The 113815-nt window shown below is 38.4% G+C and carries 110 protein-coding genes and 3 tRNA genes (2 of these 113 only partly in view); 58 read left to right on the forward strand and 55 right to left on the reverse strand.

Translation table 11 applies throughout. The features are described from left to right. Positions 1-116, forward strand: the 3' end of a protein-coding gene (locus LEP1GSC203_RS17275; RefSeq protein ID WP_002975490.1) for an MFS transporter. It extends 1072 nt beyond the left edge of the window; only the last 116 of its 1188 coding nucleotides appear in the window; its start codon lies off the left edge, out of view; it ends in the stop codon at positions 114-116. Here the strand turns inward: LEP1GSC203_RS17275 and LEP1GSC203_RS17280 are convergent. Then, a complete protein-coding gene (locus LEP1GSC203_RS17280; RefSeq protein WP_002975267.1) occupies positions 113-1219 on the reverse strand; it encodes a tetratricopeptide repeat protein in 1107 nt (368 codons plus the stop codon). The genes LEP1GSC203_RS17275 and LEP1GSC203_RS17280 overlap by 4 nt on opposite strands. 111 nt (positions 1220-1330) lie before the next feature. Between LEP1GSC203_RS17280 and ilvB the strand changes: the two genes are divergently transcribed. The 3 genes from ilvB (at position 1331) to LEP1GSC203_RS17295 (ending at position 5340) form a co-directional block, all read left to right on the forward strand. Next, entirely contained in the window at positions 1331-3037 is a 1707-nt protein-coding gene (ilvB, locus tag LEP1GSC203_RS17285) for a biosynthetic-type acetolactate synthase large subunit (RefSeq protein WP_002975425.1), read from the forward strand. After that, positions 3034-3522: an acetolactate synthase small subunit gene (ilvN, locus tag LEP1GSC203_RS17290; RefSeq protein ID WP_002975344.1), complete on the forward strand. Its 489-nt coding sequence runs from the start codon at positions 3034-3036 to the stop codon at positions 3520-3522. The genes ilvB and ilvN overlap by 4 nt, the downstream gene beginning before the upstream one ends. A 66-nt stretch (positions 3523-3588) precedes the next feature. After that, complete coding sequence (locus tag LEP1GSC203_RS17295) at positions 3589-5340, forward strand: hypothetical protein (protein WP_002975476.1); 1752 nt, start codon at positions 3589-3591, stop codon at positions 5338-5340. On the opposite strand, the gene trxB is transcribed toward LEP1GSC203_RS17295, so the two are convergent. After that, positions 5337-6278 carry a thioredoxin-disulfide reductase gene (trxB, locus tag LEP1GSC203_RS17300; protein ID WP_002975488.1) on the reverse strand — a complete coding sequence of 314 codons (942 nt, stop codon included), beginning with the start codon at positions 6276-6278 and terminating at the stop codon, positions 5337-5339. The two genes, LEP1GSC203_RS17295 and trxB, sit on opposite strands and share 4 nt — an antisense overlap. Before the next feature lie 60 nt (positions 6279-6338). Next, positions 6339-6860: a tetratricopeptide repeat protein gene (locus tag LEP1GSC203_RS17305; RefSeq protein WP_002975197.1), complete on the reverse strand. Its 522-nt coding sequence runs from the start codon at positions 6858-6860 to the stop codon at positions 6339-6341. Positions 6861-6957: 97 nt separating this feature from the next. Between LEP1GSC203_RS17305 and xerD the strand changes: the two genes are divergently transcribed. The 4 genes from xerD to hslU are packed head-to-tail and all read left to right on the forward strand — an operon-like array spanning position 6958 to position 10296. Further along, a complete protein-coding gene (xerD, locus tag LEP1GSC203_RS17310; protein WP_002975202.1) occupies positions 6958-7866 on the forward strand; it encodes a site-specific tyrosine recombinase XerD in 909 nt (302 codons plus the stop codon). After that, positions 7866-8297 carry an ATP-binding protein gene (locus LEP1GSC203_RS17315; protein WP_002975463.1) on the forward strand — a complete coding sequence of 144 codons (432 nt, stop codon included), beginning with the start codon at positions 7866-7868 and terminating at the stop codon, positions 8295-8297. The genes xerD and LEP1GSC203_RS17315 overlap by 1 nt, the downstream gene beginning before the upstream one ends. 46 nt (positions 8298-8343) lie before the next feature. Beyond that, positions 8344-8877 (forward strand): ATP-dependent protease subunit HslV, encoded by a 534-nt coding sequence (gene hslV / locus LEP1GSC203_RS17320; RefSeq protein ID WP_002975320.1) that lies wholly within the window; start codon positions 8344-8346, stop codon positions 8875-8877. Continuing rightward, positions 8878-10296 carry an ATP-dependent protease ATPase subunit HslU gene (hslU, locus tag LEP1GSC203_RS17325; RefSeq protein WP_002975222.1) on the forward strand — a complete coding sequence of 473 codons (1419 nt, stop codon included), beginning with the start codon at positions 8878-8880 and terminating at the stop codon, positions 10294-10296. A 27-nt stretch (positions 10297-10323) separates the two neighbouring features. Here the strand turns inward: hslU and LEP1GSC203_RS17330 are convergent, their stop codons facing one another. Both LEP1GSC203_RS17330 and LEP1GSC203_RS17335 read right to left on the reverse strand, forming a co-directional pair. Then, positions 10324-12195, reverse strand: a complete 1872-nt coding sequence (locus tag LEP1GSC203_RS17330; RefSeq protein WP_002975453.1) for a chorismate-binding protein — start codon at positions 12193-12195, stop codon at positions 10324-10326. A gap of 14 nt (positions 12196-12209) precedes the next feature. Beyond that, entirely contained in the window at positions 12210-13046 is an 837-nt protein-coding gene (locus LEP1GSC203_RS17335) for a hypothetical protein (protein ID WP_002975364.1), read from the reverse strand. An 87-nt stretch (positions 13047-13133) separates the two neighbouring features. Between LEP1GSC203_RS17335 and LEP1GSC203_RS17340 the strand changes: the two genes are divergently transcribed. The 6 genes from LEP1GSC203_RS17340 (at position 13134) to LEP1GSC203_RS17365 (ending at position 18381) form a co-directional block, all read left to right on the forward strand. Further along, complete coding sequence (locus tag LEP1GSC203_RS17340) at positions 13134-13376, forward strand: biotin/lipoyl-containing protein (protein ID WP_002975458.1); 243 nt, start codon at positions 13134-13136, stop codon at positions 13374-13376. Beyond that, entirely contained in the window at positions 13373-14236 is an 864-nt protein-coding gene (locus LEP1GSC203_RS17345; RefSeq protein ID WP_002975207.1) for a metallophosphoesterase family protein, read from the forward strand. Before LEP1GSC203_RS17340 ends, LEP1GSC203_RS17345 begins: the two co-directional genes overlap by 4 nt. 11 nt (positions 14237-14247) lie before the next feature. Further along, positions 14248-15300: an Mrp/NBP35 family ATP-binding protein gene (locus LEP1GSC203_RS17350; RefSeq protein WP_002975511.1), complete on the forward strand. Its 1053-nt coding sequence runs from the start codon at positions 14248-14250 to the stop codon at positions 15298-15300. Positions 15301-15347: 47 nt separating this feature from the next. Next, on the forward strand, positions 15348-16040 hold the full coding sequence (locus LEP1GSC203_RS17355) for a hypothetical protein (protein WP_002975334.1): 693 nt from the start codon (positions 15348-15350) through the stop codon (positions 16038-16040). A 104-nt stretch (positions 16041-16144) separates the two neighbouring features. After that, positions 16145-16477: a peptide chain release factor family protein gene (locus LEP1GSC203_RS17360; protein ID WP_232225934.1), complete on the forward strand. Its 333-nt coding sequence runs from the start codon at positions 16145-16147 to the stop codon at positions 16475-16477. Next, positions 16459-18381, forward strand: a complete 1923-nt coding sequence (locus LEP1GSC203_RS17365; protein ID WP_002975499.1) for a PP2C family protein-serine/threonine phosphatase — start codon at positions 16459-16461, stop codon at positions 18379-18381. The genes LEP1GSC203_RS17360 and LEP1GSC203_RS17365 overlap by 19 nt, the downstream gene beginning before the upstream one ends. A gap of 84 nt (positions 18382-18465) precedes the next feature. On the opposite strand, the gene groL is transcribed toward LEP1GSC203_RS17365, so the two are convergent. The 3 genes from groL to LEP1GSC203_RS17380 all read right to left on the reverse strand — a co-directional run bounded on the left by groL (position 18466) and on the right by LEP1GSC203_RS17380 (position 22146). Further along, the gene (groL, locus tag LEP1GSC203_RS17370) at positions 18466-20112 is read right to left on the reverse strand and encodes a chaperonin GroEL (RefSeq protein WP_002975223.1); all 1647 of its coding nucleotides are present in this window, start codon (positions 20110-20112) and stop codon (positions 18466-18468) included. Between the two features lie 22 nt (positions 20113-20134). Next, positions 20135-20425, reverse strand: coding sequence for a co-chaperone GroES (groES, locus tag LEP1GSC203_RS17375; protein WP_002975196.1), 291 nt, complete (start codon positions 20423-20425; stop codon positions 20135-20137). A gap of 137 nt (positions 20426-20562) precedes the next feature. After that, positions 20563-22146: a helicase HerA-like domain-containing protein gene (locus LEP1GSC203_RS17380; RefSeq protein WP_002975294.1), complete on the reverse strand. Its 1584-nt coding sequence runs from the start codon at positions 22144-22146 to the stop codon at positions 20563-20565. A 170-nt stretch (positions 22147-22316) separates the two neighbouring features. Between LEP1GSC203_RS17380 and LEP1GSC203_RS17385 the strand changes: the two genes are divergently transcribed. Further along, positions 22317-24728, forward strand: a complete 2412-nt coding sequence (locus LEP1GSC203_RS17385; RefSeq protein WP_002975330.1) for a hybrid sensor histidine kinase/response regulator — start codon at positions 22317-22319, stop codon at positions 24726-24728. Here LEP1GSC203_RS17385 and LEP1GSC203_RS17390 read toward each other — a convergent pair. Beyond that, positions 24725-25345, reverse strand: coding sequence for a response regulator transcription factor (locus LEP1GSC203_RS17390; protein WP_002975224.1), 621 nt, complete (start codon positions 25343-25345; stop codon positions 24725-24727). The genes LEP1GSC203_RS17385 and LEP1GSC203_RS17390 overlap by 4 nt on opposite strands. Positions 25346-25528: 183 nt before the next feature. Between LEP1GSC203_RS17390 and LEP1GSC203_RS17395 the strand changes: the two genes are divergently transcribed. From LEP1GSC203_RS17395 to greA, 5 genes are all read left to right on the forward strand, one after another. Beyond that, positions 25529-26002: a cyclic nucleotide-binding domain-containing protein gene (locus tag LEP1GSC203_RS17395; protein ID WP_198008591.1), complete on the forward strand. Its 474-nt coding sequence runs from the start codon at positions 25529-25531 to the stop codon at positions 26000-26002. Positions 26003-26155: 153 nt separating this feature from the next. After that, the gene (locus tag LEP1GSC203_RS17400) at positions 26156-26392 is read left to right on the forward strand and encodes a DNA-binding protein (RefSeq protein WP_002975368.1); all 237 of its coding nucleotides are present in this window, start codon (positions 26156-26158) and stop codon (positions 26390-26392) included. Positions 26393-26403: 11 nt separating this feature from the next. Then, positions 26404-27120, forward strand: coding sequence for a flagellar filament outer layer protein FlaA2 (gene flaA2 / locus LEP1GSC203_RS17405; RefSeq protein ID WP_002975218.1), 717 nt, complete (start codon positions 26404-26406; stop codon positions 27118-27120). 16 nt (positions 27121-27136) lie between these two features. Then, positions 27137-28123, forward strand: a complete 987-nt coding sequence (gene flaA1 / locus LEP1GSC203_RS17410) for a flagellar filament outer layer protein FlaA1 (protein WP_002975280.1) — start codon at positions 27137-27139, stop codon at positions 28121-28123. A 207-nt stretch (positions 28124-28330) separates the two neighbouring features. Further along, positions 28331-31096, forward strand: coding sequence for a transcription elongation factor GreA (gene greA, locus LEP1GSC203_RS17415; RefSeq protein WP_002975464.1), 2766 nt, complete (start codon positions 28331-28333; stop codon positions 31094-31096). Here greA and LEP1GSC203_RS17420 read toward each other — a convergent pair. Then, positions 31069-32880: a peptidase M23 gene (locus LEP1GSC203_RS17420; protein WP_039938338.1), complete on the reverse strand. Its 1812-nt coding sequence runs from the start codon at positions 32878-32880 to the stop codon at positions 31069-31071. The two genes, greA and LEP1GSC203_RS17420, sit on opposite strands and share 28 nt — an antisense overlap. Positions 32881-33003: 123 nt before the next feature. On the opposite strand from LEP1GSC203_RS17420, the gene LEP1GSC203_RS17425 reads away from it, so the two are divergent. From LEP1GSC203_RS17425 to LEP1GSC203_RS17455, 7 genes are all read left to right on the forward strand, one after another. Next, positions 33004-33555 (forward strand): LPS assembly lipoprotein LptE, encoded by a 552-nt coding sequence (locus LEP1GSC203_RS17425; protein ID WP_002975335.1) that lies wholly within the window; start codon positions 33004-33006, stop codon positions 33553-33555. Positions 33556-33620: 65 nt separating this feature from the next. Continuing rightward, positions 33621-34058: a Fur family transcriptional regulator gene (locus LEP1GSC203_RS17430; protein WP_051012788.1), complete on the forward strand. Its 438-nt coding sequence runs from the start codon at positions 33621-33623 to the stop codon at positions 34056-34058. Next, positions 34058-35173, forward strand: coding sequence for a tRNA guanosine(34) transglycosylase Tgt (tgt, locus tag LEP1GSC203_RS17435; RefSeq protein WP_002975522.1), 1116 nt, complete (start codon positions 34058-34060; stop codon positions 35171-35173). Before LEP1GSC203_RS17430 ends, tgt begins: the two co-directional genes overlap by 1 nt. A 93-nt stretch (positions 35174-35266) precedes the next feature. Beyond that, entirely contained in the window at positions 35267-35602 is a 336-nt protein-coding gene (locus tag LEP1GSC203_RS17440; protein WP_002975418.1) for an STAS domain-containing protein, read from the forward strand. A 64-nt stretch (positions 35603-35666) separates the two neighbouring features. Continuing rightward, on the forward strand, positions 35667-37067 hold the full coding sequence (locus LEP1GSC203_RS17445) for a lipoprotein LipL71 (RefSeq protein WP_002975257.1): 1401 nt from the start codon (positions 35667-35669) through the stop codon (positions 37065-37067). A 73-nt stretch (positions 37068-37140) separates the two neighbouring features. Beyond that, positions 37141-38004, forward strand: coding sequence for a carboxylating nicotinate-nucleotide diphosphorylase (gene nadC / locus LEP1GSC203_RS17450; RefSeq protein WP_002975514.1), 864 nt, complete (start codon positions 37141-37143; stop codon positions 38002-38004). After that, positions 38004-40058 (forward strand): RelA/SpoT family protein, encoded by a 2055-nt coding sequence (locus LEP1GSC203_RS17455; protein WP_002975409.1) that lies wholly within the window; start codon positions 38004-38006, stop codon positions 40056-40058. The genes nadC and LEP1GSC203_RS17455 overlap by 1 nt, the downstream gene beginning before the upstream one ends. Here the strand turns inward: LEP1GSC203_RS17455 and LEP1GSC203_RS17460 are convergent. Then, positions 40048-41376, reverse strand: a complete 1329-nt coding sequence (locus LEP1GSC203_RS17460) for an alpha-amylase family glycosyl hydrolase (protein WP_002975475.1) — start codon at positions 41374-41376, stop codon at positions 40048-40050. The two genes, LEP1GSC203_RS17455 and LEP1GSC203_RS17460, sit on opposite strands and share 11 nt — an antisense overlap. A gap of 54 nt (positions 41377-41430) precedes the next feature. Between LEP1GSC203_RS17460 and LEP1GSC203_RS17465 the strand changes: the two genes are divergently transcribed. The 4 genes from LEP1GSC203_RS17465 to LEP1GSC203_RS17480 are packed head-to-tail and all read left to right on the forward strand — an operon-like array spanning position 41431 to position 46674. Then, positions 41431-43278 (forward strand): extracellular solute-binding protein, encoded by a 1848-nt coding sequence (locus LEP1GSC203_RS17465; protein WP_408605607.1) that lies wholly within the window; start codon positions 41431-41433, stop codon positions 43276-43278. Between the two features lie 31 nt (positions 43279-43309). After that, the gene (locus LEP1GSC203_RS17470) at positions 43310-44371 is read left to right on the forward strand and encodes a hypothetical protein (RefSeq protein WP_232225940.1); all 1062 of its coding nucleotides are present in this window, start codon (positions 43310-43312) and stop codon (positions 44369-44371) included. 3 nt (positions 44372-44374) lie between these two features. Beyond that, positions 44375-45928, forward strand: coding sequence for a hypothetical protein (locus LEP1GSC203_RS17475; protein ID WP_002975502.1), 1554 nt, complete (start codon positions 44375-44377; stop codon positions 45926-45928). 5 nt (positions 45929-45933) lie between these two features. Continuing rightward, positions 45934-46674, forward strand: coding sequence for a polyphenol oxidase family protein (locus LEP1GSC203_RS17480; RefSeq protein ID WP_002975304.1), 741 nt, complete (start codon positions 45934-45936; stop codon positions 46672-46674). Here the strand turns inward: LEP1GSC203_RS17480 and LEP1GSC203_RS17485 are convergent. Genes LEP1GSC203_RS17485 through LEP1GSC203_RS17500 form a run of 4 tightly spaced genes read right to left on the reverse strand, consistent with a single transcriptional unit; the run spans position 46655 to position 51125 of the window. Then, positions 46655-47065 carry a response regulator gene (locus tag LEP1GSC203_RS17485; protein WP_002975225.1) on the reverse strand — a complete coding sequence of 137 codons (411 nt, stop codon included), beginning with the start codon at positions 47063-47065 and terminating at the stop codon, positions 46655-46657. The genes LEP1GSC203_RS17480 and LEP1GSC203_RS17485 overlap by 20 nt on opposite strands. 15 nt (positions 47066-47080) lie before the next feature. After that, positions 47081-48160, reverse strand: coding sequence for a 3-isopropylmalate dehydrogenase (gene leuB / locus LEP1GSC203_RS17490; RefSeq protein WP_002975505.1), 1080 nt, complete (start codon positions 48158-48160; stop codon positions 47081-47083). Continuing rightward, positions 48157-49374: an aspartate aminotransferase family protein gene (locus LEP1GSC203_RS17495; RefSeq protein ID WP_002975293.1), complete on the reverse strand. Its 1218-nt coding sequence runs from the start codon at positions 49372-49374 to the stop codon at positions 48157-48159. Before LEP1GSC203_RS17495 ends, leuB begins: the two co-directional genes overlap by 4 nt. Beyond that, the gene (locus LEP1GSC203_RS17500) at positions 49371-51125 is read right to left on the reverse strand and encodes a phospho-sugar mutase (protein ID WP_002975216.1); all 1755 of its coding nucleotides are present in this window, start codon (positions 51123-51125) and stop codon (positions 49371-49373) included. The genes LEP1GSC203_RS17495 and LEP1GSC203_RS17500 overlap by 4 nt, the downstream gene beginning before the upstream one ends. Positions 51126-51171: 46 nt before the next feature. Here LEP1GSC203_RS17500 and LEP1GSC203_RS17505 point away from each other — a divergent pair, with 46 nt between their 5' ends. Further along, positions 51172-52260 carry a pyridoxal phosphate-dependent aminotransferase gene (locus LEP1GSC203_RS17505; protein WP_002975360.1) on the forward strand — a complete coding sequence of 363 codons (1089 nt, stop codon included), beginning with the start codon at positions 51172-51174 and terminating at the stop codon, positions 52258-52260. Beyond that, the gene (locus LEP1GSC203_RS17510) at positions 52242-53000 is read left to right on the forward strand and encodes a ribonuclease H-like domain-containing protein (protein WP_002975497.1); all 759 of its coding nucleotides are present in this window, start codon (positions 52242-52244) and stop codon (positions 52998-53000) included. The genes LEP1GSC203_RS17505 and LEP1GSC203_RS17510 overlap by 19 nt, the downstream gene beginning before the upstream one ends. Here the strand turns inward: LEP1GSC203_RS17510 and LEP1GSC203_RS17515 are convergent. The 4 genes from LEP1GSC203_RS17515 to hemW form a co-directional block, all read right to left on the reverse strand. Beyond that, a complete protein-coding gene (locus LEP1GSC203_RS17515; RefSeq protein WP_002975245.1) occupies positions 52997-53428 on the reverse strand; it encodes a CBS domain-containing protein in 432 nt (143 codons plus the stop codon). The two genes, LEP1GSC203_RS17510 and LEP1GSC203_RS17515, sit on opposite strands and share 4 nt — an antisense overlap. Positions 53429-53504: 76 nt before the next feature. Next, positions 53505-53577, reverse strand: a tRNA-Ala gene (locus LEP1GSC203_RS17520). 9 nt (positions 53578-53586) lie between these two features. After that, positions 53587-53660: transfer RNA gene (locus LEP1GSC203_RS17525), tRNA-Ile, on the reverse strand. A gap of 80 nt (positions 53661-53740) precedes the next feature. Beyond that, positions 53741-54913: a radical SAM family heme chaperone HemW gene (gene hemW / locus LEP1GSC203_RS17530; protein ID WP_002975313.1), complete on the reverse strand. Its 1173-nt coding sequence runs from the start codon at positions 54911-54913 to the stop codon at positions 53741-53743. 4 nt (positions 54914-54917) lie between these two features. Between hemW and LEP1GSC203_RS17535 the strand changes: the two genes are divergently transcribed. The 5 genes from LEP1GSC203_RS17535 to LEP1GSC203_RS17555 all read left to right on the forward strand — a co-directional run bounded on the left by LEP1GSC203_RS17535 (position 54918) and on the right by LEP1GSC203_RS17555 (position 58000). After that, positions 54918-55400, forward strand: a complete 483-nt coding sequence (locus LEP1GSC203_RS17535; protein WP_039938418.1) for a hypothetical protein — start codon at positions 54918-54920, stop codon at positions 55398-55400. A 62-nt stretch (positions 55401-55462) separates the two neighbouring features. Continuing rightward, positions 55463-55536 (forward strand) — tRNA-Ile (locus LEP1GSC203_RS17540). Positions 55537-55562: 26 nt separating this feature from the next. Continuing rightward, positions 55563-56138: a bifunctional nuclease family protein gene (locus LEP1GSC203_RS17545; RefSeq protein ID WP_002975472.1), complete on the forward strand. Its 576-nt coding sequence runs from the start codon at positions 55563-55565 to the stop codon at positions 56136-56138. Between the two features lie 130 nt (positions 56139-56268). Further along, positions 56269-56634, forward strand: a complete 366-nt coding sequence (locus tag LEP1GSC203_RS17550; protein WP_002975422.1) for a phasin-related domain-containing protein — start codon at positions 56269-56271, stop codon at positions 56632-56634. An 85-nt stretch (positions 56635-56719) separates the two neighbouring features. Then, positions 56720-58000 (forward strand): MFS transporter, encoded by a 1281-nt coding sequence (locus LEP1GSC203_RS17555; protein ID WP_002975376.1) that lies wholly within the window; start codon positions 56720-56722, stop codon positions 57998-58000. Here LEP1GSC203_RS17555 and LEP1GSC203_RS17560 read toward each other — a convergent pair. Both LEP1GSC203_RS17560 and LEP1GSC203_RS17565 read right to left on the reverse strand, forming a co-directional pair. Next, on the reverse strand, positions 57997-58620 hold the full coding sequence (locus LEP1GSC203_RS17560) for a hypothetical protein (protein ID WP_002975466.1): 624 nt from the start codon (positions 58618-58620) through the stop codon (positions 57997-57999). The two genes, LEP1GSC203_RS17555 and LEP1GSC203_RS17560, sit on opposite strands and share 4 nt — an antisense overlap. Positions 58621-58742: 122 nt before the next feature. Continuing rightward, a complete protein-coding gene (locus LEP1GSC203_RS17565; protein WP_002975413.1) occupies positions 58743-59900 on the reverse strand; it encodes an Lsa36 family surface (lipo)protein in 1158 nt (385 codons plus the stop codon). Positions 59901-60009: 109 nt separating this feature from the next. On the opposite strand from LEP1GSC203_RS17565, the gene LEP1GSC203_RS17570 reads away from it, so the two are divergent. From LEP1GSC203_RS17570 to thiC, 3 genes are all read left to right on the forward strand, one after another. After that, positions 60010-60381, forward strand: a complete 372-nt coding sequence (locus LEP1GSC203_RS17570) for a PilZ domain-containing protein (RefSeq protein ID WP_039938341.1) — start codon at positions 60010-60012, stop codon at positions 60379-60381. Positions 60382-60530: 149 nt separating this feature from the next. Next, on the forward strand, positions 60531-62039 hold the full coding sequence (locus LEP1GSC203_RS17575) for a hypothetical protein (RefSeq protein WP_002975237.1): 1509 nt from the start codon (positions 60531-60533) through the stop codon (positions 62037-62039). Positions 62040-62328: 289 nt separating this feature from the next. Further along, positions 62329-63843: a phosphomethylpyrimidine synthase ThiC gene (gene thiC / locus LEP1GSC203_RS17585; RefSeq protein ID WP_002975355.1), complete on the forward strand. Its 1515-nt coding sequence runs from the start codon at positions 62329-62331 to the stop codon at positions 63841-63843. A gap of 147 nt (positions 63844-63990) precedes the next feature. Here thiC and LEP1GSC203_RS17590 read toward each other — a convergent pair whose 3' ends face one another. The 7 genes from LEP1GSC203_RS17590 to LEP1GSC203_RS17625 form a co-directional block, all read right to left on the reverse strand. Then, complete coding sequence (locus LEP1GSC203_RS17590) at positions 63991-65121, reverse strand: acyl-CoA dehydrogenase family protein (RefSeq protein ID WP_002975448.1); 1131 nt, start codon at positions 65119-65121, stop codon at positions 63991-63993. A gap of 51 nt (positions 65122-65172) precedes the next feature. Next, complete coding sequence (locus tag LEP1GSC203_RS17595; protein ID WP_002975255.1) at positions 65173-67326, reverse strand: cAMP/cGMP-dependent 3',5'-cyclic-AMP/GMP phosphodiesterase; 2154 nt, start codon at positions 67324-67326, stop codon at positions 65173-65175. Positions 67327-67344: 18 nt separating this feature from the next. After that, positions 67345-67656 (reverse strand): thioredoxin, encoded by a 312-nt coding sequence (gene trxA, locus LEP1GSC203_RS17600; RefSeq protein ID WP_002975272.1) that lies wholly within the window; start codon positions 67654-67656, stop codon positions 67345-67347. 73 nt (positions 67657-67729) lie between these two features. Then, entirely contained in the window at positions 67730-68539 is an 810-nt protein-coding gene (locus tag LEP1GSC203_RS17605) for a hypothetical protein (protein ID WP_002975214.1), read from the reverse strand. Between the two features lie 370 nt (positions 68540-68909). Next, positions 68910-69764: a hypothetical protein gene (locus tag LEP1GSC203_RS17615; RefSeq protein WP_002975380.1), complete on the reverse strand. Its 855-nt coding sequence runs from the start codon at positions 69762-69764 to the stop codon at positions 68910-68912. Positions 69765-69829: 65 nt separating this feature from the next. Then, the gene (panD, locus tag LEP1GSC203_RS17620; protein WP_002975457.1) at positions 69830-70186 is read right to left on the reverse strand and encodes an aspartate 1-decarboxylase; all 357 of its coding nucleotides are present in this window, start codon (positions 70184-70186) and stop codon (positions 69830-69832) included. After that, positions 70183-70716 (reverse strand): type II toxin-antitoxin system antitoxin SocA domain-containing protein, encoded by a 534-nt coding sequence (locus LEP1GSC203_RS17625; protein WP_002975298.1) that lies wholly within the window; start codon positions 70714-70716, stop codon positions 70183-70185. Before LEP1GSC203_RS17625 ends, panD begins: the two co-directional genes overlap by 4 nt. On the opposite strand from LEP1GSC203_RS17625, the gene lipB reads away from it, so the two are divergent. The 4 genes from lipB to murJ are packed head-to-tail and all read left to right on the forward strand — an operon-like array spanning position 70699 to position 74906. Next, positions 70699-71358 carry a lipoyl(octanoyl) transferase LipB gene (lipB, locus tag LEP1GSC203_RS17630; RefSeq protein ID WP_039938346.1) on the forward strand — a complete coding sequence of 220 codons (660 nt, stop codon included), beginning with the start codon at positions 70699-70701 and terminating at the stop codon, positions 71356-71358. The genes LEP1GSC203_RS17625 and lipB overlap by 18 nt on opposite strands. Positions 71359-71406: 48 nt before the next feature. Then, a complete protein-coding gene (locus tag LEP1GSC203_RS17635; RefSeq protein WP_002975318.1) occupies positions 71407-72408 on the forward strand; it encodes an LIC_12071 family protein in 1002 nt (333 codons plus the stop codon). Between the two features lie 3 nt (positions 72409-72411). After that, positions 72412-73275: an STAS domain-containing protein gene (locus LEP1GSC203_RS17640; protein WP_002975229.1), complete on the forward strand. Its 864-nt coding sequence runs from the start codon at positions 72412-72414 to the stop codon at positions 73273-73275. 11 nt (positions 73276-73286) lie between these two features. Then, a complete protein-coding gene (murJ, locus tag LEP1GSC203_RS17645) occupies positions 73287-74906 on the forward strand; it encodes a murein biosynthesis integral membrane protein MurJ (RefSeq protein WP_002975495.1) in 1620 nt (539 codons plus the stop codon). Positions 74907-75071: 165 nt separating this feature from the next. Here murJ and ileS read toward each other — a convergent pair whose 3' ends face one another. The 3 genes from ileS to LEP1GSC203_RS17660 are packed head-to-tail and all read right to left on the reverse strand — an operon-like array spanning position 75072 to position 80697. Further along, entirely contained in the window at positions 75072-77822 is a 2751-nt protein-coding gene (gene ileS, locus LEP1GSC203_RS17650; protein ID WP_002975234.1) for an isoleucine--tRNA ligase, read from the reverse strand. Positions 77823-77882: 60 nt separating this feature from the next. Then, positions 77883-78512, reverse strand: coding sequence for a leucine-rich repeat domain-containing protein (locus LEP1GSC203_RS17655; RefSeq protein ID WP_002975327.1), 630 nt, complete (start codon positions 78510-78512; stop codon positions 77883-77885). Positions 78513-78525: 13 nt separating this feature from the next. Next, a complete protein-coding gene (locus LEP1GSC203_RS17660; protein ID WP_002975365.1) occupies positions 78526-80697 on the reverse strand; it encodes a hypothetical protein in 2172 nt (723 codons plus the stop codon). Between the two features lie 408 nt (positions 80698-81105). Here LEP1GSC203_RS17660 and LEP1GSC203_RS17665 point away from each other — a divergent pair, with 408 nt between their 5' ends. Beyond that, positions 81106-82635: a methyl-accepting chemotaxis protein gene (locus LEP1GSC203_RS17665; RefSeq protein ID WP_002975213.1), complete on the forward strand. Its 1530-nt coding sequence runs from the start codon at positions 81106-81108 to the stop codon at positions 82633-82635. After that, entirely contained in the window at positions 82622-83182 is a 561-nt protein-coding gene (locus LEP1GSC203_RS17670; protein WP_002975432.1) for an SCO family protein, read from the forward strand. The genes LEP1GSC203_RS17665 and LEP1GSC203_RS17670 overlap by 14 nt, the downstream gene beginning before the upstream one ends. A gap of 2 nt (positions 83183-83184) precedes the next feature. On the opposite strand, the gene speD is transcribed toward LEP1GSC203_RS17670, so the two are convergent. Then, positions 83185-83946, reverse strand: coding sequence for an adenosylmethionine decarboxylase (gene speD, locus LEP1GSC203_RS17675; protein ID WP_002975487.1), 762 nt, complete (start codon positions 83944-83946; stop codon positions 83185-83187). A gap of 93 nt (positions 83947-84039) precedes the next feature. Here speD and LEP1GSC203_RS17680 point away from each other — a divergent pair, with 93 nt between their 5' ends. Beyond that, positions 84040-85659, forward strand: a complete 1620-nt coding sequence (locus LEP1GSC203_RS17680) for an alpha-glucosidase (protein ID WP_039938419.1) — start codon at positions 84040-84042, stop codon at positions 85657-85659. Here LEP1GSC203_RS17680 and LEP1GSC203_RS17685 read toward each other — a convergent pair. From LEP1GSC203_RS17685 to LEP1GSC203_RS17700, 4 genes are all read right to left on the reverse strand, one after another. Continuing rightward, complete coding sequence (locus tag LEP1GSC203_RS17685; protein WP_002975400.1) at positions 85648-85941, reverse strand: STAS domain-containing protein; 294 nt, start codon at positions 85939-85941, stop codon at positions 85648-85650. The genes LEP1GSC203_RS17680 and LEP1GSC203_RS17685 overlap by 12 nt on opposite strands. 121 nt (positions 85942-86062) lie before the next feature. Then, positions 86063-86821 carry a polyprenol monophosphomannose synthase gene (locus tag LEP1GSC203_RS17690; RefSeq protein ID WP_002975215.1) on the reverse strand — a complete coding sequence of 253 codons (759 nt, stop codon included), beginning with the start codon at positions 86819-86821 and terminating at the stop codon, positions 86063-86065. A gap of 26 nt (positions 86822-86847) precedes the next feature. Continuing rightward, complete coding sequence (locus tag LEP1GSC203_RS17695; RefSeq protein ID WP_002975268.1) at positions 86848-87162, reverse strand: hypothetical protein; 315 nt, start codon at positions 87160-87162, stop codon at positions 86848-86850. Then, on the reverse strand, positions 87159-88769 hold the full coding sequence (locus LEP1GSC203_RS17700) for an ArnT family glycosyltransferase (RefSeq protein ID WP_002975427.1): 1611 nt from the start codon (positions 88767-88769) through the stop codon (positions 87159-87161). Before LEP1GSC203_RS17700 ends, LEP1GSC203_RS17695 begins: the two co-directional genes overlap by 4 nt. Positions 88770-89014: 245 nt before the next feature. On the opposite strand from LEP1GSC203_RS17700, the gene LEP1GSC203_RS17705 reads away from it, so the two are divergent. The 4 genes from LEP1GSC203_RS17705 to LEP1GSC203_RS17720 all read left to right on the forward strand — a co-directional run bounded on the left by LEP1GSC203_RS17705 (position 89015) and on the right by LEP1GSC203_RS17720 (position 93434). Then, on the forward strand, positions 89015-89551 hold the full coding sequence (locus LEP1GSC203_RS17705) for a DinB family protein (RefSeq protein WP_002975465.1): 537 nt from the start codon (positions 89015-89017) through the stop codon (positions 89549-89551). Positions 89552-89739: 188 nt separating this feature from the next. Further along, complete coding sequence (locus LEP1GSC203_RS17710; RefSeq protein ID WP_002975396.1) at positions 89740-91401, forward strand: sulfatase-like hydrolase/transferase; 1662 nt, start codon at positions 89740-89742, stop codon at positions 91399-91401. A 67-nt stretch (positions 91402-91468) separates the two neighbouring features. Continuing rightward, positions 91469-92398, forward strand: a complete 930-nt coding sequence (locus LEP1GSC203_RS17715) for an SUMF1/EgtB/PvdO family nonheme iron enzyme (protein ID WP_232225936.1) — start codon at positions 91469-91471, stop codon at positions 92396-92398. After that, positions 92388-93434 (forward strand): MBL fold metallo-hydrolase, encoded by a 1047-nt coding sequence (locus LEP1GSC203_RS17720; RefSeq protein ID WP_002975520.1) that lies wholly within the window; start codon positions 92388-92390, stop codon positions 93432-93434. Before LEP1GSC203_RS17715 ends, LEP1GSC203_RS17720 begins: the two co-directional genes overlap by 11 nt. Before the next feature lie 32 nt (positions 93435-93466). Here LEP1GSC203_RS17720 and LEP1GSC203_RS17725 read toward each other — a convergent pair whose 3' ends face one another. Then, positions 93467-94576 (reverse strand): hypothetical protein, encoded by a 1110-nt coding sequence (locus LEP1GSC203_RS17725; RefSeq protein ID WP_002975481.1) that lies wholly within the window; start codon positions 94574-94576, stop codon positions 93467-93469. Between the two features lie 347 nt (positions 94577-94923). Between LEP1GSC203_RS17725 and LEP1GSC203_RS17730 the strand changes: the two genes are divergently transcribed. After that, on the forward strand, positions 94924-96684 hold the full coding sequence (locus LEP1GSC203_RS17730) for an alkyl sulfatase dimerization domain-containing protein (RefSeq protein ID WP_002975212.1): 1761 nt from the start codon (positions 94924-94926) through the stop codon (positions 96682-96684). Here the strand turns inward: LEP1GSC203_RS17730 and LEP1GSC203_RS17735 are convergent. From LEP1GSC203_RS17735 to LEP1GSC203_RS17755, 5 genes are all read right to left on the reverse strand, one after another. Next, entirely contained in the window at positions 96663-98183 is a 1521-nt protein-coding gene (locus LEP1GSC203_RS17735; RefSeq protein WP_002975399.1) for an SDR family oxidoreductase, read from the reverse strand. The genes LEP1GSC203_RS17730 and LEP1GSC203_RS17735 overlap by 22 nt on opposite strands. A 105-nt stretch (positions 98184-98288) precedes the next feature. Further along, positions 98289-98969 (reverse strand): hypothetical protein, encoded by a 681-nt coding sequence (locus tag LEP1GSC203_RS17740; protein ID WP_002975279.1) that lies wholly within the window; start codon positions 98967-98969, stop codon positions 98289-98291. A 25-nt stretch (positions 98970-98994) separates the two neighbouring features. Then, positions 98995-99240, reverse strand: a complete 246-nt coding sequence (locus LEP1GSC203_RS17745) for a hypothetical protein (RefSeq protein WP_002975416.1) — start codon at positions 99238-99240, stop codon at positions 98995-98997. Positions 99241-99255: 15 nt separating this feature from the next. Continuing rightward, positions 99256-100380, reverse strand: a complete 1125-nt coding sequence (locus tag LEP1GSC203_RS20115) for a methyl-accepting chemotaxis protein (protein WP_002975461.1) — start codon at positions 100378-100380, stop codon at positions 99256-99258. 61 nt (positions 100381-100441) lie between these two features. Next, entirely contained in the window at positions 100442-102244 is a 1803-nt protein-coding gene (locus LEP1GSC203_RS17755; RefSeq protein ID WP_002975401.1) for an ABC transporter ATP-binding protein, read from the reverse strand. A 118-nt stretch (positions 102245-102362) separates the two neighbouring features. On the opposite strand from LEP1GSC203_RS17755, the gene LEP1GSC203_RS17760 reads away from it, so the two are divergent. After that, positions 102363-103094, forward strand: a complete 732-nt coding sequence (locus tag LEP1GSC203_RS17760) for a pseudouridine synthase (protein ID WP_002975206.1) — start codon at positions 102363-102365, stop codon at positions 103092-103094. On the opposite strand, the gene LEP1GSC203_RS17765 is transcribed toward LEP1GSC203_RS17760, so the two are convergent. The 3 genes from LEP1GSC203_RS17765 to LEP1GSC203_RS17775 form a co-directional block, all read right to left on the reverse strand. Further along, positions 103084-103914 carry an acyl-CoA thioesterase gene (locus LEP1GSC203_RS17765; RefSeq protein WP_002975450.1) on the reverse strand — a complete coding sequence of 277 codons (831 nt, stop codon included), beginning with the start codon at positions 103912-103914 and terminating at the stop codon, positions 103084-103086. The two genes, LEP1GSC203_RS17760 and LEP1GSC203_RS17765, sit on opposite strands and share 11 nt — an antisense overlap. 65 nt (positions 103915-103979) lie before the next feature. After that, positions 103980-104519, reverse strand: coding sequence for a MepB family protein (locus tag LEP1GSC203_RS17770; RefSeq protein WP_002975319.1), 540 nt, complete (start codon positions 104517-104519; stop codon positions 103980-103982). 20 nt (positions 104520-104539) lie between these two features. Continuing rightward, the gene (locus tag LEP1GSC203_RS17775) at positions 104540-104866 is read right to left on the reverse strand and encodes a DMT family transporter (protein ID WP_002975517.1); all 327 of its coding nucleotides are present in this window, start codon (positions 104864-104866) and stop codon (positions 104540-104542) included. 231 nt (positions 104867-105097) lie between these two features. Between LEP1GSC203_RS17775 and LEP1GSC203_RS17780 the strand changes: the two genes are divergently transcribed. The 4 genes from LEP1GSC203_RS17780 to LEP1GSC203_RS17795 all read left to right on the forward strand — a co-directional run bounded on the left by LEP1GSC203_RS17780 (position 105098) and on the right by LEP1GSC203_RS17795 (position 107602). Continuing rightward, a complete protein-coding gene (locus LEP1GSC203_RS17780) occupies positions 105098-105478 on the forward strand; it encodes an ArsR/SmtB family transcription factor (protein WP_002975278.1) in 381 nt (126 codons plus the stop codon). Next, positions 105441-105899, forward strand: coding sequence for an SRPBCC family protein (locus LEP1GSC203_RS17785; RefSeq protein ID WP_002975342.1), 459 nt, complete (start codon positions 105441-105443; stop codon positions 105897-105899). Before LEP1GSC203_RS17780 ends, LEP1GSC203_RS17785 begins: the two co-directional genes overlap by 38 nt. Before the next feature lie 64 nt (positions 105900-105963). Continuing rightward, a complete protein-coding gene (locus LEP1GSC203_RS17790; protein WP_002975388.1) occupies positions 105964-106431 on the forward strand; it encodes an SRPBCC family protein in 468 nt (155 codons plus the stop codon). A gap of 361 nt (positions 106432-106792) precedes the next feature. Continuing rightward, positions 106793-107602: a glutathione S-transferase family protein gene (locus LEP1GSC203_RS17795; RefSeq protein ID WP_002975456.1), complete on the forward strand. Its 810-nt coding sequence runs from the start codon at positions 106793-106795 to the stop codon at positions 107600-107602. A gap of 258 nt (positions 107603-107860) precedes the next feature. Here LEP1GSC203_RS17795 and LEP1GSC203_RS17800 read toward each other — a convergent pair whose 3' ends face one another. The 10 genes from LEP1GSC203_RS17800 to LEP1GSC203_RS17850 form a co-directional block, all read right to left on the reverse strand. Further along, complete coding sequence (locus tag LEP1GSC203_RS17800; protein WP_232225937.1) at positions 107861-108427, reverse strand: SOS response-associated peptidase family protein; 567 nt, start codon at positions 108425-108427, stop codon at positions 107861-107863. 55 nt (positions 108428-108482) lie between these two features. Beyond that, the gene (locus LEP1GSC203_RS17805; protein WP_002975303.1) at positions 108483-109046 is read right to left on the reverse strand and encodes a DUF4256 domain-containing protein; all 564 of its coding nucleotides are present in this window, start codon (positions 109044-109046) and stop codon (positions 108483-108485) included. A gap of 752 nt (positions 109047-109798) precedes the next feature. After that, entirely contained in the window at positions 109799-110071 is a 273-nt protein-coding gene (locus tag LEP1GSC203_RS17815; protein WP_002975515.1) for a hypothetical protein, read from the reverse strand. Beyond that, a complete protein-coding gene (locus tag LEP1GSC203_RS17820; protein ID WP_002975261.1) occupies positions 110061-110348 on the reverse strand; it encodes a hypothetical protein in 288 nt (95 codons plus the stop codon). Before LEP1GSC203_RS17820 ends, LEP1GSC203_RS17815 begins: the two co-directional genes overlap by 11 nt. A gap of 260 nt (positions 110349-110608) precedes the next feature. Further along, complete coding sequence (locus tag LEP1GSC203_RS17825; RefSeq protein WP_002975270.1) at positions 110609-111304, reverse strand: hypothetical protein; 696 nt, start codon at positions 111302-111304, stop codon at positions 110609-110611. A 169-nt stretch (positions 111305-111473) separates the two neighbouring features. After that, positions 111474-111755, reverse strand: a complete 282-nt coding sequence (locus tag LEP1GSC203_RS17830) for a helix-turn-helix domain-containing protein (RefSeq protein WP_002975343.1) — start codon at positions 111753-111755, stop codon at positions 111474-111476. After that, positions 111752-112135 carry a type II toxin-antitoxin system RelE/ParE family toxin gene (locus LEP1GSC203_RS17835; RefSeq protein WP_002975264.1) on the reverse strand — a complete coding sequence of 128 codons (384 nt, stop codon included), beginning with the start codon at positions 112133-112135 and terminating at the stop codon, positions 111752-111754. The genes LEP1GSC203_RS17830 and LEP1GSC203_RS17835 overlap by 4 nt, the downstream gene beginning before the upstream one ends. Positions 112136-112273: 138 nt before the next feature. Further along, positions 112274-112876: a hypothetical protein gene (locus LEP1GSC203_RS17840; protein WP_198008588.1), complete on the reverse strand. Its 603-nt coding sequence runs from the start codon at positions 112874-112876 to the stop codon at positions 112274-112276. Positions 112877-113393: 517 nt separating this feature from the next. Further along, positions 113394-113798, reverse strand: a complete 405-nt coding sequence (locus LEP1GSC203_RS17845) for a helix-turn-helix domain-containing protein (protein ID WP_002975405.1) — start codon at positions 113796-113798, stop codon at positions 113394-113396. Continuing rightward, positions 113799-113815: the 3' portion of a type II toxin-antitoxin system HigB family toxin gene (locus tag LEP1GSC203_RS17850; protein ID WP_039938351.1), read on the reverse strand. 283 nt of this gene lie beyond the right edge of the window; only the last 17 of its 300 coding nucleotides appear in the window; its start codon lies beyond the right edge, outside the window; it ends in the stop codon at positions 113799-113801. It lies immediately after the preceding gene.

The following is a 113815-nucleotide window of genomic DNA, read 5'->3' on the forward strand; positions in this document are numbered from 1 at the left end:
GTTGGTTATGGTTTCTCTTTGGGGCTCCAGTCACTTTTATTGTCACTGGAGTTTTTGCCGTTTTGGTTTTTCTTTATTTTTTCTTCATAAAGATAGAAGAAGTATCAAATATTTAATCTTTTAAATATTCAATTCTTTCTCGGATGGATTCATTAGAAGGATTTTTCTTCGCTAAATCTTCCAGAAGTTTAATCGCCTCTGGTTTTTTCCCCATAATGTCCCAAAGATCAGAAAGTTCCAAAGCAGGTCTTGGATCACTTGGAGACTTGGAAAGAAGTCCCAAGTATATTTCTTCGGCTTTTTCTAAATCACCAATGAGGCGTAAGGCGGCCGCTTTTCCAAGTAAGGCAAAGTAATCATCACCGCTTGCTAGAATTTTATTAAAACATTCGAGTGCTTTGTCGTAATTCCCAAGACCACGAAGTGAGTCTGCATAACGATTGATAATGAGTTTGTTGTCTGGATCTGATTCGAGTATTTTTTCCCAAAAGGTAATGGCGGTTTTAAAATCTTTTTTACCACGATAGGATTCTGCAAGTCCGTAAAGTGCAAAAAAGTTTTTAGGATCTAGTTCTTTGGCACGGTCATAGTAAAGAATGGCTTTATCGAAATCTTTTATTTTGCGATAACTGTTACCTATTTCGGTAAGGATTTTGATATTGTTTGGTTGGCTGGAAAGTAGTTTTTCCCACCACTGGATGGCATCTACATACCTTTGGCAGGCAAAGTACAAATGCCCAAGCCCAACAATGACATACTGGTCATTGGGATTGATCTGAAGGGCTTCCATATAATAAACTTCTGATTCTTTAAAATTCTTTAGTTTTCTATGTGCGTCGGCAACTCTGGAGAGGATACTTGCGTCTGTGATTGTTATGTGGTGGAATTCTTCGGCAACTTCGATGATACGTTTGAGACTGTTTAAATCTCTATATGCATTCATAAGTCCCATAAGAGAAAACTTATTGGTAGTATCACCGGCTAAACATTTTCTATAGTATTGAATTGCCTGTTCTGGCTGTTTAGTTTTGGCATAATAATCACCAAGACCTACGAGGCCATAAGTGTTGGATGGATCTTCATCCAGTAATATGTCTAATCGTTCCTTGGCTTCTTTAAACCGACCCTGATCAAGAAAACGATAGGCCTCTTTTGCAAGGGCTTTTATTTTTGTGAACTTTTCATCTTCTTGTGGCTTTTCAGTATCTGTATTTTCCATATCCTCGGTCCAATTTTCAGCATTCTTTTTTAGACAGTAAAAATCGACTCAAAAACGTGAGAACATTGACAACAGGCTCTTTTTTGCAGAAATGACAATAGGGGGGAACGTATGTCATCTACAACCGAAGCAATTACAGGCGGCCGACTGATGGTCGAATTATTGGAAGAAGCGGGTGTGGAGATTGTCTTTGGATACCCTGGTGGTGCTATCCTCCCATTCTACGACGAACTCTATCATAGTAAAAAAATCAAACATATCCTTGTTCGCCATGAACAAGGTGCCGTCCATATGGCCGAAGGTTATGCACGTTCTACAGGCAAGTTAGGTGTTTGTATTGCTACTTCAGGTCCTGGTGCTACAAATTTAATCACTGGTCTTACCGACGCCAAATTGGATTCCATTCCCATCCTTGCCATCACTGGACAAGTTGCTACAGATGCCATCGGAACCGATGCCTTTCAAGAGGCAGATATTTTTGGAATCACCATTCCTATTACCAAATACAACGCTCTCATCAAAAAGGCAGATGATCTTGCTCGTCATTTCGAAGAAGCCATTAAAATAGCGATGGGGGGAAGACCAGGACCTGTTCTTCTTGATTTTCCGAAAGATGTACAAACACAAAAAACAACAGTAAGAAAAGCAACTTCACTTAAAATTGCTCCTCATCATTATGAAAGACCAAAAGTCAAAGGCGACCCACAAGAATTTGCAGAAGTTTTAAACGGGGCCAAACGCCCGTTACTCTATGTTGGTGGTGGTGCGATCAATTCTTTTGCTTCCGCTGAAATCAAAGCTTTGGCAGAAAAAGCAAATGCACCTGTAACTACAACTCTTATGGGTCTTGGTGCTTTTCCTGGGACACATCCACTATCTGTGGGAATGCTTGGAATGCACGGAACAGCTTATGCCAACAAAGCAGTGTTAGAGTGTGATTACATATTAAACTTAGGGGCTCGGTTTGATGACCGTGTTGCCAAATACCAAGACTTTGCACCGAATGCCATTCGTGCTCATGTGGACATTGATGCGGCTGAGTTTAACAAACGGATCAATGTAGATCATATCCTACATGGAGATTTAAAAGATGCCATCCGGGAAATTCTTCCTTTTGTCAAAGGGGGGGACCGAAGTTCTTGGATTGAAAATATCCAAACCTTAAAGAAAAACCATCCTCTCGATTATGATAATAGTGGAGACAGCATCAAACCCCAAGACTTCTTGCAAAGAGTGTATGCTAGAACCAAAGGGGAGGCCATCGTCTCGACTGATGTAGGCCAACACCAAATGTGGGCAGCCCAATATTATCTTTTTGATCGTCCTAATACTTGGTTAACTTCTGGCGGACTTGGCACAATGGGGTATGGTCTTCCTGCGGCCATTGGTGCCAAATTTGGAAATCCAGACAAAACCGTCATTTGTGTAACAGGGGATGGATCTTTTCAAATGTGTATCCAGGAACTTGCCACTATCGCACAATCGAAGTTAGGTGTAAAAATCTTATTATTTAATAATAACTTTCTTGGAATGGTTCGCCAGTGGCAGGAACTATTTTATGAAGAACGTTTTAGTGAGTCCCAGTGGACTTATAATCCTGACTTCGTAAAACTTTCGGAAGCGTACGGAATCCCTGCAATGAAGATTGAACACAAATCTGAAATTGAAAAGGGTGTAGATTTTTTCTTAAAAGATAGTGGATCAGCTCTTATCGAAGTGATGATCCCAGCAGAAGAAAAAGTGTTCCCGATGATCCCTGCAGGAAAATCACAACAAGACTTAATCGAATTCAAAGACTTGGGGAAATTGAAAAAATGAAACACACTCTAAGTATTTTAGTCAATAACCACCCTGGTGTGATGAGCCATGTTTCCGGCCTTTTTACTCGCCGTGGATACAATATCGATTCGATTGCCGTGGGTGTGACGGACAACGCGGAAGTTTCTTCTATGACCATCGTCCTTAACGGAGATGATTTTGTGGTTGGCCAAGTCAAAAACCAACTCCTCAAACTGCCTGATGTATTGAGAGTCCAAGACATGGCTTATGCAAGTTCTGTCCAAAGGGAACTTGTGCTCATTTCCTTTTCCATTACAGAAGGGAATCGCAGTGAAGCACTCACCATCTGCAATGGGTTCGATGTTAAAATTCTAGAAATGACGGAAGATTCTCTCCTTATTGAATTTTCTGGAAATTCGAGGCAAGTTGCCAATATAATATCAGTTCTGAAGCCCTTTGGAATTCGTGAGATTTCTCGCACAGGGCAAATCGCGATTGCCTATCGGAACCAAAACTCCGTTTAGAATCCACTTGACAGAGCATTGATTTTCGGAGACCATTGGGGCGTCAAGTGAGTTCATCTCTGCCCCATGATTCGTAAGATTATTGTTTCCATAGTTTTCCTCCTAACTACCGTTATTTTTTCCGAAACGGAACGTGCCTTAGTTCCGCTCAAACGTGGCCCAAGCTCCGATGTATTGTATTTCGATTTTGGCGAGACGGCCCCCACTTCCTATCTTACGGTAGAAAGACTCCAAGAACCAAAACTAGAAGATTTAAAATTAGGTTTTTTAGAACCAACTCCTGGTTATTACAACGGGCCAGACGGTGGTGAGGTTTACCAATGGGCCAAAAATCATTACCAGTGGAAAAGGGCCGATGGCAGTGTGTATACTGAATGGGCAAATGGAACCTTTAAACTTGATTTTCCGACTGGAATTGGTTTTATATCTGCACCCATTGCATGTAATGGATGTTTGCCGACACTGGTATGGAATTATCCTGACTTAACCAAAATTACGAAGTATTGGATTTCTAACAGAAAAGAATACGACTATATCCACCAAAAACCACTAAATTTTGAAAACTACCTACTCGTAAGTGAAACTAAGTTTGGAAAACCAAAATTGGAATTTGCAAATTATATATTTTACGGTTCAGAAAAGTGGACAGAGTATTTACGCGTGTTTGGTGATAGTTTTAAATTGAAACCTTTTTTCCAATTTATGAAATCGGAATTTCAATTAGAAAATCGGGGAAAAATTCCTGTTTTGTTATTCGACAAATATGAGGATATCAAAGAATACATTGGTGCCGATATCCCTGGTGGATCAGAAGAGGGAGGGTTTGGGGGAAGAGATTCCATTAGCTTATGTTGTGGAGAAAAAATGCCACAATCCTCCGGGAATCCAGAATTTGATGCGGATGCACTGCGTCGTGTGCACTTCGGAGTTTTTTACCACGAAGCAGTTCATAATTTAGAACAGATATCTTGTTTAAAAATTCAGTCAGAAACAGGAAAAATCCCATCTGCAGATATTTCAGATCCTTGGTTTGAGGAAGGCCTCGCCAATTACGTAGAGGCAAAGTTCTATGAAAGAAAACGATTTCATATTTATAATGATGCTGAAAAGTTAATTCGAGAAAACAAAGTCCCTAAAACTTTCAAATCGCTGTTAGATGTCAAATTTAAAGATTTAATTCCTTATTCGATTGGGCCACTTCTCGTAAAACATATCCATGAAACCTACGGAAAAGAAGCCATTGTATCTTATCAAAAAGAAACCTGTTTAGGAACGGCACCGGCATTGGCCTTACAAAATGCTACCGGTGTATCTCCGGATCAAATTTTGAAAGATAGTTTGCAAAGGTTTGAAAAAGAGAAAGATTCTGTTTTGCGCGATGGCAAAAAACTCCAGTTAGCTGGTTATACTATCATGAATACAAAGTTTCCCGCTGAATATTCATCATTTTTAGAAAAAGGTTTTTCTCTTCCAGAATCCGCTTTAGAGGTCAAGTCCTACACCCAATTGCCCAGTTTACAAAAGACCTTTCTTGCTTCCGTGGATTCTTTTTCTGAAAAATTGGAAGGGGATTTCCTTGGTCCGAATGGGAGTTATTTTTACCTTTGGAAAAAAGGAAATTACCGCTGGTATGGGGAATCCTGGGAGGCCAATGTATTTCCAGGAAACCAAATCCTTTATAGAGGATCTAATTTTACTCTGATTGAATGGGAAGATGGAAAAAAACAATATATATCACCGAAAGGAGATTCGGTGATATTTTTTAATTTGGAATCAAAATCCTATAAAGATGCGGAAGGAAAGCCGGTCACTCCTTAGTGACCTTCTAACCAACGTTCTGCTTCGAGTGCCGCCATACATCCGCTGCCTGCTGCGGTGATCGCTTGGCGGTACACTTTGTCCTGCACATCACCCGCTGCAAAAACGCCCGTCACATTGGTTTGTGTGGTGCCTGGTTTCGTGAGGATGTACCCAGTTTCGTCCAAATCTAACTGGCCTTGGAAAACTTGGGTATTGGGCACATGTCCAATGGCATAAAACAATCCGCCCACTTCTAAATCTTTCTTTGCTTTGTCTTTTGTACTTTCGAGTACTATGGAGGTTAGTCCTGTTGCACCACCTTTGGCTTCCACTACGGTTTGGTTCCAAAGGATTTCAATTTTGGGGTGTTCCATGGCTCGCTTTTGCATGATTTGGGAAGCACGGAGTTGGTCTCGTCGTACCACCAAATACACTTTCGAAGCAAACTTAGTCAGGTGGTTTGCTTCTTCTACAGCAGAGTCACCTCCACCTACAACTGCGAGGGCTTTGTTTCGGTAGATGGGGAGGGCACCATCGCAAACGGCACAAGCGGAGATCCCTCGTTGCCAGAAAGTTTCTTCGCCAGGGACATGCATTCGTTTGGCAGTGGCACCTGTGGCAATGATGATGGATTCTGCTTTGATTTCTTCGTCGTCAGACCAAATGGTAAAAGGGCGTTTCGAAAAATCCACTTTGGTGATGGTTTGGGTGTGGATGGTGGTTCCGTATTTTACGGATTGTTCTCGAAAGAGTTGGGTAAGTTTGGTTCCATCGATTCCTTCTGGGAATCCAGGAAAGTTTTCTACTTCGGTTGTGGTCGTGAGTTGTCCGCCTGCGGCCACTCCTCCTGCCATAAAACCTTCATACATCACCGGGTTTAAATTGGCTCTGGCTGCGTAAATGGCTGCTGTATGTCCTGCGGGACCGGATCCGATGATGACAACTTTATGGTTCATAATTTCTCCTATTCTGTATCTTGTTCTTTATTGTTTAGACAGGAATTCAGGGTTTCCTGTTTATTTTGTTTCACAAGCCCTGACCCAAGGCGCGTAATACGGGTCCCCTGCCAGAGGGCTTTTTTCTAAAGTCAGAAGGTAGTCTTTCTGTTTGAACCCTCTCGTAAGGCAAAGGTAGGTGGTTTCAAAAAATTCCAAAGTTTCTTTTTTTCCTTGGAACCGGATTTCTTCCAAAATTTCCAATGCTTCTTTTTCATATCCTGTGGTAAGATAGAGTCGGAAGAGTTCACGTTGTACTTCTGTATCGTCTTTTTTTTGTTTGTGGTATTTTTCCAAATAAAAGATGGCAGTAGCGATAGACTGATTGCTCTCCGCAAGGAGTAGTCCCATCCGTTTGAGAACGGGATCGTAGTCGGGATTCTCCCGAAGGGAAAGTTCGTAGTAGTAGAGAGCTTTTGTTTTTTCTCCTACCATTTCCCATTTTTTTCCTTCTTCAAATAGGGATCGTTCTTTCCGGCCGCAATTAACGACTAACAGTAAAGAAAGCGTGAGTAAAAAAATGAGGGAGTTTCTATGAACCACATCTCCTTTTTTCCTGACATAGCCATTTGTGGCAAAAAAAATAATAAGTCTCTTTAAGCTTTTTGTCCGACTCTTTAAGTAACATAAGAGAGTAAAGATGGGTTCCAAATTGCCAGTTTCTCAAAATCAGCTTTTACAAACATTCCAAGAATATCTGTCCGTAGAAAAAGGACTGAGCGATAATTCGATATATTCCTATGGATATGATCTCAATAAGTTTGCGATCTTCTTGGAAAAAGAACATATCAACTTCTTAGAAGTAAAAGCAAACGACATCATGCGTTTTCTAGAAGAAGAAAGGGAACGCAAAATCTCTGCAAAAACTCTGGCACGTGAAGTGGTCGCGATTCGGCAATTTTACAAATACCTCCGTGATGAAAAACGTTTGGATTCCAATCCAACGGAAAAAATCGAAACTCCGGAAGTAGCAAGAACCATCCCTGATTATTTAACACAAACGGAAATTGAAGAACTCTTTCGTAATATCAAAGAGGACAATTTATACGAACTTCGTGACAAATGTATCTTTGAACTCCTTTACTCATCTGGCCTTCGTATTTCTGAAGCATGTAACTTAAGAATGACAGACATCGACATGGAAAACATGACGATCACTGTGGAAGGGAAAGGTGGAAGACAACGCCTAGTTCCTTTTGGCGAAAAGTCATTGGAGATTTTGAAAAAATACCTCACAGAAAGTCGCACAGAAATTTTGAAAAAAAGAACTTGCGAGTTTGTATTTGTTTCTAAAAAAGGTTCGTATATCAATCGTAAGTCGGTATGGCGTCTTCTTAATCACTACATCAAACGCACAAAAATAAAGAAAAAAGTTACACCACACACTCTTCGCCACTCATTTGCAACTCACCTACTTGAGAACCATGCGGATCTCAAATCGGTTCAGGAACTTTTGGGTCATATCGATATTTCGACGACTCAGATTTATACCCATATGGCAAATAAAACTCTGAAGGAAGTTCATAAGAAATTCCATCCGAGAGGATAATGTCGAACCAAAAGAAACAAGCGGACTACTCTAAGGTAGTCCGTATCCAAATCCCATCCAACCCTCGCTTCGTTTCTCACACACGTAATTACTTTTTTAATCTTTGTTTAGAACATGGATTTTCCCTATTTGATTCCATGGACTTAAAACTTGTGATTGGAGAAGCCATTGTCAATGTCATTCGCCACGCCTATTCAGGACAGACCAACAAACCCATTTTTCTTGAAATACAATTCGATAAAGACCGAGTCGAAATCAAACTTAGGGACTACGGAAAAAAAGTCGAACCGGGCGAACTTCGTAGTTTTGATTTGAGTGATTACCGTGAACACGGGATAGGTCTTTTTATGATCAAAGAACTCACCGATTATTATTTTTTAGACCAGTCTTTTGAGATAGGGAACCAGATGGTTCTAATCAAAAGAAAGTAACCTCCATTTTTCTCGACACCCGTTCCCGATTTGTAAAATTATCCTTATGGAAACAATTCATGCAACGACCATCCTGTCTGTTCGTAAAAACGGTAAAATTGCCGTAGGGGGAGATGGTCAAGTGTCCATGGGAAACACCGTGATGAAACATACCGCAAAAAAAGTCCGACGACTTTACAACGGTAAGGTGATCGCTGGATTTGCGGGAAGTGCTGCGGATGCATTTACACTCTTTGAACTTTTTGAAAAAAAATTAATCGAACATGGTGGGTCTGTGTCAAGGGCTGCCGTGGAGCTGGCTCGTGAGTGGAGGATGGACCGAATGTTACGTAGACTCGAAGCCCTCCTGATTGTTTGTGATGCCAATGAATCTTTTTTAATTTCAGGAACAGGAGATGTGATCTCGCCAGATGATGGAGTTCTTGCCATTGGTTCTGGAGGCAATTTTGCCCTATCTGCGGCAAGAGCCCTTGTCCAAAACACAGATCTGGATCCAAAAGAAATTATCATAAAGGCAATGCATATCACCGCAGATATTTGTATCTATACTAACCATAATTTGGTGATTGAGGAATTATAAATGACATACCCAACTATACTTGCAGAAATTGCCGACTCACAAAACCCGGCTGAGGAATTAACTCCGCGCCAAATTGTAGAACGTTTGGATGAACATATCATTGGACAAACCAAAGCAAAACGTGCTGTGGCTGTGGCACTTCGTAACCGTTCCAGACGACGTAAATTGGATGAAACTTTAAGAGAAGAAATTTATCCAAAAAATATCATTATGATTGGACCTACAGGTGTCGGTAAAACAGAAATTGCGCGCCGTCTGTCAAAGTTATGTGGTGCTCCATTTCTAAAAGTAGAAGCCACTAAATATACAGAAGTGGGTTATGTGGGTCGGGATGTTGAATCTATGATTCGAGATTTGGCCATGGGTGCTCTCAATTTAGTAAAAGCAGAGTTTCGGGATCGTGTGAAAGACAAGGCAATTGAAAAAGCAGAAGAACTTGTCCTTGATTCCATTCTTCCCCCCATCTTTCATAAAAAAGAAGAAGACCTAAATCCAGAAGAGAAAGAAAGACAACTTAGTTACAAAGAATCCAGAGAAAAGTTTCGAGAAAAACTTCGGAAAGGAATTCTGAACGAACAAGAAATCGAAATTGACATTCCAAAACCTTCCGCGCCGTCGGGTATGCCTATGTTGCAAGTGTTTGGTGCTGGTAATATGGAAGATATGGACAACCAACTTCAAAGTTTACTCGGTGATTTGATGCCTAAAAAATCGGGCAAACGAAAGGTAAAAGTATCTGAAGCTCAAAAACTTCTTACGGAATCAGAAGCTGAAAAACTCATCGATACAGATAAAATCCAATCGGAAGCCGTGAGACGTGTGGAAGAAATGGGAATTATCTTCTTAGACGAAATTGATAAAATTGCAGGTCGTGAAGGACGCCAAGGGGCCGATGTATCCCGCGAAGGAGTACAAAGAGATCTTTTGCCCATTGTTGAAGGTTCTACGGTGAATACAAAGATTGGCCCCATAAAAACCGATCATATTTTGTTTATTGCAGCCGGCGCCTTTCATATGACAAAACCTTCCGATCTTATCCCAGAACTCCAAGGACGTTTTCCAATTCGTGTGGAACTAGAAACTCTTACAGAATCCGATTTTATCAAAATCCTCACCACTCCCAAATCTTCGCTAACTAAACAGTATGAAGCTCTCCTTGCCACAGAAGGTGTAAAAATTGAATACACAACCGATGGAATCGCTGAGATCGCAAAACTAGCGTTCCAGATGAATGAAAAAAACGAAAACATTGGAGCAAGAAGACTCAATACCATCATGGAAAAACTTCTGGAGGATACAAGTTTTGATGCACCGGACCTTCCACCAGACCAAAAACAAGTGGTAATTAACGAAAGTTATGTGTCTTCCAAACTCAAAGGAATCATTGAAGATAAAGATTTAAGTCGGTTTATTTTATAATCGAATGCCGACGGAAAGGGAATCTAGCTAGAAAGATTTAGGTTTTTCGTCTGGGATGGAATGGGAAATGAATTCGACTCTTTCGAATCCGCGCAGTGAATTTCCTACAAGGATTTCATCGGCGGTTTCTATATCGGATTTGTATAGGGCCGTTTCTTTGACCCAACCTTTCCTTAGGAGTGCTTCTCGAAAGACTCCAGGAAGGCCCCCTTTTTCAAGAGAAGGTGTCATCCATACCTTTCCTATTCGCAGGAAAAGATTTCGAATATTAGTTTCTAATACTTCTTCGTTTGCAGCAAATAAAACACAGTCCTCCACACCTCTTGTTTTACACTCTTCCAATTGTTCTGTGTAGTAGGTTCGTTCTGTAGTTTTATAATAAAGAAATATATCTTTAGAATCTACTGGTTGGTTTGCAAAACCTATGCGAATGGTGGGCCTTTTTTTTGTTTTTGTTAATGAAAAAGTTTCTCCACGAAATTCACCTCTTTCACTGAGTAACAATCGAACCCGTAATCTTCCTTTGGATACATCAGCTAAGGTTTTTAACGTAGCTTCTGCATTGGATTTTGAAAATGGATACCCAAGACGATTTGCCGTTTTTTCCATACGTTCCAAATGGAGATTTTTTAAGAAATAATGTCCATTATAGAAACGTAATGTTTCCAAAATTTCAAACGGAGGAAGATGGGGATTGGTGATGAATTTTAATTTAGATAAACATTCTTCATACTCTGGTTCTGCATCCGAAAGTACTGTGACTCCACTTCCTACACCGTATATACCAGACCAAAGATTTCCATTGGGTTTTAAGTGCATGGTGCGGATGGTCACGTTAGAACGAATCCATGGTTTTCCATCTAACAGTTCTGATACGAATATGGATCCTGTGTAAAGCCCTCTATCATTTCCTTCTAATCTTCGCAAAATTTCAAAGGACCTACGTTTGGGAGCTCCAATCACTGAGCCAGATGGAAAGAGAGCCTTGAGAACCGAAAACCAAGTAAATGGTTCTTTAAGTTTTGCTTCCACCTTGGAGACCATTTGCCAAACTGTGGAAAGGCCCATCACTAAAAAAAGATCAGTCACTTGCACTGTCCCTTGTTTGGCGATCCTACCCAAATCATTTCTATAAAGATCTGTAATCATTACATTTTCTGCTCTTTCCTTTGCAGAGGACTTGAGGTTGGATTTGTTTTTTTCATCCTCTTTTGATGTGTAACCACGAAGGATAGTTCCTTTCATCGGTTCTGTTTGGATTTGATCTCCCTGTACTTCAAAAAATAATTCAGGAGAAAAGGATAAAATTCTAGAATCTTTGGTTGGAAAGTAAGCCGAATATTTTGTTTTTTGTTTTGTTTTTAAGGATTGATAGTATAAAAACAAATCACCTTCGATAGTGATCGAAATAGGAAAACAAAGATTCAATTCATAACTTTCACCAAGTAAAAGGGCATCTCTTGTTTTTTCCCATTTTTTTGTATAAGTTTCTTTATCCCAAAGAACTTCCATTTTTTTCAAATGGGAACCTTTAAGTTGGTTTGGAGATGGATTTGGGTATTGGATTCTTTTTTTTTGTTTGTAGATGGTATATTGGAGTAGGGGAGTTCCTTCGGAAAGGCCAGAATTGCTAATATCCAATCCTTCGATAAAAAAATATCCTAGTTCAAAGAAAACAGTCCCCGTCGGATAGTATCCTTCTTTACGATAGTCATCTAACTTTGATAAGCTGTTTTTGATTGTTTCTTTGATGGAATTGTTTTTTGAAAAAAGAATTTGTTCTTCTTCTTTTGGGTCAAAATACCAATCACAAACGGTGAAACCAGGATGAGAAAGGGAATCTTCGAAAAGAAGACCACCGGTTTTCCGGTATTCCCCTTCGAAAGATTCCCAAGTCATTGGAATTGTCTGTATCAAAACTCCATCTTTTGGAGAGCCTCTAACGGATAGTTGAGGTAAACCGTTGTCGTTTTTTTACTAGTTTGGATATCAAAACATTCCAATGGATCAAGGCCTAAATTATAAAAACCTTCATCAATCATCGCAATGCCAAATCCAGCGCTTTCCTTTTCATCCAAAAAGTCTGGTCTAAAAAATTCTGCAGAGTTTCCTTGTTTGGCAAGTTCTGCGTGTCTTTCTCTACTTTTGCGAATTCGATTTAAATCCATTCCCATAATAGGGGAATCGTTCCTGATCCGAATGTATACAGAAGTAGGTCTGATTTCAATTTTCATCGAAATTTTAAGATCATACTTTTTTACTTTTTCTCTAACGATGGTTAAGAATTCTTTTTCATCAATGGAGAGGTTGTGTTTTTTTGATCTTTTTTTGTCAGATAAAGTTAGAATCTTTTGGACCACTTTTTTAATTTTATCGGGAACAATGTAACGTTGCATTGCATCCCTTAGTGGTTCTGTTTCTAAAATAATATCGAGTAACTCTTCTGCTTCTTCTTCTGGAGTTTGTCCCTGTGATGTGAGTTTGTTCAAAAGTTCATCTTGAAAGATCACAAAACGTGTGTTTGCTTTTACAGCATTTAAAAGGGCCTCCATAAGACCGCTAAATAAATGAAATGATGTCAGTGGGTTTGCCCCAACGCGGTTTAAAATTCCCTGAACCACTTCATTGACAATATCTCGTGTTGACTTGGTGAGTCCCCTTAGTTCAAAATGGAAATAGTCCTTTTGAATCAATTGGTCCAAGTTTTCGATGATTTCCGTGCCTTTGTATTTGATTTTCTCGTTTCCCATTGAGGTTCGCTAAACTTTTATGTTAAAAAAACGGGAAAACATGGTTTTGTAAACCAGTTTTCATTTCCGTGGCAAAGGATTGTGTCCATGAAAGAATTCCTTTTAAAAACTCCAGATTTGGGTGATACAGAAAAGATCGAATTAGTTCGTTGGCTTCGAAAGGTGGGTGATTCCGTTGCAAAAGGGGACGAAATGATCGAACTTGTAACGGATAAAGCGGCTTTTCCCGTAGAATCTCCCTACTCTGGAACCTTAAAAAAAATCATTATGGAAGAAGGATCGGTAGTGAAAAAAGGAGATATCCTCGGAATCATGGATATTAACGAATGAAAATCCTTCATATTTCTGACTTACATTTCCCGAAGAAACTTTCGTTGTTTTCACTTCGTGGAAAAGCAATTGTCGGATACCTCAATTACCGATTGAGACGTAAATCAAAACATCCTCTGGTGTTGATTTCGGCGATGATTGAAGCTATTAGTAAATTAGAATATGATGCTCTTATTATTTCTGGTGATTTGACAAATGTATCCCATCCTCGGGAATTTGAAAACGCAAAAGAAATTTTGCAACCTTTACTTACTGACAAAACATTTTTAATTCCTGGCAATCATGATCGTTATCAAAAAAGGGCAATTGGACCTAATCCCTTATTTGAAAAAACTTTTGGTGAGTGGATCGGTTCTTCTATTGATCCAAAACTATACATACGTACTAAAAAAATTGGGGATAAACTTTTTGTTGGTTGGGATTCCAATTTCGCAATCCCAAAAATTACGGCGAATGGATATGTTGCGCCGGAAGTTCTTCAGAAAACTTTAAGTACAACCAAAGAACCCTATGTTCTTGTCTGCCATCATCCGTTATGGAATCCGGTAAATGAAATTGAATCCAAGGCACATCGGATGACTAATCGTGAAGAAGTAGTAGATAAATTAAAAGTTAATCCACCGCTTTTGTACTTACACGGACACACTCATACCAATTGGGTTAAACTTCCCGGTCCTCGTGCTCCTTTTTCCATTGTCAATTCAGCATCAAGCACAAGACTATCAGATAAAAATCATGAATGTGGATTTCATTTAATCGAAATAGAAGATTCTATTCGATACCGACGTTTTATTTATTCAGAAGACAAATTCATCGAGACGAATCCGATCTTTTATGAAGAATCGGAAGGTGTCATCTAAAAGGACAGACCATGGCAAATTCAAAAGTAGATTTAACAAGCATCCAAAGACAACTTATGCAGGTGAAACACCCTGAACTAAAAAAAGACATCGTAAGTTTGGGAATGGTTGCTTCTGTCACTCCCACAGAGGAAGGAATTGAGATATTAATCAAAACTCCCAATGCAGATAGGCGATTACAAATTGGTCTTGAAGCACAAACAAGACAACTCATTTCCAAATTGGAAGGTGCAGGTAAGGTCAAAATCAAATTTGAAGTAGACCAAAACCTGAAGATGGAAGATGGGAACCGAATCTTTGGCGTAAAGAAGGTCATTGCTGTTGGATCAGGAAAGGGTGGTGTGGGTAAGTCTACAGTAACTGCCAATCTCGCATCAACATTAGCACGTAACGGAAAGAAGGTGGGTATCCTTGACGCCGATATTTACGGACCTTCCCTCGGTAAAATGTTTGGAATTAATGGTCGCGTGGCATTAAAGTCTGAAGAAGATAAAATCTACCCAATTGAAAAACATGGAATCAAACTGATTTCGTTTTCGTTTTTGGTTTCAGAAGACCAACCAGTGGTTTGGCGTGGGCCCATGCTCGGGAAAGCCATTGAACAGTTCTTATACGACGTTGTTTGGGGAGAGTTAGACTATCTTTTTATAGACCTTCCTCCGGGAACCGGGGATGTCCAACTTTCACTTGCACAACTCATTGATTTGGATGGAGCTGTGATTGTGACTACTCCGCAAGAAGTGGCAGTTCTGGATGCAGGAAGGGCTGCCGCCATGTTCAAACAAGTAAAAGTACCCATTCTTGGAATTGTAGAAAATATGTCTGGGTTTGCTTGCCCTAAATGTGGCCATGTAACAGATGTTTTTTCCAAAGGCGGTGGGGAAAAACTCTCCAAACAAGTGGGGGTTCCGGAGCTCGGATCGGTTCCATTGACATTGGATATGATGAGTTCTGGGGAGTCAGGAAAACCTGCCCTACTTGACCTGGGTGAGTCTCCTTTAAAAGAAGCATATTTCCGCATTGCAAAAAATTTAGAAGACCAAATCGCCCAGTGGGAAGATTAAAAATCACTTGTTTCTAAAGAGCTTTTTCTTAGTCTAAAGGATACACTATGAATTTCGAACGCGGTTCCAAACCCAACCCCACCGGTAACTTAATCGCATACTGCCATGTATTCGGAGAAAACCCGATTGCGCCCGGCGGAAAAATCATAGCATCCAATGTGGTGGTCAGTTTTTTAAAAATTGGGGATAACTACCCAGTAGTCACCTTTCCTCCAGTGGCTCTTCCTTCCAAAGAGGAACTGATGAAAATTCTTTCTGATAATATTCATCTTTATGATGTGGTACAACTCCCAGACTTTCAGATGCCGGAGAACAAAGATTCGGCAAACCAATACATCCAAGAAAGGATGGAACAGTTCAACTCGATGGTCATGCGTTATGTGGAGTTTTGTAAGGCAAAAGAAAAGAAAACACAAACCACAAGCCTAACAGAACATTTAGAGCAGGTGAGTGAACCCTTAGAAACACTGGCTAGCCTTTCCTTAGAATTTCGCAACACATCGGGAATTGCAAGAGAAGCCACTAGACTTAAAATGGAACGGATTGTTGACTACTTCCATAACAACCACCCTACACTAGACATTGATAATTTTAAAAAAGCCCTCTCAGTTCCAGGAAAGATGGGAGATGAACTAGTGGGATTGTACATTCAAAAGTTCAATGCCATTCAAATCGAAAATTATGAAACGGCTTCTGATCTAAGAAAACGTATCTTAGAAATTGAAGCTTCTACTCATTAAGTATTAGGAAAAAAATTTCTTGACCAATTCTATCTAAGGTCTATCTTCAAATGCCCTTAACCTTCCCTGTTTCTGTTGAAAAGAATCATTCGCTACAGAGACGGATGGAAGTACTAGGAATTTCTGAAGCAGATCTTAGCGAACGATTCGTGAAGTCCGCCGGTAAAGGCGGACAAAACGTAAACAAGGTTTCTACTGCAGTCCATTTGGTACATATTCCTTCGGGGAAACAAATCAAATGTTCTATCTATAGAACCCAAGGACTCAATCGTTATAAAGCGAGAGACTTGTTGTGTTTGGAATTAGAAAGAGAATTAAATCCTTCTAAATCCAACTCTGACATTCAAAAACTGCGAAAGAAAAAACAGGACAAACATCGCAAATCTTTGAAGAAGAGATTGGAGAAAGAGAAATCGGAATGGAAAGAGCCTATGTAAAACAAATCCTCATTTTTCTTTTTCCCTTATTTAGTTTTGTGTCTTGTTTTGATTCTCTGCTTCCGTACAAATCCGTTAAATGGTCCGATGGATGGGAATACCGATTCCTTTCCGAAGAAGAGTCGGCTCATTTCCAACCAGCAATCGAAGACTTATCCCTGGAATACCAACCTTATCATATTCCTTATGTGAGTTTAGAAAAACCAACACCAAAATACCTATCTGCACGCATTCGGTTTCGAGATTCTTTAGGTTATCCCAAACCTTCGTTACTCCTAAGAGGTCTTGTTACTTTTTTCGATGCTTATTGTGGGGAAACCAAATTACAATCAGAATTTTTGCGACTTCCTCCTGCTGAACCTTCAGGTGTAAGTCCTGTCATTTACAATCGAAATTTTGTTCCTGTATTAGAATTACCTAATGAATGTTTGGAACGATATGTTTATATCGTATTTTTTTCAGAAGGAATCCTACCGTTAGGTTTTTCTGAACCACCACTTTACGGTGATCCAACGGATCATTACAAAGCCATTGCCAATAGAAGCCAATCCTTTGCTTCGTTAGGATTTTTCTTTTTGATTTTAGGGCTTTTTTCATTTTATCTTTTTGAAAGGCGTAAGAAAAAACAGCTCCTTGCCTTTACATGGTTTTCTTCCATTTCCGGAATTCATTTTTTATCACAATCAGGATTCTTTGGACTATTTTATTATGATACCATTCTTCCTAGTTTTATCATTTTTATTTTAACTTTGTTTTTGATTCCTATTAGTTGTTTGTATTTTTTTGACCAACTGGTTGGGTCTGGTCGTTGGAATGTGATCCGTATGCTTTGGCAGTTTCATGTGTTATTTTCCATAGTTATTTTGACTTTGGCATTTACAGAAACAATTTCCATGTCAGTTGCCATTTTAACTTTTATTTGGTTGTGTTTACCGACACTTATCATCCAAATCATTGTTGCTTGGGCGCAGATGGTCGCTAAAAAACCCAAAGCCGTTTTACTCGTGATTGGTGCCTCGGCTCTCTTTATTCTCAATGCACATGATATACTATCTTCTTTAGGTATTTTGGATTCGGTCCCACGTTCCTCCCATTGGGGATTTTTTATCTTTGTCGTTTGCCTCACTCTGTATGGTGAAAATCTTTTCCGTAATTCTGAAATTAAGTATGGTACTTTACAAAAGGAAATAGTCACTGCGGCAAGAATTCAAAATGCAATCCTTCCTCCTTCGCCTCCGCGTTGGGAAAAAATGAATATCAGCGTTTACTACCAACCTTCTCATGAAGTAGGGGGAGATTTTTACGACTTCCAAGCATTAGGTGGTAAAAAGTTTGGAATTCTAATCGCCGATGTAGTGGGACATGGACTTGGGGCATCTATCATTGCATCACTTTCTAAGTTTGCTTTTTTTCAAGCATACAAACATTGGGCAAACCCTTCCTTTTTACTCTCTGCCATGAATGAAGATTTAGTAAAAAAATCTTTTGGTCGGTTTACGACGGCCACGTACTTCTATATCGATTTGGAATCAGGAAAATTTATGGTTTCGAGTGCAGGCCACCCTTCTTTTTTCCATTGGAAAGCAGGAACAAAGGAACTTGTAGAAATTAAACCCAAAGGCAAACCACTGGGCATTCTTCCGGGCCTTACCTATGCGGAAGAAGAATACACCTTTCAACCTGAGGACCAGTTTTTGTTTTATACGGACGGTCTTACAGAAGAAGAAAATGAAGACCGGTTGGAATATGGAGAAAAACGTTTAGCAAAATCATTTATTGAAACAATCGCCAAACAATCAATCGATCCAATGGCAAAGGTATTAGAAAACTTTCATTACTTTACTGGGCTTTCCGGCTCACCTCACGATGACATCACCATCATTCATTTGCATATAAAGGCATAAAAAAAGCCTTGGATTTAGCATCCAAGGCTTTGGTGTGCGATCCAGTTGGTACAACCAGATCGCTAAAAAGAATAGGGGTATGATTTACATCATGCCGCCCATTCCTCCCATACCACCCATTCCTCCCATACCGGCCATACCAGCACCTGAGTCTTTCGATTCTGGTTTGTCTGTAATGGTAACTTCAGTAGTGAGGATCATCGCTCCAATGGAAGCTGCGTTTTGAAGAGCAGAACGTACCACTTTTGCCGGGTCAACAACACCTGCTTTGATTAGGTCTTCCCAAACCATAGTGAGTGCGTTGAATCCTTCGTTTCCTTTACGGGCACGAGCTTGTTCTACAATCACAGATCCTTCAAGACCAGCATTGGAAGTGATCATTCGGATCGGCTCTTCTAATGCACGTAAGATGATGTTTGCACCAGTTTGTTCGTCACCCACAAGTTTAAGCGCTTTTACAGCATCTTGTGCACGAAGTAGAGTAAGACCACCACCAGGAACAATTCCTTCTTCCACTGCGGCGCGAGTTGCTGAAAGTGCATCTTCTACACGAGCTTTTTTCTCTTTCATTTCTACTTCAGTAGCAGCACCGACGTGAATGACAGCAACACCACCAGCAAGTTTTGCAAGGCGTTCTTGAAGTTTTTCACGATCGTAATCAGAAGTTGTATCTTCGATTTGTTTTTTGATTTGGTTGACTCGGCCTTGGATGTCTTTAGAAGCACCAGCACCTTCAATGATAGTTGTGTTTTCTTTGTCCACGACTACTTTTTTTGCACGACCAAGCATCTTCACATCAGCGTTTTCCAATTTCATTCCGAGGTCTTCAGAAATTACTTGGCCACCAGTGAGGATTGCAATGTCTTCAAGCATAGATTTTCTTCTGTCACCAAACCCAGGAGCTTTTACAGCCACACATTGAATGGTTTTACGAAGAGTGTTTACAACGATAGTTGCAAGAGCTTCGCCTTCTACTTCTTCTGCGATGATAACCAGTGGTCGTCCCGCTTGTGCAATTTTTTCAAGCACAGGAAGAAGGTCTTTCATCGATGCAATTTTTTTGTCATAGATTAAGATGAATGGATCGTTAAAAGTTGCGATCATTGCTTCTGGATCAGTTACCATATAAGGTGATACGTATCCACGATCAAATTGCATACCTTCTACGATATCAAGAGTGGTTTCAATTGATTTTGCTTCATCAACAGTGATCACACCTTCTTTACCTACTTTGTCAAAAGCTTGAGCAATTAGGTTACCGATTTCTGGATCGTTGTTTGCAGAGATAGTCGCAACGTTTGCATATTCTGCTTTGCTATTGATTTTAATTGCGTGTTTTTTGATTTCTTCTACTGCAGCAAGAACTGCTTTGTCAATTCCGTGTTTGAGCGCCATTGGGTTTGCACCCGCAGTTACGTTTTTCAAACCTTCGTTGATAATAGCTTGTGCAAGGATGGTTGCAGTAGTTGTTCCGTCTCCGGCGATGTCGTTAGTTTTTGTAGAAACTTCCTTCACCATTTGAGCACCCATGTTTTCGATTGGATCTTCCAATTCGATTTCTTTGGCAACAGTTACACCATCTTTCGTGATGGTAGGGGCTCCAAATTTTTTATCGATAACTACGTTACGACCTTTTGGTCCAAGTGTTACCTTTACAGCGTTAGCAAGTTTGTTGACTCCGCTAAGAAGTTTTCTACGTGCTGTTTCATCAAATTCAATTGTTTTAGCCATGATTGATTATTTCCTTTTATAATTAGTTTGTCACAACACCGAGGATGTCGCTTTCACGGATGATCAATAAATCACGTCCGCCTTGTTTGATCTCAGTTCCGGAATATTTTCCGTATAGAACTGTATCTCCTACCTTTACTTCTAAAGGAATGAGTTTTCCGTCTTCGTAACGTCCTTGTCCGACAGCGATGATTTTCCCTTCTTGTGGTTTTTCTTTTGCTGTGTCTGGTACGATGATGGATCCGATTTTTTCTTCCGACTCATTCTTTGGCTCTACGACCACTCGGTCGCCTAAAGGTTTGATTGATGCCATGAGTAACTCCTTGTATGCAATCTGCTGTTCAATTCAGGTTTAGCACCATTTCAAAAAGAGTGCTAATCCTGATTCCCATAAAAGGATTGGGCATACGAATCGTCAAGCACTTTCAATCAAAGAGTGCTAAAATGGATTTAAAACCCGAAAAGTCCCGTTTTTTTGCGTTTTGAGCCCCGTTTGGGAGTGACACCGAGCATTCCGAGTAGCCCCCTTGTGACTTCTTTGGCTACAGTGCGGCCCACTTCCCGAGCCAGCGGGTTTTTGGAAAGTGTTTCCACAAAACTTGGATCTTCCTTCTCTTTGGCCCGTTTGGATTTAGTTCTTTTTTCGCCGGACTCCTCTTCTGCAGCTTCCGTTTCGTCGGCAATGGTTTCCATTTTTTTGGAAAGCATTTCATGGGCACTTTCTCGGTCGAGGGTGGTCTTGTATTTTTTCACTAAATCGGATTTATCAATTTTGGAATTTAGTTCTTCGGGATTTAAAATTCCCATTCGTGAGGCCGGAGGGGCAAGTAATGTACGAACGAGGGGAGTCGGACTTCCCTTGGGGCTTAGGGCAGTTATGAAAGCCTCACCAATTCCTAGTTCGGTGATTACTTCTTTGGTATCATAAAATTCAGTTTCTGGGTAATTTTCAGAAGCAGTTTTTATCGCCTTGCGGTCGTTTGCTGTAAAAGCACGGAGGGCGTGTTGGACTTTTAGGCCGAGTTGGCCTAAAATTTCTTTCGGTAAGTCGGTCGGGGATTGTGTACAAAAAATAATCCCAACCCCTTTGGAACGGATGAGTCGTACCATAGTTTCCAATTGTTTGAGTAGGTCACTCGAGGCTTCATCAAAAACTAAGTGAGCTTCATCAATGAATAAAACAAGTTTTGGTTTTTCTAAATCACCTTCCTCAGGGAAACTTGCATAAATTTCAGTAAGGAGAGACAACATAAAGGTAGAGAAGAGGCGAGGTTTGGTTTGGATATCTGTCAGACGAATGATAGATACCTTAGCTTTTTTGGATTCTATTTGGAGGAGGTCATTCACATCAAAGGAAGGTTCTCCAAAAAAATCTTCTCCCCCTTGGCCTTCGAGTTCAATGAGTTTCCGTAAGATGATAGAAATACTTTGAGAAGAAACGGTTCCGTATTCTTTTTCCAATTCTTCTTTACCAGCATCATTGATGTATTGGAGAGCCTTTTTAAAATCTTTAGTATCTAAAATAGGAAGGCCCAAATCATCACAGTATTTAAAAACAAGGGAGACCACACTGCTTTGTGTATCATTCAATTCCAAAATCCGCGAGATGAGTACAGGTCCAAATTCGGCGATGGTCGCTCGAAGTCTCACTCCCGGTTCTTGCGATAAGGACAAAAATTCCACGGGATAACTTGAAGGTTTCCAATCCATTCCTAGGGCCTTAGTCCTTTCTTTGATTTTGTCGTTTTCTTCTCCGGATTCGGCAAGGCCAGAAAGGTCTCCCTTGATGTCCATAAGGACAACCGGAACACCCGCCTCGGATAATGATTCTGTCAGGAGTTGGAGGGTTTTGGTTTTTCCCGTTCCTGTGGCACCGGCGATCAGTCCATGCCGATTCAGGGTGGAAAGGGGGATAGAAACAGAAGCTTCTTTATGTGTTTCTCCATCAAACATCCCTGCACCCAAATAGAGTGATCCTTTGGATGGGTATCCTTCGTTTATTTTTGAAACAAATGCATCTGATTTTTTTGCCATTGCCGTCTCCTTGAATCCCCTACTTGTTTCCAGGGAGAATCGAAGTCAATGTTTTCTATCGCAAGCAAAACGATTGTAAATTACCTAAACGGCCCAAAACGAAAGAATAAATTTCTCGTACACGTACTAATATGGTTTGAGTTTTTCGAAATTCATTTTAGGGTTAGGATGTGGTACGTATCCAAATTTTACCCCTATCTAAACTTATATATTTTTCTATTGCTGTATCTGTTTTCATCCAATGCAATCGTTCCATTCCCACCTTAGCCCCGGCAAAAACCATCCAGGCCGGTGTTTTGGATCTTTCGAAAGAAGACCCAAAAACTTTGGACCCATTTCCCTTAGCTGGTGAGTGGGAAGCTTTCCCTGGTGAACTTCCAGAAACCGAAGATGAGTTCAAAGCCTTAGAAAAAAAAGAACCAATCCGGCTTGCCGTTCCTGCGTATTGGGTGAACCAAAATTTACCAGCGCACGGATTTGTAACGTATCGTTTGAAAATAAAAGTAAACGAACCCTTGAACTTAATGTTCTATTTGAGAGAAACTTCTTCTGCCTATAGAGCGTATTATCACAATGCAGAACGTGGACTTGTTTTACTTGGTTCAGCGGGAAAAGTTTCCAAAACCAAAGAAGGTTCCATTGGGTATTACTTAGAAACAGCTCGTTCTTTCCGTGCCACTCCCACTACCGTTTTGTATCTCCAAATCTCCAACTATCTTTATTCGCGCGGTGGTCCTTACTATTCACCTGTGTTAGGTGAGGTGGGTAAAACTCTTCTTTACTTACGATTTAAAGAACGGAAAAAAGCATTTTTCTTTGCTACGTTTTTTGTCCTTGCGATCTCTCATATGTTTTTGTACATCCATCGCAGAAAGGACAAATCTCCTCTTTGGTTTTCTTTACTTTGTCTTTCTTGGCTTCTTAGAATTTTACTTTTTGACCGGGTGTCTAGGGATTGGTTCCAAGCCTCCGATTGGCTCGAGATGTTCCAGATTCGTCTAGAATACTTGGCGTTTTGCGGGATTCAAGGTTTTAGCCTTTTGTTTTTTTTCCAAAACCAAAAAAACTTCCTGCCACAAAAGTACAAAAGGTATCTATTAATTCCTATCATTCTCGAATTAATAATTATCATCTCGACACCGTACGCAGTGTACACAAAACTTTTGATTTTTAGTCAGGTTTATATGTCGATCATTCTTATCATTGCTATGTTCGCTGCATTTCGGTCCTGCTTACAAAGAGAAACCCGGTTTACGGGGAGTATGATTTTATTTGGAACCATCATCATTCTTTCTGCCACCATTTATGATTCCGTTGTGTTTTTTAAACGTTGGGATTTACCAATGCTTACTGAGCTTGGGTTTGCCATTTTTTGTATGTGTCTTGCCATTGTGATTTCCAAACAAAATGCTCACACATGGGAGACCGCAGAATACCTAACACTCAATTTACGAAAAGAAGTAGAATGGAAAACCATAGAACTCCGAAAAGAAAAAGAAAAAGCAGAAAAAACGGGAGAACTTAAAGATAAATTTATATCCATTGTTTCGCATGACATTCGGTCTCCACTTTTTGGAATCTCTTCTGTATTTAATTTACTGACAGAATCTCCTCCTTCTCTCTCTCCAGAAAGAGCCAAACAGGTATTAGGGGAAGCATCTACTGGACTCAAAAACATCCTCAGTATGGTGGAAGAGCTGATCAAATACTCTCGATTCCAAAACGCCTCCGTATTTCCAGATTACCAACTTTTTGATTTTCGCCAAATCACAGACCAATTGATTGAACGTGTCCAGGATATGGCAAAACCCAAAAACATTACGATCATCACTCATATGGAAGAATCTTCGATTGGAATTGGAGATCCCAACCTGATAGAACACTTGATATGGAACTTACTTACCAATGCAGTTAAGTTCACAAAAGAATCAGGTACAGTAGAAATCTCTTTAACCGAATCCAGTAAACATTGGAGTTTGAAAGTCATTGATACGGGAATCGGGATGCCACCTTATTGGGCAGAACATATTTTAGAGGAAGGATTTTTATTTGTTCGGAAAGGAACCGCAGATGAAATGGGAGCAGGTGTTGGCCTTGCTTTTTGTAAAGAAGTGGCCGAACGTCATGGAGCCGAACTCATTGTTCAGTCCGAAGAAGAAAAAGGAACTTCTGTTCAGTTTTTACTTCCTAACTATGAAAAGATTGTCCTCGTTTTAGATGACAATCCAGGATACCGAAAACAAATCCGAAAAGTTTTGAAGGACTTACCTTGTATCCTTTGGGAAGAGGAGTATCCTGACCATGCCCTACTTTCTGTCGGCCGATTGAAACCAGATCTTATCATCGTGGATTTTTCTATGCCAGAAAGAACGGGAATCGATTTTTTAAGGGATCTATATTCCAATTCAGAAATGGAAGAAATTCGTTCCTTACTTGTTTCTAGTTCGCATACTGATCCTAATACAGGTTACAAGTTGGAAGCCACTGTGATTGAACTTGGGGGAGATGCTTTCCTTACAAAAACATCTCCTGATGAAAAGTTGATTGAACTAGTAAAACGATTGTTAGATCTAGAAACCTAGATTAACATTTGTTCTTTGGCGCGGCCAATCAGTTCGGCAACAGTTTTGGCATTGAATCGGTCTTTGAGCCTACCGACATGGTATTCCACTGTTCTTTTCGATAGGCCAATTTCTGTTCCAATTTCTTGGTAGGTTTTTCCATGTCCGAGAAGGGTTAGGATTTGTTTTTCCTTTTTGTTGGCAACTTTCCCGTCTTGAGGTTTGCGGTTGAAGCTAAGCTTTAAGTTCTTAGAATAAACCGTCTTTCCTGCTGCAATTTCATTTAGGTTTTTGGTAAGGCTACTCAGATCATCACTTTTTAAAAGATATCCATCCACACCAGCTTCAATCGCTGAATGAACAATGGGTTGTTCATCGAGCATGGTGAGAGTGACCACTTTTAGGTTTGGATGTTCTTTTTTCCAATCCTTCACCATATTCAATACGTTCTCTCCTGGAATCCGTAAATCAAGGAGGACGAAATCTGGTTTCGTTTCATTTAAGAGGGCAAGAATTTGAGAGGAATGTTCGGCTTCTCCCACAACTTCGAAATCAGCTGAGGAGTTCACAACGTGTTTTACGCCGACCCGAGTCACAGCGTGGTCTTCAACGAGTAATACCTTCTTTTTAGGTGTCATATTTATCCCTTATTTTGGAATCAGGAACTAATTGTTCCTAGCGTTTCTCCCTAGTAGACGAAGGGAACTGCGAATATTAGTACTATTCCGTTCCATTTGTCCATAAAAAATCGTGGGTCTATCTACTTAATTTTCTCTTGCAAATTCGCTAAATTCCCCCATTTTCAGAGAAATCCTAGGAGTATTATGAATACTAAAGTAGAGAGTCTCAAAAAAATATATCTCTTCCAAAAGTTAAACCAAGACGAACTGTTGCACATTGCTGAAAAGATCCGGGAAGTCCACCTACCTCCTAGAAATGTTTTGTATGATATGGGGGAAGAGGCTGAGTCCATGTACATTGTGAAGTATGGAACTTTACAAATTTCCACTTCCACAAGCCATGGGGACGATGTGAACCTCATCACCCTCGGAGAAGGGGACCATTTTGGGGAATTGCCCTTTTTTGATGATGAAAAGCGCTCTGCAAAAGTAGAAGCCAAAGAAAATACCGAATTATACGAACTTCGCTATGCTGATTTACATGACATGTTTTCCAAAAACAAAGAAATGGAACTCAAATTCTATAAAGAAGTGACGCATTATTACATCCGTAGACTCCGAAAGCTTACCCATGACTTGGCATATGCTAGAGAATTAAGGAAACGATTCGCCTAAAAGGCAGAAAGAGACAAAATTCAATCAAATCGGGATTTTTTATCGATCACTTTCGAAAAAACCTTTTCCATTCCTCAGTTTCTTCCTATTACAGCTAAGGAATGGGTTTCGGATTCCGATACTATTTACGTAGGCAGGGAGAAGGAATGCATGGTGGACCCCGAAATCCTAACCGAGAAGATCGTAACACAAAATAAGACCTTCTTGGTGGATTTGAAGAAGAACCAGGCTGGATTCTACCTGAAAGTATCGGAGTGGTCGAATAGCAAAAAATCCTCGATCTTTCTACCGGCAGAAGGAATCGATCGAATGATCGAAATCTTGAATCAATTTAAAAGCCGGATATCCGATAATGAGAATACGAAAGACCCGGAGTTAGGAGCCTTTTAGGAGTGAGTTTCATGGGGAAATTAGGAATGACCAAACTGTTGTTAGGCCTCTTCCTTTCAATAGGAATGTTGTACGCACAGGCAGATACTGGCGGACAAAATACAGCTAACACTGCAAACGATGAGGATAGCCCTCTTAGAAAAATCGTTTTAGACGATTTCGAAGAGGCGGAGGATTGGAGAGTAAAAGCTACCACTCCACTCGGAGAAACAAGAACTTTGAAACTCGTTCAACGCGGGCTCATCAAAGATGTATTCGATGAAAAAACCGTTCCAGAAGACGGCGGGGACAAAGTCGAAAAAAACCATATTTTAGGTGTCAAAACACATTTTGCTGCTAAAGGTTTGGATCGTGTTGAATTGTACCCACCACATGAGTACATCATCAAAGGGAAAGTAAGACAAATCTCTGTTTGGGTTCTTGGTAGAAAGTATAGACATACTTTATTTGCGAAATTTAGAGATTATAGAGACGTAACACATAATATCCGTTTGGGTCGATTGGATTTCTTCGGATGGAGAAAACTTACGGCTACAATTCCAGGATTTATTCCACAAAGTACAAGATTTGCACTTTTAGATAAAAACCTTCATTTTGTTTCTCTCTTCGTGACCTCTGATGTTCATGAAGTAGCAGGGGACTTTTACTTTTATGTAGATGACCTCCAAGTGAGAACTGACAGATCCGAAGCGAAATACCCTGGATCTGAAATTAAGGACAATTGGTAAGCGGGAGAAAGGAACAATGGAAAACAAAAAAACAAAAATCCTAACTTTAGTAGCCCTTACGTCCCTCGCACTGATTGGATTTGCGCAGGCGCAATACAAAGTTTCCAATGGAGTGGCAACACCCATAGGAAATGATATTGGTGCACTAGAACTCAAAGCCATCACGATCGAATCTTGGGACAGTCCAACATCGACTGCTCCTTACGGTTGGGAAGTGTTCACTGACAAAGACGGTGTGAACAAAGATGGCACGGGTGATATGAAATATGATGAGAACAATAAGTATTCACCTGTTCTCAATGACCCAGCAAAATCTCCTCTTGTCATGAGGGAAGTGAAGCTGGTGCCAGGTAAACCCGGCGATGTAAAAAACGTAGATGCAGGGAATGCCAAAGTTTTGGCCGTGAAGTTTCAATTCACTTTTCCAGGAAACAATGTGGTGACGGTTCGTCCTCCGCGTGCTCCTGAATATGAAGTGACTCGTGCACGACCATACATCGGTGACGATAACAAAAAGAAATTTGATAAAATCTACGGGATTGAAGCACCAGGAAATGTGAAAGCCATTTCTGTTTGGGTTCTTGGTCGTGGAAATGAATATGATCTAGAAGGTTGGTTGGAAGATTATAATGGCAATAGCCATATTTTCCCTTTCGGTTCCTTGGACTTTGTGGGTTGGAGACCTCTCCACATCATCATCCCTCCAGGAATTCCGCAAGAGGCAAATGCATTTCCAGCAACAAGAAACTTGATCTTCAAACAGTTTAAGATTCGTTCTAGACCAAACTCTGGTCCAGAAACGGTTTACCTTTTCTTTGATGAACTTCGAGTTCTTGCTGATACTTTCGAAGTTCACTTTGATGGAGCAAACCTAGACTTTGATGAAGAAGATTGTAAAAGCAAAGTAAAAATGGAGCAAATGCTTCAGAAGTCCGGGGCCATCTCTACAGGCGCGAAAATTCGTGATTGTAGTGGAAGTAACGGCTCTTCACAAAACAAGTAGTTTCCTTACTCACTCGAAGGAGACTGCCTTTGGGACCAGGAAAACCCAGCCATTCGGTTGGGTTTTTTGGCTTTACAGAATCGAACGGACCTAGAAAATGAACTCTAGGACTGTTCTTTTCGCGGATTCATCGCTAAATTTACCGTAACAACTTTATAGGAACTATGAACACCCTTTATTGGAAATACGAAGAGGGAGATTCTTTTCATGCCTGATACTATTACCGAAGACAAATCAAACAAAATCGCCGACAACGACAAACTAACACCTCTCTTTAATGAGGAAATTTATGTGCGTGCTGATGCTGGAACGGTTCCCGTTTCCAAATTCAAAATCTTTGACGATGTCATTGATGCATATAAGGCAGAAAATCGTTTAGCGGAAGCTAAACAAAAAATTGAAGACCATTTCAAAGAACATCCTGAGTCTATCTCCGCCAAATATATGTTAATGATTATTTCTTTCATGGAAGATTCCATGGGAGACGCAAATTTGGTGAAGAGCATTTTGGATTCTTTCAAAGCTCATGCAAAATGGACTATCATTGAATACATTACTGATTCTATTTTAAGATTTGGAGATCATAGATTGGCACTCCGTGTGAAAGCGGAAGCACTTGACAAACTCAAGAAAAACAAAGAACTCAAAGTGGTTCTTGAAAAACTTGCCAAACAAGATCGCAAAAACCCAGAGATTGCTAAGAAGTATGGCTTTTCCATTATGGAAGAGGACAAACCAAAAGCAATTTCCTATCTCAAACTTGCAGTTGAGATGTATGCAAAGAACAAAGAATACGTTCAGATGGAGGAAATTTGGCCTACCATCGTTCAAAACAACTACGAGGACGTTTCCTTCTTCGATAAAATTGAACGTATCCTTCTGGGACAAAGAGAAAAAACACGATTAGTGGGTCTTCTTTATCCAATCGTTGAACCATTCAAAGCAATGGAAGATTGGGACCATGTCATCTACTTCTTAAAAAAGATTTTAGAACATGAAGCGGCTTCACAGAAAGCAAGAAACGAACTCATTCGCGCTTACAAACAAAAATACACGGCACACTCACTTCTTGAAGACTTCTTAAAAATGAGTGAGCTTGGAAATAACCGTAAACCGGTGAAACTTTGTATCACCAACTTTGAAAGAAATATCGTATTTGATACTGGTAACTATGTAATGCATAGAAACTGGGGTGTAGGTAAAATTACATCCATCTCCCAAACCGGAGATTCTATCTTTGTTGATTTTGAAGAAAAGAAAGACCATAAACTTTCCATCCAAATGGCCATCACTTCTTTAAAACCATTGAAGAAAGATCATATTTGGGTACAACATTACGAAGACAAAAATGGAATCAACACCATGTTTGCTGAGAACTTACCTGAGTTCTTAAAACAACTTCTGAAATCTTACGACAACCGAATGATCATTGGCGATATGAAGAACGAATTAATCGGAACCTTCTTAAAAGCTGATGAGTGGTCCAAGTGGTGGGCGAAAGTGAAGTCGGTTCTTAAAAAAGAAGCCAACATCGGAATGAATCCTAAGAAAAAGGATGAGGTGGTGTATCATGAAAAACCGATCACTCACTCAGAAACTTTAACTCAGAAATTCCAAGCTACTAGTGATACAAATAAAAAATTGGAAATCGCTATGGAGGCTGTGCGTGATGCAGATGAAGCCGCAGAAGCAGGTGATTTTTTCATCTCTCATTACGGTGAAGAAGAGACGGCAAGAGATTCGGTTCGTAAACTTTCGGCTTACTTATATTTAGAAGAAGCTAGTAAGGCGTGGCCTACAGAAGAATTTTCTCATAAGATCCGTGAACAAGAGTTAACAACTCTCATCCAATCCTTATCTAAAGAAGAAGCTCTGAAGATTTCCAAAGCATTGGAAAACACAGATATCAAAAAAGGATTTAAGGATCTCATTCGTTCCTACCATCCGGAAGCCATCAATATCCTCATTGGTCTTCTTTTTGAAGTTCCAGTAAAGGTAAACCGCTCTGTTTTCCAAAACTTAGTGGCAGATGAAAAGTTTGCTGAACTCAATTTGTTCGTAGAAACAGTTTCTAACAAATCGAAAGAAAATCCCGAGGTTTTCCTTTGGGTTGCCAAATCTATCTTATCTCATACTTGGAAGTTTGATTGGCTGAAAGTCAGTGAAGAAGATTTAGTACTTCGAGTGTTCCGTATTCTAAAACCACTTGCGAAGATTGAAGACAAAGGGACTAAACTCAAAAACCAAGCCATGGATATTCTTTTCGGAAAGGACAATAGCCTTCTCAGAGACATTCTAACCAACGCAGACGATGAGTATGTTCGTAAACTTTTTGCTCTTTTCAAAGAAGTTCCTTATGTAACTGATTTAGAAAAAGATCAACTTTATGTTCTTATCAACGAACTCAAACCAAACATTGTTTGGGATGAATACGATTCAGAAGAAGATGCTGATGATGATCCATTGGCTAACCTTCCAAACGATGTAGTGTTAGTGACTCGTCGTGCATTCAACGCTAAAAAACTAGAATTTGAACACCTTGTGAACGTAGAGATGGCAGAGAACTCTCGTGATATCGGTGAGGCCCAAGAGAAAGGGGACTTACGAGAAAACGCAGAATACAAAGCCGCTATGGAAAAACAATCTCAGTTACAAGCAGCCATCAAACGTTTGGAAGCTGAATTAAAAAGTGCAAGGATTCTTGACCTTAGTGATGTTAAAACTGAGAAAGTGGGAATCGGAACTACAGTTCGTTTGAAAAACAAACAAACGGGCGAAGTGGTGACTTATTCTATCCTTGGTGCCTGGGATGCGGATACTGAAAGAAATATCATTTCTTACCAATCTCCGCTCGCAAAATCATTACTCGGAAAACATTCTGGAAACGAAGCAACACTTGTCTTTGGTTCTACAGAAACTGTTTACGAAGTATTGGATATTGCTCGTTATTCCATGACAGGACAAGAGGCCTGAAGTTCTTCATTCCAACCACTAGTAGAGATTAAATCCACAAACGGTTCGGAAACATTTCCGGCGAAATCGAAGGCCTTAGCTTCCAAAAGAAGATAAGGCCTTTCTTTTTGTAGGCTCTTCGGAATAAGGACTCGGATAGCACGTCTATCAGGATCGTATTCGTAGGGATAAGTCTGTCCATCTAGTGTGAGTTCTACACTGGTTCGAAATCCACTTCCTACATCCCCTATGACATAGAACCTTTCTTCAAAACATTGGTTTCTAACTTCGGGAAGTTCAATGTAGCGAGCAAGGGAGGTCATAGGAAAAATGGTTGGAGGGGTTTCATCCGACAAAACCATAACAAACCCAAGTTTGGTGAGTTTAAAACTAAACCCGTTTGATTTTCGTTTATGGGTAATGGACTGGAATTTTTGAATAGATGAATCATAAAAGTAGAGTGAGTCTTTTGTAGTAGGCGTATAACCAAGGTTCCATTCTCCTAGTCCCTCTCCTTTCCAACTCATTTTTTTTGTATCTAATTGATAGATTTTTCCTTTAAGAGGAAGTCCTGCTGGAATTTTGAAAGGAATGTCTTTTTCGTTTCTTTCGGTAATGAGAAGAGTTCCTTCTCCAGAAACCTCAGTTTTGGATAAGTCCAGGCTAATCTTGCCATCCAGAGAGTTGTATTTATTTCCATTCTTTTGGTTTTTGGAAACCTGTTTTGGATCTGTTTCGTTTTTCTCATGTATCACTGTAAAAAAAACTGAAGATTTGTTTCCTGTGGCATCACGTAGGCATACTTCGAGTTGTAATCGTTCTTTAGGTTGGTATCCATCCAAATCTATAGAAAACCCTTCTTCTTTAAAGTTTTTGGACTGTTCATACATATGATAAAAATACACAGGTGGAGATAGTGAAGACCGATTGATATCGTAAAACTGGTGTTTTTTGGACCCATCTTCATAAGCTAAAAAATCGAAATTGCGACTAAAGATAGATTTTCCATTTAGAAATAAATCCATTCCATACACATTATTTTTGTTCCGAGAACGAATGAAATCATACCCACTCAAACGAATGCGAACCTTACCCGTAAGTGTTATGGATTCAAACAATTCCCCAGTTTCTGAATACAAATCATACTTACCCTTCGATTTTTCTTTTGCAGTGAAAAGGATGGGTTTTTCTAGATTGTCTCCTTCTAAATACATGGAAAGGATTGTGGGTGGTGTGGTATCTTTTTGGTGTATTTCAGGAAAGTAAAGTGGATTGATATTTCCCTTTTCTGACCGGAATTCTAAGTGGAGGTGAGAAATTCCAGATCCAGATTCTCCTGTTTTTCCGAGTGAAGTTCCTTTTTTGGCAGCAAACATTCCGGGAGGGAGTTTTAATTGGAATCCACTTGGGTCTCCCATCAAAAGCACTGCTCTTCTCAGAAGTTCTAAATCATACAAACTACCGCCAAAGGAATGTAAGTGGGCGTATTTTGATTTTAATTTGTATTTAGGGCTGTAAAGATTGAGGGAAAGACCATACCCTGTTTTAGAATAACTGATTTCTTCAATATAACCATCAAACGTAGCTAAGATGCTATGTCCATTGAGACCATACGATTTAAAATCGGATCCTAAATGTAAGTTGTGGTTTCGAATTTCCGCAAAGGTTCCAGAGACAGGTGAGTAGTAGGGAAGGGGAAACCCCACCTCATCTAAAGGGATGTCAGGAATTTTGGATTGTCCCCATAGAGCCAGAGGGCTAAAGCAAACTAGGATTGTAAAAGTACGAAGAAGAGAGATCTCCATGGGAGAATGAGAATTCAACCACTTCCTTTGTCATGCCTTTCCCGAAATCTAGAGAATTTCCCTTCGTTTCGATTCCCTTGACAAACTAGACTTCGGACTTAAGATGACAGGGAACATTTCCGTATGAAACAAGGCATTGTATTCTTTTTCCTATTTGTCATCTCTGGTTGTGCCTTTTTATCGAAGGAACCAGGCAGGCCACCTAAAATTGATGGAGTTCCTGTCCCTGATTCGAAACGTTTGATCTACATCCAAAATGTGAGAAACAATACTTACTCGCCAGGTATGCACACTCGCCTCACTCAGATGATTATGGAAGAAATTGACCGGCGAGGACGGTTGATCACCACACGCGAAAAAACTCTCGCGAAATACCGGTTGTATGCGGAGATTGTCCACTACCAACAGGTAGGAGATCTTATGGATCTTGCTGACAGACAAATTACCTCGGAGTTATTTGTAGTCACTCGTGTGGAAATTATAGAAGCGGAGACGGGAAATAAAATCGCTATGGAACGCAGCGAAATTCCTGGACGAGTCCATTTTTCTACGCAAATTGGATTTCGGGAATCAGAATTGGAAGCTCAAAATCGCCTACTTCGGGTGATGGCGCTTCGAATTGCAGAAGAATCAGAAAGAGCTTGGTATTATTCTCTTTCTGGAATTTTGAATTAAGTTGAATCATTAGGAGATAAACCTTGCAAAACGATCCTATTTCCAGCGACGACACAAAAAAAGAGATGCTAGCTTTCGAGGAGTATCTCAAAGAAAAAGGGCTCAAAATCACAAACCAACGTTTGTTAGTTGCTCAGAAGATATTTTCTTCACATAATCATTTTACTGCTGAAGGTCTTTTGGATGAATTAAAAGACAATAAGGATCGTATTTCCAAAGCAACCATCTACCGAATCCTAGCTATTATGGTGGAAGCAGGCTTACTTGAGGAACACGATTTTGGCAAAGATTATAAATACTACGAACATATCATCGGCCACGAACATCATGACCATATCATTTGTATGCAATGTGGTCGTATCGTTGAGTTCATAGATGAAAGAATTGAAGAACTACAGAACAAAGCTGCTTCTGAAAATGGATTTACGATTACTGGACATAGTTTGAATATTTTTGGCAATTGTTTGAATTTTGCAACTTGCGAACATAAAATCAAAAAATAGTGCCTTCTATTTTTAAAGAAAGATCGAAAGACGCCGGCTCCTTTGCAAGGACCGGTACCCTTCATTTAAATGGAATTCAAATCGAAACTCCGATCTTTATGCCGGTGGGGACAAGAGGGAGTATCAAATCTCTCTCCTCTGCAGACATTGATGAATTGGGTTATAACTTAATTCTTGCCAATACCTACCACTTATATCTAAAACCTGGCAAAGAAGTATTAGATCATTTCCATGGTCTAAAAAAATTCATGTCCTACAAACGTGCCTTACTTACCGATTCCGGTGGTTTCCAAGTCTTTAGTCTTGCCAGTCTCTTTAAATTTGAAGAAGACGGAGTTCGGTTTCAGTCCCATATTGATGGAAGCCATCATAAGTTCACACCGGCTTCTGTCATTGATATGCAAAGATCTATTGGATCTGATATTATGATGGTTCTTGACGATTGTGCTCCTTATGGAAGTGATCTCGGACGATTGGAATTAGCCCTAGACAGAACGCATCGCTGGGCTAAAGAATCATACGAATATTGGATGGAAAAGCCCAATGGTCAGAATGTTTTCCCGATTGTTCAGGGGGGAGTCAATGAATCTCTTAGAAAACGAAGTTTAGATACATTACAAAATATTGATTTTCCAGGAATTGCCATTGGGGGACTTAGTGTTGGGGAACCGAGGCCCGAATACATTCGAATTTTGGAATGTATGGCGCCTTATTTTGACCAGGCGCGTCCTCGTTATCTTATGGGTGTAGGAACCGTTGTAGACATCCTGGAAGGTGTTAAGAATGGAGTGGACATGTTCGACTGTGTGTTGCCTACAAGGAACGCTAGAAACGGCCAAGTCTTCACCTCTTTTGGCAAACTCAATTTAAGAAATGAAATCCATCGATTGGCTGATGGTCCCATTGATCCAGAGTGTGGGTGTAAAGTTTGCACAACATATAGTCTTGGCTACATCCGCCATTTACATAAAGTGAAGGAATTGACTGCTTTTTCGCTCTCAACGTATCATAATTTATATTTTATGCAAAGCTTCATGGAAAAGATGCGAAAGTCCATAGAAATAGGCAATTTTCAGGGTTTTTATGACCATTGGAAAAATTTGTTTGGTAGCTAAAATTATTAGGTTGACGTATCTCTTTTTTTTGAATGCAATTGTACCGTCATTTCTACATTGATTGTAGCTTCATTGAGGAGTCTCTAGACACACATGGAAATCACCAGAAGGGAAAAAGATAAAATCGTAGTCCTCGATATTAACGGGGAAATCGACCTTTATAACGCGCCTGAGATCAAGGATGTAATCGCCAAATTGATCGAAGAACAAAAGTATTGCATCGTCATCAATCTCGAGAAGGTTTCCTACATCGACTCTTCCGGAATTGGAGCTTTAATTTCAAGTTTGTCCAACTTGAAGAAATACCAAGGTGGGCTTAAAATCATCAACGTGGCTGGTTCAGTTCGTAAAGTATTTGAACTTACAAAGTTGACTTCATTTTTTGAAATTTTCGACAGCGAAGACGAAGCCGTCACTGCTTTCAAGTAAAAGGGGAAGCGTATTTGCGCTTCTCTCTTACAAAATCCCCCGAAGAAAAATTAAGGAGTTTGTTATGTTAAGAAAGGAAAAGACAGCAGTCTTTCTCTCTGGATTGGTATTGTTTTCTATTGGATTTGTTAATTGTGCACAAGAACTTCCAGTGAAAGAACTTGCTCTCGCAAAATCTCAAGTTGAAAGAGCCGAAAGACTTTCTGCAGAAGAATATGCACCCGAAGAGTTTTCTGAGGCTAAAAAAAGTTTAATTTCTGCAAACGAATTTGCATCGCAAGAAAATGCATCTGACTCTAAGAAGAATGCAGATTATGCCATTTCTAAAGCTTATGATGCTTTGGAAAAAACTCTTCCAAAACTTGCTGCAAAATCTCGAGAAGAAGCAGTAACTGCTATCGATGCAGCTGATGAAGCTTATGCTTCTGAATACACTCCTGAAGAATTTAAAAAAGCGGTAACGGCTCGTGATGCTGGGGAAACTAAGTTAGCACAAGCGGATGCAAGTCTTGCTTCTTATTTACGGGAAGATAAAGACGAAACTGCAAAAGAATTAAAACGTACTGTTGCTTTACAAGAATATGAAGATGCTCATAATCATTTTGTTGAGGCAGCTAAAATTAGCCAAGATGCAAAAAAAGTGGCCTTGGACCGCTCAGGATCCATTCGCCAATCTGCCGATGAAGTAGACGCAGTATTAGAAAAAGCTTATACTTATTCGAAAGGGGGTAACCCTGCCATTGATGAAGAAAAAGCAAGAGTTGCTTCTGCTCGCGAAGACATTGCTGCAGGTCGATTGAAAACTGCTGACGAAAAGATTAAAACAGCTCGTTTGGCTTCTGCTTCTATCTTAAAAACGGCAGTCCAAGATCATGCAAAAAACCGCAACTTACAAGCTAAGGAAGTTGTTGAAGATGCCAATGCACGTTTTGGAGAGCTCAATGCAGAGACTTATCTTAAATCCAATGCGAAAGAATCTTATGCAAGTACTCAAGAAAATTTAGGTGCTTCTAACGAATCTCTGCAAGCTTCTGGTAATCTTTTAGAACAAGAAAAGTATGATGATTCTATTGCTCAGTCGGAAGAAGCGATTCGTTTGGCAGAGATCTCCATTGACCAAATCGAAACTTTAAAGGGAAAAACTACTGTTGCGAAAAAAGACCGCACGGCAGTGGAAACTGACACTACAAAAAAGACAACTACTGAGGAAGGGGATAAACCTGCTTCTTCTCAAGTAGAAGAACTTTCTGGTGGTTGGAAACGTTACACTGTAGAAAAGTCAAACCCAGCAGATTGCCTTTGGAGAATTGCAGATAGAGAAGATATCTATAGCGATGCAAAACTTTGGCCTAGAATTTTTGAAGCCAATCGTAAATCGATTCGCAACAAAAATCTAATTTATCCAAAACAAAAATTGAATATCCCTCCAAAAACAGGGAAAATCGGAAACGCTCCTAAACAATAAACAATGTTTAGGTGACTCAAATAAAAAAGCTGTCGTAAGGGCAGCTTTTTTTTTGTCTAAAGAATAGGACCATATGATAAGAGGATACACAACTCCTGTAACGGAAATCACGGAAAAAGACTTTGAAGCATTAGTTCATTTGGCTTTGGAGGAAGACCTACCTTCTGGTGATATTACCACAGATTCTCTCTTTTCTATAGAGGATTTATGTAAGGCAGAACTTTTGGCAAAGGAAGATGGTGTATTGTGCGGCCTTGCAGTTTTACCTTGCCTCATCCGAAAAACCAATGCCAATGTGGTCTGGAAACCCATTCTCACTGATGGGGCCCCGCTTTCAAAGGGAACTATCATCGGATCTTTGGAAGGTTCTCTTGTCTCCGTTTTGAAAATGGAACGAATTCTTTTGAATTTTATCCAATACCTTTCTGGAATTGCAACAAATGCTAGTAAGGTGGCAAAAGAGTTTCCCGATCTTCTTATTTTAGATACCAGAAAAACATTGCCTGGCTATCGTAAACTTGCCAAGTATGCAGTGTATACTGGAGGTGGTGCCAACCACCGATTGAATTTGTCTGAAATGGCAATGCTTAAGGACAATCATGTAGCAAAAGCAGGATCTATCCAATCCGCTGTACAAATTGTTCGAAATGCTAATCCAGGAAAAAAAATAGAACTAGAAATCGATGGTCTATCACAATTGGATGAAGCTATGAGCTCTAATCCCGATATTATTTTGTTAGATAATTTTTCTGATTCTGATACGGAAAAAGCAATAGAAAGAATCAAAGGAAATTCGCCTCAAATTCGAATTGAATGTTCTGGTGGGATCACACCAGAAAAGTTAAAGTTTCTTTCTAGGTTTCAGGATATTGGTGTAAGTATGGGTTATTTAACGCATACTGTAAAGTTTTTGGATATAAGTTTGGATATCAAATAATGGGATTATACCAAGACATTAAAGATAAACGGGAGTTATTCGAAGCAGTCCAGAAAAGATTGGGGCCAGAAAAAGCCACATTTATTGAAAAAGCCTACAACATTGCAGACAAAATGCATGAGGGGCAAAAACGTTTGTCTGGCGAACCATACATCATCCATCCTATGAATGTTGCCTCTGTCCTTGATGAACTGGGGTTAGATGAAAGAGCAATTGCGGCAGGTCTTTTGCACGATGTGGTGGAAGATACTAGTTATAGCAAAGAGGATATGGCTCGTGAATTTGGAGAAGATATCGCAGCACTTGTAGAAGGTGTAACGAAAATTTCTGAAATCAAATCGCAATCAAAAGAAACAGAAGCCGCAGAAAATATCCGAAAGATGTTACTTGCTACGATTAAAGATGTGCGAGTGATGCTAATCAAATTAGCTGATAAAACTCATAATGTTCGAACTTTAAAATTCCAACCTGAAGAAAAACAAAAACGAATCGCAAAAGAAGTCCTGTCCTTATACGCACCCATTGCGGGTAGGCTTGGCGTTTATAAAGTTAAGTTTGAGTTAGAAGATTTGGCTTTCCAATCTTTGCACCCGGAAGAATACCAAGAGATCAAAAAACGTGTGTCTGCCAAAAAATCAGAACGCGATGAATATATTGAAAAGATAAAAATAATCCTTAAACAAAGATTAGCTGAGATTAGTATTGATGCTCGGATTGATGGACGGGCGAAACATTTTTATTCGATCTATCGAAAGATGGTGACCAAAGAAAAATCATTTTCGGAAATCTTTGATCTGCGGGCTGTACGTATCATAACCAATGAAATCAAGGATTGTTACGGAGTTCTTGGAATTGTTCATACACTTTGGACACCGATCCCAGGTAGGTTTAAAGATTATATCGCGACACCCAAAACGAACTTATACCAGTCCTTACATACAACTGTTTTTGGTCCTGATGGTCGTCCCATGGAAGTCCAGATTCGAACCAAAGATATGAACGCTATCGCAGAAAATGGTGTGGCTGCTCACTGGGCCTATAAAGAATCCACCAACTTATCCAGAACATCAGTCATTTTGCAGAACGGTGTAGAAAATGCCTTCCGGATGAAATGGTTAGAGATTTTAAAATCTTGGCAAGACCCAAGCCTTGATTCGAAAGAATTTATGGAAGAACTTCAATATGATCTCCATGAAGATGAGGTATTTGTTTTTACACCAAAGGGTGAGATCATCGAGATGCCTAAGGGTGCGACTGTACTTGATTACGCTTTCCGAATCCATACTGACGTGGGACTTCATGCACGTGGTGGGAAGGTCAACGGTCGAATGGTTACACTTCGTACGGAATTGAAATCTGGAGATCAGGTCGAAATTATCACTGAAAAAAGTTCCAAACCTTCACCGATTTGGTTACGAATTGTTAAAACTTCAGGCGCAAGACAGAAGTTACGTGCTTATTTTAGAAAACTACAAGAAGATTCACAAAGAGAAACGATTGGTTCTGTATTGGAAGCATCAACACATACGATTGATGAAAACACCATTAAAGAAATCAAAAAAGTAAAAATCAAAAAACCTAACAAGGCACACCCACACCAGGAAGAATCCAAAGAGTTTGGCATTTCTGTGGCTGGTTGGAATGATGTACCTGTTCGTGTTGCATCTTGTTGTACGCCTATCCCAGGGGATGAGATTATTGGATTTATTACCCGTGGTAGAGGAGTGAGTGTCCATAAAAAGGACTGTACCACTGCAACCAAACAACTCGAGTGGATGAAAACTATACCTGTTCGTTGGGAAGGACCAGGGGAACCGATCCCAATTCAAATTGAAGTGCGAGCAAAAGATGTACAGGGAATTTATTTGTCGATGGTGGAATCTATTTCTAGCACAGAAACTAATATTCTGGAAGCTGGGGCTTCATCCCATCCCAATGGAACTCTTACCGCAAAATTTATGTTAGAAGTGGATCATTTGGATCAGCTGAAAGAAATTTTGGAAAACTTGCGTATGATCCAAGGTGTGGTTTTTGCTGAACGAGTTAAAAAATAAACCATTGCACTTGGTTAGGTGCCAATTTGAAGTAAATTCCTTGTTCCGACTTTGTTTGTGAATAACTATCGCCAGTCACAATATCAGTTAACAAAGGTTGGAATTGGATTCCATCTTGGAATGGGATCCAACCAGATGCTTCGAACGTTTGTTCATTCCAAAGGAAAAGTTCTGTTTGGGTTTGAGTTTGGATGGCTTTGATAAAAACAGATTTTCCGTCATATTCTCTGTATTCTGGCCAAAAAAAACAAGAATTGGAATTTCTTTTCGATGAAGTATCAAGGGCTCGTTTGTAAAAATTTTCTGATTTTTCGTTTGTTTCTTCATTGTCAGATTGGATTAATTGGACCGGGATTTTTTGGGAGTACCCTAACTCTTGTCCGGCGTGGAATAAAACAATACAATCCGTTGAACAAAGTAAACTAAAATAGGAATGAGAAATTTCACCAAATTGGTTTTTGGCTCTATCTTCGTCGTGATTTTCTAAAAATTCAATTTTTTTTAATTCAGAATTTTTTCTAAGGTTCTCAGAAACAAAAGCATAATTTTGATTTTTAAATGCATCATACATAGACTTATCATAACTGGCATTAAATCCTAAACTGAGAAGTCTATCCTCCAATCCCCAATAGGCCTCCGCATAAAATTTAAAATGGGGGAATTCTACTCGAACGGAATCGATAACACGGCTCCAGTCATAAAAAGATTTTTTCCCATGAGTTTTTTCAAAAACTTCAGGTAGGAGTAACATAGCCATATCGCAACGAACACCATCACATTGTTTGGCGATATTTTTTAATATTTTTATATGTTTTTTTTCCACTTCTGGATTTGAAAAATTCCATTGGATGGTATCGGTCCAACCGTCAAAATAGGGATCTCTTCCATGTACATAATAGTTTCCATTTTTATGTAAAAATGAATTTTTAGATAATACTGATTCGTTTGCGATTAAAAATAAATCAGGATTGGTATCAATAAGCGGGGAGTCGATGGCCATATGGTTTGGCACAAAGTCCAGGATTAGTTTTTTTTCGAATTGTTTTAGCATTGAATAAAAGTTGGTGAAGTCCTTCTCCCTTGTGACAAGGGGGTCAGGTAGGTAATCGAAAATAGAATAGGGTGATCCATAAATATCTTCTAACACTAGGTTTTGTTTTGCGGAGTGGAAGTTTGGTTGTAGTTCCTTCATGGTTTGGGCAATGGTCCTAGATTTGGGGCTATTTTTCCAGACCCCCATGAACCAAAATTCATCTGCCCAAAGAAAGCTAGGGGATTTTTGAAGGTAAAGTAAGAGAGATTCTAATGGTTCTTTCATTTTTGCACAAAAAAGCCTTGAGCCTATCTCGTACAAATGGATTTGATGGAAGGGATGTTTCATAACAAAGTTCAATTACTCAAGTATAGTTCCTCCTTCGGCAAGATAGTTTTGGTTGGTTTGACAGGACTTTTGTCAATGCTCCTTACCTTAAATTGTTCTGAAGAAGATACAAAAGAACCATTGTCTAAGGTAAATGACCTTCCTTGGCAGGGTGATATTGCTTCCATCCCCAATGCGCTTCGTGAGAAAAATCCAGTGGCGGACCCAAAGGCAACGAAAGGTGGAAAGATCAGAGTTTACTCTCATCAGTTTCCAAAATCGTTAAATTATTATTTAGATCAGTTTACCACAACAGCCCGTATCTTTACGAGTTTGTATGAACCACTCACTGGTTATCATCCTCTTACTCTAGAAACCATTCCTCATTTGGCGAGAGATTGGAAGATCTCCCCTGACAAAAAGAAATTTACATTTTACTTGGATTCAAATGCTCGTTGGTCCGATGGCAAACCAGTCACCGCAGATGATGTCATCTTTACTTATGATACGATCATGAATCCAAAAAATGGAACCGCAGTATTTCGTGTTTCCTTATCTCGTTTTTTAAAACCGGTAAAATTGGATGACCTAACCGTTGTTTTTGAGGCAAAAGAAGTTCATTGGAATAACTTTAACGATATTGCTTCTTCCATTTTTATCCTTCCTAAACACCACTTTGAAGGAAAAGATTTCAACAAAGAGAATATGGAATTTCCCGTTGTATCCGGTCCTTACAAAATCACAGAAGTAAAAAAGAATCGTTACATTAAATTGGAAAGAAGAGGGGACTGGTGGCAAAGAGCATATCCTTTCAATGAAGGTCGTAATAATTTTGATCAAATTGTATATAAAGTTTATAACGAAGAAGCCGTAGCTCTCCAAGCATTTAAAAAGGGAGATATTGATATCTATCCTGTTTATTCAGCTTTTGTTTGGGTAGAAGAAGCAAATGGAGAACCTTTTGATAAAAATTGGATCGCAAAACAAAGGATCTTTAATTTAAAACCGATTGGGTTTCAAGGTTGGGCGATGAATTCAAGGCGAGCCATCTTCTCAGACAAACGTGTGAGAGAGGCAATGAACTTACTTGTGGATCGTAAACTTATGATCGATAAACTAGCGTATGGTGAATATGATCCTACTAATAGTTATTATCCTGATTTTTATTTAGGTGGTGAAAAAAATCCGAACCAACCTACTGAATTCAGTATTGAAAAAGCAAGGAAACTACTTGCAGAAGCGGGTTGGAAACCAAATGCAGAAGGAATTTTGGAAAAGGATGGAAAACCTTTTCAGTTTTCTATCCTAGACCGTGATAAAAAAACAGAAAAGTATTTCACTGTGTTTTTGGAGAAAGCAAAGGAAGTCGGAATTCGAGCATCCATTGATACATTAGATTTGGCTGCTTGGAGTGAACGAGTGGACAAATATGATTTTGATATGACTTGGGCTGCTTGGGGATCTGGAATCTTTAAAGATCCTGAATCACAATGGCTTTCTAAATATGCCGAAGAACCAGGACAACCAAACTTACCTGGGTTTAAACTTGCGGAAGTAGACAAACTCATAGAAAAACAAAAAACGGAATTTTCTATCGCCAAACGAAATGAAATTCTAAAACAAATCGATCGTATAGTTTATAAAGAGTATCCATATGTTTTGTTATGGCATTTACCGAGTACAAGACTTTTGTATTGGCAAAAATACGGAGTACCAAATCTCCCATTAGGAAAGTATGGTGATGAAAGTTTTTCTTCTGACTACTGGTGGTATGATGAAGAAAAAGACAAAAAGTTGTCTGAGGCATTGTCCAAAAAAGAAAAATTTACAGAATACGAAGCTGTGGTTCGTTGGAAGTAGAATTTAAATAGTGCAAGAGAAAAAAGGTCCAATTAAGGGGATCCGCGACAAGATCACCCAACTCTGGAGCCAATATCCAAACTGGGGAAAAATTCCTCAGTTTTTGGAGTTATTGGAAAAGGGTCTCGACAAAGAGTTGTTTGTCGACCCCGATAAACAAGAGATCCCCATTCCCATTGAGGATCTCCCTGTTGATGAAGTTTTAAGAAAATCCGGTTTTTTTCGTAATTTTTACGAAAAACTTTTTCCCGTTTCCCATGTGTTTCGAATCACTTACCGATACGATCGGGAATTTTTGGATAACTTTATGCCTCTCTCTCAGGATGGTTATATTGGCAGAGGTTCCTATAAATTTGTTTACAAACTCCCGTGGAACCAAGTGGTAAAAATTGGGAAGTCCAAGTTACCTTCCGATGCAATCTTTGGATCGCTTTTCAAAGAAGTAGGAAGAGATATTACTCGGTTTTTAAAACCAGAGGAGATAGAGTTAAGAGATTTTTTAAAAACCCAAACTTCCCGCGACTCCAAAAAAGATGAAATCGATTTTAAATTCAAACGATTGGGTTTGGAGAGATTACATTATTGGAAATTAAAATCTCTCATTCCTGATTTAGTAGTGCCCACCAGATTTTTTATGGGATTAAGAGTCAGAAACAATCCTTTTGGAATTCCGAATGTAACTCTCACGCCTTGTGACCAACAAACTCTCCTTGCAGGAAAACATCTGAAAGAATTTACAATACGGAATGAAAAATTAGAACAAAATCCAATTTTAAATAAACTATTTCCTAAATGGAAATTGAATTTTGATTCTCATCGGTTTGGAGTGATATCAAAATCCAAACTTAAGAAAATTGCCGTTGATTTCAATCGTGTAATTGAAGTTACCAAATTTTTAGCAGAAGAAGAAAAACTGATCTTTGATATCCATGCTGAAAATATAATCATCACTCTACCCGATTTCGAATTAAAAATTTTCGACTTTCACGTTTTTGATGACTATTTGTATGAACCCTCTGAGGAGAATCCAACTCCAGAGATGGATCATATACTCATCATTGAAGAGTTTATCAAATCATTTGAACTGGATTAATTTATGTTGTCTTTAAAACGAAATTTACCTTCCTTTTATTTACTTTCTTTCCTATTTTTAGCCTTTGGATTTTACCAAGCCTACAAGTGGCAGTGGATCTGTGATGATGCGTATATTAGCTTTGTGTATGCAAGAAATTTATCCGAAGGTTTAGGCCTTGTATTTCATTTGGGTGAAAGGGTCGAAGGATATACTAATTTTCTTTGGACCATTGTTTTATCGTTAGGTGACTTAGTGGGGATTAAACCACAAACTCTATCGATTGGAACGGGAATTTTCTTTTATTTGTCTACGTTGTTTGTTTTTTTTAGAGAAGAGAATCGACTTACACTCGGAAAGGTTTATCCACTTCTAATAGTTCACCTAGCTGTATTTTACCATCTATTTATCTTCGCAACGTCTGGACTTGAGACTTCACTATTTACTTTTCTCATCTGTTTCGGGTTACTATTATGGGAAAAGGAAAGCGACTTTCTTTTTATAGTTTTTTTCCTTTCGGCCCTAGTTCGACCGGAAGGGGCACTCTTTTTATTTCTTGTTTCTTTAGATTGGATTTTTCGTAAAAAGTATTGGAAACCCTTGGCTTTTGGATTTTTGTTTTTATGTTTCCTTGGATTTCGTTATTTTTATTATCAAGACATACTTCCAAATACCTTTTATGCCAAAGGAAATAAAGGGGCTTACTTTTTGCAGGGAATCTATTATTTTCTTTATTTCCTCAAGTCCTACCCTTTATACCTATTAGTAATTTTGATAGCAGGGATTCAAATTTATAAGTCTATTCGTTATCAAAAGGAACTACGGTTTTTATTTTCCTCGGTAATCTTCTATATTCTATATGTTTTTTATGTAGGAGGGGATTTTATGGGGAACCGGTTTTGGATTCCGATTTTACCGTATCTTTCCTATTTAGCATTTCGGCAAATCAGTGAATGGGATTTACATTCTCAAATAGAGTCCAATCAATCTTCTTTATTTACTAATCTTTATGCAAAAAATCGACTTCTAGTTTCTTTTTTCTTTATACTATCAACGGCAGTGTATACGGATCCCTTAAAAATCAAAGGAACTCGTATCCCCGATTGGCATGGAATTGTCGAGGAACGGATGTTTTACGAAAACCATTTGGTTCGGACTGATGGTTATGATTTAGGATCGTTATCTGATTTCAGAGTTGCCTTCTTCGGCGCCCAGGCACATTTCATTTATTTTTTACGTCCTTCCTTTGCCTTTGAAGCAGAATCGGGCCTTACCGATAGGAATTTTGCAAAGAAAAAAGTAGAAACACGTGGGAGGATCGGCCATGAAAGTGAACTTACAAAAAAAGATTTAGATGATCGTAAGATCGATATCTTACTCGACAATCGACTTCATGGAGCTACATTGCCACACGTGCAATACACTTGGAGAACGGTTCCGATTCGCTTTTATGTTTGGAATTATGATCCTAATAAATTTAAAAAGCTCTGTGTTCGGAGTGATTGGAATTGTGATGATCTATATCAAGTTTTTCAAACCAACCATTGGGATCCAAACCAACCAAAATCGTTTGAGTAGAATCAATGAAATTTATACAAGTTTTTTCCACAAACTACGGTAAAGTCCTCTATGGAACCGCTGGCAAACAAAGTTTAGAAAGTTTAAAAGAAAAATATCCAGTGTATCCGAAAAATCCAGAAGGATGGAAAGATTATACCGAAGACTGGGTAAAAAGGGAATGGAAAGTTTCTTCGCCTCAAATCATAACACTAAACCAAGAGCATGGCAATTCGATCCATTTTATTTCTCGGGAATCAAAAATCCTAAATGAACTAATTGTTTTAGAAGGCGATGGATTGTATACAGAATCTGAAAATAGAATTCTATTTGTTCGCACAGCGGATTGTGTGCCAGTCTTTCTTTACTCTAACAAACGACCGTTTGTTGCCATTGTTCATTCTGGTTGGAAAGGAACAAGTCTAGGAATCACAGAACGATTGATTGATGAAACTTTACGTTTGGGTTATGATTTAGAAGAGCTACAATTAGAGATTGGTCCTTACATCCAAAGGTCTGATTACGAAGTAGAGGAAGATGTAGCCGAACATTTTCTTTCTTTAGGGGATGCCGTTTGTCATCCGATAGGACACGGGAAGTTTTTACTAGATGTGGGTCTTGCGATTGAGATGCGAGTGAAGATGCGTTTTCAAAATTTTAATGGAATCAAAAATCTACATACCAATGTATACAGAAGCCCTCTTTACTTTAGCCATAGGGCAAAAGAAGAGGGCCGTAATTTAAACTTTATACTTTGGGAATCTTAAGAAGAGTTTCTTTGATTTTTTCTAGGATTTTTTCTCGTTTGATTGGTTTTACGATATAATCCATTGCTCCATTTTCAAGAAGAGATTTGATCACCGAAGGAGTATTCTCTTCTGATATGAAAAGAATCCTTGGGAGTACACCCATATCTTTCATATCCCAGAAAGCAGCATACCCATCCACCTCAGGCAGGAAAATTTCAATCGTAACAAGATCAATCTGTTGGCGATTGTCTTTATACATTTGTAAAAGTTCTTTTCCCGTTTCGGCAACTCCGATGATTTTGAAACCTTCTGATTCCAAAATCTGTTGGAGTTGTTTGGATTGGAATTTGGAATTCTCTGCTATGAGAATTTGATAAGGTCTGCCTGTCGGTCCGATGCCTGCTTGCATATAGTTCTCCGTAGTTTAACCAAGTGCCTTTTCGATTTCAACACCAATTTCTTTTGTACCGAGGACGGATGTTCCTTCTTCTGCGATATCTCTCGTGCGAAATCCCTTTTTTAGAACCGTTCGAATGGCGTTTTCAATGGCCACTGCCTCTTCTTCCAACCCGAAAGAATACCGTAACATCAAAGCACCAGACAAGATTTGGGCAATGGGGTTCGCGATACCTTTTCCAGCGATATCAGGTGCAGATCCGCCCGATGGTTCATAAAGGCCAAATCCAGATTCAGAAAGAGAAGCTGATGGTAACATCCCAATGGAGCCTGTGATGATGGATGCTTCGTCTGACAGGATATCTCCGAACATATTTTCACAAAGCATCACATCAAATTGTTTTGGTTTTACTATGAGTTGCATCGCAGCATTGTCTACATAGAGGTGTTCCAAAATACAATCTGAGTATTCTGCTTTATGGAGAGCCACAACCACTTCACGCCATAAGACAGAAGTAGTAAGAACATTTGCTTTATCGATACTCGTTACTTTTTTATTTCGTTTCCTTGCCGCATCAAAGGCAGTGCGTGCAATGCGTTCAATTTCGCGACGAGAGTATCTCATTGTGTCATAGGCAAATTCTTCTGGCCCAGATCCTTCTCTCCCTTTCGGTTTTCCAAAGTAAATCCCAGAAGTGAGTTCTCGTAAAATCAATATGTCGAGTCCATCTCCGATGATATCGCCACGGATGGGGCTTGCTTTTTTTAGTTCAGGATAAATGATCGCAGGCCTTAAGTTTGCAAATAAATCAAAATGTTTGCGTAAAGGGAGTAGAGCTCCGCGTTCCGGTTGTCTATCTGGAGGGAGAGTTTCCCATTTAGGTCCACCCACTGATCCAAAAAAAATAGCACTTGCTGATTCACAAAGTTTTAATGTTTCATCGGGAAGTGGAAATCCTGTGGCATCAATGGCTGCACCACCAACTAATGCATGTTCAAAGGTAAATTCGGATGATTTGTAACCTAAAGCTTTTTTGACCACTTGGAGGGCCACATCCATTACTTCGGGTCCTATCCCGTCTCCGGCAAGTACAGCTACTTTTTTCATTTCATATCCTTTAATACTGATTCTAAAATATCCAATCCTTCTGTTGCTTTTTCTATGCTTAGAATGAGTGGAGGTATAATTCTAATTACATTTCCTGCAGTGCTATTTACAACAAGGCCACGTTTCAAACATTCTTCAACGACAGGTCTTGATTCAGAATACAATTCTACACCAATATGTAAACCACGTCCTCTCACTTGTTTGATTTTACCTGTGGATTCCATCATTGTTTTTAATCTGGCAAACATTTGTTCTGAGATCGTAGCCACATGGTCGAGTAAGTTACGTGACAATATAATTTTGAATGTCTCGTAAGCTGCTACACAAGCCAAATGGTTTCCACCAAAAGTGGATCCATGCATCCCTCGCTCCAAAACAGTTTCGTATTCTTTGGCAACTACGAGTGCACCAATCGGAAATCCTGAACCAAGAGCTTTGGCGAGAGTGAAAGCATCAGGATACATACCGTAATGTTCAAAACAAAACATTTTTCCTGTTCGTCCCATCCCTGTTTGAATTTCATCAAAAACAAGAAGTGAGTTGGTTTCTTCTGTGAGTTTACGTGCTAAATTGACAAAGGATTGGCTGAGTGGAATGACTCCCCCCTCTCCAATGATGAGTTCCATTATGATACCAGCAATGGATTCACCATATTGGTCAAATGCTTGGATGAGTGAGTCTTCGTTATTGGCTTCAACAAAGTAAACATCTGCCGCAAGTTCTCCAAATCCATTACGAACATTTTCATTTCCAGTCATGGTCATCGCAGAAAGAGTTCTGCCATGAAAACTAGAGTGGAGAGCCAGAATGACCGGTTTATCAATATTTTTTTTCACACCATGCCTACGCATGAGTTTGAAAGCAGCTTCATTTGCTTCCGTTCCCGAATTACACAAAAAAACTTTTCCAGGAATGCTATTTTCAATAATCACTTCCGCAAGTTTTGCTTGTTCTTCTGAGTAGTAGAGGTTGGACGAATGGAGAATTCTATCCATTTGGTTACGCATTGCTTCAATGAGGTCAGCTTCTCCGTGACCCAAATTGGAGACTGCAATTCCAGCAAGAAAATCAATATAACCTTTGTTATCCTGGTCAAAGATCATTTCCCCTACACCATAAGAAAAAGCTAGTGGGTAGCGATTGTATGTGTTTAAAAGATATTTATCAGAAAGTTTTTTTATTTCTTCAAATTTGGTTTTGGTTTCGTTACTCATTTTAGTCCTGCCAGCTGTAGAAATTCTGTTTCTGCCTGGGAAATTTCTTTTCCCAACGTTTCCCATAGGGCTTCGATTTCGTTTTGTTTTTTTGGTTTTTTCAGTGAAGCAAAACTGGAATACACTTTTACTTTGGGTTCTGTACCAGAAGGGCGAATGGTAAGTTTGGCATTTCCTTCTAATTCTACTTGGATGACATTGGATTTAGGCATTCCTTTGAATGCGGAGGCCTTTCCTTTTCCTTGTGCTTTTTGGATTTCGTAATCGAGAACTCCTACAACCTTTCTTCCACCAATCACCTTTCCGATAAGATTATCGGTACGAAGTGTTTCGATGGATTTTTTGATTTTGTCCTGTCCTTGGCTACCTTCCAAAGTTAAGGAATAAAGACTCTCTCGATACAATCCGTATTTTAAATAAATGGATTCTAAATAAGAAAGTAGATCCCCTTTTTCTGCTAAGATTTCCACAAAGAGTAAGGCACTTGAAAGTGAATCTTTGTCCCGAACAAAGGGTACTGGTAAGTATCCATAAGACTCTTCACCGCCAAACAAGAATATGTTGTTCTTTTTTGATTCAATTTGTTTCATCTCTTCAGCGATGTATTTGAATCCTGTAAGAACGTTTTTAATTTTGATTCCATTTTTTTTGGCTATGGCTTCTTGTAAGTCCGTAGTGACGATAGTTTTTACCAAATGATAGGTTTTGTTTTTCGATTTTTTTCTTTCTGAAAGGTATGCGGCCATGATGGATCCAATTTGGTTTCCATTTAGGTATTCATACTCACCATCTTTTCGGCGAACACCCACACCGAGTCTATCGGCATCGGGATCTGTTGCGATAAAAGTGGCAGCTTTTTTCTTTTTAGCGTAAAACTCACATAAGGCGAGGGCTTCTTTTTCCTCAGGGTTTGGATATTTGACAGTAGGAAATTCCCCGTCTGGTTTTTTTTGTTCAGGTACCAGAAACACAGATTTATATCCAAAGAAATTTAACATTTCTTTCATATAATCTCCACCAGTTCCATGTAACGGAGAATATACGATCCCTAGGTCTTGTCTAGTTTTTGGTTTTACGGAAGAAAGAATCCCTGCTTGTTTCAATTCCTTTAGATAGGTTTTGAATACAACAGGGCCCACAGGTTTCACTAATTTTTTATAATCTTTGTCTGTCTTTTTCACAAGTGGGATTTGCGACCAATTTTGGAGGTCACTGATTCTTCTGATGATAAGTGAGTCGTCTGGGGGAACAAGTTGTCCTCCATCAGAAAGATACGCTTTGAATCCATTGTATTCTGGAGGGTTGTGGGAAGCTGTGATCACAATCCCACCACTTGCTTTGTAGTAACGAATGGCATAAGAAAGAAGAGGGGTAGGAGTTACTTTGGGAAAAATAAAAACCTTTACTCCTAGTTTGGCGGCAATACCTGCTGAGAGTTCTGCAAATTCTTTGGATAACCTTCTTGAGTCATAGGCAATGACGATGGAGGCATTTTTTTGGGTATCTCTTAAATAACTAATAAAACCGAGAGCAGCACGACCTACCGTGTAGAGGTTCATCTTACCGATACCATTTCCAATCTTTCCCCGAATCCCACCGGTTCCAAAGGTAAGTGGTGTGGCATAGGCATCTACGAGTTCCGAGGATACACCTTTTTGCCAGTCTTCATAAGCCTTTTTGGCCTCATTCTGGATTTCCGATGAAAAAGGTGATTTCGTCCAAGATAGGATATTGTCTTCTGGTTTCAACATAGCTTACATACTAATCTTTTGAAGCTAAGCAGTCTGGAAATCAATTTTGGAACCTAGAGAATTTTTCATAGAAGACCGGTTGGAAAAATTTCGCCTAAAAGCATTTTGCAATTTAGGTGAGAGTGGACTTTCTCATTTCCTATTGGAAGAGGTGATGGAAATGGGACAAATTTCTTGGAAAGATCTTTCGGAAATTCCTTTGAACGATTCACCAAACCAAGGTTCCTTTGCACTGCGAGAGGCCATCGCCGATTTGTATCCAGGAGTTAGTCCAGGCCAAGTACTTGTCACAACGGGAACTGGGGAGGCTTTGTACTTAGCCTTTCATGTTGGTTTAACCCCGAAAGCAAGGGTGGCCCTCATTTGGCCCGCCTTCCAAGCCCTCTATGAAATTCCAAAGATGCTTGGGGCAGAAATCATCAAAGTTCCGCACGATCGTGCTTTCTTTGCTTCCACTTGGAAGGAGATCGATGCTGATTTATACATCATTAACCACCCCCACAATCCAACAGGAAAAACTTTTTTGGATCCTGAATGGGAGGCGGTACTGACTCACTGGAAGGAAGAAAAGAAAACTGTTCTTTTTGACGAACACTACCGGTTTTTACCGGGCAGTGGAAGTTTGGGAAAAACCGGTGTAGACCCTAACTATTCTTTTTATGGAACAGGTTCGTTTACTAAATGCTTTGGTGTAACGGGCCTTAGGGTAGGTTGGCTTGTGGCAGAGGAGGGGTTTCTAAAAAAAGCTCGTTCTTTTAAGGATTATTTGACTCATACAGTTTCTCCCATTTCCGAACGGATCGCACTCGGACTTTTAAAATCCAAAGAAAGTTTCCTTCCAAAAATCCAAAACAGAGTGCGGGAAAATATCCAAATGTTTGATTCCTTATGGAGAGACCTTCCCCATGTTAAATCTTTTGTTTCACCTGCAGGTGGGCTTGTGGGTTGGCTAGAATTAGAACCAGGAATTTCCTCTGAAATTTATGCAGACAAACTCTTTGAAAAAACAGGAGTCTTTGTTTTACCTGGAAGTAATTTCGAAGAAGAAGGTTATTTACGGATTGGGTTTGGTGAGAGAGAAGAAAAAATGAAAGAAGGTCTGTTTCGGTGGAAAGAATGCACGGATCTCATTTAAAGTCAAGCCTCCAACTCTTTCCAGGCATTGGTGAAAAAAAAGAAAAACAACTGTTTGGTGTTGGAGTATACAATTGGGAATCTCTCCTTCAATACCAAAAACAAAAAAATGAACCACTCCTTCCTGCTGTATCAATTTTAGAAGAACGAAAAGAAGAATTGGAAGACCAATTGTCAGAATCCAATTTTAGTTTTTTTACAACAGAACTTCCCAGTTTAGAGTATTGGAGGTTATGGCAAAACTTCCCTGAACGATTTTGTTTTTTGGATATTGAAACTACAGGAATTTCTGAGTCATCGGTCACAACAGTCGTTAGTATTTACCAAAATCACCGGATGCAAACCTTTGAAAGGGGAAAAGACCTGGAGTTTCTTTTTGATTCCATCACACCCGAAGACATACTCGTCACTTACAATGGAAAACGATTTGATGTTCCTTTTTTAGAAAGGGAATTTCATTACCGGGTAAAAAACCCACAACTAGATTTGATGAATCTATTGCATTCGATAGGAATCAAAGGAGGACTCAAAAAATCTGAAGTACAACTGGGACTGGTTCGTCCCGATGAAATTGCTGGAATGGATGGAAGACAAGCTCCGCTCCTTTGGTTTGAATACCAACGAACCAACAATTTAGAGGCACTTGAAAAACTCATAGCGTATAACAGAGAAGATACGAAAAATCTGGAAATTATTTTAGAAAAAACGATCGATCGACTGACAGATAATCGTTTGTTTTAGTGTGGTCCGTACATATACTCTCGAAGAATACTCATCTCCGCTTGGGTTCTTGTGAGTTTTGTTTTCACTGCATCTCCAATGGAGATAAGCCCAATGATTTTGTCTCCATCAAGGACTGGCATATGACGAAACCTTTTTGTGATCATATTGTTAAGAATATCATCCACATCCTCATCGGGTCCAGCCACTGTGAGTTGTGTGGTCATTACATCTTTTAATTTGATTTTGTCTAAGTTGGCGTGGTCTTTGGCTACAACTCGCATCAAATCTCGTTCCGTAAAAATTCCCACAAGTTTGCCTTGAAAGGTAACTATGAGTGATCCTACTTTGGCACCAACCATCATCTGAGTGGCTTCCAATACATTTTTATCTTCTTCGATGGAAAGAACTGAAGACGCTTTGTCTTTTAAGATATCTTTTACGGACATGATTCCTATCGGTTTATAGGAAATTAGAGAGATAGCAAGAAATTTTTAGGAGGAATCCTTGGAAGAAACGGGTTTTTGGAGCGTATCGGGATCGAACCGATGACCTTCTGAATGCAAATCAGATGCTCTCCCAGCTGAGCTAACGCCCCGTATCTTTATGGGCCTGACAAGATTTGAACTTGTGACCCCTCGCTTATCAAGCGAGTGCTCTAACCAACTGAGCTACAGGCCCGGGATACGAACAGTATTTTTCGACAGGGGTCTGTGGGCAATCTTTTTTTACGATTATTTTAAGAAAGTATTCTAGAAAATTTAGAGTGAAATTTCTAAGATTAGATCATCTAACAAGAGTAATGCCTCTTGTTTCCATTGAAACACTCCCGCTTCAATCGTACAATAGCCTTTTTTTTCCCAACCTTCGATTGTTCTAATGTATTTGGTTTTTGCATTTCCATCCAAATAGGAATCTATAAAATCCAGATACCGAAAAGGTGAAAACAATCGAAATAGTGTGAGGCTCAGTTCTGTTGTTGGATCGGTAGGTTCATACTTTGTGTTGGTTTGTTTTTTTTGATACAAACTAGAATTTCTAGGATTACCATACCTTTGTCCTTCGATCATTCCATGAGCACCGGGCCCGATGCCTAAGTAAGGTTCATAGGTCCAATACTTTAAGTTGTGTCTAGATTCAAAACCTGGTTTTGCATAATTGGAAACTTCATACCAATTGTATCCATATTCTTTTAGTAACATAGGTAAGTTGGTAAGAATTTCCGATTGGATGTTTTCTTCCGGCTCTCCCTTTTTTTTGTCTGCTACATCACGAGAATACTTTGTTCCCTTTTCTAAAGTTAAGGAATACAAACTCAAATGGGGGAGTCCTGCCTCTAAAAATATGTTTAAATCTCTATAAAATGAATCTTTAGAAACTCCTGGAATTCCATACATCAAATCAATTCCCACACGTCTTATTGGAGAATTTTTTAGAACATCGACTAGAGATCCGTAACGAATTGCATCATAATGGCGACCGAGAAATTCCAAACCCTTCGGGGAAAAGGTTTGGACTCCTACATTCACTCGGTTGATTCCTATCGTGTGGTAATCTTCTAAAAGTTCGGAATTTAAGTCTTCCGGATTCACTTCGATCGAAATTTCCGTATCCTCTGCAAACGTAAATTCGGAACGTAAAAAATCCAAAAGTTGTTTCCAATTGTTAGAACTTGCTTTAGAAGGAGTTCCTCCACCAAAAAATACGGTATCAATTGTTCTTTTACTAATTTCAGGAAAATGAGTTTTCCGTTCTAAGATTTCCTTTTTATAAGATTGGAATAGCGACATTTCATCGTTAGCTGGGGATGCTCCAATTCCTTCGGAATAAAAATCACAATAGTCACATTTTTTGAAACAGTAGGGAAAGTGAACATAGACTCCCAAATAGGAATTTCGGACTTGCCAGATGGATTGTTTGTCTAATAGTTCCATAGGTATGAAAAGGTTGGCTGTGATTCTATTTCTATTCAGAATCTCTTCCACTCCGATCCTTTCACAGACACTTGTAGAACCAAACCAAAACTTTCTTTGGGAAACATTTTCTTTTGTATTTCCTGAACCTGTTGTGGTAAAACTCGAATCCACAACGAATCAAAAACTCACCGTTTATCCTGCCAAACGTGATGGATTTTTTATGGTCGTGCGAACTCTTCCTTGGACGGAACCCTTGGCTGATAAATCACTTTGGATGGATTCAGTCTTTACGCGGGGGATAGACCTTAAGGCATTTCCAAAAACTTTAGGAAACCTAAACTTCCAAGTGTTTCAAGCAGACCAAATTCGTAACCAAAACGCCCTTCGGAACCAAGTGTGGATTCGTATGGATGCCAAACCAGCCTTATGGATCTGGATCCAATGGAAGAGTGATCGTAAAGACCTTACAGAATTCTTTGAATCCAACCGCTTTCTTTCGCTTTAATCGTAAGTCCTAGAGTTTTATGCTTGTCTCTACTTATTTCCTCGAAAGATTGGAAGTCAGTGGGGCCTATAGCTCAGTTGGTTAGAGCAGCAGACTCATAATCTGCGGGTCGAAGGTTCGAGCCCTTCTGGGCCCACAAAACAGGGAAGGAATCGATATTCTATGGAGTTTTATGAAGTAAAAATCTCAGATATCAGCCTGACCAATGTAGGCTTTGCTGTTTTCTTACGTCCCAAGGATTCAGATGATAAACGAGTGGTTCCTATTTTTATTGGACCTTTAGAAACCCATTCCATCACAACTGTCATCGATGGAACCAAACCTCCAAGACCTATGACTCATGACCTCATGTTGTACATGTTAACTTCACTGGGTGCCACTGTTCTCAAAATCACAATCGAAGAAATTATCGACAGTACCTTTTATGCAAAGATCCAACTTCGTAAAGACGAAGAGATCATTACTCTAGATGCAAGGCCTTCCGATTCTATCGCCCTTGCCTTACGTGCCAATGCTCCTATTTTTATCGCTAAATCCGTGTTAGATGAAACAGGGATCATCATGAAAGAGGATGAAATCCAAGGGGAAAGTATTTCTTCTGAGAAAAAAATCCAAGCATTACCAAAATCGAATCTTCAAATTTTAGAAGAAACTTTGGAAAACGCATTAAAAACGGAAGATTACGAAACTGCAGCTAAAATCAGAGACCAGATCAAAAAGCTCATAGAGAACAGTTAAGACAAGTTTCATTCTTAACTATGTCTCATAGAAAATCAAACGATTAGAATTTTTTAATTGTAATCCCACCTTTTCTTTCTTAGACTTAGATTCCAAAAATAGGGCTCTGTTCCCTTTATAGGAAAGTTGTATGGAAAAATTGGTTATGGATGTTGTCAATGCTGGAATCGCTCTGTTTCGTTCCGGAGAAGAAAAGTTAAAAACCGCTGTTGTTGATTTAGAAAAAGTTTATAATGATCTAAAATCAAAAGGGGAATTGGATAAATCGGCTGAGTCTCAAAAGATTCGTGACCTGTTAAGCAAAACGATCGCAGATGCACAAGGCGCGATTGGAAAAACTAACGCGAGTTACGATGAAGTACTTGCGAAACTTCAAGCGAATTACCAAACCATCTACCAACAAATTGATACCGCAATTCCTCCACAAGTGAAGGAAAAGTTAAAACAAACGTTAGATGAATTAAAAGTTTTGATTGAAAAAGCAAAAACGAAATAGTTCTTTCTGTTTTCTCGGTAAATTTTAAGAAAAAGCCGCAGAGATTTCTGTGGCTTTTTTTATTTGTTTTGGGAGATTTGCCTAGATGAGTACGTCCCCAAAACGAATCAAATTCATACTTTTCCTGATTGTTTTTACGGACATGATGGGTTTTTCCCTTTTGTTTCCTTTGTTCCCCAAAACCTTAGAATTCTTCTTATTAAAAGGGGATGATGTCCTATTCCGCATGTTCTATTCTTCTGCAAACCTTTTGTCCTTTGGCGGAGATACAAAGTATACCTTTGTATTGTTTGGCGGAATCCTAGGTAGTATCTATAGTTTTTTGCAGTTTATTGCTGCACCTGTTTGGGGAAGGTTTTCTGACCATTCGGGAAGACGTGCTATTTTACTTTTTACAACACTTGGCAACACACTCGGTTATATTCTTTGGTTGTTTTCCTCCCAGTTTTGGATGTTTGTTCTCAGCCGTGTGATCACAGGAATGATGGGTGGTAACTTGTCGGTAGCTTCCGCAGCGATGGCGGACCAAACAGATGAAAAGTCAAGGGCAGCAGGGATGGGTTTTCTCGGTGCTGGGATTGGCCTTGGGTTTGTGATGGGACCACTCCTTGGGGGGATCAGTTCCCAATGGACTTTTTTAGATTTTTTATATGAGAAAGGTAACGCAGTTGTTTTTCCCGCTTCCGCTCTGTTTGCCATTTTGGTTTCTCTTCTTACTGTCATTTTGGTGTTTGTATTTTTACCAAAAAACAAACCAGAAGTAGTTCCTGAAAAAGAAATCCATCCTTTTCTCTCGTTGAAGAAAATTGAATCTCGTAATCTGGTTCGTATTTCGCTTTTGAACTTACTTTTTGTTCTTAGTTTTTCTGGATTTGAATTTGTTGTGAATTTTTTCCTATCGGATCGTTTTCAATTCTCTCCTAAAGAAATAGGATTCACTTTTTTATACATTGGAATCATCATCATACTTGTACAAGGTGGGGTGGTGCGTCGTTTGTCCGGGAAAGTTTCTGAAAAAAGAATTTCTCTTTACGGCGCAGTTCTCGTTGTGATTGGAATGGGACTTCTTGTGAGTTTTGGTACCAGTTTTTCGGGACTTTTCACATCCTTATTCTTTTTGGCATTTGGAAGTGCGTTAGTCAATCCAGGCCTTTCTTCATTTGCATCGCTTGAAAGTGGGAAAGGGGATTTGGGAAAATCGCTTGGCCTCTTCCGAAGTTTTGGTTCCCTCGGAAGAGCCGTTTCACCAGTCGTATTTTCTTTGTTATACTTTCAACAAGGACCAAGTTTGGCCTTCTTTGTATCCTTTGTCCTACTGATAGGATTTGGAATTTTACTTTTTACACAAAAAGAAAAAACAACTTAAAGAAAAGATTCTAACTTTGCACGAAGCATAGGAAACATTACTTTTTCATCCAACTTCTCTCCAGTAAGGGAAGTGCGGACAAGAAAACTGTCTCGGATTTTTCCGTCAAAACTATTGGCGGTAAAACTAATGATATCAATTCCTAAATGAAAGAGAGACTCTGTAATTTGGAATAGAATTCCCGGAGTGTCTTTCATCCTAAGGTCCATGACTGTAAAGTCAGAAGAGATAGGATTGTAGAGTTTGAGTGTCGCCTCAGAGTCTCCGATTTTACGTACCAAAACCTCTTCTTTTGCATTTTCCCGTAAATACATGGCCACAGTTTTTCCTTCGTAAAAAAGAGAGTAGAGATCCGTTCGGATTTGAGACAAAAGTTCTTCCGTCATTTCTCCTCCGTCCCAACTACGAATCACAAAGAGATCTTGGACATGTCCGTCACTTGCGGTTTCCGCCACTGCTTCTAAAATATCCCAACCATGGTTGTAAAGAACAGAAGTAACCCGGTAGAGAATTCCCAAATCATCTTGTGAAAGGGAAATTTTGAGAAGGGTCGTATCTTTTCTTGGGACACAAGAAACATGTAGGATGGGTTTTTTGATTTCTTGCATAGTTTGCGCCATAGAACTCTCCCTTAAAATCGGCATTCTGCTTAGAACATAAACAATCGGTGATTGGAAAAGGCCAGACCGGTTCTAAAAAAGCCGTTCTCTAACGAAATTGCAAAAACAGTGCCAATTAGTCGTTAGAAGGAAAATTTTGCTCCTACCATAACAGATTGGACGTTTTGCGCGACTATCGCTTCGACAGTGAGTTTTGTGATGAGGGCATTGATTTCGATCCCCGCTATCAGGAAGTTTGTGGTATTAGGTGCTTGTGCTTTCCCACTTAAGTCCATCGTAAGTGTTCCTGTTTTAGTTTGGCCCAGTGCAGAAGTAGGAATGAGGGCGGCAATCTCAGGAGAAAGTGAAGCAGAAATTGCTGCCGAATCCAATGCTAAAGTGAGAGGACCTGTGCGTGTTAGGTTCAGTGACGAACTTCCAAAGTTCATCGAAGCACCAGCACCAGCAAATATAGTAAAAAAATAAAACATTCTAAATCCAGTGCGAATGTCTAAAGGAACACTGGTAACCGTGCTCGAGTAGTTAAATGTTGTGGCTCCACCCCAGGTTCCAATCGCTGGACCTAGAGTCAAAGTTTGTGATTTATTATCATTATAAGTGACATCAATCACTTGTCTTTGGTAGTGGAGGCCAAGTCCCATCGAAATTCCTGAGAACTCAAAAAGCCCAACTCCATCGGAATAGTTTTCAATGATATGAAATCGTAAGGTGAAACCTCCCGTAGTAATGTCGCCACCTAGTTCTACGTTTTTATTTTGGGCTTCTATGGCTTTTTGTACATCACCTTGGGCAAAATTAAATTTGAATCCATGAAGATATAAGTTAAACCTGTGAAGGAAAGTTTTTAGTTCTGGTTCTGTATCGGAGGGTCCTCCTCCCATAAGCCAGCCTAAGTTAATCGCCATAACAAAGTTAGGTGCAAGAGAAGCACCTACGTTGGGGAGTTTTTGAAAACTGAGACTTTGGTAAGCCACATTGATATCTTCTTTTTGTTGGCCAGCGATTCCAAGACCTGCCCCTACTTGGAATCGGTTTACAATTCCTGGTCCCATAAGAGAAGAGTTGATATTAGAAATCACCGCAGCTTCCGACATGGTTGCGAGCACTTTGTCCGTATATTGAAGTTGTAATGCCGTATCTAAACTATTGATTTGAGATTGGATGGTTGTGGGTAGGATAGTACAAGCATCCCCCGTACAAGTTACTTTTGCCTGCAGAGAAACATTCACAAAGAAGCTAGAGCTGATTGTTAGGAAAAGGATACCAATACGGAATTTCATGTTGCCCCTATTATACCAAATATCGGAGATTGGTCTATGCTTTCTTAACAAATGGAGGTGGTTCTATTTCCTAGTTTACAAGTTCGAATTTCTGTAAATCATGAGGACTATGGCCCCCATCCAAGAAAAACGGAAACATGTCCGAGTACAACCACTAGAAAAAGAACCTGTCGAGATCCATCTTATGGGAACGGCCCTTCTGGACGTTTTAAAAGCGAGTGACATAAGTGTAGGTGGGGTTGGAGTCATTGCCCCTAACCATTTTGACGAATGGGATATGAATGAAACAGTAGAGATTCTTGTTGCCCTACCTGGGGATCTTGAAGATTTTTTGGCTCGTGGTGTGATCAAACAAATTGGTAAAAAATCTAAAGAAATTGGGGTCTACGGTGTTCAATTTACAGAAATAGGCCCGAAGGGAAAACAAGACCTTCAAGTTTATGTCAACCGCATGGTAAGACAAGGTCGCGAAGTAAAATAGTTTTATTTGATCTAGAAAAAATAGTAGATTTCTCTGTAAAATCGTAACAATAGCACTTTCATCACAATCCTTTTTGTTTTCTGTTTTTTAGTATATCCTAATTAACGAATTTATCTATCGAAATTAGTAAAAAAATCTCAGGAGTTTTTATGGCAATGGTTCGGCTCTCTGGTGTTTCCCGATTAGATCAGTTAAAAATATACACTCCTATTTTCATTCATTCGTTGGAATATTCCCATAAAAGGGAACTGATGTTAACGGACCAGGCTGCTAAACTTTTGACTACTCTCCGTAAACTTTGTGTTCCTGATATGAACCAAAATTACTTTGCCTTCCGCTTGAATGTTGACACAATCAAAGAAAATGAACTGAAAGTTTACGGTAAGGGAATGGTCACACTGGTCCAAAATTTATTGGATCATGATTTAGCAATGCCAGTTTTTTATCTTATCAGATCAGAAGCTGAGGAGAACACTAACGAGCCGATAGAAAAAAGTCCTGAAATAGGACCGATAGAAATTGAATTGGCAATTGTTTCTTATGCTGGGGATCGAGTAGAGGAAAAGTATTCTTTCGCTTTTAATGCGATTGCTGCAAGATCGTTTGTTAACATTCAGAATTATTTGGTCGATAATTTCCATTTTGAAGTAGAAGATTTTTTCAACTTAGATCCGAATTTATTAAATACGAAGCCACTTTCAATCATTCGTTCGATCATTGAAGGATTTGAAACACCGTTCCAAATTAAATATGAGAGTAGAGTGGAACTGATTGAATATTTGGAACAAGGTTTTTTAGATTCGGAAATTTATTTTCTAATCCCTATTGTTGGTTGGATATATTTTGATACAACTGATTCGGTAAAGAAAGCCGAAGAGATGGAGCCATTTTTCTTTCAAATTATAGTTCCGTTGTTAATCGAAATAGAAAACCAGATTGCCGAAAGTTTTAATACTCTGCAAATCCAATTAAATGATCACAAGTTTGATGAGTTAAGGCCCAAAATCTATCTGCCTCAAATAGAATTTACTGAGTTTGTAAGTTCGATTTTACCCATTGAAGAAAATCCAATTATTGAATTTGTAAAGATTTTCCATTTGGTTTGTAGTATGGCAGAAAAAGTTTCTGAGGAAAAAGCAAAGAAGGAAGCGAAACAACATTTTGATATATTATATTCAATGCTTAAGAACGGTGATAATTTTATTTCACGATTTCTGTTGATTGACCAAGCCATGTATGGAGGACATGACCGGGTTTTACAGGAATTAAAAAATGCAGAAGATGTTATTTTTTGTGAATACTATTATAATTCTAGTTTTTACTGGATTTTTCTTTCCAAGGATGTTGAGTCAGCTTGTATCGTAATGGATAAAATCATCCAACATTATTATTTAGGAGACCATACTTTGTTTATGTTTGAAACATTGATGGAGAAGTATCCGAATGTCAAAAAAAGTTTATTATCCAATAAGAAGTTCAAATCATTATACAACAAAACTAAAAATATTGTTTATTGGAAACAAGTTCCGTTTCTATATCGATTGTTTCGGGTTTTTATTGGGGAAGAATTTCCTGTAGGTTGGGAAAAGGAAATTCTTTCTAAGGTAAAATACAACCAAATGAAAGTGAAGTATTTGCCTAGGAAAATCAAATCTTAGTTTGTTTGTCGATTTCCGAGCTGAATAATGGGTTGTCAAAAAAAATACAACCAAGGATACTGATAGTTAACCGTTAGGGGTGCTTGGTTTCCTAACTTTCAGATATCTGAGAGTGGAAACGTGGCTGAGAAATACCCTTTTTGAACCTGATCCTGGTAATGCTTGCGAAGGGAAACGAGAAAAGTGCAAAGTTCTTTTAGGGTATAATTGATCCTTAGTTCTTTGGTTTTTTATTTTTTGGTTTTCCAAACTGCTTCCTAGTTTCTGTTCCGGCCAAGGAAAACTGACAATGGAAACCAAATCCCCAACACCCATCCAAATTCCAGAAAACACAATCACACTTTCTGATAATACGAAGTTCCAATCTTACAGGACCGAAGGTATGTTTTGTATTCACGAAGAAGAATACGATTATAAAAAGGGAATTCCTAAACTTAGGGAATCTTGGATCAAAACAAGAGAATCTCGCGGAGATCAAAACTTTTCGCAGCTGTATTATGCAAAACGAGATATTCTGACAGAAGAAATGATGTATGTAGCAAAACGCGAAGGTATGGCACCAGAATTTGTTTTGAATGAAGTGAAAATTGGTCGTGCAATTATTCCATCAAACAAACGTCATACGGAGCTCGAGCCAATGATCATTGGTAAAAAGTTTTTGGTAAAAATCAATGCCAATATAGGAAACTCTGCTATTCTTTCTTCGATTGATGATGAAGTAGAAAAGTTAAGATGGTCACTGCACTGGGGAGCCGATACAGTGATGGATTTATCTACAGGAAAAAACATTCATGAAACCAGAGAATGGATCATTCGAAATTCCCCAGTGCCCATCGGAACCGTACCACTCTATCAAACCTTAGAAAAAGTAAAAGGGAAAGTCGAAGACTTAAATATCAATGTGTTTTTGGAAACTTTGGAAGAACAAGCAGAACAGGGTGTGGATTATTTTACCATTCATGCTGGGGTTCTTCGCGATTATATTCACCTTACTAACAAAAGGATTACGGGGATTGTATCTCGGGGGGGATCGATCCTTGCGAAATGGTGTAACCACCATAAAAAAGAAAACTTCCTTTATGAACATTTTGATGCAATCTCGAAAGTGATGCAAAAATACGGAGTTTCGTATTCTTTAGGAGATGGGTTACGACCAGGATGTATCAATGATGCCAATGACGAAGCTCAGTTTGCCGAGTTAAGGACATTGGGAGAGCTTACAAAACGGGCCTGGGCCGATGATGTCCAAGTGATGGTAGAAGGGCCAGGACATGTTCCGATGCACCTCATCCAAGAGAATGTACGCTTGCAAGAGGAGATTTGTATGGAAGCTCCTTTTTATACACTAGGACCACTTGTTACAGACATTGCTCCAGGATATGACCATATCACTTCTGCAATTGGAGCGGCCATGATTGCCTGGTATGGAACGGCTATGCTTTGTTATGTGACACCCAAAGAACATTTGGGACTTCCGAACAAACAAGATGTCAAAGACGGTGTGATTGCCTATAAAATAGCTGCCCATGCGGCAGACCTTGCGAAAGGCCATCCCGGTGCCAAAGAAAGAGATGACTTACTCAGTAAAGCTCGGTTTGAATTTCGATGGGAAGACCAATTTGCTTTATCACTCGATCCAGAACTGGCTCGATCCTATCACGATGAATCACTTCCACAAGATGGAATGAAAAAAGCACATTTCTGCTCTATGTGTGGCCCTCATTTTTGTTCGATGCGTCTGACCTCGGACTTACGAAAAGAAACTGCGGAAATGGAAGTAGGAGCGGAGGGTTCTATCGGTTAGTTTGAATCGTCTCTAATGGTAGTAGAGTAATGTTTGTTTGTTGATTTATCTTGCATTCGAACAATCCTTAAATCAAAAAACCCGGCCAAAAGCGCCGGGTTTTCTTTTAATAACTAGAGTTTAAAAAAATCAGAGAGCTTTAGGGTTTTACAATCCCAAACTTCTTCCAATGATTTCTTTCATAATCTCCGTGGTTCCTGCATAGATCGTTTGGATCCTTGCGTCAAGGTAAGCTCTTGCAATTGGATACTCCATCATATAACCATAACCACCAAAGAATTGTAAACACTCGTCAGTATGGCGTTTTTGCATCTCTGTAGTATACCATTTACACATAGAGGCTTCCGCTGTAGTGTTTTCGCCTTTCATGTGTTCGATGACAACCTTATCACAGAATACTTGAGCCATTTCGAGTTCCGTTGCCATTTCCGCCATTTTGAATTTTGTATTTTGGAAGGAACCGATCTTTTGGCCAAACGCTTTTCGTTCTTTGATGTATTGGAGAGTGATTTTTTGCACAAGTCTCGTTGCTTCCACAGCAGCAACAGAAAGTACCAAACGTTCCTGTGCTAGTTTTTGCATGAGGTAACGAAAACCTTGTCCTTGTTTGCCGATGAGGTTTGTTTTGGGAACAATCACATCATTAAAATACAATTCAGAAGTGTCTTGGGCTTTGAGTCCAATTTTATCTAAGTTACGGCCTCTTTCAAATCCTTTCATCCCTTCTTCAATCATTACAAGGGAAATGGTTCCGTTATCATGTTTGACTGCAGTGATGATGAGGTCTGCCAATTGACCGTTGGAGATAAATGTTTTTTGTCCATTCACTACAAAGTGATCACCCATGTCTACGGCGCTCGTACGAAGCGATTTTAAATCGGAACCAGCTCCAGGTTCTGTCATTGCGACTGCAAGGATGGATTCGCCGGATGCACATTTAGGCAACCAACGTTTCTTTTGTTCGTCGTTTGCATACGTAGAGATGTATGGGGCAATCACGTCATTGTGTAGGGAGATAAAGAATCCACTATTTCCTACCCGGGAAGATTCTTCAATGATGATGATATTGTAAAGGAAGTCAGCACCAGAACCGCCATACTCAGCAGGAACATCGGGACAGAGTAGGCCGTTTTCTCCTGCCTTTCTCCAAACTTCTTTCGGTACGATATGGTTTTTTTCCCATTCTTCGTGGTGTGGTTTTACTTCTGTTTCAAAAAATTTCCGAGCCATCTCGCGGAATTGATGGTGTTCTTCAGTAAAGGGGAGGATACGCTCCATGTGATTTGTGACTCCTTGATATGGAAATGTTACAGAAATGGCGAAATGAGGTCAATTATAAACAGTGTTCAGCTTCATATAGACGCCGGGATTTTTCTTGATGTACTGAATGGCATCCTCTTCGGAAAGAACATACAACTCGGTGCCCGGCCAGGCAATGAAACTAAAATTAGAAGGAAGGCTTTTGGTGAGAGAATAGATCTCTCCTACAAAGTCACCAGCACCCAGTTCTCGGATGGTTTTGTGGTTTTGCATAACGACAACGGTTCCGGAACGCACAATAAAGGCATTGTGGAAGGTATGGCCTTCTTCAATGAGGGCAGCTTCCTTTTTTACTGTTTCTAGTTTGAGGATGAGTTCCAGTTGGGTGACTTGGTAACTAGTGAGACCCCGGAATGTCTGAGATTCGGTGAGTGTTTTCCAGGTATTGGTTTCCCGAATGCTATTGAGTTTGATTAGGTTTTCGTGGAGTTTGGATCCGCGAATGAACTGAAAGAACCTAGTTTTTTCGATTGTTAGAGCCAAAACATCGGTTTCTGCATAGACATCCGCTTGGCGGGCAGTATCCAAAATGAGGGATGCCTCTCCAAAGTATTCATAGGTTCCATACCGTTTTACAGCGGAATGGTCCCCGGAAAGTCCTTCAAAACGTACGTTTCCAGAAGCGATGATAAAAAACCTGTCTCCGTGAGTTCCTTTTTTGATGATTTGTTCCCCGCGACGGAACCTTTCTTCTTTCACAATCTGTAAAAATTCTTTGGCCTTCTCAATGGGGAATCCAGAGAAAATATCAATTTGGGAAAGGATTTCTAAAAGTTGGAATGCCTCTTGGTGTTTGGGAGGAGTGATTTCAGGATATAATGTATTTTCAATGCCAAACTTAGCGAGAGTTAGGTGGTTTCCTTCAGGCATATCTTTTGCAGCGATATGATAGACAGTGATTCTTTTTTGCACTTCTTCCGGAAGGGAGGCAAGGTAACTGATTTTAGTATGGAGGGGGGGAACTCCCGCTTCATGATAAATGATTTTACGATCCCAAGGAAAATCCTTTAGAAACTGGTATCTGGTTTCTGGAAACACACCTTTTTTATACATCTCTTCAAAAGCTTCTGGGTCATTTAAATGGTCGGAAGTGTAATAGAAGGATTGGTCTTGGAAAAAAAACTCAAAACCCACGGAAGGAATGGAATGCAGGGCATAGTGAAAATAAAATTCACCACCATTGATGATGGTAGGCCTTCCGATTACGACAGGAATAAAGTCAAATAAATCAGTAATTTCCTTTCGGGGAATTTTTGTTAGGCTGCAGTATTTTTTTAGAAAGGATTCCATCACAGTGGCTGTTGCATAAATAGTGATTTTTGATTCTTCTAAAATCTTTTGAAAAGTTCCGGCATCATGGTCGGCATGACAGTGTGTGAGAATAATGGAGTTAATAAACTTTGGATTCACATTGGATTCACGTAACCACTCGGTGGAGTTCACTGGGGGATCTACCATAATCCCTTGGCCATTTAGCCAAATGATAAATCCAGAAGTGTTGTCTGTGGGATCAAATCCATGCGAAGGTCCAAGACAAGTGATCCCGATTAAGGGGGGTTGGAAAGGTTCTTCTAATCTTTTTCCAATATCATACTTTACGTGGAAGTCGACCTCACCTGGAGTTTTGATTTTTTTATCACCGTCTACAATGAGAAATTCATTTGAGGTGAGTTGTTCAATGGTGATCTTTCCGAACTTTGCTTTGTGGTTTTCATCAAAGAGAACAAACTCGACTACTTCTTCCATCGTTTTGTAACTTCGGAAATGTGCCATTTCCGCTTTGATGTCGGGAAAACCAAAACTTTCCGTACCATCGATAAACTCAGAAGCTAGGTTCAGTTCCTGTGGTCCCATCAGTGATTCCCCGAGAACAATAGTTAGCTGCTCTTTTTGTTCAGGGGAACAAACAATAAAAGTTTTTTTGCCACCACGAAAGAAGAAGTTAAAGTAAATAGGGAATTCTAACTCCGCAATGGAGATCCCTTTTTCGACATGGAAGAATTTATTGGGAAGGACAAACACCAGAGGGGTTTTCTTTTCTAACCCCATGGTGTCTTTAATTGTTTCGGGAGGGGATCCAATTTGGATGTACCCTTCCGAAGTATCGACTAAATATCCCCCTCTAGGGAGCGCGGTAAAACCATTCGGTTCAGAACTAACCATTAGGGGATAATTTATTTCCTACTTGTGATTTTCTATAAATTTTTTAATTTGCGGTTTTGGTAAAGCACCAATTGCTTTATCTACTAAAACTCCGTCTTTATAGAGAAGAAGGGTAGGGATGGATTGGATTCCCAATTCTTGTGCCGTCTTCTGATTAAAATCAACATTTAGCTTTGTAATTTTGATATCAGCCATTTCATGCGATAGTTCATCGAGAACCGGAGCCACCATTCGACAAGGTCCGCACCATTCCGCCCAACAATCCACTAAAACTACGCCTTTAGCAGTTTCTGCTTTGAAATTGGCGTCAGTGATTTCCGTAAGTGCCATATTTCGAAATCTCCTTTTGAAAAGTATTGCCCTTTCTATAAACTAGACTGGGGATTCTAGGGAAAATCGTCGATTATTGTTTCTTTTTTTTCTTTTTATCGTCGGATTCGAGGTCGGCGATCTTTTGTTGGAAGGACTCAATGAGTGTTTTGGTTTTTTCCAAGTCATCATTTTCGCCAGTAATTTGGAATATTTTGCGGTTCATCTCCAACATTTCCACAGAATGTTTCAAATCTGTGGAATCTTGTGTAGACATTTCAAATTTTGTCCTATAATCCTGTGCTGCTTGGTTAGCAAGTTCAATGACAAGATTAAAATGTTCTTTGCGAATGTAGTAATAAGGATTTTCCAAATCCTGCTCTCTTTCATAGGCAATAAAATCAAAAAGATTTTTAGTACAGGCAGCAATGCGAAAATTGATATCCGGCCAAGACCATTTCCACTTGGAGTTGGTTCCAAAGGCAGCGATGGTTTTTTTCATGGCTTGCAATAGACCTTTGATTAGGTTCAGTCTTTGGGTGGGAGTGAATCGTTCAATTTTTGCTAGAAGTTCTTTGTTCTCGGAAAGGGAACCGTCTACGTTATTTCCCACTGTTTTTTCAATATAAGATATACAGTTGTAAATCTCCTTTCTGGCTGTTTCTAAATAGTTGTTATTATTGATTTCTAAGATGGCTGTAGAAAGTTCATTGATCACAATACAAGTGTTAATTGTTTTGATGGAATTGATGGCAAGGGATAGGTTAAAGTAAGGTTCCATGTCCTTACTTTTTTTGGCTTGGACTTTGTAGATATTGGCTTCTTTTTTCAGCTCTTCTAGGTAGTTTTTGAAATCTACCAGTTTGTCGTTAAAGTCAGCCTTTTTTTCCTTTGTGATTGCCATGGTCTGGTATCATTTTCGGCAGAATCGATTCGTTTTGTCCATAAAAAACATCGACCCTGGGGACATCCTACCGAAACTGGAATAGAATGGAAAACTCCCCCCGAAAACAGCGGGACCTTCTCGATCTACTCGACACCTACAAATACATGAACCAGGCAATTTTCTGGGATTTTTTGGATTTGGACGGCCGTTGGGATTTTGCAAACGGTTGGTTGCATTTGAACCATCCGGAAGACGAGTGGAGGGTGAGGGCTTCGGAACAATTCCCCCCCATCCGCCCGGAAGGCACTGACCACTAAAATCCTGTTGGATTTCTAGTGTCAGCCACCAAGTTTCCAAGACCAAATCTTCGGTCTTGGAAAGAATTACATTAATACGTAATCTTTAAATCTGAAATATCAATGAACTTTCTAAAGAGAAGGCTATTGGTTGGTTTCTTTGTATCAAACACAAGGACTGCCACTTTGTTAAAAGTTAAAAAGTTAGGTCGGTATTGTGTGTAGTGATGGCTTGTGATGGCCGCACGATACTTATTGTTATAGATTGTATAAGTATGTTTCGGAAGAGTTTCATGCACTTGGCGTTTTTTCTCATCTTCAGTTTGTGCTACATAGTTATAAATCACTTGTTTGTCTTTTGACGGACCAGTTTCTCCAAAGAGTGTAAATGGGAGTGCCTTCGCATTGTTTTTACAAAGGTAGTCTACAACTTCAGTGAAAGTAGGTTCTGGCATTTCTGCTTCGAAGCCCGCATAGTGGCGTTTTTCTACTTCTGCTTTTTTCTTCGCATACGTTTCTTCGCCCCAGATTTCTTTTGCAGTCACTGGAGTAGGCATTACATTAGAAAAGTATAACGTTTTATCGTCTTTTTCAGGATCTGCTTTTCTCCAAGCAGGATACGGGATAAGTCTTCTTTCATCTGGGTTACTTCTGTCCCCTTCATATCCCGCAAGAACGTAAATAGCGTATTCATTATTTTCAGGAACTCTGGATTCCAACTCTACTTGGACATCTAAAAATTCGCCCTTTCCTGTATCAGCATGTCTTCTAACAAAGTTAACACCTTTTAGGCGGATCCTTGCATCATACATCGAAAGTGGATACAAGTCCCGGTTGTCCTTTGAAGAGGCAACAGAACCTTGTGTCCCTTGGGTATTCCCTGATTCTTGTGCGATTAGCGCACAAGTGAGTAGGGTGAATGAAATGGCGAATATTGTTTTGTTCATGTTCCGACTACCAATTTGGTTTATACAGTTAGTATCGAAGAAATGCCCTAGAAAAATTAGGGAAATTAGGCTTTTTTCGGGCGATTGTTCTCGTCTACGAAGACTACCTTGGGTTTGTAATCTGTGGGAAGCTCTTTTTCTGCCACTTGACCGTAAGTGATGATGATGACTTTGTCCCCTTTCATTCCGAGTCTAGCTGCTGCCCCATTCAAACAAATGGTTCCCGAACCGCGTTCTCCCACGATCAAATAGGTTTCGAACCGGGCACCATTATTTACGTTCACCACACTCACTTGTTCATAAGGTTTCATTCCGGCCAAGTCCATCAGGTCTTGGTCAACAGTGAGACTGCCTTCGTAGTGGAGTTCCGCCTCGGTGACGACGGCTCTATGGATTTTGCCTTTGCAAACGGTGATGATCATTCTGACCTCTCAAATAAAACTCTAAACATTTTGCCTGATAGATTCAAAAGGCTTTTTTGGACGAGAACATGGATTTTCGTATTGATCCGCTCTACGGAAAAAGGAATCGCATCGAAGAGTGGGGTGACCACGTAGTTTTCATACAGATTGGGGTAATGGCGATTTTCATCCACAACTCGGCCACGGAATGCTTCCACAACCTTCATCATTACCCTTTTGTCTTCCCGGGAAAGGATGAGTCCTTCGAGAGGCTTAAGGAATCGTAAAGTAAACCCTTGGATTCCGTTTCCTTCAATTTTGGGAATGGCGTCGATATGACCTTTCTCTTTCAAAAATAAAAGCGCTTCGTTCAGTTTGACGGGGTAAGGGGAGTCTTCTAAGTGGATATAGTCTCCTCTTGTGATCATCTCCGCATGTTTTTGGAAATGAACACCATCCGAATAGTAGAGAAGTTTCGCCAAATCGAGGCGGGCTCTACCATTAGGTGATTTTTCGAGGATCCAAAGGATCGCATGACAAAGTTTCTCCATCGAAAAGGACTTCCTTCTTACCTGTTTCCTTCGATTGTTCCGTACCAAAGATACGTAAAATTCCAGGAAAATTCCAGGAAAAATCGAAGGGAATCCATGCTCTTTTTAGAACACAGTCCATGTTTGACAGGGGGCATAGGTGCGAAAGCGGAAAATCTTTTGGTTTCTCCGAGTCTTCTCTCTACTTTAGGAGTGGAACTTGTCACTTTACAAAGGGGAGGAGATTTTACGGCCCATGAGCCCGGCCAAATTGTGGGATACCTGCACATTGATTTGAAAAAAAGAAATCTCAGTTTGGGCGATTTTTTAAGGATTTTAAATCAAAGTTTGGTGGTGGCTGTCCGTGAGACTTGGGGACTCCGCGTGGAAGAAAATCCAAAAGCACCAGGCCTATATTTAGCAGAAGAGCCCAAACGAAAACTTATCTCGGAAGGAATTTATGCAAAATCTTATTTTACTAGTTTTGGATTTGCACTCAATGCAGTGAATGACTTAAAAACATTCTCTCTCATTAACCCCTGTGGTGCAAAAACAGAGGACATGACATCACTCTTACGTTTAGGAAAAGAAAAGGATTTCCCGCAGAGAAGGCTCGAGTTTGTTATGAGTTTTACCCAAACATTTCTCGACTTACTTCCTTAATTTCCTTCGTAAATCCATCCAATCAGCCGAAAAGTATATGGGGGATCTATGAAATATTCACGCTTTTTTCTATCCTTTATTCTTTTCTTTTTCCTCTGTGAGACCTTGGCCCTGAGTGCTGTGGTTTGGACATTCTATGAATCTTTACAAAATGCGCTCACCCAAGAGCAGTTTGTTTCTGACCATCGGGCTCGGGATTTAACACTCGCACTTGCAAAAAGTGCGGAACAGAGACTACAGAACGAAGGTTATCTGGAGATGGAAAAGATGTTCCACCGTTATGTGGAACAATCTAAAAATGATCCCGAACAGTTTTACATCCAAAAAATAAGTTTGTACTCTGTAGACGCTACTCTACTTGTTTCTACTGACACCATTTATACACCAGAAGAGTTAAAAAATCGAAAACCAGAGGAGACACTCCTCCATTCTACTTTCTTTAAAAAAGGAATTCGAATGAAAAAGTGGCAGTGGTCAGAAGCCGAAAATGGTGAAAATCCAATCCTTAATTCCAAACGAGATCCTAAAGTTCGTTCTGGTTTTGAATGGGTGTTTTCTTATTTACCACTGGCAAAGTCCAATACAGTAAGACTAACATCTCCTCTTTACAAACCGGGAACACTGGATGTAACGGGCCTTGTCATTTTAGTGTATGAAAGGGGAAACTTAGGATTACTTTTTGAAAACCAATGGAAACTTGTGGAATGGATGGTTTTTAATTACATTCTTTTTGCTTTTGTTGTCAGTTTGATATTAACGGGTGCTTTTGTGGCCTATACCATGTTAGTTGCTAGAGATTCTAGTATCTCTCCAAAAGAATCTACGGGTTTACCACTCTTTGAGAAAAAAACGGTAGAAACTTTAGAAACAAAAGAGATTCCAATGGAATCTGTTCTTGATTTAACGGAAGAAACTAGTCAGGGAAGAGGCACATTTGCACAAACTAACACCACTAGTGAAGTAGAGATTTTGTCGGAGGGTCCTCTTGTATCGACAATTTCTCCCGATTCTCACCAAACTCCCGTTCGGGATGCAATCTTTTTAGGATAGAATATGGAACCAAAAGATAAAGTATTTTCAATCCAACTCAAAGGTGGTTTGGACGGAACTAGTGCCGAAGATTTCTATCGTTACTTTGATTCTCAAATAGAGAAAGGGTATAGAAAGTTTTTATTTCAATTTGGAGCTCTGGATTTTATCACTTCGAATGGAATCAGTATCCTTGTAAAAATCCATAAACAAATCACTAAGATGGGTGCAGTGTATGCTATTTATGGGGTGAAACAAGAAGTCGAAGATGTATTGAGTCTTGTCGGCCTTTTTGATCGTTTACCGATCTTTCGCAGCCACAGCCAAGCAGAATCTTTTTTATTACAAATGGATCCCAAAGGTCCAGTCGTGCCAGAGACTAAATCATTTCATTCGGAATCGAACACAAAACTTCCACAGGTGGAGACAAACGAAAACCGAATCCGTTTTTACTTTACCGGAAAAACCAAAGACAAGGATTCATCTCGTACAAAAGAACCCATCTCCCAACTGGAATCCTTAGATAAGGAAGAAAGGGAAGAGCCTTCCGTTAAGACGAACACTTCTCCCATGGAAACTGTTTTAGAAGAAAAACTCAACAGCCTTCGATTGGAAATCAAAGAAACTTTGAACCATGAATTAGAGAGGAGATTTTCTGTTTATAAAACAGCAAAAGAATCGGAAGAAAAACGAGTTACCATTCCGAGTTACATCCAGTCCAAAACCAAACAATTGGAAGCAGTGGAGCGGATCATTCAATGTGAAGTTTGTGGAACAAGGCTTAGGCTTCACAAGTTTGGCAAACACGAATGTCCGGGTTGTTCCACTCAGTTTGAAATGAGTCTGAATGGTTCAGTACGTTTTCTTGAAAAATTGAATCCAATCTAAAATCTGGTCTTATGACAAAACAAGCCAAAGGAAGTGAGTCAAGCACCAAACGTTCGCTTGCCCTTTCATTTTATACCTTTTTATCTCGGATTTTAGGCCTCATTCGTGACCACTTTATGGCTGTTAGTTTTGGAACAGGAATGGTTGCCTCTGCCTTTAGTGTAGCCTACCGCCTTCCGAATATGTTTCGTAACCTTCTTGCCGAGGGAACCTTGAGCCAGTCCTTTATGCCTATATTTTCAGAATATGAAAAGATGGGTGTAGAAGAAGCGCGTGTGATGTCGGGAACGGTGCTTAGTTTTTTATTTCTTTGTTTGTCAGTTTTTGTGGCTCTCTTTTGGTTTTTCGCTGCTGGATTTTTGCCTACTCTTGTGGGTGGGTCTCCGGAATACGGAACACTTGTCGTAGAACTTTCATTAGTTTTGTTTTTTCTGATTATGACAGCGAGTTTGTCTTCGATTTTTATGTCGATTTCGAACTCACACCATAATTACTTTGTACCTTCTCTTTCTCCTATCATCCTTAACTTCAGTTACTTGATTGTTTTCCTCTTTGTATTTCCTTTTTATCATGAGATCCGAGACAAAGTATTTGTTTTGACCTATGGAATTGTAATTGGAGGAGTGTTACAACTTTTCGTGCAAGCTTGGTATGTGTATCAAAATGGATATGGTCCTATCTTCCGATTGAACTTTCGTCATCCTGCCATTCGTAAAATCTTTAAACTGATGTTACCGGCAGCACTTGGCGGAAGTTTCTACCAGATTGGCCTCCTTGTGGATATCTTTCTTGCTAACTACATCCAAAACCAAAACCCAGGGCTTGGGGCTGTGGTAAGTTTGGACTATTCCCAGAGGCTTGTGCAACTTCCAACAGGTATCATAGGTGTGGCGCTGGCAACGACCATCCTTCCTTCTCTTTTGAAAGACCTTCGGGAAGGAAGAGAGGAAAATGTTCCTAAAGAAATATCGGATGTTTTGTCCTTTGCATTTTTTTTGACTCTTCCAGCAAGCATTGGTTTGGCGGTTCTTGGCGAAACAGTATTGGATTCTATTTACTTTGGCGGACGTTGGGACCATCTAGCAACAGTGACTGCTCTATATCCTTTGGTTTTTTATTCCCTCGCCATTCCGTTTTATAGCATCAATAAGGTTTTGGTCTCCTCGTATTATGCTTTTTCTGATACAAAAACCCCTTTACGAATCCAACTGATTTCTTTTTCTTTGAGTGTTTTGGTGAGCATTGGTCTTATGTATTTTTTAAAACATTCGGCAATCGCTTTGGCTTCGGCTCTCAGTGCCTCGGTTACTTCTTCGCTGCTACTATTTTATTTAAAATCGCACCAAGTGAAAATTCCCTTCCTTACCGTATGGTTACGTATTTTAAAAATGGTTCCGGCCTTATTTGGCTTATTTCTTTGGTTGGTTGTATCGGAGTTGGGTTTGAAACCGGTTCTTTTAGTATCCCTGATGGATAATTTAGGAATGGGGTATGCCAATGGGAGTAGGATTTGTCTTGTGGTATCCATCCTCCCTGCGATAGTCATATACTTTGCCTTAGCTAGTTTTACAAAACTTCCAGAGTCGGAAATTATTTTAGGAAGGTTCCTTAGAAAGTTTCGAAGGAAATGATCCTAGTTTTCATTTCATAAAATGAGCGTTTGGTGAGAAGTTTTTTCTCAGAAGAAAGAATCGCTCTATCCTATAAAAAAGGTCTATCCATGTTTCAAGTAGACTAACATAGACAGACCTTTTCCTACATTCGATGAGCGATTTAGAATCGCTGGAACTTATGTTTTATTTAGGTGAAAGTTTAGAAACTACCGTATCGCACCTTCCACAAAGTTTTCCTTCTGTTTCCGAAACATGACGCCAACAGCGTGGGCACTCGTGGTGGTGGGGTTTACGAATTTGGATGGAATCCTTTTCCCCTTTCCATTCTGAAAATACCTCACGAAGGCCACCAGCATCGAAACTTACTTCTGATACTACATAGAATAGGCTTAAGTCTTCTTTGCTAAATCCAGTTTCTTTTAAGGATTCACCTGTGACTAAAACTTCAGCTTCTAAAGATTTACCTAGTTTTCCAAGTTTTCTTGCTTCTTCCAAAGCTTTTTGTACTAATTCTTTCGTTTGGAAAACTGATACAAATTGCGATTCTAATTGGGAATCTACCCAAGAGGTTAAGTCAGAAAAGTCAGAATAAAAAACAGAATCCTTTGCACCAAACTCAGTCCATACTTCTTCAGTGGTAAAAGATAAGATGGGTGCTAAGATTTTTGTGAGAGTTTCCAAAATGACTGCTAGAGCATACTCAGAAGACTTTCTTGTTTTGGAATCTTTGGCATCACAGTACATTCTGTCTCGAATGATTTCGAAATAGTCTTGTGACAGATCCACAGTACAGAATACCAAAACTCTATGATACACTTGGTGGAAGTGGTAGTTTTCGTAGAGTTTTTTGACATCTTCATTCAGTTTGGCGAGTTTATGCAGATAGTACCTATCGATGGGTTCTAAATCTTCTTTTTTTAGATTCCATGTGAGTGTTTCTGCATTCGTATTTCCTAATAGGTAACGGAATGTGTTTCGAATTTTACGATAAGCCTCGGCAACCGTTTTGATGGAGTCCTTTCCGATTTTAACATCATCTCTAAAGTCTTGAGTGGAAACCCAAAGCCTTAGGATATCTGCCCCGAATTGGTTGATGATGTCCGTTGTAGGATTGATCACGTTTCCAAGGGATTTAGACATGGCGTGGCCTTTTTCATCTAAGACATAACCATGGGTAAGGACCGATTTATAAGGTGGCCTTTTTCGAATTGCCATCGAAGGCCAAAGAGAAGATTGGAACCATCCTCTGTGTTGGTCGGAACCTTCTAAGTATAAATCAGCAGGTTCGCGGTCAAGAGAATCACCAAACACAGCAAAGCTGGATACTCCAGAATCAAACCAAACATCTAAAATATCTTTGTCTTGTTTTAAGTCAAGAGACCCGCACTTTGAACATTTGGTTCCTTCGGGGAGTAGGTCTTTTGCTTCTCTTTCATACCAAACTTCGATTCCTTCTTTTTTTACAATTTGGATGAAATGTTTGATGGTTTTGTCATCCAGATGGGTGAACCCACAAGATTTACAAGTAAAAGAGGGAATTGGTACCCCCCAATTTCTTTGTCTCGACAAACACCAGTCAGGTCTTGATTCCACCATGGAACGAATCCGTGTGATCCCCCAATCGGGAATCCACTGAACTTTGTCAATGGCCTTTAGGGACTCTTCTCTAAGGCCTGCATGGTCAATGGAAAAAAACCATTGAGGTGTGGCTCGAAAGATCAGAGGTTTTTTACTCCTCCAACTATGAGGATAAGAGTGAGTGAATTCGGAGTAGTGGACTAGGGCATTTTTTTCTCTGAGAAGATCCACGATTTTCGGATTGGCATCCCAGATTTTGATACCTTTCATCATTTCAAATTCGTCCGTATAACGGCCGTAATCATCAACCGGAGAAAGAGGAGGTAGACCTGCCGCTGTTCCCACACGGTAGTCGTCTGTTCCGTGCCCTGGGGCTGTATGGACACAACCTGTTCCCGCATCTAAAGTGACATGGTTTCCAAAAAGAGGAATGGAATCTCTATCGATAAACGGATGTAAGAAGGTCATTTTTCCAAGATCTTCACTTGTTAAAGAATGAATCTTTGTGAGTGTGATCCCTGTTTTTTGTTCCACTGCTTCTTTTAATCCATCAGCAAGGATCAGTCTTCCATGACTGTCCGATTGGAAAAGAGAGTAGTCCAAATCTTGATTAAAACAAATCGCAAGGTTTGCGGGGAGTGTCCAAGGAGTGGTGGTCCAAATGAGGCAATACGTATCTTTTTCGCCTTTGACAGCAAACTTTACATAGATGGAAGGTGATACATGGTTTTGGTATTCGATCTCTGCTTCTGCATGAGCAGTTGCTAGATCAATACACCAATACACAGGTTTTTTTCCTTTGTAGATATATCCTTTTTCAAAGAGGGATCCAAATACTTCCACAATCCTTGCTTCAAATTCCGGAGCCATAGTGAGATACTTTCTATCTTCTTCCCAGAAACATAAAAAGCGACTTAAGTCTTCGCCTTGTTTGCCTACAAATTCAGTAGCATACTCGCGGCATTTTTTTCTAAGTTCACTAGGACTTGTGTTTCTTGCTTCTTTGCCAAGATTCTTTAACACCTGTACTTCGATGGGAAGACCATGACAATCCCATCCAGGAATCATGTCGGTTTGAAAGCCAGCGAGAGTTTTAGATTTAACAATGATATCTTTTAAAATTTTATTGAGAGAGTGACCCACATGGAAATTTCCATTTGCGTAAGGGGGCCCATCGTGCAATACAAACGAAGGTTTGGATTTACGAATTTCCTTCATGGTTTGGAAGACTTTTTTCTCTTTCCAAATCTTAATTTGACCGGGCTCACGATTTGCCAGGTCGGCTTTCATAGGAAAGGAGGTCTGTGGGAGGAGAACCGTTTTAGAATAAGGATTTTCCGTTTCTGGTTTGGCCATAGTAAGACCAATTTTTGAGGTCTAGGCCAAAGAGAAAACGGAAAAAATATCTTTAAGTTCTTAGAGTTTGACTCGCACCTTGGGAAGTTCGTCCCGAAGCCGAACCACATCCGATTTTTCGAGTAGGGTCTTTTGTAAAACGAGATGTTTTAGGGAATTTAATTTCGACAGGTTTTTCGGTAGGGTTTTGTATTCCCGCATGAGAGTTAGGTCAAGGATTTCTAAATGGGGAAGACTTGCTATCACCTCTACATCAGCCTCTGTTAGTTGGACTTTTGTTTCATCTAAAGCCAGCGTTTTTAATTTTTGTAAACGACCAATGACTTGCGGAATTTCATTCAGTTCGGTTCTACCGAGAAGTAAAATTTCTAAATTTTCTAAGTTACCGATCTCTTCCGGTAAGGTTTTGATTGGGTTTCCAAAGAGATTTAAAATCTTTAATTGTTTGAGGTTTCCGATTTCTTTTGGGAGTTCTTTGAGTGAATCGTATTGAAGGGTTAGTTCTTCCACCTTGGTTAAATTTCCTATGGATGCAGGAAGGACTCCCACTTCTTTGTTGGAAAGATTAAGAACCCGATCTTCTTTATGGTTTTCTAACCATTCGCCTGCATTGACAACTTCCTTATTGCAGTGGAAAAATAGGGAAGTGAGAAATAAAATCGTAACTGTTCTGTATACAAAAGACTTCATAGAACCAATTTTATCATTTTATATATTTATTATAGCCAAATTCTAATTCTCGAATGATAAACTGGATGTAATCCATTTGGTCACGATCCGATTTATAGATACTTGCTTCCTTTCTATAATATTCCGCTAGTTGGGTTCTAAATAGAATCGTGCGAAAATCGGCTTTTGAAAGAATAAGTTCTTTTGGTCTATTTTTTAATTGGAGGGCTTCTGGAATTTTCATGACCACAGAAATTTGTAAAATAGCATGTTCAATCTCTGCTACAATTTTGTTAGAATCTTTTTTTTGGTCTGAGTTGGGAAGTTGGGCTTTGATATCTTCTACACAATCTTCGATATGGTTTCGTAACCTTTTGAAGTCGTAAACTTTTTCTGCGATACTATTGAATTTTTTAGGATAAATAAATCCCTCTGCTACTTTGGCAATCCCTAGTGATCTGTTTTCCTTTGGAGTAGATTGTGTTTGTTTCTCTACGGTTGGTTTTTGTTTCCCATCAGAACGATAAAGATACCCAAGGGTAAGACCAACAAGGAAACTAAGGAAAAAACCACTGATAATGTATTCCAATGTTCCGAGCAATAGGGAAACTATTGTGGTAACGGATGCGAGTGTTAGGAAAGTAAAAACACCAATGGGAACATGGAATTTTTCCTGTAGTGCCGAAAAAGAAATTCTTGGTTCTCTTAACAGGTTTTGGTTTATAATTGTTTCTTCTTCTAATTCTTGTTCTGGAATTTCTTCTTTATCTATATTTTGATCCGATCTGTTTTTTAAAATCACACGGATTTGGTCCAGGATAGGAAGTTCATTTCTATAATTCGAGTCGGTCTTTGCCAGGTTGAATGTATTGGCTTCGACTTTAGAAAGTTTTTTTTGGTCCAGGGCAAAAAGAATATGAAAACTCTCTTCTTTCATTTCCAAACAACCGTAAATTTCTGAAAGAGAACTTACAATTTTAGAAATTGCCTTTTCGGTTTCTATTTCATTTTTCAGACCCAGTGCTTTTACTTCAGCGTTTAAATCAAGTTTGGTGAGAGTGAGTGTGTTTGCTGTATTGTCTTCGATTTTTGTTCCCAGTAGTTTGATTAAGGAGATGACTGCTTCCTCGGCATCTTCTTTTTTTTGTTCTTTTAGGTGTTTGTTTAGTTTCTCTAAAATGAGGAGGCTTTCTCTGACTGAGTTACCCACTCGTTTTCCCTCTTCATTTGTGATTCGGTCAAAAGGAAATTCTTGGAGGAGGGAAGAAAAGTTTGGTATAAAACTAACGCCTGTTTTGAGAAGTTCTTCTGTTCGTTTGGGAAGATAGGATTCTAGTTCGTTCAGTTTTTCTATAAATCCAGCGTATTTGTTATCCAAGGCAAAACGTTTGAGGTAAGGAAAGGAAAAAATCCTAAGCCCATCCATTTGCACTGCGAGATGGCGCGCATATTCAGGATGGTGGGAACCGTTTGGCAAAATGAGGTGGTAACCTGGAATGATCTCTACAAGTTTTGCTGTTTCTTTTCCTCTTGTGATTACATCCAAAACAAAATCCTTCATAGGAATGTAACCGTAAGAGTCCATAGTTTTGCGAATCATCGATTCCAATTCACTTTCATAACTAAGTTTAGTTGGGAAAAAATAAGTATTTCCTTTTTGATCGGAACGAACAAGACCTGCACCTGGATTTTCATCTTCTAGTAATAATTCCCGGCTCGCTCTGTTTTTCAATAATTGGTCAATTAAATCGACACTGTATTTGAAACAAGCTCTACGAAAAGGAACTATATCCGTCTTTTCTCTGTTTTGTGGGGCGATCATACTAATTCGCATCATTAGCTTTTGATCAACCTGCAATAAGAAAGGATAAAAATAAACAACAGGCTCTTTATTGTGTTCGGTAAGGCCCGCAAGTTCTTTAAAGGCCTCCGCAATCGCAGCCCCCGATTTATGAACTTCGGTGAGTTGGACTTGTTTCGAGAGCAATTCAGGAATGGAATCCACTGTCAAAAGCAGGGAAGGGGTGATTTCAGCACTGCCATGCATTTCCAGTCTTCTATGGCGCACACGAAGTTCTTCTAAAATTGCTTGGGAGGTCATCGAATAACTAGCAATATTCTTAGGCAATGGAATGAAAAATGATGGATCCATAGTTTCACCAGTAAGTGGTGTTTCTGAATCCGTGGGTTCCGAGAATTGTTCCAAAATATACCTTCTCTAACAAGTATCAAAATCTATTTTCGGTAAATCAAGAGAGAAAGTTTGAATTCTGGGAAAGCCTTATCGCTTTATTATCTTATTTCAGTGATCATTTATGACTAAAATGGGAAAAACAAATTTGATACATGAATGGAAAGACAGTGAATCTCCTCTTAGATTTCTCCAATGGATTTGTCAATGTTCGTATTTTTTGGGTAGTTCCCCTGAAAGTAAGTATTGAAAATGAATGATGGAACATTGTAATCAAATTGTTTAGGTGATTATATTACCACATTCGGATTAATAGAATCCTATCATCAAATGTGAGCTAAAAAATACTAAAAAAGATAATAGAAACATTTTATGATTGGACTCCAGTCAATAATTTTCGTCTATAATGATATGGATATTAGATTGGCAGCGGTTCTATTGGAACGCCAAAAAAAAGTAGATACATTTTTTCTTTGGGCAATTTTGGCTCACACTCCCCTTGTTTTTTTTCTCTCATTAGGATACGGTGCTACTACTGTCGTCACTTTATCGGCAGTTGTACTTTCCTTTGTTTCATTTGTGTTCTACCGTTTGGGACGAGGAACTTTTTTTCTAAGAGCCTGGAATGGGGCTGCACTTATGATGTTCAGTGCTCTCATGATCCAGGCCCAGTTTGGTCGGATCGAAATGCACTTTCATGTATTCAGTGCTCTTGCTATTTTATTTGTCTATGACGATTGGAGAGTTTTACTCTTAGCAGCGCTGACCATTGCCATACACCACTTAGTTGGAAATTACATTCAAGAATTTGGTACTGTCATTTTCGGAACTAAAGTGATGGTTTATAGTTATGGAACGGGACTTGAGATTGTATTCACACATGCTTTGTTCGTTGTATTTGAAACAGGATTTTTGATTTATTTTTCCTATCGTTCTGTGATGGAACTAAGAAAACAAATTGAAGCACAAACTCATTTAGAAACTGTGATTGCGGGGGTGACTGCTGCATTGGAAGAAGTATCTTCTGGAACGAAAAATTTTGTTGGAAACTCCGCTCTAATCTCTCAAAAAGTTTTAGAGTTCGAAAGTTCTTTCCAAACTCAATCATCTTCCATCGAAGCAATTTCTGCAGCAACAGAAGAAACTGCAGCATCGAGCCAATTGATTTTGGAAGGGTCCAATCGGCAAATCAAAGAAGTAAAAACCGTAGAAGAATTGAATCGAAATTTGTTCAGTTTAAACGAAGGATTTGTTACTTCCTTGGAAGTGATGCGTTCAAAAATCCAAGAATCCGCTGATACGGTTAAAAAAACAGAGGCAGAATTTACAGGGTTGTACCAGTCCATGGAAGTGGCTGTGGATGATTCGGAAAAGATGGAAGAAATTCTAGAACTAATTTCTGATATTGCAGAAAAGGTCAACTTACTTTCGTTAAACGCATCGATTGAAGCTGCACGTGCTGGAGATGCTGGCCGGGGATTTGCCGTAGTTGCTTCTGAGATCTCTAAACTAGCTGACTCTACAGCAGAAGCAACGAAAAACATTTCTTCTATATCAGGAAAAATTAAATCGGCTATCCAAGTAAGTTTCAAACAGTCCAACCAAATCAACCAAACAGTCCAAAGTTTTGTTAAGTCCATTCTTTCCTCAGAAGAAGGAATGAGAGAACTAACAGTAAAAATTACAGGAACACTTTCCGCTTTCGAAAAACAAGAACAGGCACTCCAAACTTTAGATCAAATTGCACAAGAGATGCAGCTTTCTAGTAAGGAACAGTCGACAAGTATGGAAGAAATTTCCGCTTCCATTATGGATTTGAATGTAAAAACCCAAACGAATTTGGGAACCAGTTCGAATATGATTGCACTCATCGAAAAAGGAAATATTATTTTCAATGACTTGAAGGGATCTGTCGAAACCTTAGCTGCCGTCATTGAAGATGAAGAATCATAAAATTAAAAACCTTGTACTATTTTTCCTTGGTTTTTTATTCCTATTTGTTCTTAGTTTAGGAATTGGTTACTTTGGGGAGAAGTCTCGATTTGTAGAGTGTCCTTTTTGTAAAGAAAGGTTTTCAAATGAACCAAAAGATACATGGATTTGGATTTATCCTGGGCTTGTGGGTTGTGGGAAAAAATGTCCATTGGCACTGGCTGCCCTTCGTCAGTTCCAAGATCGTTTTCCTGAAATTCAATCTTCCTTTTATTTTTTAGTTACCGATCCAAATGAAACAGAAGAAGCGATCCAGTCTTACTTGGCTTATTACCAAAAAAGTTTAAAGATTAGGGCTCTTCGTCCTAAAACAGAAGAAGAAGTTAGTTTCTATCGGAAGTTAGGTGCTTATTTGCCTGTCCATCCATCTCTTAAAAAACGAGATGAACATGGAACTCAATTTTTTTTGGTTCCCCCCAATCGCGATTTTATGTATTTAATACCGAAATTGGGAGAAGAAGAGTGGAGCGAAATCAGAAAGGAAATAGAATCCAAATCCATTCAATGATATTAATGGATCATGTGGTAAACTTCTTTCATTTCCTCACGTAAAAGTTTCATTTTGTTCGGAACATCCGGGTGTGAAATATCTTCTGGGTTTAGAAGATAGTTTTCTGGTCCAAGTTCTTTAATCATCATTTTAGTTTGCCAAGTATTGTCCTGTGGCATGTTGATATCTGATAAAAATGTATAGTTTCTTTTTAGTTCCGGTTTTACAAAATCCAAAATGGAGTTGAAATGGTGGTCGTTGTAAATTTTTCTTCCATCCGCCAAACGAGTGTACCCACGAACTACATAATCAATATAAACAACATCACATTCAAAAGCTTCAAATAAAAAGTTGATGGAGTCAAGAGGGATGATCTCTCCGCAGGTTGAAATGTCTATGTCCACTCGAAAGGAACAAATTCCATCGGGATCCGCAGCATCAGGATAAGTGTGGACTGTGATATGAGATTTGTCTAGGTGCATACTCACCTGAGCCGATGGAATGGGATTACCACCACCTTTGACATCACTCATAAGAACCATAGCAGAAGCACCTACAGGATCGTAGTCTTGTGCGGAGACAGAAAGTATATTGGCATCAATTCGTTTGACAATCTCTTTAGAAATTTCTGTTATTTTGCTAGCGTTGTATTTGTCGTGGATATAACTTACGTATCTACCTTTTTGTTCGTCATCCAAAGTGATGCAAAAATCGTAGAGGTTAAAACTCAAAACTTTTGTCAGATTGTTGAAACCGGAAAGTTTGATTTTTTCTTTATCCATTGCTACCTGCTTGTATAAAGAACAGAAATTCGGTATTTAGGTAAGAGGCAACTGAAATAACGATAAAGTTTTAGAAAAGTCATGGAAAACAAAATGGAATGGTGGAAACAAACTTCAATTTACCAAATTTACCCTTGGTCCTTTCAGGATTCCAATGGGGACGGAATTGGCGATTTACAAGGGATTCTTGGACGTTTGGACCAAATCCAAGCTTTGGGTGTGGAAACCATTTGGTTTTCTCCTTTTTATCAAAGTCCTGGAGAAGATTTCGGCTACGATATATCCGACTACACTGCCATTGATCCCCGGTTTGGGACAATGGAAGACTGTGACAAACTCATCAAAGAAATCCACAAACGAAAGATGAGGATTGTTCTAGACATGGTGATGAACCATACTTCAGACAAACATCCGTGGTTTTTGGAATCCAAATCTTCTAAAGAAAATCCCAAAAGAGATTTTTACATTTGGAGAAAAGGAACTAAAAAACCACCTAACAATTGGATTTCGATGGTGGGAACTTCTGGATGGAATTATGACAAAACAACCGATGAGTTTTACTATAGTAATTTTTTATCTTTTCAACCCGATCTAAACTATCGTAACCCCAAAGTCAAAAAAGTCATGTTCGGTATTTTGGATTTTTGGTTGGATAAGGGAGTGGATGGGTTTCGACTCGATATCTTTAACTCAATTTATAAAGATGAAAATTTTCGAGATAACCCTTCGAGTTTACGTTATTTTCCTACGCCAGATAACCATGATGAGGCGTTTTTTCAGAAGAAACAATTTAATTTAAATTTACCAGAGTCTTTTGCATTTGCAAAGGAAGTTCGTAAACATATTTCCAAATACAAACAAAAGCCTTTTTTGATTGGAGAAGTGAGTGGGTCGGACAAAGTATTAAAATCCTTTTTAGGGGAAAAAGCGGATGGACTAAGCCTTGTATTCCAATTCGAACTGATTCACTTTGATTACCATGCAAAGTTTTTTAAAGATCTTTTGGAAAAAAATGAAAAAGATTTTCCAGCTCCTTTCGTACCTACCTATGTATTGGGAAACCATGACCAAAGGCGTTACATCGATCGGTTAGGTGGTGATATTCGTAAAGCCAAAGTTCTTTCGGCATTCCAATTTTTAGCAAGGGGAATTCCAATCGTATATTATGGGGAAGAGATAGCAAGGAAAGAAGGGCGGATCTCTAATTTCCTGGGAAAAGATCCCATTGCCAAAATGAATCGTTTGGTTCCTCTATTTTTATCCAATTTACTTGGAATTTATATCAATAGAGACAATTGTCGTCTGCCTATGTTATGGGATGAGAGTAAAAATGCTGGATTTTCGAAGGAAAGTCCTTGGTTGCCTTTAGGGAAATTCCAAATAGAAGATACTGTTCTCAATCAAAAAACAAATAAAGATTCTCTTTGGAACCATTACCGTTCCTTATTTCAATTAAGAAAAGGATCCGTAGTTTTGAAAGAGGGAAGTGTTAAAACAAAATTTTCGAACAACCCAGACGTTTTGAGTTTTGAAAGGATCCTTGGGAATAAAGTTGTAATTGTGTATTTAAACTTCGGGGAGAAAGAAACCAAAGAAACAATTCCTAAAGGATCTAAGTCATTGTATCAGTTTGGTGGTGCAAAAGAGCGGGAAGGAATTCTCCAATTGGGAGCCCATTCGGGAGCTGTTTTTGAAACAATATTAAAGAAGTAAATACCCATTTAGATTTAGAATTTTTAAAATCTTTTGGATCTGTGGGTTTACGTTGATGAGTAACAATGTAACTCCCTGTTTTTGGTAGGCCATTTTTTTGTATAATAAAAGTCCAAGAACAGCGGAGGATACTTCTTCCACATTGGAAAAATCTAAGGAGAGAGAGGAGACTCCTTTCTGGAAAATACTTGTCATGTCTTCCTCCAGGCTTGCAGCAGAATATACATCCAATCGATTCGACTCAATTCGATAACAATTTTCCTCTATTGATTTTGTGACCATATTGTCCCTCACAAAACAAAGAACGGTAAAAGGAAAAAATACCTTAGGGTTTGTGAGACAAAAAAGAATCGAAAAAAAATTAGATTTTCCTTCGATTTTTACTCTAACCCTAAAGTTTCATTTATGGATGGATATGGGAATTTCTTCTTTTGGACCGAAACTGGAAAGTGTGAGAAGACCTCCATTGGTTCCATTTAATCGAAATTAGGTCCCATATAAAATAAAAGATCACTCCAGAGTCAAGTTTCGATTGTCCCCAAGTTCTAAGGCCAAAAGTATAACCAACTTCTGCTATTTTTTCTGTGCGAACCGAACCTAAAATTTCAAAAAGGATTTTATATCCTCTTGGGTGGAGTTTACCTTTTGTTTCTAGATAGACTGACTTACGAATTCCGAAAAATCCACTCATCGGATCAGATATAGGTACGGGGAACAACCACTCAGAAATTTTAGTAGCAAACTGACTTGCTAATTTTCGAAAGATGGGAAAGTTTCCGTAACCTCCATCTGAACTTCTTCGCGTAGCTACAACGATATCGTTATCTTTTAGTAGGCGAATGACTTCAGGGATTTTTGTATAGTCATGTTGGAAATCAGCATCCACTACAACCAAATTGTCTCCTTCTGCCTTTCCATACCCGTATGTGACAGCAGAGCTTAAACCTCTTTCTGTCGTACGCACAAAGGGTTTGATTCTTTTGTCATACTCTGCTAGTACTTTCGCAACTTCAAAAGTGCCATCAGGAGAATTGTCATCTACAATGACGATTTCAAAATCTAATGATTCTTTTTCTAAAATTTTAGAAATTGTTTCGGCACAGTTTTTGATATTGCCGGCTTCGTTGTATGTTGGGAGTATAATACTTGTTTTATTTTGCATGACTGGTCATTTAACTTTTTTTGTTTTTAAAAAAGCCCCTTTGTTTGATTTTTTATACATAACTCACCGCTTTTACAGGAGTCTGCGATTGCTTTGGAACATTCGGAAAACAATTGGTACTGTTTAGTACAAAGAATTTCGCAGGCAAATTGATAAACCTTGGGATCTTGTAACTTCTTCTGGTCTTCATTTAGGCAAAGACTGGCTTTTTCACAAAGGAGTTTGCAACCCGATGATTGGTCTAGTTTGGCTTTTTGTCCAAACTTCGGTGCATTGTCTTTAGAGAAGTCCCAAAATGATACAAGAACCAAAAGGAAAATTAAGAATCCGTATTTTTTCATAGGTTTTCTCCCCGTTTCCAAACAGTGATTTCTGATTGGAAAGAACGTTTGTCCATCTTCAGAAGGGCTCGTAAAATTTGATTGGAATCTAAATTCAGATGTTGTTTCCACTGAAACCAAGAGGCCACTTTCTTCCAGTCCTCTGTGAGTGTAGTGTCTCGAAAAACGATGAGAGTATCGGCAGTAGGACAGGTTTCTTTGTAAGTGAGAGGGAGAGCAAAGTAAACTTTAGTATCTTTGATTCTGTTTTGAATGTCCATTGCTGTCCAAGGATTCTCTGCAATCACACAAATTTCTTTAGTTTGTATTCCTGTTAGTTGTTTGGCGGTATCGGGGTCAGCCATTGGGCGTAGGAGTAAAAACATGGTAATTGGAATGAGTAGGAGTTGGGGGAAAAAGATTCCATAAAAACGAAACTTTTCATTTTGTAAGGAAAGTATAGCACCTACAGTGATGATGATTCCTAGAAGTGAAAATGCAAAGAGAGCAGGAAGCCTCAAAATAATTGCTACCAATACAAATAAAAAGTAAAATAGGGGAATGGAATATTGATTGTATTTGGAAAGAATCAATGTCTTCCAAGTTTCTTTTTTTAAGGCCGGTAATAAAAATAGAAAAGCGATAAAGGGCGTTACATAGTAAGGGTCTTTTCTATTTGGCATTAAGTGAAAGATGGTAACAAATAATAAAAATACCAAAACCACCGTAGCCAAAATTTTGTTTTTTTGGTTCGAAGTTTTTCTTATGGTGATCATCCATGTAATATGGATTAAAGGAATTGTAAATGGAATTGTGTAAAGGAACCAACCTCCCCAAATTCTAAGTCCAGACTGGTTGGCTGCGTAAAATTTCCCCATATTTTCAGTGATAAAAAAGAAACGTAACAATTCTTTTCCTGAACTTGTAAATAGATACAAATAAGAAACCCAAAGGATTGGAATTATGAAAGAAAGTGTAAATAGTAGAAGTGTAACTCTTTCTTCTCGAAGAGGACGGTAGGAAATTTGAAAATGTCCTCTTCTCACTCGAATCATTTTAATGTATAAATAACTGAGCAAAAATAATAGAATATAAATATGAAGGATTGGACCTTTGAGGAGGTATCCGAATCCAACGAAGAAACTACCCCATGCAATATATGTTTGTTTTTTTGATTTCTTAGATTGGTAGAATAAAAAAACATAAAGCAGTGTAAAAAACACCATTGCCCCTTCCATCATCAGTAGGCCAAAAAACTTAAGAGAAAGAAAAGAGAAAGCAAAAGCTAGTGTTGCGAGTTTAGTTTCCTTTAGTGAATGACTTATTGAATTGTAAAGTTTATAGAACAAAGTCAAAGTTCCGAGGCCAAATAAAAAAGAAACCAATCGTTCAGAAAAATAACTCACACCAAAAATTTTATCGAAGAACATTCCCATCCAAAAAAGAAGAGGTGGTTTGTAAGGATTGGGAAGACCTGATAAAACAGGAAGGGTATAACTACCAGCATCCAAACTTTCCCGAATGGAACGAATGTGCATAATTTCGTCCCCTTGCGGGAAGGCCACATCGGGAACACCGAGGGTCATAGCGAAAATTGCAGATAGAATAAAAAGAACAGCAAAAAACATGGTGACCCCTTTTATCCATAAACGAAGATACTGACTGGTCAGTCAACGTGTTTAAATTGAAAATAGTGAATGGAATTTTTTTTAAGAAAATTTGGAAAAATTAAGAATGGCGAAAAAAAGAAAACCTGTCTGCTTGATTAGACCGGCCCTTGGGATGGAAAGTGTCCTTGTTTTTGCAAGGAAATTGGGAGAAGAAGGAGAAAAACAACTGATTATCGAGCAAAATACTTGAATTTTGTATAAAAATGGCAAGAAATCTTGAGTCTAAGCTCTATTGTATGAACCCTTTATTTGCCGAGAACTCCCAGATTTTGGAGCAAGGGATTCAACTTTTGGAATCTATTTCGAACGAAAGTTATTCACAAAAAAGACAAAACATGGATGCTTCCATTGGGGAACATGTTCGGCATATTTTAGAGCATTATGAATTGTTTTGGGAAGGCATAATGGTGGGTCATATTGATTATGACAATAGGAAACGTAATCCAGAACTGGAATCCAATCGTTTGTTTGCAGTTCAATCGATGATCGGTTATGTATCCAAGTTTCAAAATCAAACTTTAACTTTAGAACCACTCACTATATCTCAAAATTATAATCCAAACCAACCAATACCGAAGGTGATTAGTAACATGACCCGTGAGTTAATGTTTTTAATTTCCCATACAGTTCATCATTATGCTATCATTTCCATATTAGTAAAGTTAGATGGGGGTTTTGTGCCTGAAGGGTTTGGATTTTCACCAGCCACTTTGTTTGCAAACGTAATCGAAAGACCATAAGGCCTGAGTAATCTCTAATTCTTTGATTCTCTTTTTGGTCTAGATCGTGTCGAATACATTGTTCGATTTGTCATTAGATTGGATGGATTTGACCTTTTTTACACTTTCCAAAACTTAACGGAATACTTAACTCTTGGCGTACCTCCTAGGAGAAAGAACCCTTCATTCAAAAGACTTTGGGTTCTGTGATGAAACTTTTAAAAATTCTATTATCTTCTTTTTTGGTTCTTTTGATTCTTTTCGGTATTCTTTATTATAACCGTTTGCTTCTACTTCGTTATTCTTTGGGTTGGATTACAGACATTCGTTATCCAAGAGAACCAAACCATCCCGTGCCTTGGCAAGTTGGCCCGAACCTTCCTCAAAAGAACCTAAAAGTTCGTCCTCCGAATATCATTGTGATTATGGCAGATGATTTAGGTTTTAACGATGTTACAACATATGGCGGTGGTTATGCGGACTTAGGTGTTCCCACTCCAAATATTGATTCTATAGCAAAAGAAGGAGTCCGATTCGATTCTGGATATTCAGGTAGTGCGGTCTGTACAGTCTCACGTGCTGCTCTTTTAACTGGTCGGTATCCTTCTCGGTTTGGGGTGGAGTTTACACCGACTCCAGGAGCTTTAGCTCGAGTGGGAGCTGATTTGTATGCTGACCCTAACCGATTGTATCCAGTCATCATTGACAAAGAAAAGGCTGAAAAATCTAAAAGTTTTAACGAATTGGGAATGCCCACTTCAGAAATCACTATTGCTGAAGTACTTAAGGCCAGAGGTTACCATTCAGTTCATATTGGGAAATGGCATTTGGGAAGTACTGAAAGTATGCGTCCCAACAAACAAGGATTTGATGAAACTTTGTTTATGGAAAGTGGACTTTACCTTCCTGTTGAGGATCCGAATGTCTATAATTCAAAACAGGATTTTGATCCGATTGATCAGTTTTTATGGCCCAATATGCGGTTTGGTGTAAGTTATAACGGTGGGAAGTGGTTTGAGCCAAGTAAATATCTTACAGATTACTTTACCGAGGAAGCAGTTAAGGTAATTGAAACCAATAAACACCGCCCATTCTTTTTGTTTTTAGCTCATTGGGCAGTCCATACACCATTACAAGCAAGTAAGGAAGATTACGATGTTTTGCATCATATCAAAGACCACAGGAAACGTGTGTATTTGAGTATGATTCGTTCTTTGGATCGAAGTGTAGGAAAAATTTTGGCCTCCTTAAAAAAAGAAGGTCTCGATGAAAATACAATCCTGATTTTTACCAGTGATAATGGGGCTCCCAATTATATTGGCCTTCCTGATGTAAACCTTCCTTACAGAGGATGGAAACTCACTTTCTTTCAAGGAGGGATTCGCGTTCCCTATGTAGCAAAGTGGCCTGGTCATATCAAACCTGGTACCAAATACAAAAATGCAATAACTAATATTGATATCCTTCCAACGGTAGCAAGTGCTGCTGGTGCTAGTTTACCTGAGGATAGGCCTATAGATGGGGACAATCTTTTACCTTATCTTAAAGGACAAAAGATTCAAAAACCGAGGCCACTCATTTGGAGCGACGGATACTATCAGACCGTCCAGTCGGATGGATGGAAATTGATCCAAACAGAACGACCTAAAAAGAAATGGTTGTTCCATTTAGATACAGATCCTTTAGAAAAGAATAACGTAGTTTCCCTTTCTCCTGATACTTTAGAAAAACTTGAAAAAATATTAGTAAATTATAATAAACAAATGCCAAAACCCCTTTGGCCATCGTTTATTGAATTTCCTGTCTCTATCGATAAAACCTTAGATCAAAAACAAGAACCTGAAGATGAATATAGCTATTGGGTAAATTAGTTTGTTTTCCTGGTTTTCGAAACTGACAATCGTCCTAATTGGATTTAGTCTTTTTCAATGTTCTATTGTGTTGAAGTATTTCGAATCAAAGAAAACTTTTTGTCAGTATCCAGAATCAAATCGAAACACAGTTCATTCGGGAATGGTTTGGATTCCCTCTGGTTCATTTCAAAAGGGAGATAATGTTTATCCTGAGGAATCTCCTGTATATAGAACTTCTGTAACTGGTTTTTGGATGGATGAAACAGAAACTACAAACGATGAATTTGCGAGGTTTGTTTTTGAGACAGGTTACATCACAGAAGCAGAAAGGCATTGGATACCCGGTGGATCTAGAGAATCGAATCAAGAAATCAATGAACCAGGTGCCATCGTATTTCAAAATTCAACAAACAATGTACAAAGGAATTTTCCCTTTGAATGGTGGAGGTATGTCCCTGGAGCCAATTGGCGTCATCCAGAAGGGAATGGATCCCATATAGTAGGTAAGGGTGCTTTTCCTGTAGTGGCTGTAACATACCAAGATGCTTTGGTGTATGCCAAATGGAAAGGTCATTCATTGCCCACAGAAACGGAATGGGAGTGGGCGGCGAGTGGTGGGAAGGAAGGGGCATCTCCGAGTGATTTGGTCCATAAAGATGCAAATACATGGCAAGGTGCGTTCCCATTTGTAGATGAAGGACAAGATGGATTTATTGGAATTTCACCTGTAGGATGTTATGCAAAAAATGGGTTCGGTCTTTATGATATGATCGGAAATGTTTGGGAGTATACCTCAGATTCTTGGAAGTTTACCGATCCGACAGAAAAATCAAAATACCATACAATCAAAGGTGGTTCCTACTTATGTTCACCTAACTATTGCAAACGCTATCGAGCCGCTGCAAGACAACCACAAGAAGACCACCTAGCCTCAAGTCATATTGGTTTTAGAACCATATTACGAACAAACTTTGATGAAATAAAAAACATTACTAAGGAAAATAATGAAAATTAAACAAAACCAATCCATTTTACTCGGTCTCCATTTGACTTTGTTTCTTATGTTCTCTTGTTCTTGGGATCAGTTCGTATTGAATCGAGTTACCGAAAATACAAATGTAAAATCAAAAGCGGCAAAAGAACTTTTAGACAAAGATAAAATCACGATAGTGCTTACTGGCACTGGTTCTCCACTTCCTTCAGAAAGCATTCAGAATTCCACTGCAGTCTTTGTGAATGGTCAGTTTTTAGTTTTTGATTGTGGTGATGGTGTTGCCATGGCGATGGAGAAACTCCACTTACCAGTAACAGAAATCAATGCAGTTTTTGTTACTCATTTTCATTCAGATCATTTTGCCGATTTAGGTGAGGTGATTGATCGCAGTTGGTTACTCGGAAGAAAAAAAAATCTGAATGTGTATGGACCGAAAGGGATTACAGAGCTTGTGAATGGATTTCTAAAGAGTTACAATTTGGAATATTATTACCGAACCAAACACCATGGAGAAGAGATTATGCCTTCTCAGTGGAGTGGAGCTAAGCCAAATGAATTTTATCCCAAATCAGATGGTTCTTCAAAAATTGTTTATGAAAAAGATGGAGTTGTGGTTCATGCTTTTTTTGTAAACCATGTGCCAGTCGAACCTGCTGTCGGTTATCGAATTGAATATAAAGGTAAGTCGATTGTGATCTCAGGTGATACGGCAGATTCGGAAGTACTTAAAAAACAATCTTCTGGGGTAGATTTTTTAATCTCAGAGGTTATGAATAAATCAATGATTGCAAACATTGAAAAATCATATGAAACTATTGGTAATCCTAAGTTTACAAAAATCATGAAGGATATCCAGTTATATCATATCGATGTGAGTGAATTAGCAAAGTTAGCAGAAGAGGCAAAAGTAAAAACTTTAGTATTAACTCATATGATTCCGTTTGTTAAAGGTTATTTCCAAACAAAATCGATTTATAAGGATCCTGTCAGAAAAGAATTTAATGGCGATTTGATTATTGCTGAAGACGGTAAAAGAATTGAAATTCCATTACCGTAATCCTTAATTTTGTTTTTGGTCCTAAATTTACTTTAAAACAAATAAGTAAATGTAGGACCAATTTCCCAACCACGTAAACTTAACGGGTTGATTTCTGCTTCCGCATACACTCCACCTGCAGTGATTCCAAAATGTTTATTGAAAAATATGGTTACAGATCCTCGAACTTCCCAGGCGGCAAGCACTGGATTCCGTCTAACATCAGTTCTAAGGAAAAGGAATTTATAAGGATTGTATTGTAACCTAAGGCCTAGGTTTCCAAATTCTTTTTGTATGGAATTGTAGAGAGGTAATGCATACGCACTTCCTAAACCTTGGTAAGCCCAAGCATTTCCAATAGCAGTGGGGTCTGAAGGCAAAAGAAGATTATCCGATCTTTGTGCGATCCCTACGGTAGAAAACACATTTGCATAAAATCTTGCATCTCTATATTGAAAGTAAGGTTCAATTTCCCAATTTTTAAAATAATTGAATTTGAATCCAAGGGCAAAGATGTTAATTCGCATATTGTCATTTACTTGGATTTTGGGAAAAGCGAGATAGTGGTTCGTTACGTTTGTTGTCTCTAATACATTGTCCCACTGATAGTTTCCTGTGCGAAGAAATTGACGAACAGAAAATACGGTGGAGAACACATCAGTTATTTTTTGTGTATAATCTACTCTGATATTTCGAACGACATGTTCCGATGACGAATCAAATGAACGTAAAGGCACAGTTCCTTGGTTTGCTGGTGACATCTTTAAATCAATCGCTGTATATCCATAAGCAAACAACCATTTGTCGTTAGCTAAGGTAAAGACTGTCCCTTGGTTGGTTCCTGATCCTTCGGATGGAAAATTGGTAGTTCCAGCATTGGTAAGGCCCGTTTTTTTGGCAATTCCTGGATTGGTGGTGAGCCCAGTATTCGGATCCCTATGAGCAAAGGGAATATTAGGATTGGTTTGGATTTCAGCCCTGCCGGCCCCTGCATAGAACAGAAACCTCCATCGTTCTTTTTCTGTTTTTTCATCTGCCTGCTGTGAGGTTTCGGCGGTTCCGTCTGTTTTGGGTAAGGTGACTCCTTCTTTTGGCGTAGTTTGTGCCAAAATGGAATGAATTGCGAATAAAAATAAGGATAGGCCCCATAGAACTTGTTTCATTGAGTCTCTCGGTAAGTGTTTTGGACACTGTTCGCTAAAGAGAAACTGAGGATAGATCGAAATCTGTTATTACAGAAACGTCTCCAATATATTGTATTTAATGGCCAGTTCCTGGTTTAAGAAAATGGATTTTTTTGGTTCGAGTTTTGAATTCATGAGATCTATCACCTGATTATTGTTAAATGAATAATCAGAATCTGCCTCAGAAATTTATGGTTCCGAACTAACAATCGCTGATGGATTATACAATTCGTACAATCTAGTAGTTTGAATTGAAAACTTCCCATCACTTAATACTAAAACTAGGTTTCATTCTAATTAGTTCTATTGGTTTCTTAGAATCATATATGAAATTGAATCTTAATTTTTTAATCCTATGTCTGTTTTTTATCCCATTGTTTGATTGTCAGATAACAAAACCAAAAGAAGTTTTAAAAGGTTCTCACGAAGTGCATCTAGAAAATTTGAATGCAGAATTTGAGAAAAAAATTTACGAAGTGGTTCCTGGAGTTTTTTCAGCAGTAGGATATGGTATCGCTAACTCGATGTTAATTGTTGGAAAGGATGGCCTTATAATCATTGATACATTAGATGAGTTACGTGCATCCAAACAAGTTTTGGAAGATTTCAGAAAGATATCCTCTTTACCAATCAAAGCTATTATTTATACTCATAGCCACCCTGATCATATTTTTGGATCACAATCTTTTGTTTCAGGAGAATCGCCGGAAGTGTATGCCCACGAGAGTTTATTACCAAGTGTACAAAAATTGGCAAGTGAAACGACTCCGATCATTGGGACAAGAAGTGCTCGTATGTTTGGAAATTATCTAGAAAAAAGCGACTTAGTCAATGTAGGGATTGGACCTTACCAAGGTTATAATGCGGATACCAAATTAGATTTTGTTCCACCAACGAAAACATTCAGGGATACTCTAGAAATTGAGGTTGCAGGGATACAATTGAAGTTAATTCATGCACCTGGAGAAACAGACGATCAAATATATATTTACCATCCAGAAAAAAATATTTTATTTGTAGGAGATAACTTTTATAAAGCATTTCCTAATTTATACACAATCCGAGGAACATGGTTTCGGAGTTTAAAAAATTGGTATGAGTCTCTAGATATCATTCGAAAAATAAAACCAGAACATTTGATTCCAAGCCATGGAAAACCAGTTTCTGGTAAGTCCTATATTATGGAAGTAGTGACAGATTATCGAGATGCCGTACAATTTGTACATGATCAATCTCTACGTGGAATCAACGCAGGATTCCATCCCGATGATTTAGTTGAATTTGTGAAACTTCCCGATCATTTAAAAAAATCACCTTACCTCCAAGAAGTTTATGGAAAAGTATCTTGGTCTGTTCGGTCTGCGTTTACTGGCAATCTGGGTTGGTTTAGTGGTGACTCTTCGGAATTACAACCTCTGGATCGAAAGGCCTATGCAGATTTGATTGTAGATTTGGCTGGAGGAAAAGAAAATCTTTTTAAGTATACAAAGAGTAAATTACAATCCAATGAATACCAGGCTGTTTTAACACTTTCAGGATATATCCTTCGTAATGATCCAAATTTTAAGGATGTTGTTTCCTTACGCATTGAAGCTTTGGAAAAACTTGGCCAATCGGAATCGAATGCAAATGCTAAACACTATTATCTTACCGAAGCCTTAGAATTACGAAATCAGTTTGTGGCTAAAATCAAAGTGAGACCAAGTCCTGCACTTTTACGACGATATCCTGTAAAAGTGATTTTAAGTAGCTTTGTAACTAATTTGGATCCTGAGTTAAGTGCTAATACAGATGAAAAAGTGGGGTTTATTTTTGAAGATACAAAAGAAACGTATACCATCCATGTAAGACGGGGAGTGGCGGAAGTGATTCCTGGTTTACTCACTGATGCACATTTAGTTGTTGAATTAAATACCCAAGATTGGAAAGAGATGTTGGTTCGATTGAAATCGCCTGCAACAACAGTTCTTAAGTTTCGATATAAAAAGGGGAATTTACTATCCTTCGTACAATTTTTGAAAAAGTTTTCACCTAAAGAACAAATTCTTTCTTCACAAATTCCGATCTACCAATCGATAGGAAAATAGTCTTTTAGAAATTTGCCAATCCAGTGTTTCCCTGTATTGACACCATCAAACAGGGGATCAACGACTCGGGCAGCGCCATCCACAATGTCTAGTGGTGGTTGGAAATCATGAAGGTCTTGTTTTCTTTTTGCAAGTTCGACTGGATCTTCATCTGTAACCCAACCTGTATCCACTGCATTCATAAAAATTCCATCTTTTGCAAAGTCCTCTGCAGAAGTATGGGTCATCATATTGAGGGCAGCTTTTGCCATATTTGTATGAGGATGGCGGTCTTCTTTTTTGAATCTATGGAATTTACCTTCCATAGCGGAAACATTAATGATATGTTTTTTCCCAGTATTATCTTTTCGCATAAGACCAACAAGGCGGTTACAAAGTACAAACGGTGCGACAGCATTCACCAATTGAACTTCCAACATTTCTGAGGTGTTGATTTCTCCAAGTCGAAGCCGCCAACTATTTGTTTTACGAAGGTCCACTTGTTGTAAATCCGCATCTAACTGGCCTTCTGGAAATACTGCTTCTAGTTCATGGGAATTGTCGTGGGAGTAGGGGATTTGTGAGAGTGCAGCAGATGACCGAATTCCGACTCCTGGTGTTTTATGATTCCAACTCACAGCAAGGGCAGTGGCAGCATCTTTCATTTCCGAATCCGACCGATAAGAATCTAACTCTTGTTTGCAGTGTTGGTAAAAACTTAGTAACTTTTGTGCTTCCGGTGGTAACTCGATAATCGTAAGTTTTTCCATGTCCAGAAGATGGCTATAAAAACCAGGTGGGCGTCTCACCGTTTGGGCCGCATTATTAATTAAGATGTCTAATCTCTCTAAATGATTTTCTAAAAATTTACAAAAAATTTCTACACTGGGTGTATGCCTGAGATCCAATCCAAAAATCTGTAAACGATCCTTCCATAAATGAAAATCTGTCTCTTTTGCAAAACGAATTGCCGAATCATTGGGAAATCTTGTGGTTGCAATGACGCGCGCACCAGCACGTAACAAAAGTAAGGTTGCCTGATAACCTATTTTTAAACGAGAGCCAGTAATGACTGCTACAGTTCCTCTGAGGTCAGTTGTTTGGAACCTTTTGGAATAGTTAAGTTCCGCACAATTGGGACACATGGAATCGTAAAAAAAATGTAGTTTAGTGAATGGTGTTTTACAGATATAACATGGTTTTGGATTTGAAAGTTCTTCTGCTTTGTCCCAGGACCATCCGGCCGTATTCGAAATTTGTAATGGCGCTTTAAAAACTGCAGTTTCTCTAGCTCGCCTGATTCCCGTTAGGGCAGTTTTTTGCTTTTCTTGGATTTTGAGTGTTTGTTTTTTTTCTACACGAACGGTGCGGTTTCTTTTTCGAACTTCATTCCGATCGGGGCGAGAAATTTTGCCGCAGAGGATCATCAGTTCTAAACGTTTTTCTTCGGAAATAGATACAAGTTCTTTGGGGGAGTCCAAAAGAGTTTTTAAATCCTGTAACAAAGAATCGATGTCCATAGAACCAGAATTTTGATTTGGTATGGACGAGCAAGTATCTTTGGTAGGATAAGATTCAGGGAAAGCTTCGCTATTCCCAATCTGTGAAAATTTCTGTCCTTCGGTTTAGTGCTTCAATACTCGGATTTTGCGTTTTCCTGTAAATTGGATTGATCCATTTAGGACGCAACTATCTTGCATTTCTGACTTTAAATCGATTACCTGTTCTCTCATATTTTTAAGAATTGAAATTACATCTTTGGACTCGCAAGTACCGAATGCCTTGAACAATTTCTCTTTGTCGTAATAAAGTGAGTTTAGTTGTTGTTCTAATTGTTTGACAGTAGAATCTTCTTCACTTGAATTCGATATACTACTGTTTGGGTCCTCGATTAAAATTTCACGAATTGGTTTAGTCAAGAATTGTTGGATTTCAACCAAGTCTTCTTCGTGAATTAATGGCTCTATTGCGATTAAGATATAAGTTGTCAAGGAAGCTTGGATCATTAACTTTGAATCAGTATTTCCTGTATTAAAATTTTGGTATTGAATTTGAGTGTTAAGTTGTTTCCAAAAACATTTTAATTCAACGTATTTTGAAAATAATAGAACTCTTAATTCTTCTTCATCCTCGACATCTTCTAAAATTTTTAGAAAATTATCAATAACAGAGTCAAACCAGACCTGCGTTAGTTTTTCGTCTTCTTTGGTAGTTTCAAAACTTTTTCCCCAATCTTCAATGTTCTCCCTTACCGATCTCGAAAAGGATTCATTAGTTAAGTTCTCTTTGATTATTTTTAATTCCATTCTATGAAAGTCCAGTGTGTAGATTTTATTCGGATAATCTGAATTTTGGGATATATGCCGAACGAATGGATTCAATAATGATTTGTTTCGATTCGATTTGTTTAAAATTTTCTTTGAATTGGTAAAGTCGGCTAAGTTCAGATTCTAAGCTATAGTACTCTTCTAGAATTTTATCTGTGTCAGAAGTGCCAAGTTGGGATTCTAACTCTTCTTTTTCTTTATAAAGATCTACTATCTGAGTTTCCAAGTTTTCTGCGAGTGAATTATCCATCGCATTTTAGACTGATTATTTTTTAAGTGCAGAAATTAAATTGAATTCTACGAGGATACTCCAAGGTCTTTTACTTTGACCGATTTTTACTGGTTTAAGAATTCTTGCCGTATTTGATTTATCGATAAATGTAAAACTTTCTCCTCTTTGGATCGCATTTTTGGCATCGTCATTGAGGATCTCGGCACTTGTGCCTAAGAATTCAATTTCTGGGTGAGAGGCAAAATTTCCGTTGTATGTTAGAAGACATGTTTTACCAATACCGAATAATTTTTTTGGTGAGAGTTCCCTTTGTAGTTGTTCCAAAGAAAAGTCAGCACCAAGGATACCCGCAAACTTTGAATTTAAAAACAAATTGGTCATGAGACTAGTCATTTTGACGGTTTTTCCTTCGATAGGGTAATCGTAAGGTTCCATCATAATATCTTCCCCTAAATCACGGGGAAGGGTATACCATTCATTTTCACCTGCAGTGTCATAACCTTGTAGAGGTTCTATCGATATCCGTCCTGTGTGCCTATGACAATAAGGAACAAATCTACCTTTAGAGTCATGCCCCTCTTTTCCTGCATATGCAGCGTCCATTAAATCAATGACATTAGGTTCACAGCAGATAGCATATGCAAGTTGTTGTTCGTTTTGAATTAAGTATTCTTGTAAGATCAGGAGTAGATGTTCTCTTTTCATTCCTATATTTGCATGGACCAAACTTTGAATTAAAAATTTTAATCCATACAAGGAAGTTGCCATAATATAAAATTTGGATTCGAGTTCTTTGGCAATATTACTCGCCCAAAGTTCTGCATAGTCTAAAATTGATTGTTTTTCCATCTCCATAACATCAAAATTCGCAGATGTATTTTCTAAATTAATGCGAGATAAAATTTCGGAGATTTTTTTAGTAGCTTCAGAAGTTTGGAAGGATAATTTTGTCACTTCATTTGCTACAACTTCAAAACCTCGTCCATGTTCCCCGGCCCTTGCTGCCTCAATTGAAGCATTTAGCGCAAGTAAGTTGGTCTGTTTTGCTACTTGTTGAATTGAAGCAGCAACTGAACCAATTTCTTTTGACCTTTCCCCAAAAGAATCGATAAGGTCTTTCAGTTTTTTCATTCCTAAATTAGAATAATTGTCTTCCATGTCTTATCCTGTATTGATTCCTTTTGACTTTCCAATTATAATATCGGATATTTTTGTCTAGCTATTGATAACCAGCTTGTTGCAATCTAAATAGTTTTTCATATTTTCCTTTGTTTAAAAGGAGTTCATCATGGCTTCCCCATTCAGTTTTTTTACCTTGTTCTAGAACTAAAATTTGATCGGCCATCCTTACTGTTGAAAACCGATGAGAAATTAGAATCACAGTTTTTCCTTGTGTATGTTCTCGAAAATGTTCAAATACTTTCATTTCAGCCTCTGCATCTATAGCAGAGGTTGGTTCATCTAATATAAGAATGTCGGCACTTGTTCGCATAAAGGCGCGGGCGAGCGCGATCTTTTGCCATTGCCCACCAGATAATTCCCTACCATCTTGAAACCACTTTCCTAGTCTTGTAGAATAACCTTGTTCCAAACGTGTTACAAAGTCATGGGCCATTCCAAGTTTGGCTGCAGGAATCCATTCTTCTTCCGATTGGATTTTTTGAACATCACCCATCCCAATGTTTTCACCCACTTTGAATTGGTATTGGACAAAGTTTTGGAAAATGACACCAAACCGGCGACGTAAAGTTTCCTCATCCCAATTTTCCAAATCAATTCCATCCAAATAGATTTTGCCAGATGTCGGTGAATACAAACGAGTCAGAAGTTTGATTAAGGTTGTTTTACCGGAACCATTCTCGCCGACGATAGCAAGTTTTTCTTCAGGTTTTAATTCAAAACTAACATCAGAAAGAGAAGGTTCTTTTGCACCTGGATATTGAAAAGAAACAGATTCAAAAACGATTCCTAATCTTTGGTGGTTTCCTTTTTGATTTCCATATTGTTTAAGAATCGCAAGTTCTAAAAATTCCATAAGATTTTCAATGTACAAATGGTCTTCATAAATTCCACCGAATGCAGAAAGTGCATTGGAAAATGTATTTTGTCCTTGCCTAAAGATGACAAGATACATAGTCATTTCGCCTAATGAAATTTTATGTAACAATGCTAAACAGACTATCCAAATGTAAGAGCCGTAAAAAGCAAATTGGCTAAGTAATCCAAGGAGAAAACTAAAAATTCCTTTATAGATTGTTAGTTTTTTATCTTCAATATAAATCCTTTGAAAATTGTTTTTGTATCTACCAAGAAATTCTTTACCTAAGTTAAAAAGTAAAATTTCTTTTGCGTTGTCTTCTCTTGCCATAAGTGTTTCAAGATAAACTTGTTCTCGTGTTTCTTTAGCCTTCCATCGAAACAATCGAAAACTATGATTCGAAAACTTTGTTTCTGCAATAAAAGAAGGGATGGCTGCAACAACTAAAATAAAGGAAGCTAACGGAGAGAGTTTGATTAGAAGTCCAAAAAAACTGATAATGGTAATGGAAGATTGAGCGATGGTAAAAAATCTCGTGACCATAGATAGAGGTTTAGAGGAAGCTTCGGTCCTAGCTTGGGTCATTTTATCATAGGTTTCGGAATTTTCAAATTGAGTGAGTTCTAAACGAATCGCTTTGGATAGAATTCTTTCGTTCACCTCCTGGCCTAAACGAATCCTTAACAAAGTATAGGCAATATTGTATAACTTCTGAGATCCAAAATAAAGAATGGTGATAATCCCTTCCGCATAAACCAATTTTGCCGCATCAGATTGTAATAAATCTATCCATTCGTCTGATTTTATTTGGCTTTGGAGGATGGAGTCGATTATCAGTTTTCCAATCCATACGAGAGTAGAGGGAAATAAACCGTTGGCTATTGTTAGAAGGGAAATGAGAGCGGTTAAACCAGGGGAACTTTTGTAAGCTAAATCAAAAGCAATTCGTGAAGTTTTTAAAATCCTTAAAAAGGTATCAAACATACTAGTTAGATTGATTTGCCCATTTGTTTTCGATACCTTTTTTTAGTTCTATTCATTCTGATCATGCAGAATTCCTGGTTGCCATATCCTTTTCTAATTGCAATGATGATAACACAATATGTCAAAAGAAAGGTTAGATAAAGTTCTCGGAAATTTTGGTTTAGGGTCACGTTCCGATGTTAAAAAAGAAATCCACCAGGGACAGGTCCAAGTGAATGGAGTGGTGATTAAGGATCCAAGTTATAAAGTATCGCTTACAGATGAAGTGACTTATTATGAAGAGACTTTAGTTCGGAAAGAGTTTTATTACTTTATGATGAACAAAGCTCCAGATTGTATCACTGCCACAGAAGACAGTCGTGAAAAAACAGTCATGGATTACCTAAGCGAAAGACATGAAAATATGGATTTATTTCCTGTCGGTCGATTGGATAAAGAAACAGAAGGTCTATTATTATTTACAACAGATGGACCGCTTGCCCATTATTATACATCCCCAAAACACTTTGTCGAAAAGGAATACTATGCAGAAATTTCTGCCCCAGTAACTCCTGAAGACATCCTTGCCTTTGAAACAGGAATTGTTTTAGATGATGGTTATAAAACCCTTCCTGCAAGGTTGGCCATTCCAGATTCTAACCAACCAAACATTGTGACCGTATGGTTAAAAGAAGGGAAATACAGACAAATCCGAAGAATGTTTCAAAGTTTAGGTAAGGAAGTCATTTACCTAAAACGAATGAAGATGGGAAATTTAGAATTGGATCCAACGTTAACACTCGGGGCTTATCGTGAATTAACTGCCGATGAGGAAATTCTTCTCAAACAAAAAGCACCCATCATTCAATAAACCTTTCTATTTTGTCAAAGAAAGCGGCAGGTGCTCGTCTCGGTCTAGAGTTGGAAAGAGAAACAAATAACTGTTCGTCTTTCATGCTGGCGAGTAAGTTGCCATTTAGGTCTACAATGTCTTGTCTAAAATAAAACCGAATTTTTTCAAAACTTTCGATCCAACTTAAAATTTTGACATGCGTACCTGGCTCAGGTTGTTTATGGATTACGATTTCACCACCCATAAAAAAAGTAGTGGAGTCTGTTTCTTTAATAAGGCTCAAGTCTACGATTTCTTTAAAAAATAAAAAACGTCCCTCTTCAAACACTTTCCAAATTGCATCCGAAGGTAAATTCCAATAACAATTCATATCACTAAAAGGAATATAATAATCATGTTCTACTGTATTTTGTAAGATGGGTTTCGGATGGATGGTAAATTCATATGGTGTAATATTGATTTCTGGAATTGCAGTAATGACAATATTGTTCCCATCCTGAACTAATTTTGATGTTGTTTCTAATTGACAGGCTTTTTTCCCGTCACTACCTAAAATGGTTTGTTTCCAAAAGAGGATTCCATGATCCATTCGAAATACTTGCGATTCCACTGTAATTTCTGAATTTGCAAATTGTTGGCTTAAAAACCGAACGTAGGTAGATCCAGGTAAATAACTAATGTTATTACTTAACATATCTTCTACAGAATATCCAAATTCTCTTAAAACTTCACATCTCGCATCGTAGCCGAAACGTTCATAGGTCCGACTAGTGACATGACGGTTCCAGTCCAAATCAAAATGATGTGTGGTTAAGGATTTACGGAAAATTTGGCTCATTCCACCTTTCTTTTCATTTTAAATGAATGGTAAAGTAGAATTCTTGTCGGATTTAACTTGCAGACCTAAGAATGTAATTTGATTTTTATATCTAAAAGTTTACCAATAACATCCAATCCATTTAGTTTTTTATTTGATTCTACAAAATAGGGTAATTGCCATTTTTGTGTGGTTAGTCCTTGTTTGTTGTCTGGTATGTCCCAAGCAGGATATACTCGGAATCCTCTTTTGCCTTCGTGTTTTCCGGAAAGTATTCCTTTTTCATCTAATATCTGTTTTGTGAATATGAAATGACCAACACGATTGTTATTCAGAGTAGCAATAATAAAAATGTCAATATCATCTTTGCTCTTAAATGGTTCAATAGGACCATCTTTACTACGTTTCCATAAAGTTACAAATTGACCTACTTTTTTAGATGTGATTTTTGCTTTTCGAAATCTTATGTTTTTCTTTTGAATTTGAAAATAACAAGCATCGTATTCTGCACTTTCCGGTTCTAGTTGAATGTTATGGATCTCTAAACCAAGTGAATCGAACAAACTTTCTTTGGAGATCTTTAAGAATTGAGGGAATGTTTTTTGGTTTGATGGATTGATAGACATCGCTTGTAAACCACCTTGTATTAATGTGATACTGTTTTAAGTCCAACAACAGATAAGATGAGTGTGGTTAGAAAAAATATCCGCCAGAAATCTACAGGTTCTTTGAATAAAATGATTCCAATGAGAACGGTGCCCACAGCACCAATTCCTGTCCAAACTGCATAACTTGTACCAATAGGCAAAGACTGAGTCACTTTAATTAGTAACAACATGCTGACGAGTAATGAAATAAAAAAGCCAAAATACCATAAGTAAGTTTCAGTTCCTGTGGTTTCTTTTGCTTTTCCCAAACAAGTGGCAAACATTACCTCAAAAATTCCTGCAATAAATAGTAAAATCCAATTCATACTCACTCCTAAAAGATAGGTTTTCGGTTCTATGTTAGGATGTAAACTGCATATAAATCAATTCAGTCTACTAGTAAGGATTGTGAGTTTGAGATGTTTTAGAACTTGTGTTTTTGAAATTCTAAAATATCGTCCGCTTTCCTTTATTCTTCGATTTTTGTTTCATGGAAATTATTCAACTAATTGGTTTAATAATTGACTAAAAAAATGCCATGATTTAAATTCAACCAAATGGTTGAATTTCGTAAAAAAGAACAAATGTTGGATCGAGTGTTTGCAGCCCTTGCAGATCATTCTCGAAGGCAAATGTTAGCCAGTCTCCGTAAAGGTAATTTGAGTATATCGGAACTCGCAGAGCCATTTGCGATGTCTTTTGCAGGGGTTGCCAAACATATCGATGTGCTTACTGAAGCACAACTAGTTCGGAAGGTGCGTGCTCCCGAAGATGGTCGAAGTTTTCGATTGGAGTTACAAAATCAAACCTTAACGGAAGCAACCAATTGGATTCGCTATCATCAAGAGTTTTGGACGAGTAAATTAGCAAATCTCGAAGCGTTTTTTGAGGAGAAGGAATATGAACAAACAAGTCCTAAAAGTAGAAAAAAGAATTAGCGCCGACCCCGTGCGTCTCTTTCGTGCATGGCTGAATGTGGAGGATTTTTCACGTTGGTTTTTGTCAGGAGAGATGATCGGGATTGATTCTGTTGCAATGGATCCAAGGCCAGGTGGAAAGTTTTTAATCAACATGACCCTTGATGGAAAAATTCTTCCTCATGAAGGCGAGTACATTACTATCGATGAACCCAGAAAAATAGTTTTTACTTGGCGATCTCATGCAACTGAAAACAAAGATACGCTCGTGACAGTTACCTTTTCAGAAGTGAAAGCTTCATCCACTTCGAATGGTTTAAATGAGAAACCACAAACTTTAGTCACTTTGGTTCATGAAGAATTAGAGAACGACATCCAAATCAAAATGCATAGCCAAGGTTGGACAAACATACTTGAAGGTTTAAACTATTGGATGAGTTAGGAAATGAATTCAAATTAAATATATAAATCATTTGAGTTGAGTAGATTAAAACAAGGAGAGTTGTATGGGTATATACCACAAAGTAGGAATACGGGCGGGAGAAAAGGAAGTGATCAATGCATTGACCACGAAATCCGGATTAGCTAATTGGTGGACAAAGGAAGTGGATGGTAGTTTTACTTCTGGAGTTTCTTCCATTGGAGAGTCCATTTTTTTTGGATTTGGGCATGGCAATGCTATTGAGATGAAGGTAAAGGAATTGGAACCCAAACATTTATTATGGGAATGTCTTTCCGGACCGGAAGATTGGATCGGTTCTCATATCGATTTCCAATTAAGTTTAGGCAAAGCGAACGATGGAGGAGGGATGACAATTCTTTACTTCAGACACAAAGATTGGAAAAAGGAATCTGAATTCACTGCGCATTGCAGTATGAAATGGGCAGTTTTTTTACTTAGTTTAAAAAACCTTTTAGAAGATGGAGTTGGCAGACCTTCCCCTGAAGATATCAAAATCGACGACATCAATTGATATTTTCCCCGCGGTTTGTATCTGTAACGCAAGCCGCATAGTTTTCTAAATTAAAAAATAGAAATTATTTTCGCTACATCGGTAGTAGATTCTTCCATTGTCTCTTTTGTCTCCAAGCTAAGATACTTTTAATAGATAACAAGAAGATCATCATTAGAAATGGAGCAGGGACAATATTATATTGTAAAAACTCCAAATATAAAACAATAGTAACGATAATCGGAGACAAATTCAATAATCCAGTAGCAGTCGTTTTCTAAAGAGAATTAAGTAACCACATGAAATTTCTCAAACACCTACAATATGTCTTAAATATCCGGTCGTAATAAGGGCTGCTATAAAATTAGCAGCTTTCGGAGTCATGGGAGGACTTGACAAAAGATCTACTATCATCAGTTTTTCGTTACAGGGAAAATCTTTAGAAAGAATTCTACCCAAAAAAAATATTGGCTCATTTGGAACCTATCTTGAATTCAATGCTAGAGAAAACAGAAAGAAGTTTTTGCTTCTATTGAAAAATAATTGCCATGTGCTTTACTTTTTTGTTAATAGAACGTTTATGATTGAATTATTTGAATTTGCCTTATCAGGAAATTGCTATAAAGTAAGGTTGCTGTTATCTTTTCTGAATCTCCAATATGAAAGCCAAATTGTGAATGGGCCTGAGCGTGAACATAAATCGGAAGCGTTCATTGCTAAAAATCCATTTGGACAAGTTCCTGTTCTCAAGGATGGGAATATAGTCCTTAGAGATAGCCATGGGATATTGGTATACCTCGCTCGTGCTTATGGTGAAGAGCATTGGTTTCCCAATGATCCAGCTATTGCAGGAGAAATAGTTGCGTGGCTTTCAACTGCAGCAAATGAAGTTTCACGTGGACCAAGTGCACTTCGTGCACATTATTTACTCGGTCGTCCTATTAATTTGGAAGAAACAAAATTAGTCACAGAAACCCTTTTATCTATATTAGAAAAAAGACTTGTGGCTCATAATTGGCTTGTTTCTGATTCAATCACCATCGCAGATATTGCTATTTATCCTTATATAGCTCTTGGTAATCAGGGGAAAATTGATTTATGGATATATCCTAATATTCGAAAATGGATGTACCGTATAGAGAATTTACCTCATTACCTTTCAATGCAAGGTGTACAATTGCAAGTTTTATAAATAAATGCTTTTCTTTACCTTGAATGTAGTAGGTAACTTTCCACAGTTAATCAGTTCTGGAATTTGTTCAGTGAAATTTTTTAGTCAGAAAGATGGATTTTGTGGATAAAAAATAGTTTTGTTAATTCTTCTTAATTCGTTTGAATCTCGTTAAATTTTGTCAGAATAGATCAAACTAAATAATGTTTGTTCGTAATCTAAGTCTTCGGTAATTATTTCGTTCGGCTGAAATTGGGTAATTAGTTTCTTAATTTGATGTTACGTATTTAACTTTAGATCAAGCCAAGCATCCTGATTTTCTCTTCGAATTATAATAGGTTGCCTGTGTTTATTATCTCCAGAGTTATGGATTTCTGCAGTTTTTTCATTGGCGACCTGAGTGACGATAGTTACCCAGGTAGTGCCATTTGAATTAGCACCCCAAATTCCGCCAAAAAAATTGTTCTTATTTATAAATTCAATTTTAAATTTGTGTTTTTCTCCACTCCTTTGCATTTGCCATTCGAAGTAAGACATTACAGGAATTAAACATCTGTTGATCGAATATTTTTTCCAAAAGTTAGAAGAGAATATATGTTCTGATTGGGTAGTTGTGATCAGACGATTTGCAAAAGATTGTTTTGTGCCCCATGTTCCAGAAGAAAGTGAAATATTATCTGAAACGTTTTTTAGATACCAACAATGATCGTTGGGTTTGACCGCTAAGCCATTTTGTTTATATTTATGGTAATCTTCCTCATACTGAATCGGATCAAATGAAAAATTCTTCCATTGGGTTTTATATTCTTCAAGAGCTACTAATCTATTTGTGAATAAATTTGACATAGTGGGAATTAAGTAAAAGCTACTTTTTCAAATAGTTTTTTTAATCTCTTCTGTATTACACTTGGAGTGAGGCTCGAAAACCCCGAGCAGCATAATATGATTCTGCACCATTGTGATATATGAATACATTGTCATAACGAAAGTCAGCGAATATGGCACCCCCTAAATTTCTAATACTTGCAGGTGTTAGTATCCAACTTGAAGTTTTTGTATCGAAATTTCCGAATTTTTGCAACTCCCTATATTGTTCTTCAGTCAAAATTTCGATTCCCATTGCCAATGCCATAGCTAGAGCATTATCTTTGGGTTTATTCTCTTTTCTTGTCTCTTGGGCTTTGCGGTCATAACAAAGGCTTCTTCTACCTTGGGGACTTTCCTTTGAACAATCATAAAAAATGAAAACGTTTGTTTTTTTATCATAACCGACGACATCAGGCTCACCACCTGTTCTTTCCATTTCATTCAAGGACCAAAGTTTGTCGGGATTTAATTCTAATTTTTTCTGTATTTTTTCCCATTCCAAATTTTTGTGACGATTAGTATTTTTTTCAAACCTAGCTTTTAAAACTAAGAGTAGGTCATTCATTTGTTGGGGTGAAATTTTCTGTATATTTTTCATGACTTAGAAGTCTCTATTATTTTAAAAAAAAAATTAAATAAAAATCATCAGATCTATCTTTATTATCCTCATAAATTTAAATCAATAAAAATATCATTTCTCTAAACTGAGTTTTGAAGAATATTTTAATTGTTTTTCTATTGTATGTTCTTCGATAAAAAACATTCTATTCTGATTTCTCGTCATCTCGTATTTAAATTAAAACAATGAGTAATTTACGGTTACAAATTCTCCAATATCAAATGGAGAACTATTTTTGGATATTTGTGCTTAACGTTTGGAAACCTTCTCTTGTAAAGTTCTAGATTTTTTTTGGTTCTTTAGCCTAATGAGTTCAAGAATTATCTTGTCAGGAATTTTCTTAGGTGAGTTTTTCAAGGTATTCATCTTGTCTAGAAGACCAGCCTTTTCCCCGCTAAAAAACCTTTCTTTCCATTTGTATCCCTACTAAGTAGATATTCCATATTCTGCATAGAGCTGAGAAAAATTAACGCCTCTCTCATCGCTCGCCATAACGAATTCTAATCTTAAATCCACGACCTGATTCTCCTTCCAATGCCCTCCTACAAAGTTGTTCTCGGGTATGAGAAACCAGAAAGCGTTACCTATGTCTTGATACAAATTTGGTACCCATGTCCTGAGGCATACATTTTCGGTCTTGCGCATAATGTGTCTTAGGCCGAGCAAGGGCGAAGTCCCGAAGCGAAGTGGTTAGCTGCTGTTATGCGACGTGTGGTAAGCTAGAAAAGAAATTACTGTTCTTTAAGTTTTCCCGTAACATATTGATGCAAAATACTTGAAACTAAAGTTTGATAAGGGATTCCTATTTCAAGTGCTTTAGTTTTTAGTAATTGAATGTCTTTACCAGCAATTCTAATATTCATTCTTTTGTCTTTGGCTAACGTATTTTTTGCAGCAAGCTTAAACTTATTTAAATAGCCTTTTTTATTTGAAACGGATTTCCATTCGTTTCTTTCAAACGATAATTCTAATTCTTTTTCTTCATCAGTAAGTTTAATTTTCATGTAAGTTTACCTCTGGAAAATATAGTTTAGAGTGTTTTCTTGAAGGATAAGCAGTTTTGAGAAAGAAAGAAGTTTCATTTTCAATTGCTGGAACAACCCATGCATAATTATCAATATTAATTATTATGATTATTTGATTCGGATATTTTTTGCTATTTGGATGTTCTAAGATGTCTAGAATTGCTCCTGCTTCAATTTCGATTACAATTCTTTCGAATGAAATATTTCTTTGAGAATAGAGAATTTTATTCTTTTCATTATCCCAGTCAAAGATCACAAATTTAATGAGATAATTATGTGTGCCTTTTGTCAATACACATTTTTTTGGTTAATTTACCAATTTTTACCACATTTCGCATAACGAACTAGGGGAGACGACGTTCCCTGACCCTGAGTCCCGACGGGACGTTAGGGACTGGCACGGAGTTTGCGGATGCAAGCGAGTGACAGAAAGGGAAAGTGTCGCAGACCAAGTGAGGGCTCGTCCCGAAGCGCAGCGTTTCCCCGCTGTTATGCGAAGTCACTAATTTCTTAGTTTTAATTTTTTATTTTGAGTTTCTCTAAACAGAATGTTATTTTATTTATAAATAAGTTGTCTGTCATCAAATCTATCTTTTTATCACTTATAAGCTGATGGAATACAGAAACTTCATCCTTTAATTCAATTTCTAGAAAATTATTCGTGAATATATTTTTTATAACAATTTGTTGGCAGGATGCTATTTCTATTTTATTTTTAAAAATAGAAACTCTTAATTCTACATTTAAAGGGAAACCGATCATTGATCTTTGAAGATAACGATATCTAGGTTGATAGTCAAACATCAGGAAAATGAATATTGATACATCGTCAAATTCATTTATTATATGATTATTGTTAGGTAAAAGTATTAATTCTGAGTAAATATCTTGAATTTTTTCAAATTTGAATAAGTGCTTATGATTATTTATTAAGTTTTCGTCTGAAAAAAATATAATTCGTATTGTATGGTTTTTCCATTCTTCAGTTGGTTTTTGTTCTGGACTTGGGATATGATCTAGAAAAAAGAATTTCAAAGGAGAATTATATGAGAAAACATTATTCTGATAATTTTGATCATATATATATACCCTAGAATGTCTATGTGGACTTAAATCATGATTACCCAAAATTCGTATTTCTGAAGTATTACTATCGTATATACACCCAAAGAAACAAGTCGCCGTTAATAGGATTATTTTTTTAATAAACATTTTTTAGTGATTTCGCATAACGAACTAGACTAACCGACGTAGGCTGACCCTGAGTCCCGGAACGGAGCTTGCGTATGCAAGCGAGTGACAGAAAGCCTATGTGTCGCAGACCAAGCGAGGGCGAAGTCCCGAAGCGCAGCGGTTAGTTGCTGTTATACGACGTCTGAATCTAAGCGGAAAGCTTTCTGTTTTTAATGGAAATTTCTAAATCCAATGCATGGCATACTTTTAGAAAAGTAGCCAAGTTACAATTCACGCCGTTTTCAATCTTAGAAAGTTGTTGCTGAGTAACATGAGCTTTTTTAGCTAAATCAGATTGTGATAAGCCTTTTTTTTCCCTCAAAGCTTGAAGTTCAATAGAGATACTAACAAGTTCCTTTTCTTCCTCAAATTTTTCCTTAAAAGATTTGTTTTTTAACTTAGTATCTAAATGTTTTTTCAATGATCTCATAAATTAAACTCCTTATAGTTTTTTTCTGAATATTTTTTTAGGAAAAAATCTCTTCTTTTAATTGCCTTTTTAATTTCTGCTTTGGGGACTTTATCAGTATTTTTTACAAATTGATTCGTAAGTATAATATAATCTTTGTAGCAGAAGAAATACAATATTCTTATTTGTGAACCCGAAAGTTTAATTCTTAATTCGTGGATCCCATCAATTAATAAATCCGCGTATGGCCTAGGGAGATTTGGCCCCAGTTCAGCAAGTTTATTTAACCAAGCGAATATTTTTGCTTGGTTTCTTTCATCTTTTGAATTGATGAAAATTTCTATTTCAGAAGGAAATTCTTCATTTTCTGTAAAATATAGAATTTTCCATTTCTTGGACACACTTAAAGATACATCAGAAATGATGTAAGGTCAATTCATATTTTTTGATTAGTATATATTTTTTCAGATGTCGTATAACGAACGAGGGCGTAAGTCCCGAAGTGAAGCGGTTAGTCGCTGTTAACCGCAGTTCTGAATTTAATAGACTTTGATTCCAAATTTCAATAACTTCTTTGGTAAATGGTCATCAAGATTTGAGATATCACTATCATTTAATTCAATAAGCTTAAAATCGTATTTTTTATATATTTCTTGTTTAATTTTTTTTCTTTCATTATATTTTGGATCATCTTCTAATCCCCAGAATTCTATATATACTCCTTCGCTTGGAATGAAAAAATCTGCATAAATATCTTCTTCAATTGGAAGTTTCCTTTCGTATGCGTGAGCTAAATTATAATCATATAATGCGTTATCAATAATAACCACTGCTCTTGATCTGACAAAATGTCCATCTTTAGTTCTAAAATTAGCAGGGAATTTTTCTCTAAACGAATCTAAGTTAGCGCTTTTAATTGAAGTTTCTGATTTTGGAATAGTTTCAGTTGTTGTTGTATGAGTTTCAGATAAGGAAGCAATTAGAATTTTATTATTAACAATATTATCTGGCCATAGAACATATGTTCCTCCTGACACTTCATGTTCAAACAGTTTCCCACCCAATGATTTGCCAAGTTTTGTTGGTTCCCATCCGGATAGATTTTTCTTAATCCAACCGAGTTCAGAAAGAATTAAATTCAATCTTTGTGAAGAGATTTCGAAATGTTTACCAATGTTAGTAGCATTTAATAATTTAGCTTTTGCTCCACTTGAATCTAAAGGTATTTCGATATCTTCTGGTTATGCGATGAATTCACCGAATTTGGGATGATTTTTAACAATTCCACCTTTTTTCTTTCCTACATCAGTTAAAACCCACTTATCATTAATCCTATCTATCCAATTTATTTTTTTTTAATAAATTAAAAAGATCTGAAGTTTGTAAGTTACATTCATTTGCTAGAGAGGTAGTTGAAATATATTCCATTTTTTTCTCCATATTTTATTTAATTGAAATTTCAGAATTGCGGTTAACGAACTAGACTAACCGACGTAGGCTGGCCCTGAGTCCCGGAACGGGACGTTAGGGATTGGCACGAAGCTTGCGCAAGCAAGAGGAGTGACAGAAAGCCTATGTGTCGCAGACCAAGCGAGGGCGAAGTCCCGAAGCGCAGCGGTTTGTTGCTGTTATGCGAAGTTTTCGGGCTTGTTGTATGAATTACGCCACGGACGGCGTTCTTTTTCTTCCTGTCTTGGCAGTTTTGACTTTATATTCTTTTACTAGAATGTCCGTAGGTATTCCAAGATTCTGATTAATCTTTCGAATCATTTCCAAAGTAAGTTTTCTTTTTCGATTTAAGATTTCGGTGGCACGACTTCGTCCGCCGATTAGATTTCCCAAATCAACACTTTTCATATTCATGTCGTCCATAACGGATTTTAAAGCTTCAATTGGATCTGGATCTTCAATCGGGTAGTGCTTAGCTTCGTAAGCATCAACTAAAGTGATTAGAATATCTAATTTATCGTATTCGGGAGTATTTTTCTTAGCATCCCACAGTTTTTCAATTTCAGAGATAGCTTCTAAGTGATCCTTTTGATTCTTGATAGGTTTAATGTTCATTTAAATCACCTCAGCAT

Origin of the sequence: Leptospira terpstrae serovar Hualin str. LT 11-33 = ATCC 700639 (assembly GCF_000332495.1) — a bacterium.
GTDB lineage: Bacteria > Spirochaetota > Leptospiria > Leptospirales > Leptospiraceae > Leptospira_A > Leptospira_A terpstrae.

What these genes read in the sequence shown, in the direction of transcription:
- LEP1GSC203_RS17790 (WP_002975388.1), top strand. Translation starts at nt 105,964, where the DNA reads ATGGGTATATACCACAAAGTAGGAATACGGGCGGGAGAAAAGGAAGTG.
- LEP1GSC203_RS17730 (WP_002975212.1), top strand. Translation starts at nt 94,924, where the DNA reads ATGAAATTGAATCTTAATTTTTTAATCCTATGTCTGTTTTTTATCCCA.
- groL (WP_002975223.1), bottom strand. Translation starts at nt 20,112, where the DNA reads ATGGCTAAAACAATTGAATTTGATGAAACAGCACGTAGAAAACTTCTT.
- LEP1GSC203_RS17355 (WP_002975334.1), top strand. Translation starts at nt 15,348, where the DNA reads ATGAATTTCGAACGCGGTTCCAAACCCAACCCCACCGGTAACTTAATC.
- LEP1GSC203_RS17340 (WP_002975458.1), top strand. Translation starts at nt 13,134, where the DNA reads ATGAAAGAATTCCTTTTAAAAACTCCAGATTTGGGTGATACAGAAAAG.
- LEP1GSC203_RS17485 (WP_002975225.1), bottom strand. Translation starts at nt 47,065, where the DNA reads ATGCAAGCAGGCATCGGACCGACAGGCAGACCTTATCAAATTCTCATA.
- nadC (WP_002975514.1), top strand. Translation starts at nt 37,141, where the DNA reads ATGATAAGAGGATACACAACTCCTGTAACGGAAATCACGGAAAAAGAC.
- trxB (WP_002975488.1), bottom strand. Translation starts at nt 6,278, where the DNA reads ATGAACCATAAAGTTGTCATCATCGGATCCGGTCCCGCAGGACATACA.
- LEP1GSC203_RS17445 (WP_002975257.1), top strand. Translation starts at nt 35,667, where the DNA reads ATGTTAAGAAAGGAAAAGACAGCAGTCTTTCTCTCTGGATTGGTATTG.
- LEP1GSC203_RS17295 (WP_002975476.1), top strand. Translation starts at nt 3,589, where the DNA reads ATGATTCGTAAGATTATTGTTTCCATAGTTTTCCTCCTAACTACCGTT.
- LEP1GSC203_RS17680 (WP_039938419.1), top strand. Translation starts at nt 84,040, where the DNA reads ATGGAATGGTGGAAACAAACTTCAATTTACCAAATTTACCCTTGGTCC.
- LEP1GSC203_RS17475 (WP_002975502.1), top strand. Translation starts at nt 44,375, where the DNA reads ATGTTGTCTTTAAAACGAAATTTACCTTCCTTTTATTTACTTTCTTTC.
- LEP1GSC203_RS17545 (WP_002975472.1), top strand. Translation starts at nt 55,563, where the DNA reads ATGGAGTTTTATGAAGTAAAAATCTCAGATATCAGCCTGACCAATGTA.
- LEP1GSC203_RS17720 (WP_002975520.1), top strand. Translation starts at nt 92,388, where the DNA reads ATGAAAATTAAACAAAACCAATCCATTTTACTCGGTCTCCATTTGACT.
- LEP1GSC203_RS17535 (WP_039938418.1), top strand. Translation starts at nt 54,918, where the DNA reads ATGAAAAGGTTGGCTGTGATTCTATTTCTATTCAGAATCTCTTCCACT.
- LEP1GSC203_RS17800 (WP_232225937.1), bottom strand. Translation starts at nt 108,427, where the DNA reads ATGTCAAATTTATTCACAAATAGATTAGTAGCTCTTGAAGAATATAAA.
- LEP1GSC203_RS17360 (WP_232225934.1), top strand. Translation starts at nt 16,145, where the DNA reads ATGGAAGTACTAGGAATTTCTGAAGCAGATCTTAGCGAACGATTCGTG.
- LEP1GSC203_RS17685 (WP_002975400.1), bottom strand. Translation starts at nt 85,941, where the DNA reads ATGGTCACAAAATCAATAGAGGAAAATTGTTATCGAATTGAGTCGAAT.
- flaA1 (WP_002975280.1), top strand. Translation starts at nt 27,137, where the DNA reads ATGGAAAACAAAAAAACAAAAATCCTAACTTTAGTAGCCCTTACGTCC.
- LEP1GSC203_RS17775 (WP_002975517.1), bottom strand. Translation starts at nt 104,866, where the DNA reads ATGAATTGGATTTTACTATTTATTGCAGGAATTTTTGAGGTAATGTTT.
- LEP1GSC203_RS17420 (WP_039938338.1), bottom strand. Translation starts at nt 32,880, where the DNA reads ATGGAGATCTCTCTTCTTCGTACTTTTACAATCCTAGTTTGCTTTAGC.
- LEP1GSC203_RS17345 (WP_002975207.1), top strand. Translation starts at nt 13,373, where the DNA reads ATGAAAATCCTTCATATTTCTGACTTACATTTCCCGAAGAAACTTTCG.
- LEP1GSC203_RS17575 (WP_002975237.1), top strand. Translation starts at nt 60,531, where the DNA reads ATGGCAATGGTTCGGCTCTCTGGTGTTTCCCGATTAGATCAGTTAAAA.
- LEP1GSC203_RS17805 (WP_002975303.1), bottom strand. Translation starts at nt 109,046, where the DNA reads ATGAAAAATATACAGAAAATTTCACCCCAACAAATGAATGACCTACTC.
- LEP1GSC203_RS17725 (WP_002975481.1), bottom strand. Translation starts at nt 94,576, where the DNA reads ATGAAACAAGTTCTATGGGGCCTATCCTTATTTTTATTCGCAATTCAT.
- LEP1GSC203_RS17755 (WP_002975401.1), bottom strand. Translation starts at nt 102,244, where the DNA reads ATGTTTGATACCTTTTTAAGGATTTTAAAAACTTCACGAATTGCTTTT.
- lipB (WP_039938346.1), top strand. Translation starts at nt 70,699, where the DNA reads ATGACAAAGTTTCTCCATCGAAAAGGACTTCCTTCTTACCTGTTTCCT.
- LEP1GSC203_RS17625 (WP_002975298.1), bottom strand. Translation starts at nt 70,716, where the DNA reads ATGGAGAAACTTTGTCATGCGATCCTTTGGATCCTCGAAAAATCACCT.
- LEP1GSC203_RS17480 (WP_002975304.1), top strand. Translation starts at nt 45,934, where the DNA reads ATGAAATTTATACAAGTTTTTTCCACAAACTACGGTAAAGTCCTCTAT.
- ilvB (WP_002975425.1), top strand. Translation starts at nt 1,331, where the DNA reads ATGTCATCTACAACCGAAGCAATTACAGGCGGCCGACTGATGGTCGAA.
- LEP1GSC203_RS17815 (WP_002975515.1), bottom strand. Translation starts at nt 110,071, where the DNA reads ATGAAAATTAAACTTACTGATGAAGAAAAAGAATTAGAATTATCGTTT.
- LEP1GSC203_RS17640 (WP_002975229.1), top strand. Translation starts at nt 72,412, where the DNA reads ATGGAACCAAAAGATAAAGTATTTTCAATCCAACTCAAAGGTGGTTTG.
- LEP1GSC203_RS17515 (WP_002975245.1), bottom strand. Translation starts at nt 53,428, where the DNA reads ATGTCCGTAAAAGATATCTTAAAAGACAAAGCGTCTTCAGTTCTTTCC.
- LEP1GSC203_RS17735 (WP_002975399.1), bottom strand. Translation starts at nt 98,183, where the DNA reads ATGGACATCGATTCTTTGTTACAGGATTTAAAAACTCTTTTGGACTCC.
- LEP1GSC203_RS17845 (WP_002975405.1), bottom strand. Translation starts at nt 113,798, where the DNA reads ATGAACATTAAACCTATCAAGAATCAAAAGGATCACTTAGAAGCTATC.
- LEP1GSC203_RS17690 (WP_002975215.1), bottom strand. Translation starts at nt 86,821, where the DNA reads ATGCAAAATAAAACAAGTATTATACTCCCAACATACAACGAAGCCGGC.
- panD (WP_002975457.1), bottom strand. Translation starts at nt 70,186, where the DNA reads ATGATCATCACCGTTTGCAAAGGCAAAATCCATAGAGCCGTCGTCACC.
- LEP1GSC203_RS17315 (WP_002975463.1), top strand. Translation starts at nt 7,866, where the DNA reads ATGTCGAACCAAAAGAAACAAGCGGACTACTCTAAGGTAGTCCGTATC.
- LEP1GSC203_RS17465 (WP_408605607.1), top strand. Translation starts at nt 41,431, where the DNA reads ATGTTTCATAACAAAGTTCAATTACTCAAGTATAGTTCCTCCTTCGGC.
- LEP1GSC203_RS17605 (WP_002975214.1), bottom strand. Translation starts at nt 68,539, where the DNA reads ATGGCAATCACAAAGGAAAAAAAGGCTGACTTTAACGACAAACTGGTA.
- LEP1GSC203_RS17785 (WP_002975342.1), top strand. Translation starts at nt 105,441, where the DNA reads ATGAACAAACAAGTCCTAAAAGTAGAAAAAAGAATTAGCGCCGACCCC.
- LEP1GSC203_RS17330 (WP_002975453.1), bottom strand. Translation starts at nt 12,195, where the DNA reads ATGACTTGGGAATCTTTCGAAGGGGAATACCGGAAAACCGGTGGTCTT.
- hslU (WP_002975222.1), top strand. Translation starts at nt 8,878, where the DNA reads ATGACATACCCAACTATACTTGCAGAAATTGCCGACTCACAAAACCCG.
- LEP1GSC203_RS17765 (WP_002975450.1), bottom strand. Translation starts at nt 103,914, where the DNA reads ATGAGCCAAATTTTCCGTAAATCCTTAACCACACATCATTTTGATTTG.
- hemW (WP_002975313.1), bottom strand. Translation starts at nt 54,913, where the DNA reads ATGGAACTATTAGACAAACAATCCATCTGGCAAGTCCGAAATTCCTAT.
- LEP1GSC203_RS17440 (WP_002975418.1), top strand. Translation starts at nt 35,267, where the DNA reads ATGGAAATCACCAGAAGGGAAAAAGATAAAATCGTAGTCCTCGATATT.
- LEP1GSC203_RS17570 (WP_039938341.1), top strand. Translation starts at nt 60,010, where the DNA reads ATGGCCCCCATCCAAGAAAAACGGAAACATGTCCGAGTACAACCACTA.
- LEP1GSC203_RS17425 (WP_002975335.1), top strand. Translation starts at nt 33,004, where the DNA reads ATGAAACAAGGCATTGTATTCTTTTTCCTATTTGTCATCTCTGGTTGT.
- flaA2 (WP_002975218.1), top strand. Translation starts at nt 26,404, where the DNA reads ATGGGGAAATTAGGAATGACCAAACTGTTGTTAGGCCTCTTCCTTTCA.
- groES (WP_002975196.1), bottom strand. Translation starts at nt 20,425, where the DNA reads ATGGCATCAATCAAACCTTTAGGCGACCGAGTGGTCGTAGAGCCAAAG.
- trxA (WP_002975272.1), bottom strand. Translation starts at nt 67,656, where the DNA reads ATGGCACTTACGGAAATCACTGACGCCAATTTCAAAGCAGAAACTGCT.
- LEP1GSC203_RS17555 (WP_002975376.1), top strand. Translation starts at nt 56,720, where the DNA reads ATGAGTACGTCCCCAAAACGAATCAAATTCATACTTTTCCTGATTGTT.
- LEP1GSC203_RS17635 (WP_002975318.1), top strand. Translation starts at nt 71,407, where the DNA reads ATGAAATATTCACGCTTTTTTCTATCCTTTATTCTTTTCTTTTTCCTC.
- LEP1GSC203_RS17705 (WP_002975465.1), top strand. Translation starts at nt 89,015, where the DNA reads ATGGCAAGAAATCTTGAGTCTAAGCTCTATTGTATGAACCCTTTATTT.
- LEP1GSC203_RS17595 (WP_002975255.1), bottom strand. Translation starts at nt 67,326, where the DNA reads ATGGTTAGTTCTGAACCGAATGGTTTTACCGCGCTCCCTAGAGGGGGA.
- greA (WP_002975464.1), top strand. Translation starts at nt 28,331, where the DNA reads ATGCCTGATACTATTACCGAAGACAAATCAAACAAAATCGCCGACAAC.
- LEP1GSC203_RS17740 (WP_002975279.1), bottom strand. Translation starts at nt 98,969, where the DNA reads ATGGAATTAAAAATAATCAAAGAGAACTTAACTAATGAATCCTTTTCG.
- LEP1GSC203_RS20115 (WP_002975461.1), bottom strand. Translation starts at nt 100,380, where the DNA reads ATGGAAGACAATTATTCTAATTTAGGAATGAAAAAACTGAAAGACCTT.
- LEP1GSC203_RS17500 (WP_002975216.1), bottom strand. Translation starts at nt 51,125, where the DNA reads ATGTTGAAACCAGAAGACAATATCCTATCTTGGACGAAATCACCTTTT.
- LEP1GSC203_RS17335 (WP_002975364.1), bottom strand. Translation starts at nt 13,046, where the DNA reads ATGGGAAACGAGAAAATCAAATACAAAGGCACGGAAATCATCGAAAAC.
- ileS (WP_002975234.1), bottom strand. Translation starts at nt 77,822, where the DNA reads ATGGCCAAACCAGAAACGGAAAATCCTTATTCTAAAACGGTTCTCCTC.
- LEP1GSC203_RS17280 (WP_002975267.1), bottom strand. Translation starts at nt 1,219, where the DNA reads ATGGAAAATACAGATACTGAAAAGCCACAAGAAGATGAAAAGTTCACA.
- LEP1GSC203_RS17350 (WP_002975511.1), top strand. Translation starts at nt 14,248, where the DNA reads ATGGCAAATTCAAAAGTAGATTTAACAAGCATCCAAAGACAACTTATG.
- LEP1GSC203_RS17745 (WP_002975416.1), bottom strand. Translation starts at nt 99,240, where the DNA reads ATGGATAATTCACTCGCAGAAAACTTGGAAACTCAGATAGTAGATCTT.
- LEP1GSC203_RS17830 (WP_002975343.1), bottom strand. Translation starts at nt 111,755, where the DNA reads ATGAGATCATTGAAAAAACATTTAGATACTAAGTTAAAAAACAAATCT.
- LEP1GSC203_RS17380 (WP_002975294.1), bottom strand. Translation starts at nt 22,146, where the DNA reads ATGGCAAAAAAATCAGATGCATTTGTTTCAAAAATAAACGAAGGATAC.
- LEP1GSC203_RS17760 (WP_002975206.1), top strand. Translation starts at nt 102,363, where the DNA reads ATGTCAAAAGAAAGGTTAGATAAAGTTCTCGGAAATTTTGGTTTAGGG.
- LEP1GSC203_RS17670 (WP_002975432.1), top strand. Translation starts at nt 82,622, where the DNA reads ATGAAGAATCATAAAATTAAAAACCTTGTACTATTTTTCCTTGGTTTT.
- LEP1GSC203_RS17430 (WP_051012788.1), top strand. Translation starts at nt 33,621, where the DNA reads ATGCTAGCTTTCGAGGAGTATCTCAAAGAAAAAGGGCTCAAAATCACA.
- xerD (WP_002975202.1), top strand. Translation starts at nt 6,958, where the DNA reads ATGGGTTCCAAATTGCCAGTTTCTCAAAATCAGCTTTTACAAACATTC.
- LEP1GSC203_RS17695 (WP_002975268.1), bottom strand. Translation starts at nt 87,162, where the DNA reads ATGAAAAAATACGGATTCTTAATTTTCCTTTTGGTTCTTGTATCATTT.
- LEP1GSC203_RS17560 (WP_002975466.1), bottom strand. Translation starts at nt 58,620, where the DNA reads ATGGCGCAAACTATGCAAGAAATCAAAAAACCCATCCTACATGTTTCT.
- LEP1GSC203_RS17495 (WP_002975293.1), bottom strand. Translation starts at nt 49,374, where the DNA reads ATGAGTAACGAAACCAAAACCAAATTTGAAGAAATAAAAAAACTTTCT.
- murJ (WP_002975495.1), top strand. Translation starts at nt 73,287, where the DNA reads ATGACAAAACAAGCCAAAGGAAGTGAGTCAAGCACCAAACGTTCGCTT.
- LEP1GSC203_RS17615 (WP_002975380.1), bottom strand. Translation starts at nt 69,764, where the DNA reads ATGAACAAAACAATATTCGCCATTTCATTCACCCTACTCACTTGTGCG.
- speD (WP_002975487.1), bottom strand. Translation starts at nt 83,946, where the DNA reads ATGGATAAAGAAAAAATCAAACTTTCCGGTTTCAACAATCTGACAAAA.
- LEP1GSC203_RS17825 (WP_002975270.1), bottom strand. Translation starts at nt 111,304, where the DNA reads ATGTTTATTAAAAAAATAATCCTATTAACGGCGACTTGTTTCTTTGGG.
- LEP1GSC203_RS17710 (WP_002975396.1), top strand. Translation starts at nt 89,740, where the DNA reads ATGAAACTTTTAAAAATTCTATTATCTTCTTTTTTGGTTCTTTTGATT.
- LEP1GSC203_RS17590 (WP_002975448.1), bottom strand. Translation starts at nt 65,121, where the DNA reads ATGGAGCGTATCCTCCCCTTTACTGAAGAACACCATCAATTCCGCGAG.
- LEP1GSC203_RS17550 (WP_002975422.1), top strand. Translation starts at nt 56,269, where the DNA reads ATGGAAAAATTGGTTATGGATGTTGTCAATGCTGGAATCGCTCTGTTT.
- leuB (WP_002975505.1), bottom strand. Translation starts at nt 48,160, where the DNA reads ATGAAAAAAGTAGCTGTACTTGCCGGAGACGGGATAGGACCCGAAGTA.
- LEP1GSC203_RS17700 (WP_002975427.1), bottom strand. Translation starts at nt 88,769, where the DNA reads ATGTTTTTTGCTGTTCTTTTTATTCTATCTGCAATTTTCGCTATGACC.
- hslV (WP_002975320.1), top strand. Translation starts at nt 8,344, where the DNA reads ATGGAAACAATTCATGCAACGACCATCCTGTCTGTTCGTAAAAACGGT.
- LEP1GSC203_RS17655 (WP_002975327.1), bottom strand. Translation starts at nt 78,512, where the DNA reads ATGAAGTCTTTTGTATACAGAACAGTTACGATTTTATTTCTCACTTCC.
- LEP1GSC203_RS17390 (WP_002975224.1), bottom strand. Translation starts at nt 25,345, where the DNA reads ATGACACCTAAAAAGAAGGTATTACTCGTTGAAGACCACGCTGTGACT.
- LEP1GSC203_RS17780 (WP_002975278.1), top strand. Translation starts at nt 105,098, where the DNA reads ATGGTTGAATTTCGTAAAAAAGAACAAATGTTGGATCGAGTGTTTGCA.
- LEP1GSC203_RS17565 (WP_002975413.1), bottom strand. Translation starts at nt 59,900, where the DNA reads ATGAAATTCCGTATTGGTATCCTTTTCCTAACAATCAGCTCTAGCTTC.
- ilvN (WP_002975344.1), top strand. Translation starts at nt 3,034, where the DNA reads ATGAAACACACTCTAAGTATTTTAGTCAATAACCACCCTGGTGTGATG.
- LEP1GSC203_RS17510 (WP_002975497.1), top strand. Translation starts at nt 52,242, where the DNA reads ATGCACGGATCTCATTTAAAGTCAAGCCTCCAACTCTTTCCAGGCATT.
- LEP1GSC203_RS17460 (WP_002975475.1), bottom strand. Translation starts at nt 41,376, where the DNA reads ATGAAAGAACCATTAGAATCTCTCTTACTTTACCTTCAAAAATCCCCT.
- LEP1GSC203_RS17455 (WP_002975409.1), top strand. Translation starts at nt 38,004, where the DNA reads ATGGGATTATACCAAGACATTAAAGATAAACGGGAGTTATTCGAAGCA.
- LEP1GSC203_RS17770 (WP_002975319.1), bottom strand. Translation starts at nt 104,519, where the DNA reads ATGTCTATCAATCCATCAAACCAAAAAACATTCCCTCAATTCTTAAAG.
- LEP1GSC203_RS17365 (WP_002975499.1), top strand. Translation starts at nt 16,459, where the DNA reads ATGGAAAGAGCCTATGTAAAACAAATCCTCATTTTTCTTTTTCCCTTA.
- thiC (WP_002975355.1), top strand. Translation starts at nt 62,329, where the DNA reads ATGGAAACCAAATCCCCAACACCCATCCAAATTCCAGAAAACACAATC.
- LEP1GSC203_RS17795 (WP_002975456.1), top strand. Translation starts at nt 106,793, where the DNA reads ATGGGAGGACTTGACAAAAGATCTACTATCATCAGTTTTTCGTTACAG.